73 protein-coding genes are annotated in these 115,343 nt (G+C 61.8%); 28 read left to right on the plus strand and 45 right to left on the minus strand.

Annotated elements, in window-relative coordinates:
• Positions 1–106 precede the first annotated feature (106 nt).
• The 4 genes from ACEN2R_RS00005 to ACEN2R_RS00020 are packed head-to-tail and all read left to right on the plus strand — an operon-like array spanning position 107 to position 2,647.
• Positions 107–319 carry a DUF6494 family protein gene (locus ACEN2R_RS00005; protein ID WP_442037925.1) on the plus strand — a complete coding sequence of 71 codons (213 nt, stop codon included), beginning with the start codon at positions 107–109 and terminating at the stop codon, positions 317–319.
• Entirely contained in the window at positions 316–1,464 is a 1,149-nt protein-coding gene (locus ACEN2R_RS00010; protein ID WP_442037927.1) for an Mrp/NBP35 family ATP-binding protein, read from the plus strand. The genes ACEN2R_RS00005 and ACEN2R_RS00010 overlap by 4 nt, the downstream gene beginning before the upstream one ends.
• The gene (locus ACEN2R_RS00015) at positions 1,461–2,171 is read left to right on the plus strand and encodes a biotin/lipoate--protein ligase family protein (RefSeq protein WP_442037929.1); all 711 of its coding nucleotides are present in this window, start codon (positions 1,461–1,463) and stop codon (positions 2,169–2,171) included. The genes ACEN2R_RS00010 and ACEN2R_RS00015 overlap by 4 nt, the downstream gene beginning before the upstream one ends.
• Positions 2,171–2,647, plus strand: a complete 477-nt coding sequence (locus ACEN2R_RS00020) for a DUF6505 family protein (RefSeq protein WP_442037931.1) — start codon at positions 2,171–2,173, stop codon at positions 2,645–2,647. Before ACEN2R_RS00015 ends, ACEN2R_RS00020 begins: the two co-directional genes overlap by 1 nt.
• 41 nt (positions 2,648–2,688) lie before the next feature.
• On the opposite strand, the gene ACEN2R_RS00025 is transcribed toward ACEN2R_RS00020, so the two are convergent.
• Positions 2,689–3,327, minus strand: a complete 639-nt coding sequence (locus ACEN2R_RS00025) for a 2OG-Fe(II) oxygenase family protein (protein WP_442037933.1) — start codon at positions 3,325–3,327, stop codon at positions 2,689–2,691.
• Positions 3,328–3,488: 161 nt separating this feature from the next.
• A complete protein-coding gene (locus ACEN2R_RS00030; protein ID WP_442037935.1) occupies positions 3,489–5,060 on the minus strand; it encodes a bifunctional metallophosphatase/5'-nucleotidase in 1,572 nt (523 codons plus the stop codon).
• A gap of 149 nt (positions 5,061–5,209) precedes the next feature.
• Between ACEN2R_RS00030 and ACEN2R_RS00035 the strand changes: the two genes are divergently transcribed.
• Together ACEN2R_RS00035 and ACEN2R_RS00040 are read left to right on the plus strand one after the other, a co-directional pair.
• A complete protein-coding gene (locus ACEN2R_RS00035) occupies positions 5,210–5,548 on the plus strand; it encodes a DUF952 domain-containing protein (RefSeq protein WP_442037937.1) in 339 nt (112 codons plus the stop codon).
• Positions 5,545–6,603, plus strand: a complete 1,059-nt coding sequence (locus tag ACEN2R_RS00040) for a quinone-dependent dihydroorotate dehydrogenase (RefSeq protein ID WP_442037938.1) — start codon at positions 5,545–5,547, stop codon at positions 6,601–6,603. The genes ACEN2R_RS00035 and ACEN2R_RS00040 overlap by 4 nt, the downstream gene beginning before the upstream one ends.
• Before the next feature lie 13 nt (positions 6,604–6,616).
• Here the strand turns inward: ACEN2R_RS00040 and ACEN2R_RS00045 are convergent, their stop codons facing one another.
• From ACEN2R_RS00045 to ACEN2R_RS00055, 3 genes are read right to left on the minus strand one after another with little or no spacing between them, the layout of a single operon-like run.
• Complete coding sequence (locus ACEN2R_RS00045; RefSeq protein WP_442037940.1) at positions 6,617–7,939, minus strand: MATE family efflux transporter; 1,323 nt, start codon at positions 7,937–7,939, stop codon at positions 6,617–6,619.
• Complete coding sequence (locus ACEN2R_RS00050) at positions 7,932–8,453, minus strand: PaaI family thioesterase (RefSeq protein ID WP_442037942.1); 522 nt, start codon at positions 8,451–8,453, stop codon at positions 7,932–7,934. Before ACEN2R_RS00050 ends, ACEN2R_RS00045 begins: the two co-directional genes overlap by 8 nt.
• On the minus strand, positions 8,450–8,887 hold the full coding sequence (locus ACEN2R_RS00055) for a PaaI family thioesterase (RefSeq protein ID WP_442037944.1): 438 nt from the start codon (positions 8,885–8,887) through the stop codon (positions 8,450–8,452). The genes ACEN2R_RS00050 and ACEN2R_RS00055 overlap by 4 nt, the downstream gene beginning before the upstream one ends.
• A 199-nt stretch (positions 8,888–9,086) precedes the next feature.
• Between ACEN2R_RS00055 and ACEN2R_RS00060 the strand changes: the two genes are divergently transcribed.
• The 7 genes from ACEN2R_RS00060 to ACEN2R_RS00090 all read left to right on the plus strand — a co-directional run bounded on the left by ACEN2R_RS00060 (position 9,087) and on the right by ACEN2R_RS00090 (position 16,585).
• A complete protein-coding gene (locus tag ACEN2R_RS00060; RefSeq protein ID WP_442037946.1) occupies positions 9,087–9,455 on the plus strand; it encodes a MerR family transcriptional regulator in 369 nt (122 codons plus the stop codon).
• 215 nt (positions 9,456–9,670) lie between these two features.
• Positions 9,671–10,072 (plus strand): MerR family transcriptional regulator, encoded by a 402-nt coding sequence (locus ACEN2R_RS00065; RefSeq protein WP_442037948.1) that lies wholly within the window; start codon positions 9,671–9,673, stop codon positions 10,070–10,072.
• Positions 10,073–10,093: 21 nt separating this feature from the next.
• Complete coding sequence (locus ACEN2R_RS00070; RefSeq protein WP_442037950.1) at positions 10,094–11,872, plus strand: acyl-CoA dehydrogenase C-terminal domain-containing protein; 1,779 nt, start codon at positions 10,094–10,096, stop codon at positions 11,870–11,872.
• Between the two features lie 52 nt (positions 11,873–11,924).
• Complete coding sequence (locus ACEN2R_RS00075) at positions 11,925–12,137, plus strand: hypothetical protein (protein WP_442037951.1); 213 nt, start codon at positions 11,925–11,927, stop codon at positions 12,135–12,137.
• A gap of 272 nt (positions 12,138–12,409) precedes the next feature.
• Positions 12,410–13,045, plus strand: coding sequence for a glutathione S-transferase family protein (locus tag ACEN2R_RS00080; protein WP_442037953.1), 636 nt, complete (start codon positions 12,410–12,412; stop codon positions 13,043–13,045).
• Positions 13,046–13,056: 11 nt separating this feature from the next.
• The gene (locus ACEN2R_RS00085) at positions 13,057–14,268 is read left to right on the plus strand and encodes an acetyl-CoA C-acetyltransferase (protein WP_442037955.1); all 1,212 of its coding nucleotides are present in this window, start codon (positions 13,057–13,059) and stop codon (positions 14,266–14,268) included.
• A gap of 109 nt (positions 14,269–14,377) precedes the next feature.
• Positions 14,378–16,585: a 3-hydroxyacyl-CoA dehydrogenase NAD-binding domain-containing protein gene (locus ACEN2R_RS00090; RefSeq protein WP_442037957.1), complete on the plus strand. Its 2,208-nt coding sequence runs from the start codon at positions 14,378–14,380 to the stop codon at positions 16,583–16,585.
• On the opposite strand, the gene ACEN2R_RS00095 is transcribed toward ACEN2R_RS00090, so the two are convergent.
• The 3 genes from ACEN2R_RS00095 to ACEN2R_RS00105 form a co-directional block, all read right to left on the minus strand.
• Positions 16,567–17,235, minus strand: coding sequence for a Hint domain-containing protein (locus ACEN2R_RS00095; protein ID WP_442037959.1), 669 nt, complete (start codon positions 17,233–17,235; stop codon positions 16,567–16,569). The genes ACEN2R_RS00090 and ACEN2R_RS00095 overlap by 19 nt on opposite strands.
• Positions 17,236–17,417: 182 nt before the next feature.
• Positions 17,418–18,071 carry a sulfotransferase family 2 domain-containing protein gene (locus tag ACEN2R_RS00100; RefSeq protein ID WP_442037961.1) on the minus strand — a complete coding sequence of 218 codons (654 nt, stop codon included), beginning with the start codon at positions 18,069–18,071 and terminating at the stop codon, positions 17,418–17,420.
• The gene (locus ACEN2R_RS00105) at positions 18,068–19,012 is read right to left on the minus strand and encodes a DMT family transporter (protein WP_442037963.1); all 945 of its coding nucleotides are present in this window, start codon (positions 19,010–19,012) and stop codon (positions 18,068–18,070) included. The genes ACEN2R_RS00100 and ACEN2R_RS00105 overlap by 4 nt, the downstream gene beginning before the upstream one ends.
• An 86-nt stretch (positions 19,013–19,098) precedes the next feature.
• On the opposite strand from ACEN2R_RS00105, the gene ACEN2R_RS00110 reads away from it, so the two are divergent.
• Together ACEN2R_RS00110 and ACEN2R_RS00115 are read left to right on the plus strand one after the other, a co-directional pair.
• The gene (locus tag ACEN2R_RS00110; RefSeq protein ID WP_442037965.1) at positions 19,099–20,724 is read left to right on the plus strand and encodes an AMP-binding protein; all 1,626 of its coding nucleotides are present in this window, start codon (positions 19,099–19,101) and stop codon (positions 20,722–20,724) included.
• Between the two features lie 85 nt (positions 20,725–20,809).
• Positions 20,810–21,826 carry a hypothetical protein gene (locus ACEN2R_RS00115; protein ID WP_442037967.1) on the plus strand — a complete coding sequence of 339 codons (1,017 nt, stop codon included), beginning with the start codon at positions 20,810–20,812 and terminating at the stop codon, positions 21,824–21,826.
• Between the two features lie 50 nt (positions 21,827–21,876).
• Here ACEN2R_RS00115 and ACEN2R_RS00120 read toward each other — a convergent pair whose 3' ends face one another.
• The 6 genes from ACEN2R_RS00120 to ACEN2R_RS00145 form a co-directional block, all read right to left on the minus strand.
• Positions 21,877–23,055, minus strand: a complete 1,179-nt coding sequence (locus ACEN2R_RS00120; protein WP_442037969.1) for an SPOR domain-containing protein — start codon at positions 23,053–23,055, stop codon at positions 21,877–21,879.
• Positions 23,056–23,123: 68 nt separating this feature from the next.
• Entirely contained in the window at positions 23,124–23,756 is a 633-nt protein-coding gene (upp, locus tag ACEN2R_RS00125) for a uracil phosphoribosyltransferase (protein WP_442037971.1), read from the minus strand.
• Entirely contained in the window at positions 23,756–24,742 is a 987-nt protein-coding gene (locus ACEN2R_RS00130) for an adenosine deaminase (protein ID WP_442037973.1), read from the minus strand. Before ACEN2R_RS00130 ends, upp begins: the two co-directional genes overlap by 1 nt.
• The gene (locus ACEN2R_RS00135) at positions 24,742–25,938 is read right to left on the minus strand and encodes a phosphopentomutase (RefSeq protein ID WP_442037975.1); all 1,197 of its coding nucleotides are present in this window, start codon (positions 25,936–25,938) and stop codon (positions 24,742–24,744) included. The genes ACEN2R_RS00130 and ACEN2R_RS00135 overlap by 1 nt, the downstream gene beginning before the upstream one ends.
• Positions 25,938–27,245, minus strand: a complete 1,308-nt coding sequence (locus ACEN2R_RS00140; protein WP_442037977.1) for a thymidine phosphorylase — start codon at positions 27,243–27,245, stop codon at positions 25,938–25,940. The genes ACEN2R_RS00135 and ACEN2R_RS00140 overlap by 1 nt, the downstream gene beginning before the upstream one ends.
• Before the next feature lie 3 nt (positions 27,246–27,248).
• Positions 27,249–27,641 (minus strand): cytidine deaminase, encoded by a 393-nt coding sequence (locus ACEN2R_RS00145; RefSeq protein ID WP_442037979.1) that lies wholly within the window; start codon positions 27,639–27,641, stop codon positions 27,249–27,251.
• 284 nt (positions 27,642–27,925) lie between these two features.
• On the opposite strand from ACEN2R_RS00145, the gene ACEN2R_RS00150 reads away from it, so the two are divergent.
• Positions 27,926–30,208 carry an NADP-dependent malic enzyme gene (locus ACEN2R_RS00150; RefSeq protein ID WP_442037981.1) on the plus strand — a complete coding sequence of 761 codons (2,283 nt, stop codon included), beginning with the start codon at positions 27,926–27,928 and terminating at the stop codon, positions 30,206–30,208.
• 271 nt (positions 30,209–30,479) lie between these two features.
• Entirely contained in the window at positions 30,480–32,369 is a 1,890-nt protein-coding gene (gene prpE, locus ACEN2R_RS00155; RefSeq protein ID WP_442037983.1) for a propionate-CoA ligase PrpE, read from the plus strand.
• 44 nt (positions 32,370–32,413) lie between these two features.
• Here the strand turns inward: prpE and ACEN2R_RS00160 are convergent, their stop codons facing one another.
• Positions 32,414–33,373, minus strand: a complete 960-nt coding sequence (locus ACEN2R_RS00160; protein ID WP_442037985.1) for an NAD kinase — start codon at positions 33,371–33,373, stop codon at positions 32,414–32,416.
• Here ACEN2R_RS00160 and glyA point away from each other — a divergent pair.
• Together glyA and ACEN2R_RS00170 are read left to right on the plus strand one after the other, a co-directional pair.
• A complete protein-coding gene (glyA, locus tag ACEN2R_RS00165) occupies positions 33,372–34,679 on the plus strand; it encodes a serine hydroxymethyltransferase (protein ID WP_442037987.1) in 1,308 nt (435 codons plus the stop codon). The two genes, ACEN2R_RS00160 and glyA, sit on opposite strands and share 2 nt — an antisense overlap.
• A gap of 73 nt (positions 34,680–34,752) precedes the next feature.
• On the plus strand, positions 34,753–35,622 hold the full coding sequence (locus tag ACEN2R_RS00170; RefSeq protein WP_442037989.1) for a DUF817 domain-containing protein: 870 nt from the start codon (positions 34,753–34,755) through the stop codon (positions 35,620–35,622).
• On the opposite strand, the gene ACEN2R_RS00175 is transcribed toward ACEN2R_RS00170, so the two are convergent.
• Positions 35,591–35,962, minus strand: a complete 372-nt coding sequence (locus tag ACEN2R_RS00175; protein WP_442037991.1) for a hypothetical protein — start codon at positions 35,960–35,962, stop codon at positions 35,591–35,593. The genes ACEN2R_RS00170 and ACEN2R_RS00175 overlap by 32 nt on opposite strands.
• Positions 35,963–36,055: 93 nt before the next feature.
• Between ACEN2R_RS00175 and ACEN2R_RS00180 the strand changes: the two genes are divergently transcribed.
• A complete protein-coding gene (locus ACEN2R_RS00180; protein WP_442037993.1) occupies positions 36,056–36,817 on the plus strand; it encodes an alpha/beta fold hydrolase in 762 nt (253 codons plus the stop codon).
• A gap of 14 nt (positions 36,818–36,831) precedes the next feature.
• Here ACEN2R_RS00180 and ACEN2R_RS00185 read toward each other — a convergent pair whose 3' ends face one another.
• Together ACEN2R_RS00185 and ACEN2R_RS00190 are read right to left on the minus strand one after the other, a co-directional pair.
• Entirely contained in the window at positions 36,832–37,014 is a 183-nt protein-coding gene (locus tag ACEN2R_RS00185) for a CTP synthetase (RefSeq protein ID WP_442037995.1), read from the minus strand.
• Between the two features lie 76 nt (positions 37,015–37,090).
• Positions 37,091–38,032 (minus strand): phosphatase PAP2 family protein, encoded by a 942-nt coding sequence (locus tag ACEN2R_RS00190; protein ID WP_442037997.1) that lies wholly within the window; start codon positions 38,030–38,032, stop codon positions 37,091–37,093.
• Positions 38,033–38,249: 217 nt separating this feature from the next.
• Here ACEN2R_RS00190 and ACEN2R_RS00195 point away from each other — a divergent pair, with 217 nt between their 5' ends.
• On the plus strand, positions 38,250–38,393 hold the full coding sequence (locus ACEN2R_RS00195; RefSeq protein ID WP_442037999.1) for an entericidin A/B family lipoprotein: 144 nt from the start codon (positions 38,250–38,252) through the stop codon (positions 38,391–38,393).
• 228 nt (positions 38,394–38,621) lie between these two features.
• On the opposite strand, the gene ACEN2R_RS00200 is transcribed toward ACEN2R_RS00195, so the two are convergent.
• The 6 genes from ACEN2R_RS00200 to hutI form a co-directional block, all read right to left on the minus strand.
• Entirely contained in the window at positions 38,622–39,032 is a 411-nt protein-coding gene (locus ACEN2R_RS00200) for an ABC transporter permease subunit (protein ID WP_442038001.1), read from the minus strand.
• Between the two features lie 347 nt (positions 39,033–39,379).
• Positions 39,380–39,697 carry a hypothetical protein gene (locus ACEN2R_RS00205; RefSeq protein WP_442038003.1) on the minus strand — a complete coding sequence of 106 codons (318 nt, stop codon included), beginning with the start codon at positions 39,695–39,697 and terminating at the stop codon, positions 39,380–39,382.
• A gap of 33 nt (positions 39,698–39,730) precedes the next feature.
• Positions 39,731–41,410, minus strand: a complete 1,680-nt coding sequence (gene hutU / locus ACEN2R_RS00210; RefSeq protein WP_442038005.1) for a urocanate hydratase — start codon at positions 41,408–41,410, stop codon at positions 39,731–39,733.
• A 158-nt stretch (positions 41,411–41,568) separates the two neighbouring features.
• Positions 41,569–42,378, minus strand: a complete 810-nt coding sequence (gene hutG / locus ACEN2R_RS00215; protein WP_442038007.1) for an N-formylglutamate deformylase — start codon at positions 42,376–42,378, stop codon at positions 41,569–41,571.
• Complete coding sequence (hutH, locus tag ACEN2R_RS00220) at positions 42,375–43,913, minus strand: histidine ammonia-lyase (RefSeq protein WP_442038009.1); 1,539 nt, start codon at positions 43,911–43,913, stop codon at positions 42,375–42,377. Before hutH ends, hutG begins: the two co-directional genes overlap by 4 nt.
• Positions 43,910–45,076 (minus strand): imidazolonepropionase, encoded by a 1,167-nt coding sequence (gene hutI / locus ACEN2R_RS00225; RefSeq protein ID WP_442038011.1) that lies wholly within the window; start codon positions 45,074–45,076, stop codon positions 43,910–43,912. Before hutI ends, hutH begins: the two co-directional genes overlap by 4 nt.
• 122 nt (positions 45,077–45,198) lie before the next feature.
• Between hutI and ACEN2R_RS00230 the strand changes: the two genes are divergently transcribed.
• Positions 45,199–46,563: a formimidoylglutamate deiminase gene (locus ACEN2R_RS00230; protein WP_442039447.1), complete on the plus strand. Its 1,365-nt coding sequence runs from the start codon at positions 45,199–45,201 to the stop codon at positions 46,561–46,563.
• On the opposite strand, the gene ACEN2R_RS00235 is transcribed toward ACEN2R_RS00230, so the two are convergent.
• The gene (locus ACEN2R_RS00235) at positions 46,517–47,134 is read right to left on the minus strand and encodes a HutD/Ves family protein (protein WP_442038013.1); all 618 of its coding nucleotides are present in this window, start codon (positions 47,132–47,134) and stop codon (positions 46,517–46,519) included. The genes ACEN2R_RS00230 and ACEN2R_RS00235 overlap by 47 nt on opposite strands.
• Before the next feature lie 42 nt (positions 47,135–47,176).
• Here ACEN2R_RS00235 and ACEN2R_RS00240 point away from each other — a divergent pair, with 42 nt between their 5' ends.
• Positions 47,177–47,887, plus strand: coding sequence for a UTRA domain-containing protein (locus tag ACEN2R_RS00240; protein ID WP_442038015.1), 711 nt, complete (start codon positions 47,177–47,179; stop codon positions 47,885–47,887).
• A 51-nt stretch (positions 47,888–47,938) separates the two neighbouring features.
• Here the strand turns inward: ACEN2R_RS00240 and lepA are convergent, their stop codons facing one another.
• Positions 47,939–49,738, minus strand: a complete 1,800-nt coding sequence (gene lepA / locus ACEN2R_RS00245) for a translation elongation factor 4 (protein WP_442038017.1) — start codon at positions 49,736–49,738, stop codon at positions 47,939–47,941.
• A 312-nt stretch (positions 49,739–50,050) separates the two neighbouring features.
• On the opposite strand from lepA, the gene ACEN2R_RS00250 reads away from it, so the two are divergent.
• Complete coding sequence (locus ACEN2R_RS00250) at positions 50,051–50,350, plus strand: hypothetical protein (RefSeq protein WP_442038019.1); 300 nt, start codon at positions 50,051–50,053, stop codon at positions 50,348–50,350.
• 9 nt (positions 50,351–50,359) lie between these two features.
• Here the strand turns inward: ACEN2R_RS00250 and ACEN2R_RS00255 are convergent, their stop codons facing one another.
• From ACEN2R_RS00255 to meaB, 6 genes are all read right to left on the minus strand, one after another.
• Positions 50,360–50,839, minus strand: a complete 480-nt coding sequence (locus ACEN2R_RS00255) for an OsmC family protein (RefSeq protein WP_442038021.1) — start codon at positions 50,837–50,839, stop codon at positions 50,360–50,362.
• A gap of 68 nt (positions 50,840–50,907) precedes the next feature.
• Complete coding sequence (locus ACEN2R_RS00260; RefSeq protein WP_442038023.1) at positions 50,908–51,459, minus strand: 2OG-Fe(II) oxygenase; 552 nt, start codon at positions 51,457–51,459, stop codon at positions 50,908–50,910.
• Positions 51,460–51,562: 103 nt separating this feature from the next.
• On the minus strand, positions 51,563–52,084 hold the full coding sequence (locus ACEN2R_RS00265) for a copper chaperone PCu(A)C (RefSeq protein ID WP_442038025.1): 522 nt from the start codon (positions 52,082–52,084) through the stop codon (positions 51,563–51,565).
• Positions 52,085–52,131: 47 nt separating this feature from the next.
• Positions 52,132–52,431 carry a hypothetical protein gene (locus ACEN2R_RS00270; RefSeq protein ID WP_442038027.1) on the minus strand — a complete coding sequence of 100 codons (300 nt, stop codon included), beginning with the start codon at positions 52,429–52,431 and terminating at the stop codon, positions 52,132–52,134.
• A gap of 155 nt (positions 52,432–52,586) precedes the next feature.
• Positions 52,587–52,874: a 50S ribosomal protein L28 gene (gene rpmB / locus ACEN2R_RS00275; RefSeq protein ID WP_442038029.1), complete on the minus strand. Its 288-nt coding sequence runs from the start codon at positions 52,872–52,874 to the stop codon at positions 52,587–52,589.
• A gap of 99 nt (positions 52,875–52,973) precedes the next feature.
• On the minus strand, positions 52,974–53,957 hold the full coding sequence (meaB, locus tag ACEN2R_RS00280) for a methylmalonyl Co-A mutase-associated GTPase MeaB (protein ID WP_442038031.1): 984 nt from the start codon (positions 53,955–53,957) through the stop codon (positions 52,974–52,976).
• A 116-nt stretch (positions 53,958–54,073) separates the two neighbouring features.
• Between meaB and hrpB the strand changes: the two genes are divergently transcribed.
• The 3 genes from hrpB to ACEN2R_RS00295 all read left to right on the plus strand — a co-directional run bounded on the left by hrpB (position 54,074) and on the right by ACEN2R_RS00295 (position 58,600).
• Positions 54,074–56,518 (plus strand): ATP-dependent helicase HrpB, encoded by a 2,445-nt coding sequence (gene hrpB / locus ACEN2R_RS00285; protein ID WP_442038033.1) that lies wholly within the window; start codon positions 54,074–54,076, stop codon positions 56,516–56,518.
• A 76-nt stretch (positions 56,519–56,594) separates the two neighbouring features.
• Positions 56,595–57,053, plus strand: a complete 459-nt coding sequence (locus ACEN2R_RS00290) for an NUDIX hydrolase (protein ID WP_442038035.1) — start codon at positions 56,595–56,597, stop codon at positions 57,051–57,053.
• A 65-nt stretch (positions 57,054–57,118) separates the two neighbouring features.
• Positions 57,119–58,600, plus strand: coding sequence for an inorganic phosphate transporter (locus ACEN2R_RS00295; protein ID WP_442038037.1), 1,482 nt, complete (start codon positions 57,119–57,121; stop codon positions 58,598–58,600).
• Between the two features lie 17 nt (positions 58,601–58,617).
• On the opposite strand, the gene ACEN2R_RS00300 is transcribed toward ACEN2R_RS00295, so the two are convergent.
• From ACEN2R_RS00300 to ACEN2R_RS00315, 4 genes are all read right to left on the minus strand, one after another.
• Complete coding sequence (locus ACEN2R_RS00300; RefSeq protein ID WP_442038039.1) at positions 58,618–59,109, minus strand: DUF1993 domain-containing protein; 492 nt, start codon at positions 59,107–59,109, stop codon at positions 58,618–58,620.
• A gap of 5 nt (positions 59,110–59,114) precedes the next feature.
• Entirely contained in the window at positions 59,115–60,041 is a 927-nt protein-coding gene (argF, locus tag ACEN2R_RS00305; RefSeq protein ID WP_442038041.1) for an ornithine carbamoyltransferase, read from the minus strand.
• Between the two features lie 37 nt (positions 60,042–60,078).
• Positions 60,079–61,260 (minus strand): aspartate aminotransferase family protein, encoded by a 1,182-nt coding sequence (locus ACEN2R_RS00310; RefSeq protein ID WP_442038043.1) that lies wholly within the window; start codon positions 61,258–61,260, stop codon positions 60,079–60,081.
• Positions 61,261–61,536: 276 nt separating this feature from the next.
• Positions 61,537–62,340: an ABC transporter permease gene (locus ACEN2R_RS00315; RefSeq protein WP_442038045.1), complete on the minus strand. Its 804-nt coding sequence runs from the start codon at positions 62,338–62,340 to the stop codon at positions 61,537–61,539.
• Between the two features lie 147 nt (positions 62,341–62,487).
• On the opposite strand from ACEN2R_RS00315, the gene ACEN2R_RS00320 reads away from it, so the two are divergent.
• The gene (locus ACEN2R_RS00320; protein ID WP_442038047.1) at positions 62,488–63,066 is read left to right on the plus strand and encodes a GcrA family cell cycle regulator; all 579 of its coding nucleotides are present in this window, start codon (positions 62,488–62,490) and stop codon (positions 63,064–63,066) included.
• Positions 63,067–63,173: 107 nt separating this feature from the next.
• Here ACEN2R_RS00320 and ACEN2R_RS00325 read toward each other — a convergent pair whose 3' ends face one another.
• The 9 genes from ACEN2R_RS00325 to ACEN2R_RS00365 all read right to left on the minus strand — a co-directional run bounded on the left by ACEN2R_RS00325 (position 63,174) and on the right by ACEN2R_RS00365 (position 115,185).
• Entirely contained in the window at positions 63,174–65,189 is a 2,016-nt protein-coding gene (locus ACEN2R_RS00325; protein ID WP_442038049.1) for an AsmA family protein, read from the minus strand.
• Positions 65,190–65,307: 118 nt separating this feature from the next.
• The gene (locus ACEN2R_RS00330; protein WP_442038051.1) at positions 65,308–66,075 is read right to left on the minus strand and encodes an efflux RND transporter periplasmic adaptor subunit; all 768 of its coding nucleotides are present in this window, start codon (positions 66,073–66,075) and stop codon (positions 65,308–65,310) included.
• The gene (locus ACEN2R_RS00335; RefSeq protein ID WP_442038053.1) at positions 66,044–68,032 is read right to left on the minus strand and encodes a preprotein translocase subunit SecA; all 1,989 of its coding nucleotides are present in this window, start codon (positions 68,030–68,032) and stop codon (positions 66,044–66,046) included. The genes ACEN2R_RS00330 and ACEN2R_RS00335 overlap by 32 nt, the downstream gene beginning before the upstream one ends.
• Entirely contained in the window at positions 68,016–70,178 is a 2,163-nt protein-coding gene (locus tag ACEN2R_RS00340; protein WP_442038055.1) for a hypothetical protein, read from the minus strand. The genes ACEN2R_RS00335 and ACEN2R_RS00340 overlap by 17 nt, the downstream gene beginning before the upstream one ends.
• Positions 70,178–71,998 carry an efflux RND transporter periplasmic adaptor subunit gene (locus ACEN2R_RS00345; RefSeq protein WP_442038057.1) on the minus strand — a complete coding sequence of 607 codons (1,821 nt, stop codon included), beginning with the start codon at positions 71,996–71,998 and terminating at the stop codon, positions 70,178–70,180. The genes ACEN2R_RS00340 and ACEN2R_RS00345 overlap by 1 nt, the downstream gene beginning before the upstream one ends.
• A 24-nt stretch (positions 71,999–72,022) precedes the next feature.
• A complete protein-coding gene (locus ACEN2R_RS00350) occupies positions 72,023–72,355 on the minus strand; it encodes a DUF3467 domain-containing protein (protein WP_442038058.1) in 333 nt (110 codons plus the stop codon).
• A gap of 72 nt (positions 72,356–72,427) precedes the next feature.
• Positions 72,428–112,114, minus strand: coding sequence for a DUF4347 domain-containing protein (locus ACEN2R_RS00355; RefSeq protein ID WP_442038060.1), 39,687 nt, complete (start codon positions 112,112–112,114; stop codon positions 72,428–72,430).
• A gap of 77 nt (positions 112,115–112,191) precedes the next feature.
• Positions 112,192–113,652 carry a TolC family protein gene (locus tag ACEN2R_RS00360; protein WP_442038062.1) on the minus strand — a complete coding sequence of 487 codons (1,461 nt, stop codon included), beginning with the start codon at positions 113,650–113,652 and terminating at the stop codon, positions 112,192–112,194.
• Between the two features lie 366 nt (positions 113,653–114,018).
• Positions 114,019–115,185, minus strand: coding sequence for a BamA/TamA family outer membrane protein (locus ACEN2R_RS00365; protein WP_442038064.1), 1,167 nt, complete (start codon positions 115,183–115,185; stop codon positions 114,019–114,021).
• Positions 115,186–115,343 lie beyond the last annotated feature (158 nt).

The raw sequence follows: 115,343 nt of genomic DNA on the forward strand, positions 1-115,343 counted from the left end.
CCCCCCCCCCCCCCCCCCCCCCCCCCCCCCCCCCCCCCCCCCCCCCCCCCCCCCCCCCCCCCCCCCCCCCTACCCCCAGATTGCCGACCATCGAGGAGAACGACCCATGAATGACGAAACCTTCAACCTGTCGATGCGCAAGTTCCTGAAAACAGTCGGGGTCACCTCGCAGCAGAAAATCGAGGAGGCCGTGCGCGCCGCCGTCGCCGATGGCAGCCTGACCGCAGACAGCGTCGACGTGAAGGTCACGCTGACATGCGCGGCCCTTGACCTGACCCATGACGTGACCGGCAAAATCCAGATCAAGGGCGATGCATGAGCACTGTGACGCAAGAGGCCGTTCTGGCAGCACTGGCGGGCGTTATTGACCCCTCAAGGGGCAAGGATATCGTCAGCACCGGACAGGTCAAAAGCCTGACAGTCGAGAACGGCAAAGTGAACTTTATCCTAGAGGTGGACGCCGCCCGCGGGAACGCCATGGAACCGCTGCGCGCCGCCGCCCAAAAGGCCGCCGAAGCGGTCGAAGGCGTGGCAAGCGTGACGGTCATCATGACCGCCCACGCCGCCGAGGGCACAGCCAAACGCACCCCGCCGCCAATGCCAAGCCTGAAGATCCCCACGGCCCACAATCACGACCACGGCCACAGCCATGCCCCCACCCCGCCCAAACCGATCCCCGCGAAACCCGCAGGGCCGAACCTGCCAGCCGGCGTGAAAAAGATCATCGCCGTGGCCTCTGGCAAGGGCGGCGTCGGCAAATCCACCGTCGCTTCGAACCTTGCGGTCGCGATGGCGGCAAAGGGCAAGCGCGTCGGCCTGTTGGACGCCGATGTCTACGGCCCCAGCCAGCCGCGCATGCTGGGGGTCTCCGGCCGCCCGTCCAGCCCCGACGGCACCACCATCCTGCCTTTGCGCAACCACGGCGTCACGCTGATGTCGCTGGGCCTGATGGTCGCCGAGGACGAGGCGATCGTCTGGCGCGGCCCGATGCTGATGGGCGCCTTGCAGCAGATGCTGGGGCAGGTGCAATGGGGCAAGCTGGACGTGCTGATCGTCGATCTGCCCCCCGGCACCGGCGACGTCCAGATGACCCTCAGCCAGAAGGTCGATGTGGCCGGCGCGATCATCGTGTCGACCCCGCAGGACATCGCGCTTCTGGATGCGCGCAAGGGCATCGATATGTTCAAACGCCTGAACGTGCCGATCTACGGCCTGATCGAGAACATGGCCTCGTTCGTCTGTGACGGCTGCGGCAAGGTGCACCATCCCTTCGGACACGGGGGCGCCCGCGCCGAGGCGGAAAAGCTGGGCCTGCCGTTCCTCGGGGAAATCCCGCTGGACCTGGAGATCCGCATAGCCAGCGACGGCGGTGCGCCTTTGGTGGTGTCGAAACCCGACAGCCCGCAGGCCAAGGCCTTCTTTGATCTGGTTGACACGCTAGAGGCCGCAGGGCTGTTCGAATGAGCACGCCCGACACCCCCACCTTTCCGCCCCTGTTGCGCGGCGAAAGCGTTCCCGCCCATGCCGACCCGTTTCTCAAGGCGGTCAACAGCGCCACGCAGGGCACCGACCCCGGCCTGATCCTATGGTCTGAAGACACCACAAACTTCAGGGTTGCGGTGATTCTGGCCCCCGAGATGCCGCTGCAAAAAGCGATGGGGGCCGCCTATGCCGCACAACTTGGCTTTGCCGACAGTCTGGGCGCGCTTGGCCCGCCAGAGGTCGCCGTGCATTTCGTCTGGCCTGACCGGATCAAGGTGAACGGGGCCATGTGCGGCCACATGCGCTATGCCGCCTCGACGCGCGATGGCGCACAGGAACCCGACTGGCTGGTGATCGGCATCGACGTGCCGCTGCTGCCCGTTCGCAATCTGGAACCGGGCGTCACCCCGGACGAAACCACGCTTTATGACGAGGGCTGCACCGACCTGACCGCCGCGATGCTGATTGAAAGCTGGTCGCGGCACATGCTGGTCTGGCTGCACCAGTTCATGAACGAAGGGCTGGAACCCTTGCATCGCGCGTGGAGCGGCAAGTGCGACACCCTTGGACAAGAGGTCACCATGCCCGAAACCGGCACCTTCATGGGGCTTGATGAATACGGCAACATGCTGTTGCGCGACGCGTCGGGCACGCGGGTGATCCCGCTTTACGCCTGTCAGGAGGTTTGATGAAACTTGCCCGCACCATCCGGCTGGATCAGTCCGACGGCAACGTCTTTGCCTCCCCGGCGGATATGGGAGAATGGGCCATCTCCGGCGCGTTCGAGTTCTCGAACTGGACAGAGGATGACCTGACCGGCAAGGCCCGTCAGGCCTTTGCCAATGGCTGGCTGTCGGTCGAAAGCTTTGGCCGTGCGACCTTTGTCGCGGTCACGCCGATCACCGAATTGGAACTGGAGGCGCTGACCCTTGCGCTGGCCGAAAAATTCGTGGCTGATTTCGGCGCACCGAGCATCGCGGCGGCCCGCCCCGTCGCCGAGGCAGAACTGCTGCATATGCGCGAGATGTGCGAAGATCAGGCCGACAACACCTTGCTGGTTGTCACACGCGAGCTGACCGCAACGGGCGTGCGCGAAGAATACCGCACCATCGCAGCCCAAAGCGCCGAGCTGGACAGTTTCGCCGTCCACGGATCGGTCGACTAAAGCGTGTTGCGCTCGATGAGGACGACGGTGCGCAACACGCTCTAAAGCCCGACATAGGCGTCTTTCCAACGCAGAACCACGTTGAACGAAATCGAAATGCGCGGATCGTCCACCATATTGGGATGCACCAGATGGTGCAGAAACGACGGCCACAAGAACAGATCGCCCGCGCGCGGCAGTTTGCGGTGCTCGGGGTCGAATTGACCATCACCCAGAATGGCGTTCATGTTCGCCTGTGGTCGAGGATCGTAAAAGCTGATCGCGCCGGGGTTCAGATCGGTCCGGTGGGTCGCGCCGGTCTGATCCGGCATAGCAACGTAATAGGTGCCCGACAGCCAGGAATGCGGATGGTTGTGCAGGTTGTGGTAATCGCCCTTCAGGTTGACGTTGGGCCATGCCTGCAAAGCCCATGTCAGATCATAGGTGATGCCAGCGGTCCGGGCATAGTCCACAACGGCCCGCTCGATGCACTGCTTCAACCAGGCGAACGCCGGATGTTTGGCCTCCAGAAGGTCGCCCTTCAGATAATCACCGGTCAAATCGGCGCTTGCCTTGTCTGCCGCCAGCAGATGTTGGGCGATGACCGGATTGGCCGCCTCAGCCCCCGGCAATCGCATCGACATGAAAAGCGTCGGCCAAAGCCGTTCGTAGTGCGGGGTCTGGCCGGGGGCGTCGGGCATGGATCGGGTCCGTTGATAAAAGGAAACGCCTGGCGGCGTTGTTTCTTTGTCTCGGACCCTGCGGGTCCTCGGGTTTTGCCTCCGGCAGGGATATTTAAGCCAAAAAGAACCTGTGTATATCTTCTCGGTCCAAATACTCCCGCCGGAGGCGTCTTTGGCGTCTACTTCTTCACGATCCGGCCATCGGTATAGGGCGTATAGGCCCCATTGGCGGCCATATACTCGGCCGTTACATCGGCAAGATCAGGACCGAAGTCGTAGACGTTCGACGCATTGACGAACATCTTGAAGCCGTCGCCGCCGTTACGGACATAGTTGTTCGACACAAGGCCATAGGTTCGGGTCAGATCAAGCGGCACAAAGGCGTCGCCCTCTTTCACCATCACATCCGCGATCCGGCTGCCGGCGGGGGCGGCCGCATCCCATGCAAAGGTCAGGCCCGCCACCTGAGGGAAGCGCCCTGCGACCTCTTCCACCTGACTGACGCCGTTTTCCAGCGCGGCCAGAACATCCGCACCGGTGACCTGAAACGTCGAAAGCGTGTTCTGGAACGGCAGCACGGTCAGCACCTCGCCCATGGTCACGTCACCCGCATCAATCGACGACCGCAGACCGCCCGAGTTGGCAATCGCGATCTGGATGCCCTGATCCCTGACCCGCGCCAGCATCGCGTCCGCCACGAGGTTGCCCATGGCGCATTCCTGCACGCGGCAGATGTCGCGGCTGCCCTCGATCATCGCCGAGGTCGTGGCAACGACCTTTTGGCGGATCTCCTCCAGAGGGACGGCCAGCTCTGCGATGCGATCCTTTGTGCTCGCGTCTTCGACCACGACACCGTCAAGGATCAGCGGCTCGCCCTTCGCCTCGGTGATGACGCCCGCATCGTTGAACGTGACGTTCAGCTCTCCAAGGAACTTGCCGTAGGCATAGGCGCTGACGATGGCCGTGTCGCCGACCATGACCGGATAGATATCGACCGCCCCTTCGATGGTGTTGGACAACAGCGTGTTGGTGTGGCCGCCGACGATCACATCGACGCCTGTGGTCTTGGCCGCAACCTCTTTATCCACGCCGAACCCCGAGTGGGACAGCACGATGATCTTGGTCACGCCCTCGGCTGTCAGTTTGTCCACCTCGCCCTGCACTGCCTCGGACGGATCGGTAAAGATCACGTTCTTGCCGGGAGAGGCCAGTTCGTCGGTGTCTTGCGGTGTCAGGCCGATCAGACCGATCTTTTCGCCGCCCCGTTCGATGATCGCCGACTTGGCCAGCTTGCCCGCCAGCATCGGCTCGCCCGAGACATCGGCGTTCGACATCAGAACCGGGAAGGCCACCGCATCCATGAAGCCGCGCAGCACCTCGGGGCCGTCGTCGAATTCATGGTTGCCCACGGTCATCGCGTCATAGGCCAATTTGTTCATCATCTCGGCCGCGACCTTGCCCTTGTAATAGGTGTAGAACAGCGTGCCTTGGAACTGGTCGCCGCCATCCACAAGGATAGAGTTGTTGCTGCGCTTGCGCGCTTCTTCGACGGCCGTCACCAGACGCGCGGATCCGCCAAAGCATTTGCCGTCGGTATTCTCCTCGGCAGAGCAGGGCGCATCGTACTTGCTGATCGGCTCGAACCGCGCATGGAAATCGTTGGTGTGCAGGATGGTCAGCGAATAATCGGCCGATGCCGCGCCCGCCGTTAGGGCAAGCACTGCTGCCGAGGTCATGAATTTTACGAACATCTGGGGTCCCCCTGTTGTTGATGTCTCAGACTGGCGCGACATTCCGTGCGAGTCAAAGAAGATACGCAAGGTGACGTAACGTGCGCCGATAACAGCGCCATGACACCTGCCCCCTTGACCGGAATTCGGGCACAGGGCATGTGGAGGCCATGCTTATTTACAAGATATTCCGCGCGCCCGAATGGGCAGCGTTGCAGGCGCAGGGCGAAACCGCCGGTGCACCTGTCGATCTGGCCGATGGCTATGTGCATTTTTCGACCGCCACACAGGCCGCCGAAACTGCGGCGAAACATTTTGCGGCCGAGGCGGATCTGGTGCTTCTGGCGCTGGAGACGGACAGGCTTGGCGATGACCTGAAATGGGAAGTGTCGCGCGGCGGGGCCGAATTCCCGCATCTCTACCGTAACCTTCGGATGGATGACGTGCTGTGGCACGCGCTGCTGCCGTTGGTGAACGGTGCCCATGAATTTCCGGAACCGATGCTGTGAAGTTGATCGAGACCCTCGGCCTTGCCGCCCTGCACCGTTTTGACCCCGAGGTCGCGCATGGCCTGTCGATTCGCGCATTGAAACTGGGCCTTGTGCCCTTGGCGGGTCCGGTAACCTCGCCGCGTCTGGCTACCACGCTGGCGGGGCTTGCCCTGCCCAACCCCGTTGGCCTTGCCGCTGGCTTCGACAAGAACGCCGAGGCTCTGGGGCCGCTGTCGCGCGCCGGTTTCGGCTTTATCGAGGTGGGCGCAGCCACGCCGCGCCCGCAATCGGGCAACCCCAAACCGCGCCTGTTCCGCCTGACGCCGGACCGCGCCGCCATCAACCGCTTTGGCTTCAACAATCAGGGGATGGAGGCGATCGCCGCCCACCTTGCCCTTCGCCCCAGGGACGCCGTGATCGGCCTGAACCTTGGCGCGAACAAGGACAGCACCGACCGCGCTGCCGATTTTGCCCGGGTGCTGGCGTGCTGTGGCCGCCATGTGGATTTCGCAACGGTCAACGTGTCATCGCCCAACACCGAAAAGCTGCGCGATCTGCAGGGCCGCGCCGCGCTCTCCGCGCTTTTGGCTGGCGTGATGGAAACGCGGGCCGGTCTTGCACGGCACATCCCGATCTTCCTGAAAATCGCCCCCGATCTGACACACGACGAACTGGCCGAGATTGCCGAGGTCGCAAAGGAAAGCGGCCTTGACGCGATCATCGCAACGAACACCACCCTGTCGCGCGACGGGTTGACCAGCCCGCATAAAACCCAGACCGGCGGCCTGTCCGGCGCGCCTTTGTTCGAGAAATCGACCCGCATTCTGGCCCAACTGTCCGAATTGACCGACGGGGCGATCCCGCTGATCGGTGTCGGCGGAATTTCGACCGCGCAGCAAGCCTATGCGAAGATCCGCGCGGGCGCCTCTGCCGTGCAGCTATACACCGCATTGATATATGGCGGCTTGTCGTTGGCGGCGGAAATAGCGCATGAACTAGACGCCCTATTGATGCGCGACGGGTTCGCCACAGTTGCGGATGCCGTCGGAACAGGGCGCGCCGACTGGCTGTGATCCTTTCGCATCGCTACTGCGCCACGCCAGCCTCCAGCGACGGGTATTTCAGCGCCAGCGTCACCCCCCGCGCGACAAAGCTGATCAGGAACGCCACCCAAAGCCCGTGGTTGCCGAAGGCGGGCATCAAAATCGCCACCGCCACGCAATAGACCACAAAGGACAACGCCATCATGTTGCGCATGTCCCTGGTGCGGGTGGCGCCGATGAAAATGCCGTCGAACATCCATGCCGCAACGCCCAGAACGGGGGCGAAAACCATGTAGACCAGATAGATACGCGCCTCGGCCCGCACAGGCTCTGCCGTGGTCATCGTGTCGATGATTGCCCCGCCGAACAGCGCGAAACAGACCGCCATGACGCAAACCGCCAGCACACCCCAAAGGCTGGTCAACAACGCTCCGCGCCGCAGGTCCGCCCGTGCCCCCGCGCCCAGCGCCTGCCCCACAAAGGCCTCTGCGGCAAAGGCGAACCCGTCCAGCGCATAGGCGGTGATCTGTAGAAACTGCAGCAGAATCTGGTTCGCCGCCAAGGGCACATTGCCGAAATCCGCGCCGAAAAACAAAAACGACACGAACATCGCCTGCAATATCACCGACCGGATCAGGATGTCGGAATTCACCTGCGCCATGCGCCGCAGCTTGATCCGGTCGAACACCCGCGCCCAATCGCGCCATGCAGGCACCTGAAACGCCGCGCGGCACAGATAAAGGCCCAGCGCCAGACCGGTCCATTCCGCAAGGAACGTCGCAAAGGCCACGCCGCCCACGCCCCAGCCAAGGCCCAGCACGAACCATAGATCCAGCGCGATGTTCAGCCCGTTCATCCACAGCTGCATCACCAGAACCGCCCGCGTGCGCTCTGCCGCGATCAGCCAGCCGGTGATACCATAAAGCCCGATCGCCGCCGGGGCCGAGAAGATGCGGATCTGCATATACTCGCGGGCCATCGCCTCGACCTCGGGTGTGGCGGGCGACAGGCGAAAGGCCCCCGCAAACACCAAGGATTGCACCGCGATCAGGATTGCCCCGGCCGCAAAACCGATCATCAGCGCGCGGGTCAAAAGCGCGGCCACTTCACCCGTATCGCCCGCCCCGTGCGCCTGCGCGGCAAGGCCGGTCGTGCCCATCCGCAGAAACCCGAAAATCCAGTAGATCGCGCTTAGAATAACCGCGCCTATCCCCACAGCACCAATCGGCGCGGCCAATCCCATCTGCCCGACAACGCCGGTATCCACCGCCCCCAGAATTGGCACCGTCGCGTTCGACAACACAATGGGAATGGCCAGCCGCAGCACCCGCGCATGGGTCAGCGGCAGGCGCGGGTGCTTACTCATCCCTGTCAGGCATCAGGAAATGCCCCGTGGCCTGCGCGAACATCCGTGTCTTGTTGTCCTGCCACGCCTCGACATGCACACTGGCATAGCGCCGCCCGACGCGGTTCACCCGCGCCCGCGCATAGGCATCGCGCGGCAGCCCCGATCGCAGGTAGTCCACCGTGAAATCAATCGTTTTCGGCAGCCGCGGCAGGTCGCCCGCGCTGAGGCTGGCCACATCGAACCTGCCGCTCTCGACATCCTCCCACATCATCGACCACGACAGCTCGATGATCGCCGCAACCTCCAGAAAGGCCGCTGTGACGCCACCGTGAATGGCCGGGATCATCGGGTTGCCGATCAGCTTTTGATCAAAGGGCAGAGTGGCGGTCAGCTCGTCTCCGCGGCGGTCGAACCCGATACCCAGAAACTGAATGTAGGGCACGCCATCCACCAAAGCCGTCAGCGCCGCATCGCGCCGTTGCTTGACCACCTGAACCGGCTCCGGTGCGCCGCGCTCCGTCTTGCGGGTCATGTCGCGGCCCCGTTCGGGCGTTCCACCGTAAAGGCCCCCGTTGCCGTCGCCACGGGCCGCGCGGTATCCTCGTCCGTGGCCGTGGTCCGCACAAAGGCCACGCTGCGGGTGACGTGGTAGCATTCCGCCCGCGCCGTGATCCGCTGGCCCGGTGTCGCGGGCCGCATATAGTCGATGCGCAGGTCGATGGTGGCGGTTCCGGCGGGCGCCGACGGATGGCTCATCACCGCCGCCCCGCCGCAGGTGTCCATTAGCGCGGACACTGCCCCGCCATGAATGACGCCGGTCTCGGGGTCGCCCACGAACCGCGCGTCATAGGCCATCGAGATCACTGCGATCCCCGCGCCCAGCTCTGTCAACTCCATGCCCAGCGCGCGGGAATGCGGGATCGCCTCTATGAACTGGCGCGCCAGCTTTATCTTGGGATCGGTCATCGGGTCACTCATCGGGTTAGGGTATGAGGTGTTATTGAATTTGGGCACCGCTGCCGCAAGGCCAAACTTCGCCTGCCCCCCGCCTTTGGACGCGACGTGTTTCGCAGTTTCGCGCGAATGGCGGGGTTTCCTTGATCGACCCGATTGCACCCTTGCGGCGTTGTGGTTAGCCTGCCCTTATTCTAGGAGCATTCGACGCATGACCGACGCCCGCCTGACATTCAAAGAAATGTGCGCGAAGTTCGACGTAACGCCGCGCACCCTGCGCTACTATGAATACATCGAACTTCTGACCCCCGAAAAAGAAGGCCGCAGCCGGTTTTACACCCCGCGCGAATCCGCAAGGATGACCCTTATCCTGCGCGGCCGCAGGTTCGGATTCGGTCTGGAAGAAATCCGTCAGTGGCTGGAGATCTACGAAAAGAACGGTGACCGCGCCCAGATGCAGGCCTGGGTCACGCTGGCCGACAGGCAGCTGGCAGAGCTGGCAAACCAGAAGATACAGCTGGAAAAAACCATCGCCGACCTGCAAAAGTTACGCGACGACACCGCGATTTCCCTGACCTGACGCCCCCCGGATCAGGGGTTTTACACCCCAGCGACAGGCACGGGATCAGACCGTTTCCTCAATAAAATTGCGCATACCCTAGCGTCAACTTTCCGAAGATTTCGCGAAGGCCGAAATGACGTCACGTTACATTTACGTTAACGTCAACTGTTCTTGTAGGGTAGCCACAGAATCCGCATCTGAAGGTCAGAACAGTGAACATCAAGGACTTGATAATGTCTGATCACCAAATGACCATCCGCGAGATGTGCGAGGCGTTCGACGTCACGCCGCGCACCTTGCGATTCTACGAGGCGAAGGAACTGTTGTTCCCGGTCCGCGATGGACAGAAGCGGCTCTTCACCAAACGCGATCGCGCGCGGTTGAAACTGATCCTGCGCGGCAAGCGCTTCGGCTTCAGCCTCGAAGACATCCGCCAGTTGCTGGACCTGTATGACATGGGCGACCAGCAACTGACCCAGCTGGTCCAGACCTATGCCGTCGGGCAAACCCGTCTGGCGGACATGGAACGCCAGCACACAGAGCTGGGCGAGGCGATCGGCGATCTTAAGGAACAACTGGCCTGGGCCGGGCAAACGCTCGCCTCGCTGCAACAGCAGAACAAGGCCGCCAGCTAAGACCGGAACAGGGAGTTACCGATGCCATCCTACACCGCCCCCGTCAAAGACATGCAGTTCCTGCTGCACGAGGTCCTCAATGTCACAACCTCGGGCACACCGGGCTATGACGAACTGGAACGCGACTTTACCGCCGCCGTTCTGGAAGAGGCGGGAAAAGTGTCGCGCGACGTGCTGGCCCCGCTGAACGCGGTGGGCGACGTTCAGGGGTGCCGTCTGGAAAACGGTGTCGTCACCACGCCCGACGGGTTCAAAGAGGCCTTCGCCCTGATGAAGGACGGCGGCTGGACCGCGCTGGACTGCGACCCCGAGTATGGCGGTCAGGGCATGCCTTATGTGCTGGCAACGGCGGTGGGCGAGATGTTCGTCAGCGCCAATATGGCCTTCAACATGTATCAGGGCCTGACCCACGGCGCCTATTCGGCAATCCATGCCCACGGGACGGACGCGCAAAAGCAAACCTACCTGCCCAAAATGGTCACCTGTGAATGGACCGGCACGATGAACCTGACCGAGCCGCATTGCGGCACCGATCTGGGGCTGATGCGCACAAAGGCCGAACCGCAGGACGACGGAACCTACAAGATCACCGGGCAAAAGATCTTTATCTCTGCCGGTGACCACGACATGGCCGACAATGTAATCCACCTTGTGCTGGCCAAAATTCCGGGCGGCCCCGAGGGGATCAAGGGTGTGTCGCTGTTCATCGTGCCAAAGGTCATGGTCAAGGACGACGGCAGCCTCGGCGCCCGCAACGCGGTCTCTGTTGGCAAGATCGAAGAGAAAATGGGCATTCACGGCAACGCCACCTGCGTGATGAACTACGATGGCGCGACCGGCACCCTGATCGGCGAGGCCCATAAGGGCATGCGCGCCATGTTCACCATGATGAACGAGGCCCGCATCGGCGTCGGCCTTCAGGGCTATGCACAGGCCGAAGCCGCCTATCAGAACGCGGTGATCTACGCCAAGGACCGGCTTCAGGGCCGTGCCGTCACCGGCCCCGAAAACCCGACCGGTCCCGCTGATCCGCTGATCGTGCACCCCGACATCCGCCGCAACCTGATGGACCAGAAATCCTTTGTCGAAGGCGCGCGCGCCTTTGTCTTCTGGGGCGCCAGCCTGATCGACCGCGTGCACCGTGCCGACGACAAGGCCGCCGATGGCCTGATCTCGCTGATGACCCCTGTCATCAAGGGCTTTCTGACCGACAAGGGCTTTGAAACCGCGATCAGCGCCCAGCAGGTCTATGGCGGCCACGGCTATATCGAGGAATGGGGCATGTCCCAATTCGCCCGCGACGCCCGTATCGCCATGATCTACGAAGGCGCCAACGGCGTGCAGGCGCTGGACCTTGTGGGTCGCAAACTGGCGCAGGACGGCGGCAAGCATGTGATGGCCTTCTTTGACATGGTGAAAACCTACATCAAGGAAAACGAGGACCACGAAGAGCTGAACCGGCACTTCCTGACCCCGCTGAAATCCGCGTCCAAAGATCTACAGGCGGCGGGCATGTATTTCATGCAGAACGGCGTGAAAAACCCGAACAACGCACTGTCCGGTTCCTATGACTTCATGCACATGATGGGCCATGTCTGCCTTGGGCTGATGTGGGCGCGGATGGCAAAGGCCAGCTTTGATGCGCTGGCAAACGGCACGGCCGACGCCGAATTCTACACAACCAAGATCGCGACCGGCAAATATTACACGGCGCGGCAGCTTCCTGCGACGGCGATGCACCTGACCCGGATCCAGACAGGTGCCGATACGGTCATGGCGCTGGACGCCGCATCGTTCTAGGCTCACCCGGCGCGCGGCACACCCGCGCGTCGCATCACCTGTAGGAGGATAAATGCCCAAACGCCTGCGTATGACCCGCCGCTTTCCCGTGTCGATGACAAACGACGCCTACCGGAAACTTCAGGCCTTCGCGGGTCAGGCCGGGATCACACAAGACGAAGCGCTGGTGTTCCTGTTCGAGAACTTCAACAGCATCACCAACGAGGACACGCTGCCGCACCGCCTGACCCTGTTCAAGGCAGAGCTTGCGGACCGAAAGAAATGACGGATGGGGCGCGACGCCTTCGGCGAGAGTATTTTTGCCGAGAAGATGAACAAGTCGCGCCCCGTCATCCGGCCCCTGCAAGGTCACATCGAACCGGGCGGAACAACGGGGCGTCTCCTCGGGCGGTCATCGGCTCTCCAGCCTGTACCGCACCCGCGACACTGGCGCGTTAAGGTTAACGCCCGGTTACAAAAATAGGTTTTGCCATTCTTCTCGGCAAAAATACTCAAATGCCCGACCAATCACGGGCGCATCTTCGGGATGAGGCGCATATGACCATCAAACTGTATTGCTTCGGCGAAAGCGGCAACGCCTATAAGGCAGCCCTGACCCTGACCCTGACCGGCATGGAATGGGAGCCAGTCTTTGTAGACTTTTTCAACGGCGAGACCCGCACCCCCGAGTTCCGCGCGCTGAACGTCATGGGCGAGGTGCCGGTCATGGTCGACGGCGATGTCACGCTGTCACAATCGGGCATGATTCAGGATTACGCCGCGTCCAAAACCGGCAAGCTGGGCGGGCGTAGTGCGAACGAGCGTCGCGACATTCTGCGCTGGGTGCTGTGGGACAACCACAAGCTTAGCGGCGTGGCGGGGATGACCCGTTTCCTGATGAATTTCATGCCAGAGGACAAGCGCCCGGCAGAGGTCATCGCCTTCAATCAGGGGCGGCTTCAGGCCAGCTACGGCGTTCTGAATGCAGCCCTCGAAGGGCGCGACTGGTTGGTGGGCGATGCGATCACCATCGCCGACGTGGCCTGTTGCGGCTATCTGTTCTACCCCGAGCCCTTTGGTTTCGACCGCAAGGACTGGCCCAATGTCGACCGCTGGCTGGACAACATCGCCGCCACCCCCGGTTGGAAACACCCCTATGATCTGATGCCCGGATCGCCCGCCGACCGCGCCTGAAGGAGACCATGATGACCGAAGCCTATATTTACGACGCTGTGCGCTCTCCGCGTGGCAAGGGCCGCCCCGACGGAAGCTTGCACGAGGTGACCAGCGCGCGCCTGTCCGCCCAGATGCTGAACGCGGTCAAGGACCGCAACAACCTGACCGGCCACGCGGTCGAGGATGTCATTTGGGGCAACGTCACGCAGGTCGGCGAACAGGGCGGCTGCCTTGCGCGGACCGCCGTTCTGGCCTCTGACCTTGACCAATCCATTCCCGGCCTTGCGATCAACCGCTTTTGTGCCAGCGGGATGGAGGCGGTGAACATCGCCGCCAACCAGATCCGGGGTGGCGCGGGCATGGCCTATATCGCGGGCGGCGTCGAAATGATGGGCCGCGTCGCCATGGGGTCTGACGGGGCGGCGATTGCGGTCGATCCCTCGATCGCGATGAACACCTATTTCGTGCCGCAGGGCATCTCCGCCGATCTTATCGCCACCGAATACGGGTTCACCCGCGATGATGCCGACGCGCTTGCCGTCGAAAGCCAGCGCCGCGCCAAGGCCGCGTGGGACGACAACCGCTTTGCCCGGTCCATCGTCACCGTGCGCGACATCAACGGGCTGGTCATTCTGGACCATGACGAATTCATGCGCCCCCAGACCGACATGCAGTCGCTGGGCGCGTTGAAGGCCTCGTTCAAGGATATGGGCGAGGTCATGCCCGGCTTCGACAAGATCGCGCTGATGAAATACCCGCATCTGGAGCGGATCAACCACATCCATCACGCCGGCAACTCGTCGGGCATCGTCGACGGGTCCGCCGCCGTGCTGATCGGCAACAAGGAATTCGGCGAGAAATACGGGCTGACGCCCCGCGCCCGCATCCGCGCCACCGCAAAGATCGGCACCGATCCGACGATCATGCTGACCGGCCCCGTGCCGGTGACCGAAAAGATCCTGAAGGATCACGGCATGGCGATTTCGGACATCGACCTGTTCGAGGTGAACGAGGCCTTCGCCTCGGTCGTGCTGCGCTTTATGCAGGCGTTCGATGTCGACGCCTCGAAGGTCAACGTCAACGGCGGATCCATCGCAATGGGCCACCCCTTGGGCGCGACCGGCGCGATGATCATCGGCACATTGCTGGACGAGCTGGAACGCACCGGCAAGGGCGTCGGTCTTGCCACGCTTTGCATCGCCTCCGGCATGGGTGCCGCCACCATCATCGAGAGGGTCTGATGCCACGGGTTGCCACGCGCGACACCCGCGCCCCTGACCCGCATGGTTTGTGCATGGTTTCTGCATCCGCTGTGCCCCCCGTTTTGACCCTGTTTCTGGGAGAGCCCGAATGACCGATTTCACTTACGCAGTAGACGCCGACGGCGTCGCCACGATCACCTGGGATACCGTCGGAAAATCCATGAACGTGATGAACCAGCAGGGGTTCATCGATCTTGACGCGATGATCGACGCCGCCCTTGCCGATGACGCCGTGAAGGGCGTTGTCATCACCTCGGGCAAGCCGGGCAGCTTTGCCGGAGGCATGGACCTGAACATCATCGCAAAGATGAAGGATGCCGCAGGCGACACCCCCGCCAAGGGCGTGTTCGAGGGCGTCATGGGCATGCATGCGATCCTGCGCAAGATCGAACGCGCGGGCATGGACCCCAAGACCAACAAGGGCGGAAAACCGATCGCCGCCGCCCTGCCCGGCACCGCCCTTGGCATCGGTCTGGAAATCCCGCTGGCCTGCCACCGGATCTTTGCCGCCGACAACCCCAAGGCCAAGATCGGCCTGCCCGAGATCATGGTCGGCATCTTTCCGGGCGCGGGCGGCACAACCCGTCTGGTGCGCAAGTTGGGCGCGATGATGGCTTCGCCGCTGCTGCTGGAGGGTAAGCTGAACGACCCGCAAGGCGCCAAGCGTGCGGGTGTCGTGGACGAGGTTGTGCCCGCCGATGAATTGCTTGCAAAAGCAAAGGCTTGGGTGCTGACAGCCACCGACGCCGACATCCTGAAGCCCTGGGATGCCAAGGGCTATAAAATGCCCGGCGGCGCGCCGTATCACCCCGCCGGTTTCATGACCTTTGTCGGCGCCTCTGCCATGGTCAACGCCAAGACGATGGGCGTCTATCCTGCGGCCAAGGCGCTTTTGTCGGCGGTCTACGAAGGGGCCTTGGTGCCCTTCGATACCGCGCTGAAAATCGAGGCGCGCTGGTTCACCAATGTCCTGATGAACCCCTCCTCGGCTGCGATGATCCGCAGCCTGTTCATCAACAAGGAAGCGCTGGAAAAAGGGGCGGTGCGCCCCGCCGGTGTGCCCGATCAAAAGGTCACAAAGGTGGGCGTTCTGGGCGCGGGCATGATGGGCGCGGGGATCGCGCTGGTGTCTGCCCTTGCCGGGATCGAAGTCGTGCTGCTGGACCAGCAGCAACAGGCGGCAGACAAGGGCAAAGCCTATAGCGCCGACTATATGGACAAGGGCATTGCGCGCAAGAAAGCCACGCCAGAGAAAAAGGAACAGCTGCTGTCGCTGATCACCGCCACCACCGATTACAAAGCGCTCATGGGCTGCGACCTGATCGTCGAAGCGGTGTTCGAGGATCTGGCCATCAAGGCGGACGTCACTAAAAAGGTTGAGGAAGTCGTCGGGCCGGACTGCATCTTTGCCTCCAACACCTCGACCCTGCCGATCAGCGAACTGGCCCGCGCCAGCGCGCGCCCCGAACAGTTCATCGGCATCCATTTCTTCAGCCCCGTGGACAAGATGATGCTGGTCGAGATCATCAAGGGCAAGCAGACAGGCGACCGCGCCACCGCCAAGGCGCTGGATTTCGTGCGCCAGATCCGCAAAACCCCGATCGTGGTCAATGACGCGCGGTTCTTCTATGCCAACCGGTGTATCATCCCCTACATCAACGAAGGCATCCGTATGGTGAAAGAGGGCGTTGCCCCCGCCCTGATCGAGAACGCGGCAAAGCTGGTCGGTATGCCCCTTGGCCCGCTGCAACTGGTGGACGAAACCAGTGTCGATCTGGGCGTCAAGATCGCAAAGGCGACCAAGGCCGCGATGGGCGACGCCTATCCCGATGCAGAGGTGGACGAGGTGCTGTTCTGGATGTTCGAACAGGGCCGTCTGGGCCGCAAGTCCAAGTCCGGCTTTTACGCCTATGACGATGCGGGTAAACGGACCGGCCTGTGGGACGGTCTTGCGGCGCAATACCCTGTGGCCAAGGACCAACCCGATCTGACGACCGTCCAGCACCGCCTGTTGTTCGCGCAGGTGCTAGAGGCTGTGCGGGCGCTGGAAGACGGTGTTCTGATGGACATCCGCGAGGGCGACGTGGGCGCCATTCTGGGCTGGGGCTTTGCGCCCTGGTCCGGCGGGCCGTTCTCGTGGCTGGATATCATCGGCGCCGCGCAGGCGGCAGACCTTTGCGACGGGCTGACAAAGACCTGCGGCGCACGGTTCACAACCCCGGCCCTGCTGCGCGAGATGGCGCAAAAGGGCCAGTCGTTCTTCGGGCGGTTTTCGGATCAAACCGTCGCTGCGTAAAGATCGCGGCCAAGCGTGGTGGTTTTGCCCATCACGCTTGCCTCTATCTCGGCCAGACAGCCAATAAACTGCGTCGCCAGCTTTTTCGACATGGGGCGGTAGGGGCTGGCGGGCAGATCGTTCAGCAGGCAAACATCGACCGCGCCGGCGGCAGGCGTGAAGAACATCGCGCCAAAGCTGGAAAACACGACCTGATCCGTGGCAAAATGCAGCGTGGTCACCGAAACGGGCGCATGCGGTTGAACGCGGTGGATGCCACGATACCCGTCCAAAGACAGGGCCGGCACAAGCACAAAGGCATCCCCCGATATGTCTTCGGCCACATCGGATTCGATCATCACGATCTGTTCAGGCAGCAAAAGCATGACATCGGAATTGCCCAATGCGCCGACGGGAACCTCCAGCGGCCAAAGGATCTGCGGACAAGGGCCCTTGCCATTCCACAGGTTGCTGCGCGTCACCTGACGCACCTCTTGCATCCCGCCATCAAGGGTCGAAACCCGATCCCCGACAGAAATCGTATCAATGTCCCGCCACCCGATCGCACCAGCGACCTTGGTGCCCGACACCATGCCCGTCTCAAGGCCACCATCAAATTTTACGCCCGTCGCAATTTTTTCGACCCGCGCGGACATGTTGAATCTGAACATCCTGAAATTCCCTATCGACGCTGTTTCGCGTTGCTTCCCCTAGTCAGGTTCAACAAGTGGGATAACCGTGCCAAGACTTTGCTTGGTCTGCGGCGAAAATAAGGCAGAATTTCGACCTTGGGTGGAATGTTCAACGAATTCGTAAATTCGGCAGGCTCTGGAAACAGTCGCGCGGGTTTTCGTCAGGACGCAAACCGGTATCCAAAGCGCGCGATGTCCTTTGCGCATAGTTCCGCAACCAGCTGCGAATCATCCCCGGAGTAATAGACCGCATAATCCCGGTTGCGCTGCGTGGCGTTCGCGCGTGGGATTTCGCCAAGGGAAAACCCCAGATGGGCCTCCAGGGGGGCGATATCCTCTGCCAGATGCTCCAGCCGGATGAAAAGGTCGCATCGCGCGTTTCCTTTGGTATCCGTCACATGATCCAGATAGGACGCCGCAGCCAGCGAGGCCTTGGTGTGGTCGTGGTGCAGAAAGTCGCTGAAGCCATGCGCCTTGGCGATCTCGATGGCCGGATGGTCGAATTTCTGCGCTTTCAGCCAGTGGTAATAGCTGACCATGCGATCCCAGGGATTGCGAACCAGCGTAAAGATAAAGAAATCCTGAACATCCCCCTCGTCCACGATGCCGTCAATGTCGGTCAGGCGCGAATGTTTCCACAGGCGGCCAGCGGGCTGCAATGCCTTCAACCGATTGCGGCGTTTGCGGGCCTTCGGTGTATCGCCGATCAAAATATCGTCCTTCATCGCCCGCGCCTCTAGCGCCAGCGACAAGGCCGTGCCGCCCGTCTTGGGAATATGGACAAAGATGTAGCGGCGGCCGCGCGAAATGATCATGCGGGCAGCCTAGCAGCCCTGTCATCCGCTGGCGAGTTCGAGCGTATGGCAATCGCAACGCCCGACACAAGAATTGCGGCGATGCCCAATGTCGTGGACAGGTCCGGCACCTCTGCCCACAATAAAATGGCCCAAAGCGTGGCCGAGACCAGCAGCGAATACTCGAACACGGCGACGAAACTCGCCTCGGCCAGTTGATAGGCGCGGATCGTGAACCCGACACCGACAATCGACGCAACGCCCTGCACCACCGTCCAGATCAGGAAGGTCGCCGTCGGCGTCACCCAGCCCCGCGTCAGGAAACCGTCGCCACCGGGCAGAACCGGCAACGGATGAAGGGCAAGAACCACCACCCCGCAGGCGCCCATCGCCCCCATAAGCACAAAGAAACCGGCCAGCAGCGTCAGCGTCCCCTCGCCCGCGCACCAGCGACGCGTCGCCAGATTGCCAAGGGCATAGACCGCGCCCGCGATCGTCGGGAAGATCGACGCGATGGTCAAAGAACCCGCATCCGGTTGCAGCACCAGCACCGTGCCCGCAAACCCCAAAAGCGCCGCGCCCACGCGCCAGACCCCGACCCGTTCGCCAAAAAACACAACGGAAAAGATCAAGACCCAGATCGGGGCGGTGAACAGCCCCGCAACCACCTGCGCGATGGGCATGAACCCCAGACAGCCGAAATAGATCAACATCGCCGTGGCCGACAGACCGCTGCGCAACAGCACCGCGCCGGCCCGTTTCGGCCAAAGGCGAATGTTCCGCAGGCGGGCAATACCGGCAAGGATGCACAGCGCCAGACCGGCGCGGATCAGATGGAACTGCCATAGCCCGCCATCCTGCGCCAACACCTTGATAAAGTTGTCGACAAGCCCAAACAGCGCCATGGCCAGCAGTACCAGACTTGCGGCCATCAACGGGCTGTTCTGCGTCGTGCTGTTCATTCTGCGATCCATGCTGTTTCCCATTTGCATGGGGCATAGGTTGCAAATACTCTAGCGCAAAAGCGACATCGTCTTGGGAGGGACACATGGGTTGGATGGCAGACGAACGCGGCCTTGAGAAATGCGCAGCGAACCATATTCCGCTAACGCCATTGTCGCACCTCAACCGGGCCCTGAAAGTCTTTCCCGAGGTCGAGGCGCTGGTCTATGGCGACACCCGCCGGACTTATGCGCAATACCACGCCCGCGTGTCGCGGCTGGCTTCGGCGCTCAGGAAGGTGGGCGTAAAGCCGGGCGATGTGGTCGCAACCCTGCTGCCCAACATCCCCGCCCAGGCCGAGGCGCATTTCGGCGTGCCCGCTGCGGGGGCCATTCTGAACACGATCAACATCCGTCTGGATGTGGATACCGTCGCCTATATCTTTGAACACGGCGGCGCGATGGTGGTTTTGGTCGACACCCAGTTCCTGCCTCTGGCAGAGGCCGCCGCCCGGCGCATGGGGAAATCCGCCCCCGCCTTGATAGAGGTTTGCGACGAGCAGGCGGACTTCCCGGCGACCGGCAATTACACCGAATACGAGGATTTTCTGGCCACCGGCGACCCGCAATTCCCTTGGCTGATGCCCGAAGACGAATGGGAAAGCCTTGCGCTGAACTATACCTCGGGCACAACGGGGCGCCCCAAGGGCGTCGTCTATCATCATCGCGGCACCTATCTGATGACGATGGGCACCGTAATCTCGTGGAAAATGGTGCTGCATCCGCGCTATCTGACCATCGTGCCGCTGTTTCATTGCAACGGCTGGAACCACACCTGGATGATGCCGGTTCTGGGCGGAACGGTCGTCTGCTGCCGCGACGTGACGGCGGCGGCCATCTACAATGCCATCGCCGATGAAAAGGTCACGCATTTCGGTGGCGCGCCGATCGTGCTGAACATGATCATCCACGCCGCCCCCGCCGCCCGCCGCGACTTTGACCACACCGTCGAGGTGTTTACCGCAGGCGCCCCGCCCGCCGCTGCGACCCTTGCCGCAATTGAAACGCTGGGCTTCAACATCACGCAGGTCTACGGGCTGACGGAAACCTACGGCCATGTCACCGAATGCATCTGGCGCGATGAATGGAATGATCTGGATCAGGCCGAAAAAGCCGCGATCAAGGCGCGTCAGGGCGCCGCCATGCCGATGATGGAGGACATCACCGTATTGGACCCGAACATGGCGCAGGTACCAATGGACGGTGCCACACAGGGCGAGATCATGATCCGCGGCAATTCGGTGATGAAGGGCTATCTGAAGAACCCCGAAGCCACCAAAGAGGCCTTTGCGGGCGGCTATTTCCACACCGGGGACCTGGCCTTCCAGCACCCTGACAGCTATATCCAGATCGCCGACCGCGCCAAGGACATCATCATTTCGGGCGGGGAAAACATATCGTCGGTCGAGGTCGAGGGCGCATTGATGCACCACCCCGCCGTGTTGTTGTGCGCCGTGGTGGCCAAGCCTGACGAGAAATGGGGCGAAGTGCCCTGCGCCTTTGTCGAACTGAAAGAGGGGGCCAATGCAACCGCCGAGGAACTGATCGCCTTTGCCCGCACACGGCTTGCAGGGTTCAAGACCCCCAAGGCGGTCATCTTTCAGGAACTGCCCAAAACCTCGACCGGGAAAATCCAGAAATTCGAACTGCGGGCGATTGCCAGATCCCTATGACGCGATGCCGGTTGAGCATTGTGACGGGCTCTGCCCTGCGCTATCGTGTTTTCAACGATAACAAGAGCAGGGCACGTGCCATTTCATGACGGCGCTTTCCCAATATCAGCGACTGGAAAGTCAGGGCCTGTGGCGCGATAGCCCCGATGCCCAGCGACGCGAAGTGATCGTGTCCTTTGGCGATGCCACGCTGGTGATTTCCGACAAGAACGACCGCGCCATCGCCCATTGGTCCCTGCCCGCGATTTCCCGCGTGAACCCCGCAGAACGGCCCGCAGTTTTCAGCCCCGACCTTGACGGCGCCGAAACACTGGAACTGGAAGACGACGTGATGATCGGCGCGATCGAGAAGGTCCGCACGGCCATCGCAAAAAGCCGCCCGCAACCCGGCCGTCTTCGCCTTGCGATGCTGGGGCTCAGCTTTTCCACCGTTGCCGCGCTGGCCATCTTCTGGCTGCCCGACGCGCTGATCCAGCACACGGTCTCTGTCGTTCCGACCGCCAAGCGGGCAGAGATCGGCCAGACCCTGTTGTCCGAGATCCGACGCCTGACCGGCGCGCCCTGTGCGGCGACGCTTGGCCAGAAATCCCTGCAAAAACTGAACACGCGCCTTCTGGGTGCACGACGCGGCGATCTTGTGGTGCTGGCATCCGGCGCACGGCAATCGGCGCATTTGCCCGGCGGACTTATCCTGCTGAACCGCGAGCTGATCGAGAACTACGAAGAACCCGATGTCGTTGCGGGTTTCGTTCTGGCCGAGGCCGCCCGCGCGAAGGCCGTTGATCCACTGGAAAGGTTGCTCCGCGCCAGCGGCCTGCGCACCAGCTTTACCCTTTTGACCACCGGCGAGGTGTCCGAGAACACGCTGGTGGCCTATGCGCAGACGCTGATGACAGGGCGCCCGGACCCGATCGCAAACGACGTTCTTCTGGCGGCGTTTGCTAAGGCAGAGGTTCGCTCCTCTCCCTATGGGTATGCGCTGGACCGCACCGGCGAGACCACATTGCCCCTGATAGAGGCCGATCCGTTTCAGGATGGCGGCCAACGCCAGATCATGACCGACGGCGAATGGGTCAGCCTGCAAGGTATCTGCGGCGGATAAGAAAAAGCCCCGCGCGCAGGCAGGGCTTTCAGGCTTGGACTTTGCCGAAATCAGTTGCGCGGAAACGCATCGCGGAACCCGGCGCGGCGCGCGACGTTCAAACCTGCGGCCAGTTGCGCGGGCGATCCGAACGGCCCCGCGACGACGATCTGCAAAGGTTTGCCGCGTTTCGTGATACTGACCAACTGCACGGGCAACCCGAAGGACTGTAGCCGGGATGCGGTCTTTTGCGCGTTCGTCGCAACACCAAAGGTGCCAACCTGAACATAGCGGTGGGCAAGTGTTCCGGCCTGCTGCGGCAGCGCGGCACGGGCTTTGACCGCTGTCGCCACCTTTTGCACACGCGGCGTCACCGTCTTGGTCGAGGCGGTCAGGCGGGTCTGGCGCACCTGTTCAACGCGCGCCGCCTTGGCTACGACCAGCTTGCGCGGGACGGTATTTGTCCAAATCTGCTCCATCTGGGCCTGTCCCTGCGCGGTTCCAAGACCGCGGCTTGGGTTGAGGCGGCCATCATCCCAAGCGGCGCGATAGCCCTTTGGAATGGCGGGCACAGGTGCGGACGATGTGCTGATTACGCTTGGCATGACCTGCGGCGCCATCGTGGTCACATAGCGGACGCCGTTTACCGGGTCTTGTGTTTGCGGGCCGCAGCGCACCGGCATGCCGCTGGAAATATTGATATACTGCCGCCCGATGACGGACAGTTGCGTGCACAGCTCTGACAGGGTCATCGAAACCGGCGCGCGCTTTGCCTGTGCGGGTTTTTGTGGTTTCGCCGCAGCAACAGCCGTGCGGCGGGGCTGCGAGATATTGGAGGCGACGGTGGCCATCGGGCGACCGACGCGTTCGGGCCGTGCCGTGTAGGCCCGCACGGGTGTGCTCGCGACAGGGGGCGGCGCCATCACAATGCGCGGCGCGGCCTGAAACGTGGCGGCGGGTGCGCTCTCGACAAGGGGGGCCTGGGCAAACGCGACAGGGCCGGCGGGGGTCGGCTTCATCCCGCATATCTGCTTGCGGCTGCGCGTCACGCGCGGAATCCAGCGGGTCGCACCGGCGACGCCGGCGCGCACGAAGACGCATCCAGTGCTATCGACATATTGTGCGGATTTGTAGCTTTCGGGCGGAAACTCTGCCGGAGCGTCCGCATCCCGAAGGCTTTGGGCATGACCCGCAGTGGTCCCGATCAAGGCTGCGGATACAATCAGAGTCACGGCTTGTAAGAATTTCATTAGTGCCCCCGCACAGTATTTAGTGGAATACTGCCCGAAGACACCAATTTAGTAAAGGATAAAGCGCCCTATTTAGTCCCGAACATGCGGTCACCCGCATCACCTAGTCCCGGCACAATATATCCATGCTCGTTCAGCCGTTCATCTACCGCTGCTGTGACAATCGGCACATCCGGATGTGCCTCTTTCATCCGCGCGATGCCTTCGGGGGCGGCCAGAAGGCACATGAAACGGATGTTGCTGGCGCCCGCTTTTTTCAACAGGTCAATCGCCGCGACCGACGAATTCCCGGTAGCCAGCATCGGATCGACCGCAATCACCAGACGGTCTTCCAGCTCTGTCGGCACCTTGAAATAGTATTGCACCGGCTTTAGCGTCGCCTCGTCGCGGTAGAGCCCGACAAACCCGACCCGCGCCGAGGGGATCAGTTCCAGCACGCCATCCAGCAGCCCGTTGCCCGCCCGAAGAATAGAGATCAGCGCCAGTTTCTTGCCCGCCAGAACCGGCGCATCCATGGTCTGGATCGGGGTCTCGATGCGCTGCGTCGTCATCTCCAGTTCCCGCGTGATCTCGTAGGCCAGAAGCTGGCTGATCTCGCGCAGCAACTGGCGGAAATGCGCGGTCGGCGTGGTCTTGTCGCGCATGATGGTCAGCTTGTGCTGAACCAGCGGGTGGGTGACGATGGTCAGGTGCTCTTGCATCAGGCGGTCTCCAGTTTCTTGAGGATTTTGTCGCGCGTCACGTCATCGCAAAAAGCGGCGCGGGCGGCGGTTATGTTGATCTCGCGCACGACATCGGCATCCCAGCCGAACGTGCGGTGCAGCATGTCGAATTCGTGGTCCATCGTGGTGTGAAAGAACGGCGGATCATCGGTGCTGACGGTCACCTTCAGCCCGGCCTTGCGCAGCTTTTCGATCGGGTGCGACGCCCAGTCGGAATAGACCCCCAGCGCCACGTTCGATCCGGGGCAAACCTCCAGCACGATGTTCTGCTCGCCCAGTTCGTCAACCAGTCGGGGGTCTTCGATGGCGCGCACGCCGTGGCCGATCCGCTCTACCTTCAGGTGGGTCAGCGCGTCGCGCACCGATTGCGGCCCGCCCCATTCCCCCGCATGCGCGGTCAGGCGCAATCCGGCCTCTCGGGCCATGTCGAAGGCATAGGCGAAATCGGACAGCCTGCCCGCGCTCTCGTCGCCCGCCACACCGAACCCGACGATCCAGTCGCCCGCCGTTTCCGCAGCACAGCGCGCGGTTTTGCGGGCCTGATCGCGGCCGAAATGCCGGACGGCGGTAATCACGCCGCGCAAAACGATGCCGTCGCGCTTTTCCGCCAGATCGGCGGCTTCGCGGATCGCGTGCAGATATTCCTTCCACGCGGACACATCGCCCTTGCCGCAGAAATCCGGCGACAGAAAGGTTTCGGAATAGATCACGCCGTTCGCCGCTGATTGTTCCAGCACGGCCAGCGTCAGACAGTAGAAGTCCTCTGGCGATTTCAGCGTGGTGCAGGCGGCTTCGTAAACCCGCAGGAAATGGACAAAATCATCATAGGCGTAATGGCCCTCGGTGTCGAAGATACCCGACAGGTCCATCTTCTTTTCCTTGGCCAGCCCGCGAATGAAACCGGGGGGGGCCGCACCTTCAAGATGGAGGTGCAGTTCAACCTTGGGGGTGCCGATGAATGCCATCAGAAAAAGCTCCGTCCTTTGCCTTGCGCAGGCACGCCCAGATGGGCGGCAATGCTGGCTGCCACATCGGCGAACCCACAAAGCCCGATGTCCCCCATGCCGCGACCGGATGCAAGCACCGGCACACGTTCGCGCGTGTGATCGGTGCCGCGCCATGTCGGGTCATTGCCGTGGTCGGCGGTGAACAGGATCAGGTCGTCGCCGCGCAGGCCGGCCAGCAATGTGGGCACCTGTGCGTCGAACCATTCCAGCGCGGCGGCATAGCCCGATACATCGCGGCGGTGTCCGTAAAGGCTGTCGAATTCGACAAAGTTGGCAAAGGTCAGGCTGCCATCCTCGGCGGTTTCGATCAGGTCTTTCAGGTGGTCCATCAGCACGGCGTCCGTGCCTTTGCGCACCTCGTCGATCCCGCTCATGGAAAATATATCGCCTATCTTTCCAATGGCATAAACCTTGCGCCCTGCATCCTGCACCCAGTTGCACAGCGTCGGCGCGGGCGGTGCTATAGCATAGTCGTGGCGGTTTCCGGTGCGGGTGAACCCGGTGTCCGGCGAGCCGATGAAGGGCCGTGCGATGACCCGCCCCACCTTCATCCTGTGCAGCATCGGCGCAAGGGTCCGGCACAGGTCCAGCAGCCGGTCCAACCCGAAGGTTTCCTCGTGCGCGGCAATCTGAAGGACGCTGTCGGCAGAGGTATAGACAATGGGCCAGCCGGTTTTCATATGCCGCGCGCCCTCTTCGGCGATGATCACCGTGCCGGATGCGTGACGGTTGCCCAGCAGCCCGCCGGTTCCGGCGGCAAGGCAGATCTCTGTCACCAGATCGTCGGGGAAACAGGGGTCGGTGTCGGGGAAATAATGCCAGTTCCATGGCACCGGAACGCCTGCCAATTCCCAGTGGCCCGATGGCGTATCCTTGCCGCGCGACACCTCTGTCGCGGCGCCCCATACCCCCGTCGGCACGGCATCCAACCCCGGCGTCACCGCGCCAGAGGCATGCCGGATCGCAGCCCCAAGCCCCAGCGCGTCAAGATGTGGAACCGACAAGGCGCCGCTGCGCCCGGTTTGCGCCCGCCCCAGCGCACAAGCCTGCGCGATATGCGCCAGCGTGTTGGCGCCCTCGTCGCCGAACTCTGCCGCATCGGGCGCACCGCCGCAGCCGACGGAATCCAGCACAACCAGAAATGCACGGGCCATCAGGTGATCCTTTGGTAAACGGTGGGGGGAATGTCGGGGTGATCGGGGCCAACTGTGATGGCGGCACGCACGGCCTGTTCCGCCTGATCCGCCGCCTCTTTGGTGGCGGCATGGATCCGCAGCAAGGGGGTCTTTGCATCCACCGCCTCGCCCAGCGGCCTGACATCCGAGAACCCGACAGACGGGTCGATCCGCGCGCCACCGACCAACCGGCCACCGCCCAGATGCACTACCGCCATCCCCAGCGCACGCCCATCCATCGCTGTGACAATCCCCGGCCTCCCCGCGAACACATCGCGGGTCACGGGGGCCGCAGGCAACCGGTCGCGCCAGCAATTCACAAAATCGGCAGGCCCGCCAAGGGCGGCCACCATCCGGCCAAATCGTTCCGCCGCCTGACCGCTGTCAATCGCGCGGTGGATCATCGCAGCCCCCTTTGCCAGATCTTCGGCCAAGCCACCGGACACCAGCAGTTCTGCCCCCAGATCCGCCGTCAGGTCGCAGAGCACAGGATCGACCGCACCGCCCGTCAGCGCCTCCATCACCTCGATGACTTCCAGCGCATTGCCCATGGCCATCACCAAGGGCTGGTTCATATCGGTGATCAGCGCGGTGGTCGGGCACCCCGCGCCATTCGCCGTATCGACAAGGGATTCCGCAAGCGCCACGGCCTCGGTCATCGTTGTCATGAACGCGCCCGATCCGACCTTCACATCCAGCACCAGCCCCTGCAACCCCGCCGCCAGCTTCTTGGACAGGATAGAGGCCGTGATCAGGTCGATGCTTTCGACCGTCGCGGTCACATCGCGCACCGCATAAAGCCGCTTGTCGGCGGGGGCGATCTGCCCGCTGGCGCTGACAATCGCGCAACCGATATCGCCCACTATGGCGCGCAGACGGTCCTCGGTCACTTCGGTTTTCAGACCGGGGATCGCCTCCAGCTTGTCCAGCGTGCCGCCCGTGTGGCCCAGTCCGCGCCCCGAAATCATCGGCACATAGGCACCGCACACCGCCAGCGCCGGGGCAAGCAACAACGACACGCAATCACCGATCCCCCCGGTGGAATGCTTATCCAGAACGGGGCCCGACACATCCCATGTCAGCACATCGCCGCTGTCGCGCATCGCCATCGTCAGCGCGACGCGCCCGACCTCTCCCAGTCCGTTCAGGCAGACCGCCATCGCAAAGGCACCCGCCTGCGCGTCGCTGACCGCCCCATTCGCAAGACCATTCGCGAACCAGACCAACGCCCCCCGGTCAGGCACACGGCCCGCACGCAATTCCGCGATGACGCTACGCGCATCCATGGATCAGCTCCGGTCCATATGCGCCTGAGTGAACACGCCCGGCAACAGTTCTGCCAGCGTCAGGGTCTGCGCATTTCCGTCCAGCGTCGTCATGGTGACCTTGACGCCGCCCTCGCCGAATTCAGACAGTTTTTGCCTGCATCCGCCGCACGGGCTGACTGGCAAGGGGCTATCGGCAATCACCAGCACTTCCGCGATCTGCGTTTCGCCTGCCGCGATCATCGCCGCAATCGCGCCTGCCTCTGCGCAGGTGCCTTCGGGATAGGCCACGTTCTCGACGTTGCAACCGCTATAGATGGCGCCAGATGCCGCCCTGATCGCCGCACCGACCTTGAAGTTGGAATAGGGCGCATAGGCCCGCAGGCGCACCTCTGTTGCGGCTTTCAGCAGGGACATCGCGGCACTCCTTTTACTAGTCGGTCAAACTTTGCGCTGTCCCCCGCAAGGATGCAAGCGCGTCAGACAGGCGTTGCCGACAAAACGCGGGTAAAGTCACGTGGGCCGCCAAAGATCGCCCGAAACACCGCCAAATGCAGGGCATCGGCAGGCGCAATCCGGCACAGTCTTGGGGCACGCCCCGTGATTTGCACGATCAGCCCGATGGACCTTACGAAAACTAGCGGATATAAGCGCAGAAAGATTTAGTTTAAGGCTAAACTAGTTAAGTCGGGGAGAACACAATGGCCGAAGAAACACGCAACGACAGCGCACGGCAGGCGGCACTGGATTATCACGAATTTCCCCGTCCGGGAAAACTCGAAATCCGCGCAACAAAGCCTTTGGCAAACGGACGCGACCTGTCCCGCGCCTATTCTCCCGGCGTCGCAGAGGCCTGCCTTGAAATCAAGGCAGACCCGAGCACGGCCAGCCGCTATACCAGCCGGGGCAATCTTGTGGCTGTCGTCACCAATGGCACCGCCGTTCTGGGCCTTGGCAATATCGGCGCGCTGGCGTCCAAGCCGGTGATGGAAGGCAAAGCCGTCCTGTTCAAGAAATTCGCCAATATCGACTGTTTCGACATAGAGCTGAACGAACCCGACCCTGTGAAACTGGCCGCGATCGTCTGCGCGCTGGAACCCACCTTTGGCGCGATCAACCTTGAAGACATCAAGGCCCCCGACTGTTTCATCGTGGAAAAACTGTGCCGCGAAAAGATGAACATCCCCGTGTTCCACGACGACCAGCACGGCACCGCCATTGTTGTCGGCGCGGCAGCAACGAACGCGATGCATGTGTCGGGCCGTAGGTTCGAGGACATCAAGATCGTGTCCACCGGCGGCGGCGCGGCGGGTATCGCCTGCCTGAACATGCTGCTTAAACTGGGCGTCAAACGCGAAAACGTCTGGCTTTGCGACATTGCCGGTCTTGTCTACAAGGGTCGCACCGAAGAAATGACCGACCAAAAGGCCGAATACGCGCAAGACAGCGACCTGCGCACATTGGACGATGTGATCGCAGGTGCGGATCTGTTCCTGGGCCTGTCCGGCCCCGGCGTGCTGAAGCCGTCGATGGTGGCCAAAATGTCGAAAGATCCGATCATCTTCGCCCTCGCCAACCCCACCCCCGAAATCTCGCCCGATGACGCGCGCGCTGTGGCGCCGAACGCGATCATCGCGACAGGTCGGTCCGACTATCCCAATCAGGTGAACAACGTGCTGTGTTTCCCCTTCATCTTCCGCGGTGCGCTGGATGTGGGCGCGACAGAAATCAACGACCAGATGAAAATCGCCTGCATCGAAGGCATCGCAGCACTCGCCCGCGCCACCACCAGCGCCGAGGCCGCCGCCGCCTATCAGGGCGAACAGATGACCTTTGGCGCGGACTATCTGATCCCGAAACCCTTTGACCCGCGCCTGATGGGCGTGGTGGCCAGTGCCGTGGCGCGGGCCGCCATGGAAAGCGGCGTGGCAACGCGCCCGATCGAGGACATGGTCGCCTATAAGGCAAAGCTGGACGGCTCGGTCTTCAAATCCGCCATGATCATGCGCCCTGTGTTCGAGGCCGCACGCTCTGTCACCCGCCGCATCGTCTTCGCAGAGGGCGAGGACGAGCGCGTGCTGCGGGCCGCCAATGCGATGATCGAGGACACAACCGATACGCCGATCCTGATCGGTCGCCCCGAGGTGATCGAGATGCGTTGCGAACGCGCCGGGCTCTCCATTCGGCCCGGTCGGGATTTCCAACTGGTGAACCCCGAGAACGACCCCCGCTACCGCGATTACTGGAGCACCTATCACGAGATCATGGAACGTCAGGGCGTCACGCCAGATCTTGCCAAGGCCATCATGCGCACCAATACAACCGCCATTGGCGCGGTCATGGTGCAACGCGACGAGGCCGACAGCCTGATTTGCGGCACGTTTGGCCAGTTCAACTGGCACCTGAATTACATCCAGCAGGTGCTGGGCACGCCAGAGCTGCATCCCGTCGGGGCGCTTAGCCTGATGATCCTCGAAGATGGCCCACTGTTTGTCGCCGACACCCATGTGCATGCGGAACCGACCGGGCAGCAGATTGCGGAAACGGCAATCGGCGCCGCCCGCCATGTGCGCCGCTTCGGTGTGACGCCCAAGATCGCGCTTTGCTCGAACTCGCAGTTCGGCAACCTTGACACGCCATCGGGCCGCAAGGTGCGCGAAGCGCTGGCGATCCTTGATGCCAAAGGCTGCGATTTCGCCTACGAAGGTGAAATGCACGCCGACGCCGCCCTCGACGCGGACCTGCGTGCGCGGATTTTCCCGAACGCGCGCTTTGACGGCTCTGCCAATGTCCTGGTCTTCGCCTCGACCGACGCCGCAAGTGCCGTACGCAACGTGCTGAAGGCCAAGGCAAACGGGCTGGAAGTGGGTCCGATCCTGATGGGCATGGGAAACCGCGCACATATTGTAACGCCTTCGATCACAGCGCGTGGGTTGCTGAACATGTCGGCAATCGCCGGAACACCGGTCGCCCATTACGGCTGATCCAGCGGACGCGCCCTGCGGGCGCGACGCCTTTTGTCTCGTGCGCTGACGCGCCCTCGGGTTTTCGCGCTTTGCGCTTGGATATTTGAACCAAGAAGAATCTGATCTTTCTTTGTTCTCAAAATATCCTCGCGCGTAGCGCAAACGGGCCAAAGGCACGTTGTTTAGCGCTATCGGTGACATCATGGCGCAGGTTACCATCTTGCTCGAAGGCCGCCCACCGCGTACCGAAGTTGTGCGGGATACCGCGGCATACCGGAGGAGGACCACCATGCGTTACGTTGATGTCTACAAATCCTGGCAGGATGATCCTGAAAGTTTCTGGATGAAGGCGGCAGACCAGATTGACTGGCACCGCGCCCCAAGCAAAGCCCTGTTCGACGACAACGCCCCCTTGTACGAGTGGTTCTCGGACGGTTTGGTCAACGCGTGCTACAATGCCGTTGACCGCCATGTCGAAGCCGGTCGCGCAGAGCAAACCGCGATCATCTACGACAGCCCCGCCACCCATACCAAACGCCACATCACGTTCGGCGAGTTGCAGGCCCGCGTGGCCTCGCTTGCCGGTGCGTTGCGCGCCAAGGGTGTTGAAAAGGGTGACCGCGTGATCATCTACATGCCGATGGTTCCAGAGGCGCTTGAGGCGATGCTGGCCTGCGCCCGTCTGGGGGCCGTGCATTCGGTTGTGTTCGGTGGGTTTGCCGCGAACGAGCTGGCCGTTCGGATCGACGATTGCACGCCGAAGGCGATCATCGCGGGGTCTTGCGGCATCGAGCCGGGCCGCGTGGTGCATTACAAGCCACTGCTGGACGGCGCGATAGATCTCGCGACCCACAAGCCCGATTTTTGCGTGATTTTCCAGCGCGAGCAGGAAGTGGCAAGCCTGATCGAGGGCCGCGATTTTGACTGGCACGGGTTCCAGCACGGGGTCGCACCTGCGGACTGTGTTCCCGTCGAAGGCAACCATCCTGCCTATATCCTTTACACATCGGGCACCACGGGCGCGCCCAAAGGCGTTGTACGACATACAGGCGGGCATCTGGTTGCGCTGAACTGGACGATGAAGAACATCTATGGCGTCGACCCCGGAGAAGTCTTCTGGGCGGCCTCCGATGTGGGTTGGGTCGTTGGACACAGCTATATTTGCTATGGCCCGCTTGTGCACGGCAACACGACCGTTGTGTTCGAGGGCAAGCCCGTGGGCACGCCGGATGCCGGCACATTCTGGCGGGTGATCGAGGAGCACAAGGTCGCGTCGTTCTTTACCGCACCGACGGCATTCCGCGCGATCAAGCGCGAGGATCCGACCGGATCACTGGTCGGCGACTATGATCTGTCGTCGCTTCGCACGCTGTATCTGGCCGGAGAGCGGGCCGACCCCGCGACCATCGAATGGGCGCAGGCGCAGCTTGGCATTCCCGTGATCGACCACTGGTGGCAGACCGAAAGCGGCTATCCGATGGTCGCCAACCCGATGGGGATCGAGGCGCTTCCGGTCAAGATCGGGTCGCCTTCGGTCGCGATGCCCGGCTATGACGTGCAGATCGTCGACGAGGCTGGCCACCCGATGCCCGCCGGAGAGTTGGGCGCGGTGGTGATCAAGCTGCCATTGCCGCCCGGAACGCTTCCGACGCTTTGGAACGCCGAGGCGCGGTTTAAGAAAGCCTATCTCGAGCATTTTCCCGGCTTCTACGAGACGGGCGATGCAGGCTATATCGACAAGGACGGCTATCTTTACATCATGGCGCGCACCGATGACGTGATCAACGTGGCCGGGCACCGCCTGTCTACGGGCGCGATGGAAGAGGTACTGGCGGGACACCCCGATGTTGCCGAATGCGCCGTGATCGGCGTGGCGGACGACCTGAAGGGGCAATTGCCGCTTGGGTTTGTCTGCTTGAACAAAGGGGCTGGCAGGGATTCGGCCGAAGTGGCGAAAGAGTTGGCAAAGCTGGTGCGCGACAAGATCGGGCCAGTTGCCGCGTTCAAACTGGCGCTTGTCGTGGAGCGTTTGCCAAAAACAAGGTCGGGCAAGATCTTGCGGGCGACAATGGTGAAAATCGCCAATAGCGAGCCGTTCAAAATGCCCGCGACGATCGACGATCCGACGATACTGGACGAGATCAAGGGCGCGCTGCAAACGCTGGGCTACGCCAGGTAATCGCCTGTCGATAGGGCGGTGCCGGGCCCTGATCCCGGCGCCGCCTATTCGAACTGTTCGCGGGTCAATCGCTCCTCTAGCCCGTGACCGGGGTCGAACAGTATCCGGTGCCGGATTGACGGTTCGCTGCGGATCTCCACCCATAGAACATCGCGGACGGATTTTCCGTCTGAATCGGCCATCACAGGCCGTTTTTCAGGCTCTTGCACATCGAACCGGACAACAGCCGTCTTTGGCAAAAGCGCACCGCGCCAGCGGCGCGGGCGAAAGGCCGCCATTGCCGTCAGGGCCAGCACATCGGCACCGATCGGCAGGATCGGACCATGGGCCGAGTAGTTGTAAGCGGTCGATCCGGCAGGAGTACTGACCAAAGCACCGTCGCAGACCAGTTCCTCCATCCGCAGTTTGCCATTGACCGTGATCCGCAGTTTTGCGGCTTGTGGTCCCGCCCGTAGCAAAGACACCTCGTTGATCGCAAGCGCATGGTGTATCTTGCCGTCGGATGTTTCGGCCATCATCGCCAACGGGTTGATCACCTCTTCTTCGGCCTCGGCCAGACGTTCCAGCAGGTTATCTTCGGCGAATTCGTTCATCAGAAATCCGATGGTGCCGCAGTTCATCCCGTACACCGGCGCGGCCAGATCCTGTGTGCTGTGCAACGTTTCTAGCATGAAACCATCGCCGCCAAGCGCCACAATCGCATCCGCTTCGGGGGCGGGCACGTTGCCGTATTTTTCCGACAGACTCGCAAGCGCCTTTTGCGCGGCCTCGGCCCTGCTGGCCGCGAAGGCGATCTTATTGGGGTGGCTCATGCCCTTCCTTTCGGTCGTTGTGAAAGTCTTTGCGCGTGCCGAAAGGAAACACAAGCCTTGTAACCGCAACACCAATGTCCGCCGTTGCATCAGTTTGGTCGCTTTGAGGGCTTTCGATGCGAAATGACATGGGGTAAACACGCCCAATCTGCCACTACGGCCATTGCTGCCCGTCTCAAGGAGATGCCCCATGAACGCACCCCACCGCGACACATCGAAAGACGCAGGTTTCTTTACCGAAAGCCTTGCCTCGCGCGATCCAGAGCTTTTCGCCTCGATCACCCAGGAGCTTGGTCGCCAGCGCGACGAGATCGAGCTGATCGCCTCCGAGAACATCGTCTCCAAGGCGGTGATGGAGGCGCAAGGCTCTGTCATGACCAACAAATACGCCGAAGGGTATCCCGGCAAGCGTTACTATGGCGGCTGCCAGTATGTTGACATCGCAGAGCAGTTGGCGATTGACCGCGCCTGCGCGTTGTTCGGATGTTCGTTTGCCAATGTGCAGCCCAACTCCGGCTCGCAGGCGAACCAGGGCGTATTCACGGCGCTGTTGCAGCCCGGCGATACGATCCTTGGCATGAATCTGGCCTCGGGCGGTCACCTGACCCACGGCGCCGCCCCGAACCAGTCGGGCAAGTGGTTCAACGCGGTCCAGTATGGCGTGCGCGAAGACGACAACCGGATCGACTATGATCAGGTCGAGGCGCTGGCAAAAGAGCACCAGCCAAAGCTGATCATCGCCGGCGGGTCCGCCATTCCTCGCCAGATCGACTTTGCCCGTTTCCGCGCGATTGCCGATATGGTCGGTGCGATCCTGCTGGTCGATATGGCGCATTTTGCGGGTCTGGTGGCCGGGGGCAATCACCCCTCGCCGTTCCCCCACGCCCATGTTGCCACCACGACCACGCATAAAACCCTGCGCGGCCCGCGCGGCGGCATGATCCTGACCAACGACGAGGCGCTGGCGAAGAAATTCAACTCTGCCATTTTCCCCGGCATTCAGGGCGGCCCCTTGATGCATGTGATCGCCGCCAAGGCCGTCGCATTCGGCGAGGCGCTGCGCCCCGAGTTCAAGACCTACACCGCACAGGTCATCAAGAACGCGCAGGCAATGGCGGACCAGTTGCACAAAGGCGGGCTGGAAACGGTCACCCACGGCACCGACACCCATGTTCTGCTGGTCGACCTGCGGCCCAAGGGCGTCAAGGGCAATGCCACCGAAAAGGCATTGGGCCGTGCGCATATCACCTGCAACAAGAACGGCATCCCGTTTGACCCCGAAAAGCCGATGGTCACCTCTGGCATCCGTCTCGGCTCTCCGGCTGGCACCACACGCGGTTTCTGCGAAGCCGAGTTCCGCCAGATCGCCGATTGGATCATCGAAGTGGTCGACGGCCTTGCCGCCAATGGCGAAGAGGGCAACGCAGAGGTCGAGAACCGCGTAAAAGCGCAGGTCGAGGCACTGTGCAAGCAATTCCCGATCTACCCGGAATTGTAATTTCGCATCAGGGTGACACGACCGGAAGGGGGCCGCGCGGCCCCCTTTTTATTACCCAAAGGACCAATGCGACGTGACACAGCATTCTACCCGCCAGATCGAGCGTATTCTGGGCGACCGCGTTCGGGCGCATCTGCCCCCTGCGCTGGCCGAATTTGTCATGTTCGGACTGAAACAGGGCTGGGCCTGCCTGTTTGGCGGTCTGATTTTGGCAGCGATCCTGCTGACCCGCGCGGTCTGGCAAGATGACTGGCCCATATACCGGTACGACGCGCTGGTGATTTTTGCACTGGCCACGCAAGCCCTGTTTTTATGGGCGCGTCTGGAAAGCATGGACGAGGCGAAGGTCATCTTGCTGTTTCACCTGACCGGCACCGCGATGGAGATTTTCAAGGTGCAGGCAGGATCATGGACCTATCCAGAACCCGGCCTGCTGAAACTAATGGGCGTGCCATTGTTTTCGGGCTTCATGTACGCCTCTATCGGGTCCTATATGGCGCGGGTGATCCGTATTTTTGATATGAGTTTCACCCCCTACCCGCCATTCTGGCTCACGCTGGTTCTGGCCACAGCGATCTACGTCAATTTCTTCGCGCATCACTTTGTGCCGGACATACGGATCGGGTTGTTTGCCGCCACAGTGCTTGTCTTTGGCCGCACGCGCATCTGGTTCACCATCGGCAATGCGCGGTTCTGGATGCCGCTGCCGCTGGCGGCGTTTTTATCCAGCATCTTTGTCTGGCTGGCAGAGAACATCGGCACGGTGACCGGAACATGGGCCTATGCCGGTCAGCACAGCCTGCAAATGGTCAGCTTTGACAAAATGGGCTCCTGGTATCTGCTGTTGTACGTCAGCTTTGTCACTGTCTCTCTGGTGTTCCGCGACGCGATGGGCGCACCGTTGGAGCAGGCTAAAGAAAGCCGCGCCAAACCAGCACGGTGATGATCGCGGCGAACAGCACCAGGACCATGAACGCGATCCCGCCCAGCCAGTTCAGGAACTGGTTGCGACGGCGGGCCGCCACATCTATCGCTTCGAAATGCCGGACACAGGCGTCATAGGCCGCATTTGCCCTTGCGGGGTCGATCATCTTGACCAGCTTCGGGTTCGCGGCCAACTTTGACGCTTGCGCCAGAAACAGCGCGTCAGACCGCACACGGCGCGGCACAAGGCGTCCGGCCTTGCGTAACCGCGCCTCTAGATCCTTGCCACGCATCCCAAGCTTGTCCCGCAAAAGCGCAGAGATATGCTCTGCCTGCTCTTGCACCATCTGTGTTGCCATATTGTCCCCCGGTCGGGAGTCAACTTACCCCCGGTGCAGGCGACCCTCAACAGCCACTGGATGCGGCGGGTGAAAGGCGTTAAACTCCGATGCATGCTGAACACACTTGTCACAGGCCCCGCCACGTCCCGCCCCCCCCTTTTGATCGTGCACGGCCTGTTCGGGTCGGCGCGGAACTGGGGCGTTATTGCCAAACGGCTGTCGGATGTGCGGCAGGTTCTGACCGTCGACATGCGCAATCATGGCGAAAGCAAATGGACCGCGACCCACAGCTATGCGGACCTTGCCGAAGATCTGGCCAAGGTGATCGCGGCCCATGGCGGCAAGGCCGATGTCCTTGGGCATTCGATGGGTGGCAAGGCGGCGATGACGCTTGCCTTGACCCACCCCGAGGTCGTCAACACGCTGATCGTGGCCGATATTGCCCCCGTGGCCTACAGCCACAGTCAGGTGCAATTCATCGACGCCATGCGCGGGCTTGACCTGAATGGCCTTACCGCGCGGTCACAGGCAGACGCACGCCTTGCGCAGGTGGTTGACGACGCCGGCATCCGCGCTTTTCTTCTGCAATCGCTTGATCTGAAGCCGGATCCGGCCCGCTGGCGCCTGAACCTTGATACGCTCGAGGCCGAGATGGGCAAGATCGTCGGCTGGGAACCGGTCGGGGGTCAATTCACCGGCCCCGCCCTTTTCCTGTCGGGGGCGAATTCGGATTATGTGAAACCAGAATACCGTGCCGGGGTCAAATCCCTGTTTCCCGCCGCGCGTTTCGCGAAAATTCCCGGTGCGGGCCATTGGCTACACGCCGAAAAGCCCCGCGAATTCGAAGCCGCGATCGCGGCCTTTCTGGGGTAACGCCGGGGCGCGGCTTATTCCTCGGTCAGGGTCCGCGCGACATACCAACTGACAGGGATCGCCAGAACGAACCCGATGCAGGCCGCAATCAGGATCGGGTTCAGGGTGTCAAATCCGGCGGTCAGCGCCGCGATCACCCCGATCCCCATTAACGTGGTCGAGATCATGGAAAACAGGATCAACATAAGACGGGTCATTTCGACCTCCATTTCAACAAGGGTGCGTTTCATGGGCAAATTGCCACAGGTGAACGACACCCGTCCTTGATCTGGATCAGATCACACGGCGCCGCGATATCGCCCATGCGGCGGCCACCGCAAGGATCGAGAAATAGCCGTCGATTGCATAGTGGTATCCGGTGAAAACCGACAGAAACAGGATAGAACACACAAAGCCTGCCCCCACAGGCGCCAGCCAGATCGACCGTTCGAACAGGTAGAGGCCCACCACCGTCGCCACCGCCAGATGCATGCTGGGAAACGCCGATATGCCCGAACCAAGCGCGAGGCCTCCGCTGGAATACCCCCCCCACAGATAGCTTTGCGTGCGCCCGATCACGCTGTCGGCCAGCCCTGACGACTGCAAGGCAACGGTCAGGCCCGCAAACCTGTCGCCGCCGAGCAGCGCATCGTAAAACACCGGCCCCGCCGACGAGACCGCGATCGCCAAAGCATTCCCGATAACGATCCAGGCCCCCAGAAACAGCAGGGAAAACCGCCGCACCCGCTGCGGGTCGGGGTCGGTCAGGGCCAGAAAAATCGGAAATGTCAGCGCAGCCAGCGACCAGGCAAACAGATAGACAATGCCGGACAGGTCGATCACCCCGACAGGTGCCACCGCATGCGCCCAGATCCATGGATCGGCCCCGCCGTGCAGCCAGTTGTCTGCCCAGGCCAGCGGCACGTCGGCGTAGAAAGGAACAATGTCGGGGATCAGGCTTTTGGTGAACGAGAACGCCGTTTGCAGCAGGACACAGCCCAGTGCGGCGTAACCGATCTCGGGCAACCTGTCGCGCAGGGCGCGCGGGCCAACGACGACGGCCACCAGCACCAGCGCACCCAACAGCCACAGCGAGAACCGCCAAAGCACCACCGCAAAGCCAAGCGACGAGACGACCGCGCGGTCCACAACCTCTGCGCTGGTGCCCTTGGTCAGCACCACAAGCGCAAGACTGAGACCAAAGTAGATCAGAACCAACCGGAAAAACAGCTTCACGCTCTTGCCTCGGACCAATGACGCACGGGCGCGTGCGCGCGCCGCTATTCGCGCCACTTTAACCCGCCCGCCCCGCTTGTCTATCCACCGGAACACCGGATTGGTGGGGTGTGATACCAAGGGCACTGTGGGCGCCGCGCAATATAATTGGAACCGGGCCGGAACCAATCCGGACATCCGGCGTTATCTTGTTGAATTCAACAACCGGAGAGCCCCGATGAAACCGACCTTCTTATCCGCCCTTCTGTTTTCGATCCTTGCCATTGCCGGCTGCGAAACGGTTCAGGGCGCGGGGCAGGATCTGTCCAACGCCGGCAGCGCCATCGCGCAGGAAAGCCGCGAGGTCCAGGCGGCAAACTGATCGCTCGTTCTTAACGAGTTCGAAACCGGGCCAGAAATGGTCCGGTTTTTTTCGTCGCTCGGTCGGTATTCTGCTTAATCGGAATAGTCGCCAGCCCTTCGGCTTTCAGCACGTCCAAAACAGCATAGCATTCGTCAACCACCCTGGGCATCAGAGCGAGGCGTCATCGACGGCCACCAGCCCGCCAAACCGAACGGTAGCCCCTTTTCCTTTGCAAAGCAGGATGCATCACGAAGCCAAAGCTGACGGAGGCGGCATAGCGAAAGTGCTGGGGGCAAAGCCCGCCAGCAACGCCTGCGGCAAATGTGCCGGTGACAAACAGGAACACAACGACCAGCTCGTTGCAGTCCGGAAAATGCCCCAGATAATGCCGATGGCCATCGCGGCAAGCAGGGCGCCACGGACGGACCCAAGGCCACCAAGAACGATGATCACGAGCGCCTTGTAAGACGGGACACTTCCCATCGACGGCTCCTCCAGATTGTTCAACAGCGCAACCAGAACTCCGGCCGATCCGGCAAGCGCCAAGGCGATGAACAGCGCGATCGAGGCGATCAAAGCAATAAACGGTGATTTGCCCAACAGCGTCTCGCAGGCCAGTTTATAAACGCCCATGCCGACGCACCCGATGATGAGCATTAAAGCTGCCATCGCAAAGGAAAATTGCCGGTAACATTGGTCAAAAGCACCCCCAGGTAAACAAAGCGGCATGCGCGACGTGCAATATGCGCAACAGGCCATAGACCAGCGTCAGGCCCAATGCGGTCAGCGCACATATACTGCCCTGCACAATACCCCGAAAAACGAGTTCAACTTACAGCATGGGCTGTCCCTTATTGCGGTCGCCGGACAGGCCCGGCAGGGGGGTGTGCCGCCCCAAAGATACGGGCGGCACAAAGGCTTTCTTATTGGGCCGGTGGTGCCAGCGGCACGCAGTTGGCTGACCAGCAGCGGCCCGGCGGTAAGGACATAGCCCGTCGCACAGATCACGTCCGGGTTATCCGCACGGATCTTCGAAATGACCGGGCCGAACTGGCGGTCGGAAATCGCGCATTCATATTCGCCCATGATCTCGATGCCGAAATCTGCGGATTTTCCTTGAAACCAGCCGCCAGCGACTGACCCAACTCATTCTGAATCGTCAGGATCACAGCGCGATGAAGGCCCAACATCTCGCCGACCAACTTGGCACCGTTCACCACAGATTCACCGTGCGACGCAACAAAGCCGGTCAACGGCACGTTGAAACCGATCTTGATGTTTTCCGCCGTGGCGGTGCCTGCCGTCAGGGCAATGCCCGCCACAGCACCAAAGAGTCCGGTCTTGGTAAATTCCGTTTAGCCAAGGATTGCAGGCAGCCGTAGCCCGTTTTCACGCGCACACTCGATCGCGATGTCATAGCCCGCGTCGGCATGCCGCCAGACGCCGGACGCCGGGTCGTTCCACAGCACCCGTTCCAGCCTTTTGGCGGCCGCTTCGGTGCCGTCGGCAACAACCACCATTCCCGAATGCTGCGAAAAGCCCATACCGACGCCGCCACCATGGTGAAGCGAGACCCATGTCGCCCCTGAGGCGGTGTTGACCAATGCGTTCAGCAGCGGCCAATCGGACACGGCATCAGAGCCATCCTTCATGCTTTCGGTCTCACGATTGGGGCTGGCCACAGAGCCGGAGTCCAAATGGTCGCGGCCGATCACGATGGGGGCTTTCAACTCGCCTGATGCCACCATCTCGTTGAACATCAGCCCTGCCCGATGACGATCCCCCAGACCGATCCAGCAAATCCGCGCCGGCAATCCCTGAAAGGCGATGCGATCGGCGGCCATATCCAGCCAGCGGTGCAAATGCTCGTTCTGCGGGAACAGCTTTTTCATCGCCGCATCGGTTTTGTAGATATCCTCGGGGTCACCCGAAAGCGCCACCCAACGGAAGGGGCCGATGCCTTTGCAGAACAAGGGGCGAATATAGGCAGGCACAAAACCGGGGAAGGCAAATGCATTTTCAAGCCCCTCGTCTTGGGCCACCTGCCTGATATTGTTACCATAATCCAAGGTGGGCACGCCTGCGTTCCAAAAGTCAACCATTGCGGCCACCTGAACTTTCATCGAGGCGCGGGCGGCTTTCTCGACCGACTTCGGATCACTCTCCTGTTTGGCGCGCCATTGCGCCACGGTCCAGCCCTGCGGCAGATACCCGTGCAGCGGGTCGTGGGCAGACGTCTGGTCTGTAACGATATCGGGACGCATGCCACCCGCCTTCATCCGCGCGACAAGCTCGGGGAAGACATCGGCGGCATTGCCGACCAGACCAACCGATTTCGCCTCGCCCCTGGCGGTCCATTCCGCGATCAGTTCCAGCGCTTCGTCCAGCGTCTGCGCCTTGGCGTCGACATAACGGGTGCGCAGGCGAAAATCGATGCGGGTCTCGTCACACTCGACAGTCAGGCAACAGGCACCGGCCATCACCGCGGCCAGCGGCTGTGCGCCGCCCATCCCGCCAAGCCCGCCTGTCAGGATCCATTTGCCGGTAAGATCACCGCCATAATGCTGGCGGCCCGCCTCGGCGAAGGTTTCATAGGTGCCCTGCACGATGCCTTGACTGCCGATGTAGATCCAGGAACCCGCAGTCATCTGGCCATACATCATCAAACCCTTTTTATCGAGCTCGTTGAAATGGTCCCAAGTCGCCCAATGCGGCACGAGGTTCGAATTGGCGATCAAGACACGTGGCGCGTCTTCGTGGGTTTTCACGACAGCGACCGGTCGTCCTGATTGCACAATCAGGGTTTCATCCGCTTCAAGGTCTTTCAGCGTTGCGACTATCTTGTCGAAATCCTCCCACGTCCGGGCCGCCCGCCCGATGCCACCGTAAACAACCAGCTCGTGTGGGTTCTCGGCCACATCGGGGTGCAGGTTGTTCATCAACATGCGCATCGGTGCTTCGGTCAGCCAGCTTCTGGCCGTGATCTCTGTGCCTGTAGCGGGGAATACGTCGCGTGTGTTGTGCCGTGTGTTCATGATGTCCTCAGTGCAGGATAGGGGCTGCGATGATTTCGGGTTGAATGGCGCGTTATCCTTTGTGGATCTTCATTTCGGCGCACCCCGCGCCCTTTGGGCGTGGCGGTGTTGCGCCTGGTTGGGGACAGGACTCAGGCGCGTGGTCCTGCAGCCATTTTTCATCCATCCGAAAGCCTCCCCGAGCGCGCCAAGAGTTCCAGCCTGCGCAGGCACTCCGCCAGCGTCGGACGCAAGGCTGTGGACTTGGCCGGATCAAGTGCCCAAGGGGCGGTTTCGTCAGTAAGGTAAGCCCGCTGCGCCAGTTCCATCTGGATTGCGTGAACCCCTTGTGCGGGTTGACCGTAATGCCGGGTCGTCCAGCCCCCCTTGAACCGGCCATTCAGAACGCCGTCGTTTTTCGGGTCGGCGAAACAAGGGATGGAAACCGCATCGGACACGGACGCGGCACATGTTTTCCCGTCATTGGTGCCGATCGAGTAGACCGGCAGCACTCCGGGAAACAGGAACGGAATGGTCGAGCGGATAGAGTGGCAATCATAGACAATCGCCACGCCATACCGGGCTTTCACCCGATCAATTTCGGCGCTTAGTGCTGCATGATAAGGGGCATGATACGTCGCGGCGCGCTGTGCTGTTTCTTCGGCACCCGGCTGTTGGCCATCCTTCCAGATCAAGCGCCCGTCAAAGTCGGTGGTCGGGCAAAGACCGGTCGTATTCGCCCCCGGATACAGCGAAACACCCGCAGGATCACGGTTCGCATCGATGACGTAGCGGTGGAATGTCGCGCGCACGACTGTGGCCCCTTGCAGCAGGCCATCGTAAAGCGGCGCGATGTGCCAATCGGTATCCGACAAGCCCCGGCCCAGACTGTTCAGCCGCGCAAACAGCGCGTCCGGCACATAGGTGCCGCCATGTGGCTGACCCAGAATGACAGGTCCATCGCCGGCAATAACCTCGACCGGGCTCATGCCGAAAGTTCCGGCAGGGCCAATCCGCTGGCCCGCGTCAGATCCCCCCCGGCGATCAGCCGGGCCGCCGACGCAAGATCGGGCGCGAGATAGCGGTCATCGCCCAGTGTCGCCACATCCTGCCGCAGCCGCGACACAACCGCAGCCAGAGGGCCGCTGGTCCGCAAGGGCGCGCGAAAGTCGATGCCCTGCGCGGCGCAGATCGCCTCGACCCCAAGGATCGCGTTCAGATTCCCGACCATAGTGCCCAAACGATAGGCACCATGCGCCGCCATACTGACATGGTCTTCCTGATTGGCCGACGTCGGGGTGCTGTCCGTCACACAGGGCATGGCGATATGTTTGTTCTCGGACATCAATGCCGCTGTCGTGACCTCGGCGATCATCAGCCCAGAGTTCAGACCGGGCCGCGGCGTCAGGAAGGCGGGAAGGTCGAATGACAGAACAGGATCGACCATCAGCGCCACCCGACGTTGGGCAATGGCACCGATTTCCGAAAGCGCCAGCGCGATCATGTCGGCGGCAAAGCCCACAGGTTCCGCATGAAAATTGCCGCCCGAAACGATCAGGCCCGCCCCGGTCAGCACCAGCGGGTTATCGGTTGCGGCATTCGCCTCGATCTCCAGCGTGCGGGCTGCCATGCGCATCACGTCCATTGCGGCACCGGTCACTTGTGGCTGGCACCGGATGCAATAGGGATCCTGCACGCGCGCATCCCCGTCGCGGTGGCTTTCACGGATTTCCGATCCGTCCAGCAACGCACGCAAAAAGGCCGCCGCCTCGATCTGCCCCGCATGCCCGCGAAGCGCATGGATCTCGGGTTGCAAAGGCGCGGTGGACCCCATGATCGCGTCTGTCGAAAGCGCCGACGTGACAAGCGCCGCCTGCACCGCGTTCCAGCCATCGAACAGGCCAGCAAGCGCGAACGCCGTCGAGAACTGAGTGCCGTTTATAAACGCCAGACCTTCTTTTGGCCCCAGCGGAACGGGTGACAATCCGGCTGCTGCCAAGGCCTCGGCCCCCGGCAACGTCTTCCCCTCGAATTCGGCCTCGCCGTGTCCAATAACCACAGCCGTCATATGGGCCAGCGGCGCCAAGTCCCCCGATGCCCCGACCGACCCTTTGGCCGGAACCACAGGTGTCACGCCCCGTGCCAGCATCTGCTCCAAAAGCTCGATCAGCTCCCATCGCACGCCGGACGCACCACGCCCGAGGCTCAGCACTTTCAACACCATCATCAGTCGCACATGACGGCGCGAAATCGGCTCTCCGACACCGCAGCAATGCGACAAAATCAGGTTGCGTTGCAGCGTGGTAGTGTCACCCGGCGCGATGCGCATGCTTGCCAGTTTTCCGAACCCGGTGTTCACACCGTATACCGGAACGTCCCCGGCTGCGGCTGCATTTATCGCGACAGCGGCGGCCTCGACGGCAGGCCTGGCTACCCGGTTCAGCGTGACGGCGCGCTCGTCGCGGTAAACAAGCGCAAGTTGTGCCAGTGTCGTCTGGCCCGAGGTCAGGATAAGGGCGGTCAAAGCGTGCCTCCGATGATACGTCGGTGAAGTGGGTTGAAACCGATCCGGTAGGCCAGTTCGGCAGGGTGATCGCAATTCCAGACCGCAAGGTCGGCGACCTGCCCCACAGCAAGAGTGCCACGATCCGCCAGCCCCAACGCGCGGGCAGCAATGACCGTGGCCCCTGCAAGCGCCTCTGCGGGGGAAAGACGGAACAGGGTGCAGGCCATGTTCATCGCCAGCAAAATAGAGCTCAGCGGCGATGATCCGGGGTTCATATCGGTGGCAACCGCCATGGGGACGCCGTGACGGCGCAAAAGTTCAATTGGCGGCATCTGCGTCTCGCGCAGAGTGTAGAACGCGCCCGGCAGAATGACAGCCACAACGCCGGCGGTCGCCATTGCCAAAACTCCCGCCTCGTCCAGATATTCCAGATGATCCGCAGACAGTGCACCGTGCCGCGCAGCCAAAGCCGCCCCACCAAGGTTGGACAACTGTTCCGCATGCAACTTGACCGGAAGACCCAGTTCCGCCGCGACGTTGAACACACGCTCGATCTGTGCGGGGGAAAACGCTATCCCTTCGCAAAACCCGTCTACCGCATCGACCAGCCCTTCGGCATGGGCCGTCCGCAAGGTCGGAATACAGACCTCCTCTATATAGGCGTCTGCGCGGCCACTATATTCAGCAGGCACCGCATGCGCCCCCAGGAACGTCGTGCGCACGGCAATCGGTCGCAGGCCTTCAATCTGTCGGGCCGCCCGCAACATCCGCAATTCTGTCTGTTGGTCCAGCCCATAGCCGGACTTGACCTCTATCATCGCAACGCCTTCGGCGATGGCTGCGTCAACATAGGGCAGTGCGCCCGCCACAAGGGCATCCTGTGAGGCGGCCCGCGTCGCGGAGACCGTCGACGCAATGCCACCGCCGGCCCGCGCGACCTCTTCATAAGACGCCCCCAGCAGGCGCATTTCGAATTCCGCCGCGCGGTTGCCGCCATGAACGACATGAGTGTGGCAATCGACCAGCGCAGGCGTCACCAGCCGCCCGCCCAGATCAGTCACCGATAAGGTGGAATACCCGTAAGGCACATCCTGCACGGCCCCGACCCACGCGATCCTGCCATCGATAATTGCCAAGGCCGCATCCTCGATCAAACCGTAAAGATCGCCCCCCGGCGCCATTGTTGCTGCCCGGCACGAGGTCAAAAGAACTGACGTTTGCTGCACCGAAGGTCACCCCGAAAAATTGTGTTGCCGAGTCTTTATGTATTAAAGTATATCTCTTATGTCTATACATAAGGAGTCTGGTTTTGATTTTTGCCGAACGCGCGCTGCTCACCGATGGCTGGGCCGATCATGTTCGGGTTACCGTTGTCGGTGGCATCATTACAAAACTGACCCGCGACACCGCACCAGTGGACGGCGATACCCGCGTTTCGGCCCTGCTGCCTGCCCTGTCAAATTTGCACAGCCATTCGTTTCAACGCGCCATGGCGGGCATGACCGAACACCGCGTCGCCGGAAGGGACAGCTTCTGGACGTGGCGCGACCTGATGTACCGCTTTCTGGACCGATTGACGCCGGACCAGATGGAAGCCATCGCCGCCCTTGTGTTCATGGAGATGCAAGAAGCGGGATATGCTGCCGTGGGCGAGTTTCACTACGTCCATCATCACCCCGGCGGGGCCCCTTACACCGATATCGCCGAGCTTTCCAACCGCATCTTCAGCGCCGCCACCACCACCGGAATCGGCCTGACCCACCTACCGGTGCTTTACACCTTTGGTGGCGCCAAAGAGCAGCCCCTTGCTGCGGGCCAGTTGCGCTTTGGCAATTCGGTCGACCGCTTTTCCGAGCTGTTGCAGGCCGTCCGCGCGAATGCCAGGGCTATGCCTGCGGACACCCGCGTAGGGATCGCCCCGCATTCGCTGCGTGCGACCAATCCCGCAGATCTTGCGCGGGTGCTGACCATTGCGGACGGCAAACCGATCCACATCCATGTCGCGGAACAGCCCAGGGAAGTCTCTGATATATCATCGTGGCTGGGGGCGCGCCCGGTGGAATGGTTGCTGGACAACGCCCCGGTCAACGCGGATTGGTGTCTGATCCACGCGACCCACATGACTGCGGAAGAAACCGAAAGGCTTGCAAAAACCGGCGCCGTTGCGGGCCTTTGTCCGATCACCGAGGCCAATCTGGGCGACGGCCCCTTCAACGGGCCGGGCTGGCTGGCGGCGGGCGGGCGTTTTGGAATCGGATCGGATTCAAACGTCCGTATTTCGCTGACGGAAGAGCTGCGCACACTCGAATACAGCCAGCGCCTTCGCGACATCGCCCGCAATGTGATGGTGCCAAAAGAAGGGTCGGTTGGCGAATTCCTTTACACAAATGCCGCTTTGGGCGGTGCACAGGCATTGGGCCGCAATGCCGGACGGATTGCCGAGGGCCATCTTGCCGATCTGACCGCCATCGACCTGACACATCCGACGCTTTGCGCGCTTGGTGCACATCAAATTCTGGACGGCCTGGCCTTTGCCGCCCCCGACACCATCGTCACCGACCTGTGGTCCGCCGGACGGCATCAGGTGCGTGCGGGGCGGCATATCCTGCGCGACCAGATCACTAAGGTGTGGCGTCGGGCGGTGAAAGATCTTGTGGAGGCAATGTGATCAGGGCCTTGTCACGCAAGGTAACCAATAGGCAGATGGCACCATCAGACAGATCTATCGCACCGTCAGAGCCAAGGGCAAAGACCCCGACAGGCAGCACACGGCCTGCAACCGCGACCTGCCCGAAAAGAGCCAGAACTCCGACCGGCCCGACCTTGACCTCGTGCTGGCAGGGGCCCGTCAACACCTCTACCGCCGCCACGATCCGCGCCGGATCGTAGATCACATTCAAGTCACGGATTGGGCCATCGACCATGCGGCTGTCCACCGCGCGCGATCCGGAAAAGTGGACCGGCACCAAGGGCCGCGCCTGAATCGCACCCTCGGGGGAGTGCAGATTTACGCCAGCGCCTTCGATCACAGTCAAAATGCGCGCAAGCCCTTCAAACCGCGAAAACGGCCCGTCGGACGCGACTTCGGCAATGCTCAATCGCCAGACCCAGGCACCATTTTCCTCGTGCCGGGCTATTTCATGGGTTACACCCCTACCATTCTTCCATCGGCTGGTCAAAAAACGCTCTGGTGGAATGAAAGTGAACACCAATGGCTTCCCTATGTTATGCTTAGACATAAGCTTATCAAGTAAGACATAATCGACCAAGAGGCCATTCCAATGTCATCGCATTCTACCGCAGACCTGACCAAATTCCGCGATGTGAAGGTCGAGATCCTGCGCCGTATTACAGAAGGCCCCTGGGGGCCGGGCACGCTGTTGCCAAGCGAGATGGAACTGGCCGAGGAATTCGGCTGCTCGCGCACGACAATCAACCGCGCCATGCGCGAGGTGACAGAGATGGGATTGCTCGACCGCCGCCGTAAGGCCGGAACACGGGTCCGCATGGCGCCTGTCCGGCAGGCTCGTTTCGAGATCCCCCTCATGCGCACCGAAATCGAACAAACGGGCGCCACATATCGCTATTCGCTGGTCAGCCGCGAAACCATCATGGCGCCGGACTGGCTTCGGGCGCGGCTTAATCTCGCGCCCGGGGGGAAAGTGATGCATCTGATCTGCATACACTCTGCGAACGGTGTTCCGTATCAGCTTGAGGACCGCTGGATCAATTCAACCGCACTTCCACAGGTTGAAAGCCAGGATTTCACACGTATTGGACCGAATGAATGGCTGGTGGCAACGGTGCCATTCTCGGAGGTCGAGATCAGCTTTTCCGCAGTCGCCGCCAATCCGCTTGTCGTCGCGCATCTGGATTACAAACCGGGTGATCCGGTGTTCGCCGTGGAAAGAACGACCTGGTGGCAAGGTGCCGCCATAACCCATGTTACTTTGAGCTTCCGCCCCGGTCACCGGATGACGACCCGCTACTGAAGCACAGTGCGCTGAAACCTGTCGCGCGATGGACAATCAGATGAGGTCCGCTCACTCGTCCATCTTCAGCGCCGAAATAAACGCCTGCTGCGGGATCTCCACTTTGCCGAACTGGCGCATCTTTTTCTTGCCGGCCTTCTGCTTGTCCAGCAGCTTGCGCTTGCGGGTCGCGTCGCCGCCATAGCATTTGGCAGTCACGTCTTTGCGCATGGCAGACAGGGTTTCGCGGGCAATCACGCGGCCCCCGATGGCGGCCTGAATCGGGATTTTGAACATGTGGCGCGGGATCAGCTCTTTCAGCTTTTCGCACATCACACGGCCCCGCTGTTCGGCGCGGTCGCGGTGGACCATCATCGACAGCGCGTCGACGGGTTCGTCGTTGACCAGAACCTGCATTTTCACAAGGAAATCCTCGCGGTATTCTGAAATCACATAGTCAAAGGACGCATAGCCCTTGGTCACCGATTTCAGCCGGTCGTAAAAGTCGAACACAACCTCGTTCAACGGCAGATCATAGACCACCATCGCACGGCTGCCCGCATAGGTCAGGTCAAGCTGGATGCCACGGCGATCCTGACACAGTTTCAGCACGTCACCGAGGTATTCGTCGGGCACAAGGATTGTCGCCTTGATCCGCGGCTCTTCGATGTGGTCGATAAAGGTCAGATCAGGCATGTCGGCGGGGTTGTGCAGGTCTTCGACGGTGCCGTCGCGCATGTGCAGATGATAGACCACCGACGGCGCGGTTGTGATCAGGTCGATATCGTATTCCCGCTCCAGACGGTCGCGGATCACCTCGAGGTGCAGCAGACCAAGGAAGCCGCAGCGAAAGCCGAAGCCAAGCGCGGCAGAGGTTTCCATCTCGAAGCTAAAAGAGGCATCGTTCAGCGCGAGTTTCTCGATCGCATCGCGCAGGTCCTCGAACTCGGCCGCATCGACGGGGAACAATCCGCAGAACACAACCGGTTGCGCAGGCTTAAAGCCCGGCAGCGCGGTTTCGCAGCCTTTTTTCTCTGTCGTGACAGTGTCACCGACGCGCGTGTCACGAACCTGTTTGATCGAGCCGGTGAAAAAGCCGATCTCGCCCGGCCCCAGTTCGTCGACGGGCTGCATTTGCGGGCGGAACACGCCGATGCGTTCGATCGGGTATAGCCCGCCGGTGCGCATCATCTTGATCCGGTCGCCCTTTTTCATCACCCCGTCGATGACGCGGACAAGCACGACAACGCCAAGATAGCTGTCATACCAGCTGTCGACCAGCATCGCCTTCAGCGGCGCGTCGCGCTCGCCCTTGGGCGCGGGCAGACGGTGCACGATGGCCTCCAGCGTTTCCTTGATCCCGATGCCGGATTTCGCCGAAACGCGCAGCGCGTTCGAGGCGTCGATGCCGATCACATCCTCGATCTGTTCCGCCACGCGGTCACAATCGGCGGCGGGCAGGTCGATCTTGTTCAGCACGGGCACAATTTCATGGTCGGCGTCCAGCGCCTGATAAACGTTGGCCAGCGTCTGCGCCTCGACGCCCTGCGTGCTGTCCACAACCAGCAGCGATCCTTCGACCGCGCGCATCGACCGCGACACCTCATAGCCGAAATCGACATGGCCGGGGGTGTCGATCAGGTTCAACACATAGGTCTCGCCATCGTCCGCCTTATAGTCGATGCGGACGGTGTTGGCCTTGATGGTGATGCCGCGCTCTCGCTCGATATCCATGCTGTCCAGCATTTGCGCCTGCATGTCACGGTCAGCGACAGTGCCGGTTGATTGGATCAACCGGTCGGCGAGCGTGGATTTACCGTGGTCAATATGAGCCACGATCGCGAAATTGCGGATTTTTGAGATATCGGTCATAGGCGGGATATGATGTGGATTTCAGGCTTGGTCAAGCGGGGCTGACGCGATGCGGGCCAGCAAAACAAGAAGAATGCGCCAAGGTCACAGGTTCGGAACGCAAAGCACCCGAAAACTGCGGTTCAGGCCGATGCGAAAACAACCGGAACGGCATGAAAATCCGCTGTCTTGCAGATTATGTGGTCCGGCCCTGCCCGTCTCCCACATCTTGTGAATTGAAAAATCCCACAGGATTCGGCATATTGTAACCAAGAGGCAACCTTTCGGACGCACTGTGAAGACACAGGCATCCGATATGATCGAGGCAGGCAAATGAAAAAATTGATATTCGCGGCGGTGGTTTTCACATGTGCCGCGCAGGTTGCGCAGGCTGGCACAATTGAACGGGCCTGCCTCAGTTCCGATCGCCGGGCGGCAAGCCGGTCGTTGTGCAACTGCATTCAACGCGCTGCGGATATGACGCTGACCTACCGCGACCAGCGCACGGCATCTAAGTTCTTCAAAGACCCGCACAAGGCGCAGGAAGTGCGCCAGTCGAGCGGCACCTCGAACGAGGCGTTCTGGAGGCGCTACAAGGCCTTTGGGCAGACGGCACAGGCGTCCTGCGGTTAAGCAAGCAACCTAAACATCGGCGCGGATGATGTCCGGTGCGTGATGCACCGGAAAATTGACCGACAGCGCGATATAGCATTTAGAGCTGACCTCGTGATGCAGGTGCAACGCCGTTTCCACGTCCGACGCCCGAGAGATGGTGACGCGCGGCGATAGGGTGATCTGCGCAAACTGGCCGCTGCCATCGGGGTTTTCCGTCATCGTCCCCGTCGCCTGATCGGTATACTCCAGCACAACAACTCCTGCCGCCGCACATAAGTGCAGATACCACAGCTTGTGACAGGCCGCGACCGAGGCGACCAGAAGATCTTCGGGATTCCACCGCGCCGGATCGCCGCGAAATGCCGGATCGGCAGAGCCTGCGATGGTGGGCTTGCCCGCAGCGCGGATCACATGGTCGCGCGAATAGCCGGTGTAGCGTTTGGTGCCCTCGCCCAGATTTCCGGTCCAGTCGACCTGCACGCGGTAGGTATGTGTCTTGCCGGTCATTCGGGGCCTCGCTTTTCTCGCCGCTTTCCTGCTGCGTTCTAACGCGCGATGGTCACCGGACGAAAGCCCTAGCGAAACGCCGGTCCATGCGCCCAGATTGTCAGAGAGTGCCGTTTGCCGCGCGTCACAGGCGTTACGCGGTGCAGGACAAAGCTGGGAAACAGCGTCGCCGTGCCCTTTTCGCCGCGTGCTATGTGAATGTTGGCGTCGGGCATCATCTCTAGCACGCCGCCGTCGTAATTGGCGGGGTCGGACAATTGCACCACCATCGTCAACTTGCGCTTCTGCGCGATCACGCCATCGCCGATATCAGAATGCCAGTCGAAATGCCCTTGTCGTTCGGCGGTATAGCGCGCCACCTGCGGGCTTTCCGCGAATTCGCGAACGTCAAAATCAAATCCCTCGCGGTTGGCCTTGGCGACGACCTGAATAATCCGGTCCATGACCCATCCCGCCCCCTCGACCTCGTCCAGCCAGGCAATATCGGCGCGGCGCAGATTGTGGTTGCTGACCTGCCCCACCAGCCCCGCATCGCGCAGGGCATCGGCGTCGATCAAGGCGACAATCCGGTCGCACTCGGCAGGGGAAAAGGCATCGGAGGCAGTCTGAAGCGTCTGCATGGGCGGGCGTCCTGTAATCGTTGCCCTGCCCTACGCCGATTGCATAGTATTGCGGCGACGGAACCGACAGCAATGTCGCTTCCGTCTGTTTTATAACCGAATTCTAGTTGCTTGGCATGGCCTGCATCGCACCATGGCCAGTTCCATGACCGGTACCGTGGTTCATTGGCATGGCGGGCATGTCTTCGCGCTGCAAATCAACGGGAACTTCGACGATCATCTCGCCCGCTTTTTCGAATGTCAGGGTGACCGTGATGATATCGCCCTGCGCCATCGGCGCGGTCAGGCCCATCAGCATGACGTGGTCGCCGCCACGGGCCAGCGCGTGTTCGCCCTTGGCCGGAATTGCAAACCCTTCATCGACGCGCAGCATTTGCATCACGCCGTCACCCGTTTCCTTATGTGTATGCAATTCTACAAGCTTCGCGGCCGTCGTCGAAGCGCCGATCAGGCGGTCATCTGCCTCTGTGTGATTCTCGATCACCATAAAGGCCGCGCCGGACTTGGCGCTGGGGCCAGACGACCGCGCATAGGCGTCGGTGATTTTCAGCCCGTCGTGGGCGAAAGCGGGCAAAGCAAAGGTCAATAGAACCGCAGCTGCGGCAAGAGTTTTCATAAAGGACATTTCTGTCTCCTGTCAGTCAAAGGTTTGATCGTGTTACATAAACGGAATCAAACGATGACAGGGGGCCCCCGCGCCGAAGGGGTAAGCGTCGCAGCGGCCAACAATGTCCCGAGGGGCGCAGGCGCAAGGCGCATTCCCCGCCCCGCGTCCAGCGACGGCATAACCAAAGCCGCGCCAGAGGCCGCCGCAAAAAGCGAAAGCGCACAGTCCGGGCAATAATGCTGCGGCCCGACCGGGGTGCCGTTGGCATCCAGCGTGATGGTTTGTGTGCCGTATGTCGTACAGATCACGATCTCGCCGCCGACAACCGCCTGACCGCGCGCAACAGCCATGCTCAGACTGGTCATCGCGATAACCAATGCCAATGTCAGGCCGATAATGGATCGTGCTGATCTATACATGCCGCCGATATAACCGCGCCCATCGGCAAGGCCAAGCGACAAAACGAAGCGGCCCCGCCAAAAGGCAGGGCCGTATTCCGTTCAAAAACACCGTAGGCCTATCAGGCGGCTACAGCAGCTTTCGCGATCTCTTTTTTGATCTTCAGTGCGCCGTCCGACAGCTCTTCGTCCTTGGACTTGGCAAAGAACGCGTCCAGACCACCGCGGTGATCGACAGTCCGCAAAGCAGCGGCAGAAATCCGCAGCTTGAACGACCGACCCAGAGATTCAGACTCCAGCGTCACTTCGTTCAGGTTTGGCAGAAACCGGCGACGGGTTCTGTTTTTCGCATGGCTGACATTGTTGCCAGACATTGGGCCTTTTCCGGTCAATTCGCAGCGGCGCGACATGGGCTTGTCCTCGTCTAGATCATAAATGGGCGCCCGCAGTGCGGCACCCTGAATTTGGTTCGTGGGGTGTATGGCCATTCCCCGGCCTCGTCAAGCGATTCATCGGCAGGATTTAAGGTGTGACAGCAGCTTTTGTGCAGCCGCAGCAGGCGTCAGCGCCCCCTGCCCGACCTTTTCCCCCAGATCAGCCATCATTTTACGGGTTTCGGGCTGCGCGGTCAACTGCGCCAGAAGGCCAAGGCGGACCTCCTCCTCGAACCAGAATCGCGCCTGCGCGGCGCGGCGGCTTGCCCAATGCCCCTGCGCGCGGCGCCAATCCACCAGCGTCCGCATTTCGGCCCAGGCGCCGGCGATTCCCGTCTCGTCTATGGCTGACACGGTCGCGGCCTTTGGAAAGCCTTCGGGGTCTTGCGGCCGCCGTCGCAACAGGCGCAGCGCACCGGCATAGTCAGCACAGGTGCGCATCGCCGCAGATTTCAGGTCGCCATCGGCCTTGTTCACCAGAATGATGTCGGCAATTTCCATGATCCCACGTTTGACACCCTGCAATTCGTCGCCGCCCGCAGGGGCCAGCAACAGGATGAACAGATCCGCCATTTCGGCCACCATGGTTTCGGATTGCCCGACGCCGACGGTTTCGATCAGCACGATGTCGAACCCCGCCGCCTCGCACAGGGCCACCGCCTCGCGGCTGCGGCGGGCGACGCCGCCCAGATGCGTCTGGCTGGGCGACGGGCGGATATAGGCGTTCGGGTCGCGCGACAGGCGTTCCATCCGCGTCTTGTCACCAAGGATAGACCCGCCAGACCGCGTCGAACTGGGATCGACGGCCAGCACGGCCACGCGGTTGCCCTGCCCCGTCAGCATCAGCCCGAAGGCCTCGATAAAGGTGGATTTTCCAACGCCGGGCGTTCCCGACAACCCGATCCGCAGCGCCTGCCTGCCCGCCTTTCCCACGCGCTGAAGCAGGTCTGCGGCCTGTTCGCGATGATCGGCGCGCCCGCTTTCCACAAGCGTGATCGCACGCGCCAGCGCACGGCGGTCGCCCTTGATCACTTGGGCGGCAAGGGTTCCGATATCCATGGCGGGCTCCGTCTTCGGTGTCCTGTGTTCTTGCCCTTTCGGCAGGGGGTCTGTCTAGGGCGGTGGATAAAAATGCGCGTCTGGTATGGTCGGCTTAAATCAAGGATAACCCCCTTATGACAGATGCATTGCCCATTGATGACGCCCTGCCCGCCCTGCTGGATGCCCTTCGGGAAACGGGCCGCGCTGTGCTTCAGGCGCCTCCGGGCGCGGGCAAGACCACGCGCGTGCCTTTGGCGATGTTACAGGCGGGCGTCGTGGCGGGCCGCATCCTGATGCTGGAGCCGCGGCGACTGGCGGCGCGGGCGGCGGCGGAACGGATGGCGGAAACGCTGGGCGAACCCGTCGGGCAAACCGTCGGTTACCGCATAAGGGGCGAGGCCAAAGTATCCCGCGCGACGCGGATCGAGGTGGTGACAGAGGGCATTCTGACCCGCATGTTGCAGACCGACCCCGAGCTGACAGGCATAGGCGCCATCATCTTTGACGAATTCCACGAACGCAGCCTGAATGCCGATTTGGGCCTTGCCCTGACGTGGGAGGTGCGCGGCGCACTGCGCGAGGATCTGGTGATTGTGGTCATGTCCGCCACGCTGGACGCGGGGCCCGTGGCCGCGATGCTGGGCGATGCGCCGACCGTCACATCCATGGGGCGCAGTTATCCGGTAGACACCCGCTGGCTGGACCGGCCCCTGGCGAAAGACACGCGATACGAACAGGCGGTGGCGGCACTGGTGCGGCGTGCGGTGGACGAGACGACAGGCGGCATTCTGGTGTTCCTGCCCGGCGAGGGCGAAATTCGACGGGTGGAGGCGATGCTGAACGGTCTTCCCGACGGCTGTGCGCTGCGCCCGCTATACGGCGCGATGGATTTCAAAGCGCAGCGCGCCGCGATTGCCCCCGATGCCACCGCCCGCAAGATCGTGCTGGCGACATCCATCGCCGAAACATCCCTGACCATTCAGGACATCCGCGTCGTGGTCGACGGGGGCCGGGCGCGGCGGGCGCGGTTCGATGCCGCGTCGGGGATGTCGCGGCTGGTGACGGACCGCGTCACCAAGGCCGAGGCCGAACAGCGGCGGGGCCGGGCGGGGCGCGTCGCCGAAGGGGTGTGTTACCGGCTGTGGACCAAGGGCGAGGAAGGCGGGATGCATCCCTTCCCCCCCGCAGAGATAGAGGCGGCAGACCTGTCGGGGCTGGCGCTGGAACTGGCGGTCTGGGGCGCGGCAGCAGACGAGCTGGCGTTTCTGACCCCGCCGAATGCGGGCGTTCTGGCCGAGGCCCAGGCGCTGCTTGCCGATCTGGGCGCCCTGCGCGCAAGGCGGATCACCGACCACGGGCGGGCGCTTGCCGCGCTGCCGCTGCACCCGCGTCTGGGGCACATGCTGGTGCTGGCCGGGGACGGCGGGGCGACGCTTGCCGCACTTCTGGCAGAACGTGACCCGATCAGGGGCGCGCCCGTCGATCTGGCCTTGCGGGTCGAGGCCGTGCGCGACCCTGCGCGGTTCGCCGCGCGCCATCCCTACCCCGTCAATCGCGGCGTGATCGACCGTATCCGCAGCGATGCGGCGCGACTGGCCAGGGGTCAGGCCAAAGACAAGGGGCTGTCGCTTGCGGAAATGGCGGCGCTGGCCTATCCCGACCGGATCGGGTTGCGCCGCAAGGGCGACGCGCCGCGCTGGGTTCTGTCGGGCGGCAAAGGGGCCGCAATGGCCGAGACAGACACCCTGGCCCGCGCGCCGCTGATCGTGGCGACAGATCTGGACGGCAACGCCCGCGAGGCCAAAGTGCGCCAGGCCGTCGAGATTTCGGAAAGCGCCCTGCGCGGGCTGTTCGCCGACCGGATCGTCTGGCGCGATCTGTGCGAGTGGTCAAAACGCGAGCGGCGCGTGCTGGCGCGGCAACAGGAATGTCTGGGCGCACTGGTGTTGGCCGACCGGATCTGGCCCGACGCCCCGACAGAGGCGGTCGCACGGGCAATGCTGGACGGGGTGCGCGACAGCGGGCTGGTGCTGTCGCCCGCCGCAGCCCGGTTTCAGGCGCGGGTTGAACTGATCCGCGCGGGCGGTGCCGATCTGCCGGACCTGTCGATGGGCGGGCTGATGGAGGGGCTGCAAGACTGGCTTTTGCCGCATCTGGGCGGGATCAGGACCGAAGGCCAGTTCAAGGGCTTTGACCTGCTCCAGCCGATGCGCGCCGCTTTGACCTGGGACCAGATGCAGGTGGTCGACCGCGCGGCACCGGCACATTTCACCACGCCGATGGGTCGGCAGGTGCCGATTGATTATGGCACCGAAACCCCTGGAATAGAGGTCCGCCTACAGGAAATGTTCGGGGTGACGGTGCACCCCACCGTCGGCCCGCAACGAGTGCCGCTGCGCGTCACTCTTTTGTCGCCGGGGCACAAACCCGTGCAGACCACCGCCGACCTGCCCAATTTCTGGGCGACATCCTATGCCGATGTGCGGCGCGACATGCGCGGGCGCTATCCGCGCCACCCCTGGCCCGAAGACCCGACCATGGCAGAGCCCACATTGCGGGCGAAACCCAGAGGAACCTGAGCAAAAGCTTGTTTTTTGCAATTAAATCGTTATATTTTAATGAAATAATAAGAATAGAAGCAGTAGGTCACGAGCCATGATGCCCGTATTGGAAAAAACATGGACCGAACTGGTCCGCCCGTTGCTGAGCCGCCCGAAGCGGTTTCAGGTGGCGGCGCTGTGCTTTCGCAAGAAGGCGGGCAAGAAAGAGGTGTTGCTGATTACCAGCCGCGGCACCGGGCGCTGGATCCTGCCCAAGGGCTGGCCGATCGACGGGCTGGATGCGGCCGATGCTGCCATGCAAGAAGCATGGGAAGAAGCCGGCGTTCTGAAAGGCCGTGTCGGAAAGTTCTCAGTGGGGGCATTCGAATACGCCAAGACCTATGACAGCGGCCTAAGCACCCCCTGCCGCGCAGAGGTTTTCCCGATCGAAGTCCAGAAAATGAGCAATGATTTTCCCGAACGCAGCGAACGCAGCCGCAAATGGGTGACCCCCGCGCAAGCGTCCAGAATGGTTCAGGAACCGGGCCTTCGCGAAATACTTTCCGAATTTTAGTGCATTGCGCACAGTGGATTTCACCGCTACCCGATTTGTAACAAAATTATGACAAAGAGGGACGGATGCCCAGCACTCAAAACGGACATCAGTGGAAGACACTCGATAAAGACCTGAACCGGATATCGCAGATCGAATACGCCACGCATATGGCGTCAAAGCCATTGGTCGGCATAGGAATTTCACTGGCCTTCATCGTGATCGCAGGCCTAAGCGCTGCGGTGCTTTTCGGGCAGGAGTCCGCCTCTTTGGTCGTGATCGCCGCGGCGGTTTTCGGGGCCTATATGGCACTGAACATCGGTGCGAATGATGTTGCCAACAACATGGGCCCCGCCGTGGGCGCAAACGCCCTGACCATGGGCGGCGCCATTGCGATTGCCGCGATCTGCGAAAGCGCCGGCGCGCTTCTGGCGGGGGGCGATGTCGTCAGCACCATTTCCAAAGGCATCATCGACCCCGCCAGCGTGGCTGATACGCGCATCTTCATCTGGGCGATGATGGCCGCGCTGATCTCTTCCGCGCTTTGGGTCAATCTGGCCACGGTGCTTGGCGCGCCGGTTTCGACCACGCATTCGGTGGTCGGCGGCGTGATGGGGGCCGGGATCGCTGCCGCCGGTCTGTCCGCCGTGAACTGGGCCTCTATGGGGCAAATCGCGGCAAGCTGGGTCATTTCGCCCGTTCTGGGCGGTGCGATTGCCGCCATATTTCTGGCCATCATCAAGGCCAAAATCATCTATCAGGACGACAAGATTGCCGCAGCGCGGGTCTGGGTGCCGGTGCTGATCGCGGTCATGGTCGGGGTTTTTGCCGCCTATCTGTCCCTGAAGGGCCTGAACAAAATCGTCAAGATTTCGATCGGCGTCGCCCTGCTCATCGGGGCTGGGACGGGCATATTGTCCTACGTTATTGCCAGGCCGATGGTCCACCGCCAGTCCGAGGGGCTGGAGAACCGGAACCGCTCTCTCAAGGTGCTGTTTTCGATCCCGCTGGTGTTTTCCGCAGCACTTTTGTCCTTCGCGCATGGGGCCAATGACGTGGCCAACGCGGTTGGCCCCCTTGCCGCCATCGTTCATGCCGAACAATTCGGAGAGTTTGCCGGAAAGGTCCAGATCCCGCATTGGGTGATGATCATCGGCGCGTTCGGGATTTCATTCGGCCTGTTCCTGTTCGGCCCCAAACTGATCCGCATGGTGGGCAGCCAGATCACCAAATTGAACCCGATGCGCGCCTATTGTGTGGCCCTGTCCGCCGCCATCACTGTCATCATCGCAAGCTGGCTGGGCCTGCCCGTCAGTTCGACCCATATCGCGGTGGGCGGTGTGTTCGGCGTCGGCTTTTTCCGCGAATGGCACGCAGAAAAGCGTGCACGGGACAGCAGCAAGGCCCGCCCGGATGCCAAACGCATCGCCTCCGAGGAGCGTCGCCGCCGCAAGCTGGTGCGCCGGTCGCATTTCATGACCATCGTCGCGGCCTGGATCATCACCGTGCCTGCCGCTGCCGCGATGTCGGCGCTGATCTTCCTCGGGTTGCGGGCCGCCTTTTTGTAAGGCGCCCGCAGGACCGGTCAGGCGCCCATATAGTCGCGCTTGCCCAGCGGAACACCATTGTGCCGAAGGATGTTATAGGCGGTCGTGACGTGAAAATAGAATTGCGGAGTGGAGTAGGTCGTCAGATACTCGAGCCCCGACAACGTCATATCGCCGCTTCGCAGCTTCAGCTCTATCGACCGCGCCGGGGCATCCGCGAACTGCTCTGCCGTAAAGCAGCCAAGATAAGTCAGAGCCGTTGCGATTCGCGTCTGCAACTCCTGGAAAGATGTCTCGACATCGGGAAAGTTCGGCACATCCGCGCCCGACAGACGCGCCGCAGCGCGCGCGGCAAAGTCACAGGACAACTGCACCTGACGCGAGAACGGCAACATGTCTGGAAACAGCCGGCCCGCGAACAAGACCGCTGGGTCGATCTTGTGCGCCTCGCAATGCTGCTCTGCCTTGGTCAGGATTTTGGACAGGGCAGACAGGCTGCGGCTGAAGGGCGGAACAATCGAATTATACATCTGCGTCATACTCCAAGACACCAGCGCATCACGGCTTTTTGCGCGTGAAGGCGGTTTTCAGCTTCATCAAAAACCACGGAATGTGGGCCGTCCATCACGTCACTGGTGACTTCGTCCTCGCGGTGCGCCGGCAGGCAATGCATGAACAAGGCATCCGGGTTTGCCCGCGCCATCAGGCGGTCATTGATCTGATAGCCGCGCAACTGGTTGTGCCGCCGCTCTTTCGCGGATTGCGGATCATGCATCGACACCCAGGTGTCGGTGACGATCAGGTCGGCGCCCTCGGCTGCCTTCATCGGGTCCCGCTCGATCGTGGCGCTGACACCCTTGGAATTGGCAAGGGCCAGAAACTCCGCCTCGGGGTCCAGCGTCTGCGGGCCGGTAAAGGTGATGTCAAAGCCGAACTGGCCCGCCGCATGGATCAGCGAGGCACAGACATTGTTGCCATCGCCCGACCAGACCACCTTCTTGCCCGCGATCGGGCCGCGATGCTCTTCATAGGTCATGATATCGGCCATGATCTGGCAGGGGTGCGTCCGGTCGGTCAGACCGTTGATGACCGGAACCGTCGCGTATTCCGCCATCTCCAGCAGGGTGGTTTCCTCGAATGTGCGCATCATGATCAGGTCGACATAGCGCGACAGAACGCGGGCCGTATCGGCAATTGTCTCGCCATGGCCCAGCTGCATTTCAGAGCCGGACAAAACCATCGTCTGGCCACCCATCTGGCGCACACCAACGTCGAACGACACGCGCGTCCGGGTCGAGGGTTTCTCGAAAATCAACGCGACCATGTGGTTCGCCAGCGGTTGCTCCGCGTCCGGCGTGCCCTTGGGCTTGCCCGCACGGGCGTCTTTCATGACCCGCGCCTGATCGATCATGCCCCGCAAATCGGAAGGGTCGGTTTTATGGATGTCCAGAAAATGCTTCATTGTCTTGTCCTTCGGGCGCGGGCCTTTGCCGCTTGCCTCATGTGTTCGCTTGGTCCAGGGCACTCGCAGCTTTATCAAGCCGTGCAATCGCCTCCGCGATCTCGTCTTCGGTGATGTTCAAAGGCGGCAGCAGCCGCACCACGTTGTCGGCGGCAGGCACGGTCAGAACATGCGCCGCGTATCCGGCCTTGACCACATCGCTGTTCAACGCCCTGCATTTCAATCCCAGCATCAGGCCAGCGCCACGCACGCTTTCGAACACCTGAGGATGGCTGGCAACAAGCCCTTCAAGCTTTTGCCGCAACAGACCGGCGCGGCGGTTCACCCCGTCCAGAAACGCATCCGTCGCGACGATATCCATGACAGCGCAGCCCACGGCGCAGGCCAGCGGGTTGCCGCCATAGGTCGATCCGTGCGTGCCCGCAACCATTCCGCTGGCCGCGGCTTCGGTGGCCAGAACCGCCCCCAAAGGAAAGCCACCGCCAATGCCCTTGGCCACCATCATGATGTCCGGCGTCACACCGGCCCATTCATGCGCGAACAGCTTGCCCGTCCGCCCCATGCCGCATTGAACCTCGTCGAAAATCAACAGGATGCCATGCGTATCGCACAGATCGCGCAGGCCTTTCAGGCATTGGTCAGGCACAACACGGATGCCGCCCTCGCCCTGCACCGGCTCGATCAGGATCGCGGCGGTGGTCTGGGTGGTCGCCGCCCGCAACGCGTCATGGTCGCCGAACGGCAGATGAACGAACCCCGGCAACAACGGGCCAAAACCCTTGACCATCTTTTCCGATCCGGCGGCAGCAATCCCCGCAGACGACCGGCCGTGGAACGATCCGTCAAAAGTAATGATCTCGGTCCGCTCTGGCTGGCCTTTTTCGTACCAGTATTTGCGCGCCATCTTGACGGCCAGCTCGCAGGCCTCGGTGCCGGAGTTGGTGAAAAACACCGTATCGGCAAAGGTCGCCTCGACCAACCGATCCGCCAGCGCCTGCTGCTGCGGAATGTTGTACAGATTGGACACATGCCAAAGCGTCTGCGCCTGATGCGTCAACGCATCGACCAATGCCGGATTGGCGTGGCCCAGAACATTCACCGCAATCCCCGCCCCAAGGTCAAGATAGCGCGATCCATCCGCCTCGATCAGCCAGCTTCCCTCGCCTTTGACAAAGCTCAGGGGGGCACGGGAATAGGTCGGCAGAATACTGGGGATCATCGCAAAAATCCTTATGGGGTCGCCCTTTGAGTGCCGTAATGGCAGGGCCAAGTCAATGATGGGGCGTGGGGGTGCGCAAGAAACGCGCAAGATCAACAGGCAGGCGCAGACGGGTTAGCGTCGGCGTCGCAGGGTCACTGTATATGTGGCGCGTGTGATCATGATTGCGGGTTATACAGTTTCAAACGTCCTGTCCATCGGTTCTTGCCCGGCGGACAGAACGCACCTTGTGCCTCTTCTTGGAAAAATATCCGCGCGGCACGCGCCTCCGCTGGATCAGGCCTTCATCCGGTAACCGCGCTTGAACCAGAACCAGCACAGCCAGAGAACGGCAAAGGTCGTCCCCGAACAGACCGCCAGCCCCACCCAGGGAGAGCTGTCCGATGTGCCAAGCACGCCGAACCGGACCCCGTCTATCAGATAGAACATCGGGTTCAGGTGGGTCAGTTTTTGAACCAGCGGCGGAAGCGTCTCGATCGAATAGAACGTGCCCGACAGGAACGACAGCGGCGTGATCAAAAAGTTGGTAATCGCCGCCATCTGGTCGAATTTGTTCGCATAAATCGCGGCGATAATCCCCAGTCCGCCCAGCAAGGCGCTGCCAAGAACCGTGAACACCAGCACCCACAACGGATGCGCCATGCCCATCCCCAGAAACAGGGCCATGACCACCAGAATGGCCACCGCCACAAACATCCCGCGTCCGATGGCACCGGCGATATACCCAATCACCAATTCCAGCGCCGACAGCGGCGGCATCAGTGTGTCGACAATATTGCCCTGCACCTTGGCCACCACAATAGACGACGAGGTATTGGCAAAAGCGTTCTGGATCACCGTCATCATCAGAATGCCGGGGGCAAGGAACTGCAGGAACGGCACCCCCATCACATCGCCCCGCGACGGGCCGATAGACAGGCTGAACACCGCCAGAAACAGCCCCGCCGTGATCAGCGGTGCCATCAGCGTCTGACTCCATACTGCCAGAAAGCGCCGGTTCTCGCGGCTGGCCAATGTGTATGTTCCCAACCAGTTGAACCGCCCGAAGCGCCGCGTGCCGAGATCGCCAAGCTGTGCCATGATCAAACCTTTCGTTCGTTTTCCAAGGGCGCTTGTATCCCGCCGAATGGTGATTAGAATAGGGGGCAAGAGATTTAATCCAAGCAGGCCCGTTGGTTTCGGGGCGGGAACGCCCGCCAAAGGGCCGTTTGTCATGAAGGAAGACCTATGTCCTGGACCGATGAGCGTGTCGAGACCCTGAAGAAAATGTGGGGCGAGGGCCAAAGCGCCAGCCAGATCGCCAAGGAACTGGGCGGCGTGACCCGCAATGCCGTGATCGGCAAAGTCCACCGCCTGGGCCTGTCGAACCGCGCAGGCACGCCCCCCGCCAAGGCCGACGCAAAACCAGCCCCCAAGGTCGAGGCAAAGCCAAAGGCCGAACCAAAGACCGAGGCCCCCAAGGCCGAACCGCGCGTTGAGGCAAAACCGGCACCAGAGCGGCCAGAGCCCGCACCCATGCCCGCCCGAAAGTTGATCATTCCAGCCGGTCAGCCTTTGCCACCGCAGCCCTCTGCGAACGAGATCAGCCCCGAGGCCCTGGCCTCTGTCCGCGAGATCGAAAAGAAATCCGCGAAAATCAGCCTGATGGAATTGACAGAGCGCACCTGCAAATGGCCCATCGGCGACCCTGCCACAGATGACTTCTGGTTCTGTGGTCTGGCAAGCCAACCGGGAAAACCCTATTGCGAGGCCCATGTCGGCGTCGCCTTCCAGCCGATGTCAGCCCGCCGCGACCGCCGCCGCTAAGCACCGGTCAAACGTGAGAATTCAAAAGGTCACAGGTTTCTGTGGCCTTTTTTATTGGTGGCTTTTTCATCGCGGATCATGGCGTTGCCCGAAGGTCCCCCGCCGCCTCAGTTCTTCTTGCCGAACAGATTCAGCAGCCCCTTGACCGCCTCCTCCTCCAGTTTCTGTTTCACAGCGTCCTTGACCGATTGCCCCTCTTCCACGGTCACCCCCAGTTCCTGTTGCAGCTTTTGCTCCAGCTTCACGCGGGCCTGCGCCTCGATTTTCTTGCGCTCGACCTCCAGTTTCTGGTCAGCGATAGATTTCAGGTCGGCCTTGAACCGCGGCTTGGCCCATGTGCCGGTGATCAGAACCGGAACGGTGATTCTGGCCGATCCGTCGGATTTCACCAGGGCCACCGGCGTGACACGGTAGTTCAGCGTCCGGTCCCCCAACCCGACCTGCCCCGCCCCGCTTGCGGTCAGAACCGGCGCGGCAAAATCCAGATCGTCATTGCTCAGAACACCTTTGTCCATTGTGAACGTCGCGGTGATCCTGTCAAAAACCGTCTTTGCCCCTTCGCCCTCGTAAGATGCATCAAGGTTTCGCAGCATGCCCGCCAGATCCAGCCCGCGCAGCTCTCCCTTGCCGATCTGGAACGCACCGCTACCCGACAGGCTGTTCATAATCGCATTCATCGAATTCCCGACACCTAGGAATTTGACCTGCAGATTGGCAAGCCCTCTAAGCCGGTCATAGTCGGCAAAGGCGGACAACAAGGGGTTCATCGCAACATTCGCCGCCTTCAGATCACCGCCAACCGACAGCCCGCCGCGCCCGTTAACGATGAATTGGCCGCTGAACACGCCCTGATAGGCCTGCACCTCGCGCAGGTCGAACACGACCCGCGACCGGTCAAGGGTCGCCAGAACGCGGGTTTTTCCCAGTTTGACCGAACCGAAATCCACGCCATCCGCCACCAGCGAAATCTCGGCGTTCACAGCCGACAAGCCGCTGACGTCGATGGTCGCCTTTGACCACCCCGCCGTTTGAGCCGCCGTGCTTCCCGCCCTGTCCACCGCGCCGCCGGAAGCAGCCTTTGCGCCGCTTGTCCCGCCGTCGCCAAGCCCAGATAAATCCAGCGCCCCTGCGGTGAACTGGCCATTCAACCGTGGCACTTCGGCCAAAAACAGATCCGCATTTCCCATCAACCGGTTCTGGTCCAGCCGGATGATGCCATCGCGCAAGGTCAGCGGGCCGTCGGCCGCATAGGTCACTTTGCCCGACACGCCGATAGACTGGCCCAGCCCCTTTGGCAGATCGGGCGCGGGCTGTCCGGCAAGGCGGGTGACGGCAGCAAGATCGGGCAATTCCGCCTTCATTGCACCGGACGCGGCAACGGGGCTTAGACCGGCACGGCCATCAAAGACGATATCGGACCCACCCGCAGTCAACGACAGCGCCACCGGCGAAACGCCACCGGCCAGAAAGGCCCCGAACCCGCTGACGCCCAGCTTTGCCTTGAACGGCTGGCCATGCGCGCGCGCCGACAGATCAAACGAGGCAGGGCCAGTGAAATCGGGCACCCGCAGGTCGGCGGTCACATCTGTCATCTCTGTCCGAATGCCGGATTTCCGATCAATGTAGATCAGGGAACCCTGTGTGATCACGGCCCTTTCAATGGAAAACGGTTTGACCGCAGCCGAAGCCGGCGTCGGGCCGGCAGGGGCGGTTGCACTGATCTTGTTCGCAGCGACCGCGCTTGCGAACTCCCAGTTTCCCTGACCGGATGCGTTCTTTTCCAACAGGATACGCGGGGCAATCGCCTCGACCTGACCGATCTTGATCTGGCCGGAAACCAACGCCCTCAGGTCAAGCCCGATCGACAACCTGTCCGCCACCAGCATCGGTCCCGCATCGGACCAGTCGGCATTCGCGATCTCGACGTGCCCGGTGCTGACGCCGAACCGCGGAAAAAACGACGGGCGCACATCGCCGGACAGGCTGACGCTGCGACCCGTAGCTTTTGTGATCTGCTCGGATGCAAGCCGCGCGATCCGGTCCCCCGGCAAGACGAACAACCCCGCCACCCCAAGCACCGCAACACCCACAAAGGCCACAACTAGCCGAATAATCCAGCGCATCCGAAACGCCTCCGTAAACCACCGCATTCCGGCAAAGCCTAAGGCCTCTTTCCCGCCGCAACAATCACCTTAATCATACGTTTCCGGCACTGCCGCTTGCTGCGTCGTCGCAAACCCCCTATTGCCCCGCAACCACGCGGCACCCCGAACCCGCGACCCAAAGCAGGTCGGAATTGTCGACCTCGGCGTGCAAGCGGAACGACTGGCTGGCCAGATCTATCACCGGATCAACGAAGGCGACCTTGGCGGATCGCGGCTCTGCCTCGCCGCTTGCAATCTGGATGGTCTGGCCTTTTTCAAAGTCCCGCAGATAGGCAAGGGGCAGGTCGATTTCGGCCCGCAACTGGTCGATCTGCACCAAACGCAGCGCCGGCTTATCCTCGACCACCTCGCCCACATCAACAGAGGTTTCGATGATGAAACCGCTGTGTGGCGCGCGGATCGCGAACCGAAGCGCCTCCAGCTCCAGCTCGCGCAAGGCGGCGCGTTTGACGGCAAGATCGGTGCTCAGCTCGTCCTTTTCGACGTCGGTCAAGACCTTGCTCAACCGCGCACCCCGACTGTTTTTGCGGTCGGCATATTCCAGCTCGGCCTTTGCGCGCTCTATCCGGGCCGCCAATCCACCCGAGGCGAACCGCAACAAAACCTGCCCCTGATCGACAAAATCCCCGAGATCGACATGCCGTTCGGCGACCACCTCGCGGCTGGACACCGACAGGGCCGTGTCCCGCAGTGGCGCAAGGATGCAGTGCACCTCGGACGAAGCAATGCCCTGCCCCGGATCCTGTGCCGTGGCGACCGTGGCCCAAAGGCATGCGGCAATGGCCATAGGGACGCCGAAACATCCAACGGGATTAAACCCGCCGCGTGAAGACCAGGACATCATTTCGCTTTTCCTCGCTGTTCAGAAGTTTCAACCTGCGGTCGCGCCGCACGCCCTCGAGATAGCGGCGCCGACGGGCCAGCACCGCAAAGTAGACACGCGTTCCCGCAGCACGATAGACCGAAAACAACCGCCCGATCCACCGCAGTGACCGCGCCTTCATCAGGCGGGCCAGTTCCGGCTCGTCGAGCGAATGGCATATGTCAAAGCTGCCAGGGTCGCCTTGCCGCCCCGCACGGCCATATAGCTGCCGGTCCAGACGGTCTGTTTCCAGCGCGTCCAGAATGATAACGTGCAGGCCGCCCGCCCCGCGAACGCTGTGCGACAGTTTGATATCCGTGCCGCGACCCGCCATGTTCGTCACCACGTTGATGATCGCGGCCTGTCCGGCACCGGCCACCACCTCTGCCTCTTCGGCAAGACGCCGCGCATTCAGCACGCCATGCGCCATGCCATGCGACCGAAGCGCGGCGCTGACCTGCTCGGACAGGGCGACAGATGACACCCCGATCAGGATTGCGCGGCCATCAGCGGCCAGCTGTCTGGCACGGGACACCGCCCATTCGATTTTCTCATCCGTGGTTTCGAACAGGTGACGTTCCGCCTGAAAACGGATGACAGGGCGGTTCGTGGGCACGGCCACGACGGGGACATTATAGGTTTTCGTCAGTTCCCTGCGGACCTCGCGCAGCGTGCCGCTCATCCCGCACATCTTGTGGTATTTCCGGAAATAGCTTTGGAAACTCAGCTTTCCGATGGTCCGGCGCGTGGCGCTTGGCTTTAGCCCTTCGCGGATCTCGATCACCTGTTGCAACCCCCATGGCAGGGACCGGTCCGGCGTCGGGCGCCCGGTTTGAGGATCGACCAGAACCAGCTTTTCCTCTTCGATGATGTAATTGACGTCCCGGACATATCGGTCCTGCGCTGTCTTGGCCTGAATCAGCAATTCTTCGGCCAGGGCAAAGGATTTCCATTCGGGTGCGGCCTGCGGCAACCGCTGGATCAGCGCATGAAGCCGGTCGGTTTTCAGGGTCCGGTAGCCAAGCTGGTCGGCGCTTTGCCAAACCTCGTCGCCGGCGATCTCGGCCAGATAGATGGCCTGCCGCAAAAAATCCTCGGACAGGCTGTCGGGTTGGGGTTCGGTCAGGATCAGAGGAATGTTCGCCTCGTCGATCAACACGGAATCCGCCTCGTCAATCACCACAAAATCCAGATCCTGCACCACCGGCCCGCTGGCCCCCGCAAATTCACTGCCAATGCCGGACAGTTGCAACCGATACGCCAGAGGCGACGCCTGCGCCAGCTTCGCACGGTCCCGCAGATAGTCGAACACCAGTTCCTTGTTCGCGCAGTAGGTCACATCCGCCAGATAGGCCGCGCGCTTTTCCTCGGGTTTCATGTCGTGCAGGACACAGGCGGTCGACAACCCCAACCGTTCCAGCAGCGGCGCCGCCTCCTCTGCGTCGCGCTCGGCAAGGTAGTCGTTGACTGTGACCACGTGGCAGGCGCATCCGGCCAGTGCATGCATCGCAACGGGCAAGGTGCCGGTCAGCGTCTTGCCCTCGCCCGTTGCCATTTCGACGAAATATCCGGCGGACAGGGCAATGCCCGCGCGAAGCTGGGTATCATGGAACCGGAAGCCCCGCGTGCGAAACAGGGCCTCGTCGATCAGGCCCATTGCATCGGCCATCAGGCGTGGCGTCAGACGTCCCTGCCGCAACCGGCCGCGCAGGTCATTCGCCGCCAGAACAATGCCCGCGTCGGTGGTCTGGTCATACCGGCCACGCGCCGTGTGAACCGCCGCCAGAATCCTGCGCCGCATGATGCGGTTGGTCATGGTCCAGCGCCGCACCCGCAGGCCAAGGCCCCAGCCGATCTGCTCTCGCAATTGCGGCAGACGCTCTGTCGGACGCAAGGACAGCGTGCCCCGCGGCGGCGGAACATCAGCGGCCCGGACCAAAACGCTCGCTCACAATGGAAACCACGCGGGGCCAGACGCGAAAGAACAGCGGCTCTGCGGGGTAGCGCAGCTTTAGCTGAACGATCCGGCCGACGGGCAAATCTGACAGGTCCATATTGACCTCGACAGGAAAGCCGGTTTCCAGCGCCCGCAGCCCCTTTCCGTCATCTGTGACCTCGGTCATCACCGGCCCGCCCAGACGGTCCGCCATCCGGTCATCGCTAAGCTGGCGGGTGGCATTCGGGCGCAGGTGGATGTCTTTGGCGGGCACATCGACGGTCTGCCCCAGCCCCAGCAGAACCGTGCCGCCGGTTACACCCCGTTGCAGATCGCGCAAGGCGGTTTCGGGCAGTCGCGCCACCATGCGGCGGGCCTCTGGCCGGTCGATCCAGCCGATGCGCGCCCCGCGGGCAATGAACTGGCCAAGACGGGGTAAGGGCGTTTCGGGGTTCCAGACGCCGGCGTTGTTCGCATGAACATCGGCCACACCAAGCTGTGCGTCGATCCGCTCGAGGCTTTCGCTCAGGGCGCGCAATTCGCGCCCGACGGCCTCGGCCAGCGGGGTATTTGCGGCAGAGGCCGCCTGACGCAGCTTGGCACTTGCCGCCGCAATCCGCGCCGCCATCGCGATCTTTTCGGTGCGCAGCCTTTCGGGTTCCAGCCGCATCAACACGTCGCCGACCTCGATTTTGGCGCCCGGTGTCGCGTCCAGCGCGACCACCATGCCTTCGGTTTCGGCGAAAACGGCGGCGCCCTGCGCGTTGGTCACAAGTGCGGGAACCGTTGTGTGACTTGGCAAGGGCAACAGCAAAAGGGCACCTGCCACCCCCGCCAACAAGGCAATCACACGCATCCCGACCTTGCCCCTTTTCTGTGTGAATTCAGCACTTCGGGACATGTCCCAGACCGTTTTGACATTAGGCCAGATCAGCCCGCCGATGACCACCCATACTGCCAGAACCTGCCCCACATAGGGCAGCTTTCCCGCTACAACCAGCGCAATAGAGAAGGTGATGACCAAACGGTAGATACCCGCCAGAACGGCATAGCTGCTCATCCATGCTCGTGCACTTGCTCCCGCCAGTTCCGTATCGGGGCCGGGGTCCATCGCCAGAAACCGCTTGAACCGCCGCCCCAGCAGCTTTTGCCCGCGCGTGCCCAGACCCGGCGTCTGGGTCAGATCGGCCACCGCATAATAGGCATCGAAGCGCAGCAAAGGATTGCCATTGAACAGCAGCGTCGAGACCGTGCAGATGAAAATCGCGTTGAACAGCACGGCCCGCCACAGGCCGGGGTCGGCCTGATCCCACAGCAGGATCGCGGCGGCACCAATCGCGAATTCCGCAAGGATACCGGCCCCCGCCACAAGCGCGCGGCTGGAATGGCTGGCAAAGCGGTTCGCGTCGCTGGCATCGACATAGGGCATCGGCACAAAGACCAGAAACATCACCCCGACCTGGGTCACATCGCCGCCAAAACGCCGAACGGCCAGCGCGTGGGCGAATTCATGGATCAGCTTGACCGCCGGATAAACGCAGGCCAACACGATCAGGTTGGATGGTGCCAGCGCGCGGTCGGCAAGGTTTTCGGTCAGCGGCTGCCAGCGCTCAATCGCCGTGACCCCCGCAGCAAGGATCAGCATCGCCCACAGAACAAAACCAACGGGGCCGAAAACCAGATGCGCGATCCACGTCAACGCAGGGCGGCGCAGCAAAGCCGACGGGTTGAACAACGGGATTTTCTGCGTCACCGGCGATTTCAGAAACCGCGAGACCCATTCCGTGCGCTTCGCATTTTGCGTGCGGGCCAGCGTCTGGGTCCGGGGCACCGCATCCACATTCAACAACCCACCCTCGTAAAGCTTTGACACCAACTCGATGAACTCGTCCTGCGGCGGCAGGTCGCGGCGCTGGCTCCATGCCAGATCGTTCCAGATCCTGTCGACGGTGGTCTTGCCGTCGAACCGGCGCAGGATGTCGAAATCCTCGGCGGGGACGCGAAAGGATTTGCCCGATGACTTATCCGACAACACGAACCATGCGCGCCCAAGATAGTCGTGCAGGGCGACATCGACCTGCTGCCGCAGCCTCGGCTTCAGATCGGCCAGCCGGTACCAATCCTGACTAAGAAGCTGCGTGCGGGCCACTAGGGCAACCAGCGCCAGAAAAACAGATAGACGATTTCCAACGCCGGTTCGATCCAGACTTTCCAGATCGGTTTGCGCGTTTGATCCAGACGGGCGATGCCCTGCATGCCGTTTTCAAGCCGCAGGTCGTTGGGCGCAAGATCGGCATAGCCGACAAAGCGCAGTTCGCCGTCGACAGTTTCGGCGTTCGGCTTGATCCGCGTCACCGTCAGTTGCAGCGGGCTTTGCGGGGCAGATTTCAGGCGAAGGGTGCCGGTCATGCCCGGCAACAGTTTGGCACCATTGCGGTTATCGACCGAGACGCGCAGTTCGATGCCACGGCGTGGCGCGATCTGCATCAAGGTCTCGCCATAGGTGATCTTGGACCCGATCCGCTGCCGCAGGTCGCCGTCCAGAACCAATCCGCCCGACTGCGCCCGGATCACGGCGTTTTCCAGATCGCGGCGGGCAAGGTCAAGGCGCGCCTGCGCCTCCGCCATTTCCGCCTCGGCCACGGCGGCAGACCCCAGATCCCGCGCGCGCCGCGATACCGACGCCTGCGCCAGATGGCGGGCAACCTGCGCTTCCAGCTCGACCTCGCGCAAGCGCAAGTCGGATGCGTCGATCCGCGCCACTTCCTGCCCTGCGACAACCGTGTCACCCGGCAGAACCGAAACCGATTCAAGAAACCCGTCGGCCGGGGCGCTGACGACCCGTAGGTCGGGGTCGTCTATCACCGTTTCGGCCCGCAGGGTGTCCGGCACCTTGATCACGACGATGGCGATGACCGCGGCTATAACAAGCGTGGTGATGACCTTGGCCTTCAGCCCGCGTGGTCCGAACAAAACACCCAACCCATGCCAGGCCGCCGCGCCGTTGCGTTTGATAAACCCCCGATGCGCCTGATCCTGCAACTGCAACACGGGGCGCGCCAGAATCCACAAGGCATTCCACAAAGACAGGTCCGGCATGGCCTTTCGGCTGGGCCATTGAATAATAAGAACCTCGACCATCCGGCCCTTGGCATCGCCAAGCGGGATCGCGGCAATCGCGCCGTCGCCATGGGCGGACGCAAGGTTGGACAGGACCGTTCCCGCAGGATCACCCACCCGCCAGATCACATCCTCGCGGCGGACAAGCGCCTCGTATCCGGCCTGTTCCGTCAGGTCGTTCAGCCGCGTCTGGCGGTCGAATTTCGCCTCTCCCGAGACAGCCTTGAGGCGCATCCTGCCAAAGACCCCGCGCCGCACAAGCGCCACCCGCGACGCCCCCAGATACCGCGCCACAAGCGAGGTGAACGCCTGTCGCGCCTCTGTCGGGCTGGTCGCGTCAAGCAATTCCGCCGACAGCGCGAAACCGTTCTGCTGCACCTCGACCTCGCGCATGGCTTTGCACAGACGTTCCAGCGACAGATAATGGACAACCCAGCCGGTCGCAGCATTCAGATGCGCCATGATCAGTTCGACCTGATCCGCAGGCAAGGCACCCAGCCCCACCAAAAGCGCCGCGTTGCCCTCTATCGTAGCAAGCGGCAGCGCGATCACTTCGGTAATATCGTCCTCGGCGCGGTCCAGCGGATAAAGCACCGCCGAGCCCGCCGCGCGCATCTGCGACAGGGCCATCGCATAACCGGACCGGTTCAAAGGCATCGCATCTGGAGAGCAGGCGATTTTTCGCGCGCTGCTCTCGTCCAGAATGACAATCCCCGCCTCGCGGATACCCCGGACCTGTTCGACCAGCTTGCGGCACCAGACGGCAAGCTGACCGTGAAGGTCCGGGGCGGCAGTGTCTTCCATACCGCCCTGCACCGCTTTCGCGTCGTTCAAAGGCTGTTCAAGCATACGAACCGCGCAGGGTGGTCATTTTCAGGCATTTCCCATCGGAGGCATCGACGCGTTCTCAGGCGATGGCGGCTGGGCCGATGCGTCGATCTTGCCATAGCGGGCCTCGTGCTGGGCAATTGCGTTCACCAGCATCGCGGCAAGCCGCTTGGCGGTTTGCGGGGTCATGATGACGCGGTCGTTCAGGTCGACCTCGAATTCATCGCCCCGCCCGTGCCACGAACGGCCAGTGCCGATCAACAGTGCAAATTCCTCGGATGTGGCGGCAACATTGACCACGTTGGAATAGCTGGTCCGCATGTTCTGGTCACGAAATACGACCGTCTTGCCGCCTTCTTTGGATTTGGTATCGCTCATCGCACAGTTCCTTACCGTCTTCCGACGTTTGTTGATCAAAGTATGGGGTCAAGCCCCGCACCCTATCGTTGGTTACAAGTATTCCGAAGCCTTTTCCTTTGCGTCGCCCCGAAGCGAGAACCGGCCGTCCTGCCAGACCCGAAGGCGCTGTTCCAGGCTGCCGACATTCTTGGAGCCATAACGACGCCAAGTGCTGCGATTTGCAACCGCCATTGCGGCACCGGCCTCGAAGACAGTCAAGATACCGCCATGCGACGCGCCTTCGGCCATCACATCGGACGCCCCGATCATATCGCCGCCTTCAGAGCCAAGAACAACCCGCATTCCAGCCGCACCGCCATCAGAACCGGCAAGGGCTGCCTGTTCCTGCTGCGCCTCTTCCTCAGCCGGAACTTCGGCTTCGGTCGGGGCGGGCTGCGGTTCGCTTGCCAACATGGGCTGCGCGATGGATGGCAGAGACTCCTGATTGATGCTCGGGTCGATATGCTCTTCTGTCATAATGCGCACGAACTGCTGAAGGAAGGCGGCAAAACCGGTATCTTCTTCGGCGGCGTCACCTTTGCCGATGTTCGCGAACAGATCGAAGATGGCGATCGTATTGCGTGCCAGTTGGCTTGTGGCGCCCAGAACAGTCGTGGACGGCACCTGCCCCGCAAGCACGCGATCATCCAAAAGGCTGCGGCTGACGCCCATGTTGAACAGGAAGTCGAGCTTATCAATCCCCTGATCCGCCGCGAACAGCACGCGACCGAAGGTTTCAAAGATAACGTCAACGCCTGCGGCCGTGTCGAACTGGTTGAACTGGGTTCCGCCGAACACAAAATCACCGCTGTAACCAGAGCGCAGGATATCCCCCGCGCCGGACTGGTTGTAGATCTGCGGAGTTTCGATATCCGTAACGAACCCGTTCACAAAGTCCAGACGCAGGAAGTCGCCCGCGATGATATCGCGCCCGCCCTCGCCGCTGACGTCGTCAGATCCAGCGCCACCAAGAATGATGTCGCGGCCCGCACCACCGGCCAGAACGTCGTTGCCCCGCATTTCGGGCAGCAGGTTCTCGATCTTGACCAGCCCCATGACACCCGGCAACGCCGGATCAAAGTCGACATAGCCCGTATCACCGAAAATGATATGCTGACCGTCATTCGCGGCCACAGACCCATCCGGCGCACGCCCCGTCAGGATGACATCGTTGCCGCCGCCGCCAAAGACAACCCCGCTGCCCGATCCGGCAACCAGTCTGTCATTGCCGTAACGGCTGGTGTTCATGTCCTCGACATAGTCCAGATCGCCCGACGCAGGGTCGCGCAGGATGATGCCATAATCGAGCAGGGCAATAACTTCGCCATCGCCCAGCAGAACACTGTCATCGCCCGCACCCATGATGCCGATGTGCTGGCCGATGCCGCTGGTCCACTGATCCTTTGCCGCCGCGTCGATCGCTGCGTCGTCGGTCCGCGCCTCCATGCGGGACAGGATGAAGCCGGGATTGTTCTGATCCATCTCGCCGCCATCGCCCAGCACATAGGCCAGACCATCGCCGCTTGTCAGCTTGTCCTCGCCCGTTCCAAGGATCGCACGCAGATCACCGTTGCCGGTGGTGAACACATCGTTGCCAGCCGGTGTGCCCGCATCATCGAGCGAGACGAAGGTCAGCATCTGTTCTTCCGACGGGTTGAACAGCAGATCGGCATAGTCACCGGCAAAGTAGCTGTCATTCCGTGTGCCAGCGACCTGCGCCGCAAGCGGATCGCCGTTGCCATCGACCTGCGCGTGCACCGTATCGGTGCCCGCCCCGCCAAAGACCACCTGACGCGCGCCCTGCCCCAACCGGATCACATCATCGCCGGACAGCGCGGTATAAGAGGCGTTCGTTCCGCCAAGCGGCGCGTTGTTGACGCTTTTCAGGGTGTCGTTCTGCGTCGGATCGAACAGGATCCGGCCAAAGTCGCCCAACAGCGTGGTTTCCCCGTCGCCAAGATGCACCTCGTCGCCAGCAGCCCCCAGGATACCCACATGCAGACCTGCACCGCCGGTCCATGTGTCTTTGGCACCCGATGCCGCCAGCGCGTCGGTCTCGGCAATCAGGCTTGTCAGCGCGAATGTCGCAGGGTTCTGCAACATTTCGCCACCATCGCCCAGCACATAGGCCAGACCGTCGCCGTGGGACAGACTGTCCGCACCACGGCCAAGAATGGCCCGCACCGCACCGCTTCCGGTGGTGAAACCATCGTTCCAGGTCGCCGTGGTCAGCACATCCCGCGCGGTAAAGCTTAGCATTTCGCCCGCCGCCGGATCAAAGAACAGGGCGGCATAGTCACCGGCGAAATAGCTGTCGTTCCGGGCAAGGGACACCAGCGGATTGCCATCTACATCGACCTGCGCCGTTACCGTATCGCTGCCGGCGCCGCCAAAGACGACCTGAAGCGCGCCGCGACCCAGCTGGATCACATCATCGCCGGACAGCGAGGCAAAGTCGGCCTCTTCGCCGGCAGTCGGCGCATTCACGACCGACCGAAGCGCCCAGTTCGCGGTCTTGTCGAACAGGATGTCACCGTGATCGCCCAGAATGACCGCGTTTCCGTCACCGACCGTTACCGTATCAACGCCGTCGCCACCGATCACCGCGACATCGCCTGCCGCAACGGTGATCTTGTCGTCACCGCCCGACTTGCGAAGCAGCCCGTTGTCGTCTCTGGCGCTGACAAAGCTTACGACTTTGTAGCTGGCGTCATCCGGTGTCAGAACAACCTCGGCAACGTCGCCCGCGATGATCGCGCGGCCCGGATTGCCCGTGCCGTCGTCATTGCTGACATTGCCTGCTGTGATCTCGTCGGCACCGCCGCCGCCGATCACAACCATCCGGCCATGACCAAGGGTGATTTTATCGTCGCCGCCGGACAGATCCTTCAGCGCGGCAAAGTTCGCCGCATTCGGATCTGCGGGCACCTGTTCGGTGTCCTTGCCGATGACAGTCGCCAGACGCTCGACGTCAAAGACATCGGGAATGGCGCGCGCATCGTCCGGCACAATACCCGTTTTGCCGATCAGTTCCGCGACGTTCATATCAAGGGTGATCTGCCCGCGGCCCCCCAGAACAATGGCGCGGCCTTCTTCGGTTTCGGCCATGCCAACCTGAAGTGCGACGGTATCATCGCCCGCACCGGCCAAAAGCGTGACCTTGGCCGCATGAGAGGTGATGATGTCGTCGCCGCCAACCACAGTGGTGATCAGATCCTTCAGGATCAGCTCGTTCCGCAGATCGTCGGCATTCCAGCTGAGCGTTTGCAGGTCCATGCGATCGCCCGCAAGGATATGACGGCCCGTGCCAAGGGTCATGACATCGCTGCCGATGCCACCTGTGGCCAGAATATCGCCATTGCCGATCGTGATGTCATCCCAGCTGTCGCCAGCACCCGCAATCGCGGTTGCGCTGTCACGCTCGGCGTTCTCATAGCTGAGAATGCTGCGCGGTGCCGACATCCCGACACGCGGATCGAAGGTGATGACCGCGCCGTCGCCGGACACGATCTGGCGCAGATAGTCGCTGCTGTCGGCCGCCACGCGGATCACATCATGGCCAAGACCACCCGAAACCACATGATAACCTGCACCCAGATCAATGATGTCGTCGCCGCCACGGTCGATCTGCGACTGCTGCGCCGCATCGGATTCCACGCCGATCGGTGTCTCGTCCACACTGTTGCGCACCTGGATCAGGCGGTCGCCGTCAAGGGCGGAACCGGCAAAGCCCAGCATCCGCGCCAGCGAACCGGTATCGCCAAGAACAGCCAGACCGTATTCGCCCGTCGTGTTCAGGTTGGTTGTATCGGTCGCGTCGAATGGCAGTGCGCCATTGGTATCCAGCGCGACCAGCTCGTCGTCGCCCTCGCCCAGAATGACATTGCCACGGGCAGAATTCAGATGAACGCTGTCGTTACCGCCATCGCCCCTGTTGCCTGCCTGCGCCAGCGGATCGCCGGCCAGAAGCACGTCGATATCCGCGTTGAAGTCGTTCGACGGAATATTGGACCGAACCACAAAATCGACCAGCGGCGTTGTCGCATTGTCGGTGAACAGGTCAAGGCCACGGCTGACCTGATTATACGGGTTCACCAACCCGGTATCGTTCACGCCCGCCTCGTAGTTGTAGACCGTGCGCGTCATCGAGCCGTAATCGCTGACAAGGTTCACAACCTGCGCTTTGCGCGTCGCGGCAGAGGTGTCGATGACCGTAACCGTCGGCACCCAGCTCCAGCTGCCGAAGGTTGCGCCACGGTCGGTGCCCAGCATCAGAAGCGGCGCGGTGCCATAGGTGACAGCCGTTTGCGGCAGCCCCTGCGGGATCACAAGGCCCAGCACATCGGCAAGATGGATCGGCTGACCGTCCGCATCAACGATCACCGCCTGATCGGCGTTCCCGCCGGCCACAGCCCTGGGATTGATCGCGGCAGTATAGCCGACCCAGATCCGGTCATTGCCGCCGCCACCGATCCAGTCGGCGTCGTCATTGCCCAGAACGACCGTATCATCGCCACCGGGCCTATCGGCATCCGTTGCCATAAAGGCGATTTCTGTCGTTTCGTCGACCAGACGGATTTTGCCCATGTCAGACAGAATACGGCTGCGGAACTGGCCCGCCGCGTCGCTGCCATCCGGGTTCAACCCGCCAAAGATCGCGTCATTGCCGTGCCCGGCCAGCACATAGGCATCGCCCGCGCCATACTGGATCCAGTCATCGCCGCGCGGCTCGTCATAGGGGGGACGGGCCAGCGTGATGTCCTGGGCGTCGAGTTTGCGCACCAGAGCCGTTGCTGTCTCGTTCATCTCGTTCAGGCGCAACTGGCCCTCGTCTCCAAAGATGATGTGCCCGTGGCCATGGGCCAGATCTGTATCACCCAGATAGATCCGGTCGCGACCCGCACCGCCAAAGACCACATTGGTGCCCTGTAGCGTCGTTGCCAAAGTATCCGACAGACCCAGCTTGCTAGGAAGCGCCACACCCGAGAAGATCAGGTCATTGCCGCCCTCCTGACCCAGCGTTTCCGTGGGTGAGGCCATCGTGTTCCAGATCGCGAAGGGATCGCCGCCGCGATAGTTCTTCTCGGCATTGCGGATCAGAACGCCCGCGCCGTCAACCGCCTCGGCCAGATCGAACAATTGACCTGCGCTGTCGGACCGGTCGAACAGATAGACGCCGCCCGCCTCCATCCAGCGTGCATCGAAGTACTGGCTGTTGGTGTCGATGAAACCCGGCAGACGGTAGGTGACGGTGTTGATACCCTCGACCCGCGTGAACATCCGGCCCAGATCGTCGCCCGCCAGAACCTCCAGCTGGCTGCCCCAAAGGCTGCCATCCGCCGGATCGCCCAACAGTGCCGCGCCATAGCCCTGAAGCTCGTCGTTGCCCATGCCGCCGACCAGAATATCGACGCCGGTCGAGCCTTTCAGCACGTCATCGCCATCGCCGCCGAAGGCGCGCACATTCACCAGCGCCAGAGACAGGTCGATGGTGTCATTGCCGTCGCCGCCAAAGACCTGAAGCATGTCATGCGGATCGCCGGTTATGGCGTTTTTCAGGCCGATATTTTCGCCCGTCGCAGTGCGCAGAACGGTCGCGGTGTCATTGCCTGCCCCAAGGAAGACCGTTGTCGGCGCCTCGGAACGGATGGTGTTGATCTGCACTGTGCGATCGTCGCCGTCGCCGGTGTAGACCACGACGCCACGGTCAAAGCCGCTTTGCGCCTCGCCGACATAGGTTCCTGCAAGCACCCGCTCAGAAGTGGTCGCCGCAGAGTAGATCACGGTTGTCACCAGTGGCGGAATGGCCAGATCATCGCTGGAGAAGTGACGCATCACCACGCCGTTGTCGTTGATCTCGACGTTGCCGGTCGGGTCGCTGTCGCCACCGCGGCTGATAACCAGACGGGTCGACCCCGTGCCGCCATCAAGGTTGACCGTGGTGTTGACCCCGTCCAGCGACGAGGTCAGCGCGTCATCCGGCGTGGAGCCGACGAAGAATTCGTCATCGCCGCCACCCGCAAAGATGAAGATCGGTTGCAGGGCAGACCGGACTTCGACGCTGTCGTTGCCTGTGCCCAGATAGACCTCTGTCGTCTCGAAGCTGTTCATCGCAAAGGCGCCGTCCGGCCCCGCCCCGCCATCACGCGCAGAAAAGCGGATGTTGGTGAAGTCGATGCGCTGTTGCAGCGGATCTTTGTTGATCTCGTCCTGCGTTGCCACAGACGGGTCTTCGGGGTTGAAGGGCTTCAGGTTGATCGCGGTGACCTGCGCCAGAACCGCGTCAGAGCGGGCACTGTCGTAGATCTGGATCAGGTCGTCACCGGTGCCGCCGATCAGGGCCGCGCGCGAGTAGATATCTGCCAGAGAGCCGACACGGCCACCGTGGCGCGGGTTCGCCGCCTCCCACTTTGCGGTCAGCGCGACACCGTCTAGCGCGGACAGGGTCAGGGTGCTGAACCATGTGGTCAAACCCGTTGTGTCCAGCGTGACCCCAAGATCCACCGCTGCGATCAGCAGTTGCAGTTGCGTCAGACCGGACAGCGCCAGCGGGCTTTCACGTTCCGCGAACCATGCCCGCGTGTCCAGCGCCAGACGGTCGAGTGTCAGACCGAACAACGGCCCGTTCTGTGCGTCGTAATCGGCGTTCAGCTGGGTGATATCCGCCTGCGTGACGCTGGCCAGATCAAAGGCCGCAGTCACAGGGGCCACATCGGACCCGTGCAACCAGCGCTCTAGCACCCCGGCCGTCAGTTGCGCCCCCGCAGGCAAATCGCGCACGGCGATTGCCAGCAGGTTCAGCTGCGTGATTGTGATTGACAGGCCGTCAAGCACGGCCTGCTGCGCCGCCAGCCAATCCTGAACCGGTGCCAGCTGACCGGCAATCGTCAGGCCGATCAGCCTGCCGTCGCCGATGGTGGGTTCGGGCAGTGTGTCGGTGATCCGGCCAGCGGTCACAACATCGTTGCCGCCACCCAAGGAGATAACCGCGAACTTGATGTCCTTATCGACCGCTTCCAACGCAAAGTTGTTATCGGCGGAACCAAGCTGGATGCGCACCAGTTCCAGATTGTCCAGCACGATGCCCTGGCGGTTGCCGCCAAAACCCGTGACCCAACCATAGGTCTGGTTATCGGGGCTATCGACGGGGATAAGCTCTGCCTCGCTGGGCACATAGCTTTGACCGTAGACGGCTTTCAGGGCACGGATCAGGATATCCCGATCGGTTGTCGTGCTCATACCGCCATCGGCACTGGTGCCATTCGCGCTGCCATAAAGCTGGAAGTCGACAGTGTCGGCACCGGCGGACCCGTCCAGGATCACAAGGTTGTCGAAGGCGCTTAGATCGGTTTGTTGCCCCACCATCGCCGCCTCTGGCGAGATGCGCTTGCGCTCTGTCTGGGTCGTGGCACCAACGGCCACAAGTTCGACCGTCGCGACGCGTTTCTTGACGGTGTAACCCGGCACGATGACCTGGCGCACGGTTTCGGTGCCGTCGGCATTGGTGGTGCGTTCCACGCGGATAAAGCCGGGAACGAACTCTTCAACCTCGGTATAGGTGATGACCGGCACCAGCGCGGTGGCGGCGGTGCTGTCCAGATCAATGGTCTGCGACACGGGGTCGAACACACGGGCCGGACCGCCGATAAATATCTGGTCGTTGCCGCGGCCCGAATTGATCGTAAGGCGGGTTTCGGCGTTCACGCCGTAGATGTAGATCGTGTCGTCGCCGTCGATGGCGTTGATCTGGATACTTTCGATGTTCTTGATAGAGCCAAGATCAATGCCCGCGCCCTTGATCTGCTGCACGCCGTCATCGTCCACATAGACGATGAACTGATCGCCGATCTCGGTGCCTTCCAGAATGAACGTATCGAACCCGCTGCCGCCATCAATGTGAAGTGGCGCGTTGCGGTTGAAGCCGACCTTGTTCTTGCCCTTGCCGGAGCCAATGTTGGTGATGCCCAGCGTTGCCTTGACAAAGAACGTGTCGTCGCCCGCATCGCCGAACAGCCAGGTCTCGCCCTTGTTGCGGTAAACCTGGAAATAGTCGTTGCCGCCGCCGCCGAACATGCGGGTGTCATGCGCGGTGCCGGATGTGGTTTCGACCACGGTAACCGTGCCCTCGCCCTCGGGGTTGGGGGCCTGACGGGCCTCGATGATCGACCCGACGTTGAACGTGTCCTTGCCGCCGTGGCCATAGGCGTAGCTCAGCGATCCGGTGTTGTCGAAAGTGAAAATGTCACTGCCGTTGGTGCCGTGGATGAACAATTCATCCCCGCCGGAGTTGTTGATGAACCGTTGATCGGCCTCTTGCGCGACCGTGGTCAGAACGCCGTTTTCAATGCGGAAGGTGGTGCCGCCATCCAGCGACACGGACACCTGCGTCCGGTCGATGCCGAACAGATGCGCCTGCGTCGCGGGCGTTGTCGGTGCCCAGTCGCGATGGTCTTGCCAACTGACAGCCGCGTCCGGCAATTCGTTGATGGCCACGACAATGCGGTCGCGGTTGAGGAAGGAAACCCCGTCAAACCCAAGCAGCTGCGAACCGGGCAGACTACCCCACCCGCTGCTGTCCAGATTGCTGATGACCAGCGCGTTGCCCAACCCGTCTTTCGACGCGAATTCAAGCGCGAGACCCTCCAGCGACAGGCTGGTGCCGCCAGCCGATTGCGCCGCCGCCACACCGGTGCCGATGTAGTTGACCGACCCCATCTTGATCCCGGCAATGCGGAATTCGCTTGCGCCGCCGGCATCGACCACAAGAGTCGTGCCGTCGGATTTCGTCACGGTCAGAAGCGCATCAAGCGCGATCGTCGATAGTTGCCCTTGCAGGGCCGCAAAGCTGAGCAAGCCCTTTTCGGGATCAAAGCTGATGACCTCGCCTATTGCGACACCGCCGATAAACACAAGATCGCCCTGTTGCGGGTCGATCTCGGCCCGGTTCAGGTCTTCGATCGGATTGGTGGCGCCAACTCGGTGCAGAACCGTGGAAACCACAGCATCCGTGCGCAGGGCAGCGACCGTGCCGTCCACGCGGCTTTGCGCGGCATCCGATCCTGTCCATGCGACGGCAAGGCCCGTCACCACAGGATAGGCTTTCAGCGCCTCGCGGTTGATCAACAGCTCGACCGTCACCCCATCGGCAAACACCTGAAGAACGCGGCCGATTTCAACATCGACGCCGCCAGTGGTTGCCCGCAAAACGGTGCCCGTTTTAGGCGGATTCGTGGCGGAGGACAGCGTGACAAGCACCCGTTCGCCCACGATCACGGCACCCGAGGCGTCGATTTCGCTGGTGACTTTTTGCTTGTCTTTCACGATGTCGGTCAGTTGCTGCGACAGCGCCGCCGCACCGGTCAAACCACTGGTCAGGCCCGACAGGGTGATGACGGTGGTTTCAGGGTTCCAATCACTGATGCGACCCGTGGCAACCGTGCCTGCCCCGTCTGCAAGGGTGAATGTCTGATCGGCGTAGAAATCCTTGGGCTTGGCGCGTTCCAGACCGTCAAGACGACGATCGACAAAGCTGTCGCTTGTGGTGTTGGTCCAATCGACGTTGACATCGGCCAGAACAACATCCAGCGCACCAACCACACTGTAGGTCGCGCCGCCTTTGACAAACTGCATATCTGTCGCGATTTCAGGGTCTTGCAGTTCCTGCCATGTCACTTCGACAAAGACGCGGAAGACATTTTCCGACACTTCGACGATGTCCAGAACGGTGCCCTGATCGGCGGCACGGGTGCGGTCGCCGAACGTGCCATCGCGGAAGTTCAAGCGATCGTTCACAAGCGGGCGATACGGCTGAACCATGCCTTCGTAAATCAGCACCTCGGTCGGGGTCAATGCGTCGCCATTGGCGACCTTGGCCAGCACTCCGGCCTCGGCAGGCGTTGGCGCATAGCTTAGCTCGAAGCTCCAGACATCGCGGGTGGCATTGCTGCCCTGCTCGACGCTCCAGTCGGCTGTTGTCCGGTTGTCCGCGCCCATATCTGGCACTGTGCCATCCACGATCTTGACCAGATCGCCGGTCACCTGCCAGGCGTTACCACCCACAAGATCGCCCTGACGTTCAATCGTCAGGTCGCTGACACCGGCAAATATATCCGCGCCACGGCGCAGTTCTGCGGTGACGGCATTGCCGTTGATCGCGGTGATGGTCGCGACGATCGTGCCGGCCTCTGTCGTGTCCAGCACGCCGTTCACCAGCGCACCGTTCAGCGTCAGTTCGTCGCCCACGACCAACCCCGCGACACTATCCAGTGTCAGGGTCTGTGTGACGGTCTCGACGACCCACTTCAGGTTCCCGAGCGAGACCTGCGCCGCATAGTCGACGCGGGCCGATGTGATCAGCGTCTCGGTCTCTGCGGGCAGAGTGAAGACGGCGATCCGGTCCGCCGTTGCAAAGCGCAGCGTGACACCCGCAGCGGGGGCCGCAGTGGTCTGGCCCAGTTGCACGGACAGCTCATAGGTGGTCGCCGTTTCGACGACCGATTTCACACGGCCGATTGCGTTATTGTCAAAGCGCGCCGCGCCTGTGCCGACAATGCTGACAACCTGCGCAAAGCGCGGCTCGCCCGTGGTCGGGCTGAACTCGATCCCCAGCGCGGCAGATTTGTCGACCGTCACGGTCACAGTGCGAATGCCGGTTTCGGGGTCCGCAGTCACGGCAGAGGCCGTGTTGACCAATGCCAGCTGGTCCATGCCTTCGGCCAGAATGAACCTGGCGTTGGTCAGGTTCAGTTCGGTCCAGCCGTTTGCGGCAGCATCCAGCGCGTTGGCGATGATTTGCGGCGGGGTGCCCGAGGCTTGGCCACCGATCGACGCGATTGTCGCGTCATGGTCAACCTTGGCCACAGCCAGGAATGCGCCGGTAACCTTATCAACTGCGTAGATATGCGTGTAATCCGCGCTGAAGTTGAAGTTGGCCGGATGCACAGTGTTCAACAACGAGATCGCGACGGTGGAAATACCATCCACCACAGGCCCGACCTCTGGCACAGGCGTGCTGACCGTCAAACCGATGTCGTCGATGCGGTAAACCGGCTGCTCGCGCAGGTAGAAATCCTGCCCGTATTGACGCGACAGGCTTGCCTCTGCACGGTCCTGTTGCAGGATTTCAAGGGACAGAACCCCCTGCACCCCATCCCAACCCACGATACGGCCCGTATCCAGACCGCGTTCGCCGGTTGCCAGTGGCAGCGACGACAGGAACAATCCGCCCCGTGCCGGATCGTCTGCCATGCGCTTCAGCGCGGCAGGATCGACGAAGGACGAGGACCCGCCGTAATTCGCGGCAAGATGGGCGATCAACTGTGCTTCAAAACCTGCAATCGCATCCTGATTAAGCTTCAGCAGCCAACCGTCCGGCCCGAAGGACACGTCAAGCGACCCGCCGCGCAGATTGAACCCGCCTTGCGCTGCAAAAAGATCGGTATAGGTGCCACCCGTCGGAGCCAGAACCGTAACCCGCTGCGCCGGCGCGAAAGGCTGGAACGGCACGGCAACGCGGTTGAAAATCAGGTCAAGGTCGGCGGTGTTCAGCGGATTGCCGAACGCATCGCGGGCAGTGCCCACAAAGCCGATGTCGAACAACGTGCGGCCATCGGCCGAAATTAGACTGTCGCCGGTCACAAAGCCCATAGATCCGGCCTGCGTCAGGTCCGCGCCGTTCAGGCCCTGCCAGACGACCTGCTTGTTGGTGCGTTTCAGGTCGGTGCTGTCCTCGATCACCAGATCGCCGGTATGCGCATCCACCCCTGTCGCCAGATATTCGGAATACAGGCGGCTGCCAAAGCCGATGATCTCTCCTGCGTTCAGGTCGATGTGCAATTCGCCCGCGCCCGATTTGAACACGGCAACGGTGCCGATTTCGACCGCCGTCCATACGCCGACGATCTCGCGCATTTCAAAGATCGGCTGGTCCTTGATGAATGTCCCGTCAAAGCCCGCAGGCATTTTCACGATGGCCGTATCAAGGTTCAGAACAAGGCTTCGGGTGGCGATTTCTGCCAGTGTCGCGCCACCGCTGAGTTGAAGCAGCGTTGTCGCCGCGACGCCGCTGTCGGCGACAGAGATGTGCAGCTGTGATGTATCAAGAGAAATATCGGTCACGGCGCCGGTGGTGCCGGTTGCCGAGCCGTCGATCAGGATGACATCCTGACCCTTGTAGAAGGGCTGCGTCAGGCCGGAAATGACAACCCCGCCTGCGGTGTTTTCGGTCACGCGCGCGGCGATCAGGGACATTGCCTGAACCTCGGACGCCAGAGGGCTGACAAGCCGCAGAACCGGACGATCGGTGATATCGGTGTCCCATGGCGTGGCGTAAAGGGCCATATCTGCAAAGGCGACCCGCGCCCGTGCCGTGCCGGTCTGATCGGGGCTGACCGTTTCAAAGTGGAAACTGATTTGGCTTTTGGCCTGATCGGCAAAGGTGACCAGAACCGCATCGCCCTGCGCGGTGTAAAGCCGGACAGGGCCGTCGCCCGCCTGAAGCGCCGCAAAGACACGGGTTTCGACAGAGCGTTCAAGCGGCGCGGTTTCGATCATGGTGAAACGAACGGCACCGGCTGCGGCGTCAAGGCCCGCGATCTTGCGTTCCAGTCGCAAAACGGGGCGGTCGGTTTCGCGCAGGTCGGGGGTAAAGCCCACCGCATTGGCCGCCACGCCAAAGTCGTAAAGGGCGGTGCCCGCCGCCAGAAGTCCGGCGTCGCCCCTCAGGTCGATTGTGCCCAGATTTCCGTTCACCGCCGTCACAACGACTGCGCTGATGTTTCCGGACGCGTTGACCGCGTACAGCGTGACAGGTCCGGCGGCCAACCGCGTCTGAAGAGAGGCCGAGGCGCCGGAGACCGTGCCGAAGTCACCCTCGACCGCGACCGTGTAGCTGTAGTTCTGCGTCAGTTCGGACGACAAAGCGCCGCTGAGGGTCGCCGCGCGGCCTGCCGATTGCACCGTCCAGCTTGCGCCGGTAGTGGCCCCCGTCAGCACTGTGCCTTGCGTCAGAACACCGGCCAACAGGCGGGCAACGCCGCTGTGGACCGAGACCACAGCACCGTCGACACCCGCGCCGACCCAAAGGGTTTCGCCCTGATCGGCGGTCGAAAGATCGGCACCGATCTGAATGCCGGTCAGCGCCTCTGTCGAGGTGCCGCCAAGTGCCAGAAGCATCTGTGGCGTCGTGCTGCTGCCCACCAGATGGAAGCCAAGGAATCCATCCTGCTGCGCAAGATCCAAACCTGGAATTCCGGTGATGCCCGCAAGCGCCGCGTCAAGACCGTCAAGCGCCAGAGTGCCCGACAACAGATCCGCCGTAATCGCCGTGTCGTTGATGGCCACGATGCGGATCACCACATCGGGTAGGGTGGTGGACTGCCAAAGGCTGCCCGCCACAGGCGGAACGGTCGTGTTTCCGGACACCTCGAGCGAGGCGAACGGCAATGTGACCCGGACGGCAGGCTGCGTCTGGTCCTTGAACGCCAACCGCTGGCTGTTCAGGGTAAACGTGGTGCCGGCGGCAATGCCATCCGCAACAACATCATAGACGCCACCCACTTCGGGTGCGCCGGTCAGAAGCGTGGCGGCACCACCGGCATCAACGCGGATGACTGTCGCGTCCTTGATCAGCAAAAGCGGACCATTTGCCAGACCGTCAAGGTCGACACGCAGCGCGACAGGCGGCGCGGCACGCTGGATCGCAAGGGACCCGATACGGATCGTGCCGGTCGGTGTGGTCTGACCCAAACGGGCGATGCCATAGGTGCCGACTGCGGGCAGCGAACCATTGACGCTTAGGCTCGTGTCCAGAACGCCCGTGCCGATGCGCCCCTCAAGCAGGTCGAACGACAGTTGATCGCCCACGAGACCCGTTATGCGGATCAGCGCGTCGATTCCGGCGTTGGTCAGGCTAAAGACTTCGCCCACAGACGGGGCCGGTGCGGTTGCGCCGTTGTGCACCGCATAGGTCAGTGTGGCATGGGTCACTTTCAGCGCGGGCGCGGCGTATTTGCTCTGGATCGCGTCCAGTGCGGGCGTGACGCCGACGCTTTCGAACCAGCGCCCTTCAAGCAGGGCAACGGTGACGGTGTCCGCATCGAAGCCGGTGATCCGGTAAAGAGCAGCGCCATTGTCCTCGGACAGAAGATCGCCAATGGAAATCGTGCCAATGGGACGGGCAAGGGTCAGCGGCGTCTGCGGATTGGCAGTCTCGCCGTTGCGGATGGACACCTCGACCGTGCCGGTCGGGGTGGTCAGGCTGACAACCGTGCCGTCGGTGACAGTGCCGGACAACAGCTCTGCCCCGAAGGTGCCAAGCGCCACGTCAACAAGAGTGACGCGCAGCACGCTGTGCGGAGTGATCTCGACCTGAATCGTATCGCCCGCAGTGATCCGCGCGCCGGGGTCCACCGCCACAGTGACGGTGCCCTCGACCGCATCTGCGGAGACAAAGCGCCCGACCGCGCGCAGGTCCGTGCCCGACGAGGCATAGACCACGGCGGTTTCGGACAGACCGCTGGCGTCCAGCACCAGACGCATGACAAGCGTGCCTTCGGATGCGGACAGGATCTGCTGCCCCGCGCCGACAGATGTCAGCCCCGCCGAAGTCGTCAGAACCCGCTGTTCGGGATCGCCGCCGACAAAAAGCGTATCGGTGGCAGACAGTTTGACCCCGTCCAAAAGCTCTACCGCCATGCGTTTGGCCGTATCGTTCCAGGCCGCGATGGTGCCGATCGTCTCGAATGCGCCGCCAGAGATTGCCCGGCGCAACACTGTTTCGGGTGCCGCGATGCCGCCTTCGACGACCTGAACCAAGGTGAAGCCATTCAGGCCTGGCAGGCTCAGCTCTGCCTTGCCGGTGACCGCCAACAGGCCGTCAGGCGCGATCGCCGCAGAGGTGGGTGTGCGCACTTCGTCGCGGGTCAGCAGGTCGCCAACCGCAACCAGCGTGGCCAGATCGGTTCCGACCGGCAGATCCGCCGCAAGCCGCAATTCCTTTGCAGCCACGGCAGATTTACCGACAATCTCGAATTGTTCGCCATGCTCCGGCACGCCGGTCAGATTGCCCAAAAGCAGCCGTCCGGTTTGCGGGGAATAGCTGAGCAAGGTGGCCAGAACGCCCGACCGTGTGCCGCGCACAACAGTCACGCCTTCCTCAAGTCCGGTAAAGGTGCCGGTGTCGCTGGCCAGCAGAAGGCTCGCGACCTCCAGCCCGACCAGAAGATCGCCATCGTGGCCGACAAACGTGCCTGACAGCTCGACCATGTTGGTCGATGCGGTTTCCACGCCGAAGCGGGCAACGCCCTCGTTCGCACGATCAAGATAGGCGTCAGAGCCGTCGCGCCCGTCAAGCTGGGCCCGCGCCGTGAAATCGCGCACGTCGAATGTGTCATCCGCCGAAGTGCCCAACAGGCGCACTTCCTCGATATCCCACAGGTATTCTGTCTGCGTGTCGCCTGCTTGCGCAATAACCAACTCGCTGCCCGAAAGCATGTATTTCACCGCGGAACTGTCACCGCCCAATTGAGCGGCGTCATAGGTGAATATGTCATATCCGCCGCCGTCAATCAGGATGTCGTTGCCCTTGCCCGGATCAACCTTGTCGTCGCCAGCGCCCAGATCGATGATCTCGTCCAGTGCACTGCCGATGATCGTGTCATTGTCGTCGCCCGCAATGATGTGACGCACCACCCCACCGGCAGACCCTTGCGCGATGCGCTGGCCGCTCAGATCAATGATGTCATCGCCGCCGCCTGTTTCAAGGCGCACGGTGTCTTCCTCTGCGACCCCACGCGAATGATCACGCAGCACAATCGCCTGGATTTCGGCAACACCGATGCTGTCGAACATATGGTAGGTCGAATTGTCGCCGGTAACGGCGGTCGATGTGATTTTGTCGTTGCCGGTCTGATCGCCCAGAATACGCACCACATCGGTGGCGCGGTCGCCGGGTCGTCCCGCCTGCGCAGCGCCCAACTGGAACACGATTTGTTTCGCATCCACAGTGTCGGCGGCCTTCAGGACAACGCCTGTGTCCTCGCCCATGCCAAAGTTGATGTCGATGGTCTCTGTCGCACGGATCTCGAGCATCTCGAGCACCGCATCCTGCCAGACCACACGCGATCCGCCATTCTCGATCGAGCTGACCTCGACCCGGTCGCCGCCAGCAGCGCCGCCGGCGAATTCAGCCGCCAGCATCTCTACGCGGTCCGCCCCGCCTGCGCCGCCATCAATGATGTCGTTGGCATCGCCGACGACCCAGCGAATGGTGTCTGCGCCGGTGCCGCCGGTGATCGTGTCGATCCCTTTGCCCCCTACCAGCAGGTTAACCCCGGAATCGCCCTTGATCCGGTCCGCGCCGTCGTCGCCGTAAACCTCGTCACGGCCCGCCCCTGCATTCAGCGTGTCATCGCCCATCTGGCCGTAAATGCGGTCATCGCCCGCGTCGCCGTAGATGACATCGTCGTCATACTGGCCAAAGATCTGGTCGTTGCCCGCGCCACCGTAGATAGAGTCGGCCCCGCCGATACCTGCCGCAGCAGCAGAGCGGAACAGGTCGTCCGGCTCGTCGCCATAGATGATGTCGTTGCCGTCATCGCCGAACAATTGGTCTGCACCGACGTTGCCGGTCAGGGTATCGTCGCCCGCGCCGCCACGGAAGGTGACCATGCTGCCACCCTTCTGGGTCAGCACGTCATTGTCCGCGCCACCATCGAAATAGATCTCGGCGTCGGCTTCGGAAATCAGCGTATCACGGCCGGCACCACCGCGAATGGTCGCCTTGCGGGTAAAGGTGTCGGCGATAAGCACATAGTCATCGCCGCCTTTGCCGTCGATCACCACTTCGGTCACGTTTTCAAAGCGTTGCAGGTCGCCTGCGACATCCACAAGGATCTTGCCGTCCTGCGTCTCGTTGATGGTGATCCGGTCCGCGCCTTCGGTGGTATAGACCGTCAGGATGCCATCATTGACCTCGCCCAGCGGTGCGAGCTGGAAATGCTTGTGGTAGTCAAAGCGCCAGATCAGCACATCCACCAGCGTCTGGGTTTTCGAGAAGATGGTGATCGTGGTGATGAACAGTTCCAGCTTGATCTCGACAAAGGCCCAGACCTTGGCGCGGACTTCGGCGCTGACGTCGAACAGCCCCAGTGGGTCGCGCTCCATGATATAGACCAGCTCGTCGATATACAGCTTGCCGTCATAGGTGCCTTCGCGGCTGGCAACGTCGTTCAGGTCAAACTCGACCGTCGCGAAAATGCCGCCCGCAATGCCCGCCTTGACCGACATTATCACATAGTTGCCGCCGATCTGGGCGCTGGCCGTGATGTCCATCTTGATGGTCAACTCGACTCGCTCTGTGCCGTCGTCGTTCCAGTCGCGCACATGCAGACCAAGGAACAGATATTCAGGGTTGTTCCAGCCGCTGTCGCGGAACAGGTTCAGACCCCGGCTGTCAAACCCGAAGCTAAGGTTGACCGTGGCGCTGATGCCCGCGCCAAAGGTGGCCGACAGGAACGGTGCCCAGATCCAGATGTCCTTGCTGACACGCTTTTCCACATACAGCTCTGGCAGATCGAAAATCATCAGATCGACGTTGCTGGCCCCGGTCAACAGACCGATGGCCGATGCGGGGTTCGTCAGGATCGGAAAGCGCAGGCCCTGCATGTTGCTTGCCTTGCTCAGGAAGCCCTGCGTCTTGCCGTTGGCCTTTTTGTTCGACTTGTCGGAACTTGGCGCGGCGTTGTTCGCCGGTGGTGCAACCGGCGTTTTCGCCTGTGCCGACGGATCGACCTTCTTGCCGCCGCTTTGCGCCTCGATCTGCTTGGCGTCGTAGCTTTGGCTGTTGCGCGCGTCCTTGCCGGGACCGGAAATCTGGTAGTCGCCAAAGCGGATCACAACACCATCGGCATCGCCGGGGGCCGGGATCGAATTGATCAGGTCGATGATGCCCTTGATCGTATTGAAATAGGCGATGTATTTCGCGGCGCCCGCTCCGCCGAACATCTCGATCATCTTCAGGGCCGACGTCGGTGACCCCATCAGGTCGGACACAACAGGCAGCGGATCGACAATGGGCGAAAGCGCATCAGAGATCGGGCCGGTGATCTTCTGGATTTCCGCGAGGATCGGCCCCGCGAAATTCGAGATAAAGCTGCCCAGATCCAGACGGATGTCGGTCAACGTGATCTCTGGCGTGCCGCCCAGTTTCGACTGCTGCTTGCCTGTCGTCAGGTCGATGCTGACAAAGGTCTGCGAGTAGTGGAAATCGGTCATGAACCGCGGGAAGTTGGCAGAGCCGCCGATCGAGGATTCAAAGGACAGGATGACTTCGGCACGGGCGTTGAATTCGGCGGCAACAATATCGCGGAATTTCGCGCCGCGCAGTTCGTGCAACAACGACAGACGGTTGTCGGCGGCGGCCGTGCCCGGATCTTTCAGGTCAACGGTCAATGCTGCGGACAGCTCTTTATGCCCGTCTTTCAACAGGTTGGTCACGTCGAAATCAAGGAAACCCAATGTCGCGTGCAAGTTCGCGTCGTCATCAAGGTCGGCGTAAGCCTCTAGCAGGATTTCCGCGTCGCGGTCGGGGTTCGCCTTGGTGTCGATGTAGAAATCAAGCCCGCCGTCGATATAGCTGACGCCGAAGGCCAGCGCGATATCATAGCGGATTCCAAGCGTGATCACCGCATCCGAGTCGAACGACAGCGGCAGACCGGGCACCGTGCCGCCCACATCGATATCCACGACGATCGGGTCGAAGATCTCGCCCATGGCCCGCAGGCCGATGCGCAGATCGTCATAGCCTTCTGTCAACGTCACATCGACGTCGTTATAATCCTCAATCAGGTTGCCCGCCGCATCGACAAAGTGAATGCGCCCGTCGGTGGCATCGCCGATTTCTTCGATCAACTGGTAGATCGCGAATTGCATCAGGTCGACTGCGGTGAATGTGCCGCCGTTTTTGGCCTTTTCAACACGGATCAGGTTGCCAAGGTCGCCCAGAATATCTTCGATCGGGTCAATCAGCGTGGTGCTGACAAAGGTTGCACCCTTGCGCAACTCGTCACCGATGAACGGCAGGTCCATCTGGAACACAGGCGCGCGGCGGATCGTGGTATCCAGCGCGTTCAGCACCTTCAGCAGACCATCGACCAGCAACAGCGGGTCTTCGATGAACATGCCAAGCCCCATCTGGGGCATCGGGTTCGGAACATAATAATACAGACGGTTTGTCAGGCTCGCCTGGGTTTCGTTCACCGTCATGCCGTCCAGATCATAGCCGATAAAGATCGCATTGCGCTGAACGCCAGTGCCGCCCCATCCCTCCATATTGGTCGAGGCGTATTTGGCATAGCGGTTCGCTTCTGCGCCGGCGTCGGCAAAATAACCCGAGTCGACGATGGCGTCGGATCCGGTCAGCGCCGATGTGCGCACGGGGAAATAGACGGGCAGGATCAGCGCGGCTTTGCCGTGCGTGACCAGATGCATCGCCAGCGATCCGGTCGTAACGACAGGCTGACCCGCCGCAAGCGTCTTGGAATAATCCCCGACGGTGACATAGGAAATCGTCGCCAGACCATCGTTGATGATCTTGCCCGCCGCGTCGGTTTCGACGTCGCCATCCGCGTCCAGCGCAAAGGTCGCATCCAGAATGGACGCGGTAATCTTGGCGCCCGGCACAAAGGTCAGACCGGCGGACAGGCTGGCATCCTGCATCATCGCGCGGGCGGCGAACCCGACATAGGCGCCGCTGCCTTCATTGAGTGTCGTAACAAAGCTCGGCGTTCCAAAGGTTCCGCCCAGTTCGATGCTGATCTGGCCTTTGATCCCGATATCGAAGCTGAACAAAAGGTCGACAGGGCTGATCTCGACATCAATATCGACACCCAGCGCCCGCAGCAGGTTCAATTCTTCCTGCGGCAGGTATTCCGAAGGACGCAGTGTCTGGCGGACATTGCGGTCGATGTTCAGAACGCCGTAGGCCTTGAGCAGGTCAAAGAAGCTGAGGTTGAAATCAACCAGCAGTTCCTTGGCAACCAGAGCGTCTTCGCTATCGCGACCAAAGACAAAGCCCGCATTGAACACAAGGCCCGGCTCTGTGCTGCCTTTGAACAGGGTGTTGCGCACTTCTGTGTTCAGGAAGTCCAGGTTGCCACTTTTGTTGCCCGTCGTCGGCGTAGAGGCGGCGATCAATTGCGCAATGATCGCGTTCACATCGGTAAAGAAACCATCCGCCTGACTTTGCACGCCGATCAGCTCTGCTATGGTCTTGTTGACAAAGGGAATATCGATTTCTGTCGTGGCGGTATCCACAGCGTTGATCGCGGATCCCAGCTGTTCGAACAAGGCGGTAAAGTTCAGCTCCTGCTTGGCGATATTCAGCAGTTCGGTCAGCTTGGTCGCATCAAAGACCATTTCCGGCGCGAATTCGTATTCAACCGCAAGGAGTTTGTTCGCACGGAAGGCATCGAAATCCGTGGCGGTGGCATCGGTCACCCTGCGCGCCTCGAAGGGGGTGACAGCGCCGGCCTGAAGGTAAACGCCCGGATCGAATGACAGATCCATGTCCAGCAGCTTTGCCTCGAACGAGCCCAGGCCAGCCGCCGATATCTCGCCGTAAACCGGCATATGTATCGCAAACCGCTCGTCCGCGCTCAGGTCCAGTTCGATATCGGCCTTGGCCAGCTTCAGCTTGGCCGCATTCGCGATATTCCCGTTCACCCCGAGGCTGAAGAAATGCGACGGATTTGCGTCTGTGACCACGTTCAACGGGTCGCGCGGGACCAGACCAAAGAACAGCGGGTCTTCGGACCCGGTCGAGGTGCTGACATCCACAGTCACCGCACCTAGCGTCACGCTTGTCGACATCTCCGCGCTTTGCGTGTCCAGCGTCACATCCAGCGTCAGGCCGGAATTGGCCCCGACAAAGACCGTCGGTGCCAGAACATCGGACAGATCGACGCCCAGATCGAATTTCAGACCGGCCTCCAGCCCCAGCAGGCCTTTATAGCTGCCGGTCAGGTCGAATATCTTGTCCAACTCGGCACCGACAGTGCCCATGTCACCCAGCAGACTGATCAGATCAATCGTGGTATCGACAAAGGTGGTAAAGCCTTTGCGCACGTTGATGCCGATCACCAGATCGTTGCGATCGGTCTCTGTGTCGGTCGCATCATAATCCATCCGCGCCACGGTCACGCGGCTATCCGCCCCCTCGCCCGGCTCGAAGCCAAGCTTGGCCAGTTCTGCGTCCAGCAGCGTTTGCAGCAGCAAGAGGTTGTCATCAAGATCCACAACCACACGGTTGATCGTGCGGAACAGGTTGACGATGCCCAACTGGCTGTCCAGCGAGAACCCAAGCAGGGGGATTTCGGTGGTCAGAATGGTGTTCGCGCCGCGCCCAGAGGTGATGATCTCTTCCGACACGGTCTCGATCAGCTCCAGAATATCGGTAAGCGAGGCACTTGGCAGTGCAAAGGGGTTGATCGTGTTGAAATCGGGCAGCGTGAACCCGAAATTCGGCAGGCTTGGGAAGGCCGGGATATTGGGCAGATCGGGCAGCGTGGGCAGGCCGATGTCGAACGGGATCGCCAGTGTTGGCAGCGATGGAAGGGTCGGCAGGGCCAGATCGGGCAGGTTGAAATCGACCTTTGGCAGGTCAAGACCAAGGTTGGCAAGCGAGAAGCCCCCCAGACCAAAGTTCAGCGACGGCAGATCGAAATCAAACCCGAAATCAGGCAGGTCGATTTCGGGGAAATCTATGCCCGCCGCAGACCCGCTGAACGTCAGGGGCAGGTTGGCATAGAACCCGATGCCAGAGAAGCTGGTCGAGATTCCAAGGCTCGCAGCCCCCGGAAGTGGCGAGGTGTTGATCGGGGCGAAGGTGACAGTGCCCTTGGTGATAAAGTCCGCCGGATCATCCGACAGGCCACGCACGCGCAGGGCGGCATAGATCGGGTCGGATTTCAGGTTTTCCGATACGGCAGTGGTCAGGATGTCGTCAGCAGCGTCAAGGGACGCAGCAGTGACCAGCACATGCGTCGCACCCGCAGCCAGATCAACACTTGGCGTCTTGATCAACAGCGTGCGCTTGGACGTCGACAGCTTCATCTCTGCGGATTTGACAATCACGCCATTGATGGTCACGTCACCGGAATCGAGCGCGTCCAACGCACTAAGGGCGTCTTTTTCTGTCGTCACCCCGTCGGGGTCCTTGGCAAACTGGTAAAGCACGCCATCGGCCGTCACAGTCACCTGCGTGACCGTCGGGGTGACAACAGTGGTTGGAACCGCGTTATTTGTATCGACAAAGCCAAACGTCGGCGCGGTGCCGGTATAAGCCACGGCATGTGCCACAGCCGCATCGGTCAGCCAGGCGACAGAGACAACACCGCCCGCCGCATCCACAGACAGAACGCGGAAGCTGGAACCGCCGGTGGTCAGAAGTTGGCCGGGTTGAAGGGCGCGCAGGCTGTCCAGATGCGCCTTTGCCTGTAAGGCCGTCGTCGGGGCGGTGGCGGCACCCAACATCAGTTGCAGTGTCGTGCCGTCGGTTGAAAGACCCGCATCGGTCAATTTGAACGTCGTTGCAGGGCCGACCACATTTGCATTGGCGGTCAGCGGCAGGCTGACGCGAACGCCGGTGCCTTGTGCAACCGGCTTAAGGTCGCCAATGAACAGGACCGTCAGAACTGTGTTGGTCGCGGTGCTGGTCGTGCCCAGAACAACCGCCTTGAGGCCGGCAATGGTGATTTCTGTGCCGCGCATCGGCATGTCATCCGCATGCAGCACTTGCGAGAGCTGAACATTCGCCTGCCCGCTTGCGGGATTCAGCGCGATGGCGTCTACCACGACAGGAACCTGAACAACCTCGACAGCGGCGATGTCGATCACCTTTGTCGTGCCGGATGCCGAAACGGTAATCGCTGTGCCGGTGATCGATGTAACCGTCGCGCCGTCGATCAGGGTCAGGTCAATGGTTGTCCCCGACGCGGCAGATACACGCCCCACCACACCGCTGCCCAGAACGATCAATCCGCCCACGGCAGGCTTTGTGTCGGCAGTCATTGCCACGTCAAGGGTCAGCGTCAGGGTGCCGGAACCGGCGGAAGTCACGGAAACCGGACGCAGCCCCCCCTCCAGCACGGCAGAACCGGCCACGGCAAGGCTGGAACCGTCGGACAGCAGCAACATGCCGGTATCGGGCGCGGCGGCCTGCCCTGTCGAGGGCCAGCCGACCAAGGCGGTCGTCGTCAGGTTGGATGGCGGCTGATCGAACCACATATCCAGCACGAATGTGCCGGCGACGTTCGATATGACATTGCCAAAGGCCGCGCCGGTTTCGGTGGTCTCGACCAGCGTCAGCGCGCCGCCGACATCGGGCACGCCCGAAATCCGCTTCAGCTTCAGCACGCCATCCCCACCGGTGGCCGTCTCGGGCAAGAAGGCTGTGACGGTAAAGACCGCCCCGCCCTGCTGCACCAATGTCTTACCGACAAGCGAGGTGTAATCGCCCGCCACATTGTACAGCGTCATCGTTCCCGCATCTATGGCGATCCGCGCCGTGTCCTGCAACGCGACCGAACCGCTGGCAAAGCCAAGGTCGATTTCGCTGGTGCCGGTGGGCGTGAACGACAGTTCCTGAACCGTCAGCGCAAGGCCGGTGTCCTGGCTGACAAAGACCTGTGCCTTGGGCACGGAACCGATAACCGCAGAGGTGTCGACCTTGAACAACAGATCGAAAACCAGATCGGCAGAGGCATTGACCGTGGCCGTGCCGCCTGCCTCGAAGGTAAGCGGGCCAAGGCCGAAGCCAAGCGCGTCGGCCAGATCGGTATCGTCCACATCCACGCGGAAATCGCGGGTATAGCCGTAATCCATCAGACGGATGGTGGTGCGGACCTCGCCACTGACCGGGTCGGTGACAAAGGCGACGGTGATATTGTCATCGGCTTCGGCCCCGAAAACCGAAATCATCGCATCGCGAACGGCCTGCTCTACGCTGCTGATTGCCTCGGCGCTGTTCTCGCGCAGCGCGACAAAGGCATCGCGCAATTTGCCGATACCAGTCATGTCATCCAGCGACTTGCCGATCAGCGGAATTTCCGCGTCGATCAGGCCGTCGCCGCCGTCTTTGCCAAGGATCACATCAAGGGCCGCAATCAGTCCTTCGATCACATCGGCATAGCTGAGCGTGTTAAGGCGCTTCATCCCGTCGGAGGACAAAAGGGTCTGATAGCCATCGGTCAGGAAGTCGACCAGATGCGTCGGGATGCTGATGTCCGGCGCGGTAAAGGTCGTGCCGTTGAAATCCGCACGCGCCGATACGACCGCCACTGCCGAATCGGACCCGAGCGAGGCAACGACCGGCAGGAAGAACCCAAGCGAGCCTGTCGCGTCGGCGGTCACCGAGAATTCGGTGCGTTTTTCAACCAGTGTCTTGGTCGTGGCCGTCGGCGACACCGCGAATTTCTGTGCGCTGTCCAGTTCGACGGTCACACGGGACGAGGTTGCGCCCTCGACAATATGCGTCACGGTGCCGGTCGCGCCGGTCACGGTGTCGACCAGCTTGGACCCGACGTTCAGGTTCAGCGCGGATGCAACCGTCAGCGACTGCATACCCGCGACATCCATCGGCGCGGCAAGCGGCGTGATGCCGGTGCTTAGCAAGGACAGCGCGGTCAGCGTGACACCGGACCCAAGCAGGGTCGCGGGCGTTCCGGCCATCAGGTCATCAAACGCAAGCGTCAGCGGTCCGGTTCCGACGATGTAATCCCCATGCCCCGCGACCTCGATCAACAGCGCGTCGGATGCGGACAAGCCGCTGGTGATGTTGAAGCTGAGGGTTGCGGCACCCAAGGCGATATTTGTTGTCGCGCCAACGCCAGCGCCACCGCCCGCTGGCGGACGGCGGTGCACCACCTTGGTGGCCGTCGACAGCGCCGCCAGCAGGGTCTGGACCTCTGCATTGGTCAGGACATAGGCACCGTCCACATTCGCGGTCGCGAAGGCTGTGCCCGTCGTGTCGTTCAGGTAAAGCTTGTCACCCGCAACCGATGTCACACCTGAAACTTCGATCAGTGTCTCTGCCAAAACATCGCCCAGCGTGCCGCCCGCAACATCGGTCGCGCCACTGCCCGCAAGGTAATAGGACACGCCCGCCGCCGGCTTGAAGGTCACAGCCCCCACGCCCACGATCAGCTTGTCCGCCGTGGCCCCCAAAATCGCCGCACGCAGGACGGACTCCGCCTTAAGCGCTGCACCGGGCACAACCTGGATCACCGTCGTTTTGCCCTCGATTCCGCCCGCAGGCAGCGAACCGAAGGTATAAGGCGTGACAGATTGCGCCGCAGTGATGGCCGTGCCGTCACCGCTTAGCGCGATACTGATGTAGTTTTCGGTATCCGATCCGGTGTCCAGACCGACAGAGATCGAAGCCTTGCCGGGCAACCCGGTGACCGCCACGATGCCGGTGCCAGCCGTAAGCACCGACGACAGACTTTGCACCCGAAGCGCGAACCCACCGCCGCCAGTTGCGGTCAATCCGGTGACGCCAGCAGCCAGCGCACGCAGATCAACGGTGCGTCCGACGGGATCGAACCCGGCCACTTCGAACCAGTTTGTGCCGTCGTTCAGAATGCCCAGCCCGGGCAACCATTCGCCCACGGGGATGGCGTTCGACACGGCGACGCGCAAAACGGTCCGCCCCGGCGCGGTCTCGATCAGAGCACCTGCATCGGCAATATCCAGAACCGGTGCATATAGCGTGTCGCCGTTCACCGGCTGACCCGTGTGGCCCACGGCCTCCAGCCAGAAACCGCCGGTATCCGCACGCACGACTTCGAACCAACGACCCGAACTGTCGATCAGATGCGCACCGACCAGCGGCGTGCCGGTCAAGGTGACGCGGGTGCGGGTCTGCACATCGGTCACGCCAGAGGTATCGGTCACGGCAGAGATGCCATAGCCGATCGCACCGGCCCCGGCCGCCGCCGCCAGATCGCCCAGCAACACGCGGGTGCCATCGGCGAACTCGACAACGCGGTCGATCAATTCATCCGCCGCAGGCACGCCGGTTGTTACAACCGTCGCCAAAAGCGCCGTATCATCAGCAGATACGACCTGCCCGACCCAGCCAGAAGTCACGCCACCGATCAGATCGCCCTTGCCAAGGTACAGCCCTGCGCCAGCGCTTAGATCCGCACGGATTTCGCCCACGGCGGGGCCACTGGCGGTTTTGATGTCATAGCCAAGCGCACCGATCGCGCCAGTCGTATCCACGTTGTGGATGTATTTGGTGTCGGAAAACACATTCGCGGTCGCGCCCGAAGGTGCCAACAGCGTCAATGTTGCCGTCTTATAGTCCCATCCGGTGACAATGCCGAACGAACCTGTTGCCGCGTCAAAGGGCAATGCCTCGGGTCCGGCCACAACCACCTGACCGACGGAGAATGTGTTCTGGTCGAACATCGTCGTGGCAGACCGGGTCAGCGTGACGGTCTGCAACTGCGCCTCGGGGTTCGAGGACAGCCAGATCGCACCGCCATTGATGACGAGTTCAGGAAGATACGAACCCGCGCCGAATTGGGTCAAAAGCGCCGTTGCGTCAGCGGAAAGCCCCAGCGTCGCCGCGCTGGTCTGCGACAGACGCAACCCGAACGCCAGATCCAGACCGGAGGTATCCATCAGACGCAGTTCTTGCGGGCGCAAGCCGCTGCCGACAAGTTCCAGATCCAGCGAAAGATCGGCAGTGCCGTCGATCCGCAGACCAAGGCTGATCCCGTCACTCAACGCCGAGCCGGAAATCGGTCCCAAATCGCCGATGTCCCCCAACGAGACGTTAATCGTCTGCGTTTCCTTGAAGATTTTGCTGTAATTGACAGAGACTTTCAGAATCCAGTCCGCACTGGTGGCCGCCTCGACATAGCTGATCGTAAGGAAATCGGCGGGCAGGCCCGGAATATCACCAAGGCTGTTCAGCCAGACGTCGATCGGGTCACCATTGTCGGCGGGCAGAAGATCCAGAACCGCAGACAGTGCCGTCTTGACTTGCGTCAGGTCGTCAAGCGATTGATTAACAAACGGAATATCCGCCGTCAGCAGGCTGGCCGCGGGGCCGTCACCCGATGTCAGCGCCTCTATCCCTGTGCGCAGATACCCCAACAACTGTGTCGGCGTCAGGTTGGCAAGGTTCCCCAGCGCGTTCTGAAGCAGGTTGATTTTGTCCCCGATGAAGATCGCGAAATCCAGATCGGGCGTGAAGATCCCCAGATCGACCGGCGCGGCGGCAATCGCGGCATACTGTAGATCGCGGATCAAACCCGTCAAATTCAGCTGGTCGAAAGACGTGATATCGACCGATCCATTCAGATGGCCGATCTCTTGTCCGATGAAATCCGCGTTGGCCGACAGATCGACCGAAAGCGAGGCGTCAAGCCGTGGCTGCATCGCGGCCAGTTCAAAGATCGGGGCGACACCCTGACTGATCCGGCCCTCGTTGATAGAGGTCTTGATCGTCGCAATGTCTCTTGCCTTCAGCGCCGCCTGCAAATCGACATCGGTCGAGTCGAGGACAAGCTGAACGGTCCCCGCAGCCCGGTCAACAGACAGAATCCGCCCATGGATCTGCCCCGCGCCGAAGGTCAGCGTGGACTGATCGCGGGTCTGCGCCTGGCTTACGCCGCTCAGCGCGTCGAGCAACGCGGTTGCCTCCGGCGTGGCACCAAGGGTCAGCGTATAGACGAACGGCAAGTCGGCCGCGCCATACAGCTTCGGCTCTTCGACCACAGTCGCGCCGGCGGCAAGGCCGGTCACCGTGATGCCGGACCATGTGCCGGTCAGCACGTTATCCGCCAGAACCAGACCGATGGACCTGCTGTCCAGATCGGCGGGCAGGATCACGGCGGCGGCAAGGGACATCTGCGTCGTGATGCCGTTTTCCTCGTAGGTAAAGCTGAGCTGCACATGGCTTGTGCCGTCGAATTGTCTGGCGTTGACGGTGTCCAGATCCAGCGTGACAACGCTGTTGGCGCGGGCGCCAATCGTCGCGTCATAACGCGCCTCGCCCACAACCCGCAGCAGGGTATCGCCCACGGCCACTTTGGTCGTGCTATTGCCCGTCTCGCTGAGCAGCATCTGCTCGCCGCCCGCCAGAACAACACCGATCCGGTCTTGTCCCAGATCAAGCCACTGCGCAGTCGTGGTCGCAGGATCGTTCATCAGGCGATCAGAGGCGCTGATGTTCACCAATTGCGCGGAAGAGCCGGTCGAAAGATCGCTGTCCAGCGTGACATAGGTGATCTGACCGCTGCCGCCTGCGGCAACATCCGTCACGTTGGCCCCGTCGGCAGATTTCAACGTACCGCTGATAACATAATAGGTGCCACCGGCAACCCCGCCGCCATCCAGACCATATGTCAATGTCGCCTGCTCGGCGCCGTTGGTGCCGGTCAGGGCAATGCGCCCGTTCTGGACAGAGGCGGAAAGCGTTCCAACCGCAGGCACATCCACGCCCAGCTTCATGGCGATTTCTTCGGCCACGGCGCTAAAACTTAGCGTCAGGCCGCTGTCCGCACCAACATAGACCACAGGGCGCAACAGCGCCGTGTCGTTTGCCAGACTGCCCAGCGAGCGCTGCGAGGCATCCGCCGACAATGCGCCGCCAAAAACAAAGCGCCCCGACAGGCCGACGCCCGCCTCAAGGCTGGCGGACAGTTCGGAATTCAGGATTCCGGTCAGCCCAAGTGCCTCGTCCAGATCAAGCGCAAGCGCCTGACGCGCGACAACGGCATTGTCGAAATCCAGACGGATTTCAAACCCGCGCAACGGAACGGACCCATTCCAGGGATCCCCCGGCAGCGTCGAGAACCCCAGCGTAAAGACCGGCGGCGTGTCCCAACCGGCAACAGAGGCAATGGCGTCATTGACCAGCTTTTCAACCGTCAGGACGCTTTGTTCGAATGGTCCGGTGATCGTGCCCAGAACAGCGTCAATCGCCGTGAAAATTGGCGTGATCGGCAGGATATCATCCAGCGAACGACCGACAAAGGGGATTTCCTGCGCAAGCAGCGACGCCGCCGTATCGCCCTTCATCCAGTCGCGGGCGCTGTGCACCATCGCCAGAAGGTCATCCATCGTGAACGAGGTAAAATCATCCAGCTGCGGCATCAAAAGGCTGCGCAGGTTTAGGTCAGCCGGCACGTCCAGCATCGCGATGTCGACCAGCGGCGCACTTGACGCCGAAACGCCTGCTGCAAAGCTGCCGGTCATGCGTGCGGCCTCGAAGCCCTCGATCGCCTGCAAACTGTTGCCAAAGGCGCGGGCAAGCGACAGCCCCATGCCAAAGCCCGCCTCGATCTGCGTGGCGAATGTTGCCGTGTGATCAACGGTGATCGCAAAGCGCGCGCCGATATCGTCCAGTTGCGCGGCAAGGCTGCCGGTGCCAAGCACGACATCCTCGCTATTGCCGAAGGCAACAGAGGCATTCTGCGCCACCACGCCAAAGCTGCCAAGGCTGCCCGCGTCGATGGCGAAAGAGATATTTGTGGGCGCCATGCCCGCCAGTGCACGGATCTCGAAGGGGGTCGCCACCTCGCCATTGTCCAGCGCACGGTACCCACCGTTTGCGATGTCTTCGACGACAAAACTGATCACCGGCTGGCCACTGGCAGCATCCCAGCTGAGTTCCAGCGTCAGGTCCAGATCAAGCGCCAGCGCATAGCCGATCTTTGTTCCATCCAGCGCCTTGATGCTGAGCAAACCAAGGTCGGTCAGACCGATCAGATCGGCAAGGCTTTGGCCGTCGATGTTCAGATCGGACAGATCCAGATCTAGCGCCAGCATGTCCGACAACAGCCGCGTGCCCTTGATATCAAGGATCAGCGCGTCCGAAACAGCCCCCCCCGTGACGGCCTTGGGCTTGATCGACACAACCAGATCATCGGGTGCAAAGCGCAAGGGATCGCTGGCGTCGGTCATCGCGTCATGGATCAGCGCCGCGCCGAAATCAAGCGATTGATCCCGCGCGTCGGTCAGGGCGGCGATGGCCGCCTTCAGCGCGGATTTGATGCCTGTCATGTCCTCGACGGACTGCCCGATGCCGGGGATAACCATATCGACAAGGCCGTCCTGCGTGTCCAGATCGCCCAGAACCAGTTCAACCGCCTTGGTGAAACCGTCGCCCAGACGGGTGATGTCGGTCCAGCCCGCGGCCATCTCGACCAGCGCCGCACCGGCCCCATTGAACGCATCGCGCATCGCCGTGATCAGCGTGCCGCCGTCGAAACGAAGCGTCGGCGCAACGGTCGTGCCGTTCTTGATCGAGGCGGAAAGCGTCGCGGTATCCAGCGTCACAGATCCGTTCGGCAGGATCGCGGAAACCGCGCGAATGTCCAAAGACGCATCCGCCTTGAACGCAAAACCTGTGGTCGGAACAAGCCGCGACGCCTCGAACTGGGGCACGATGCCTTCGTTGTCGGGCAGGCCATCGTCCAGTTTCAGCCGCAGCGCGACAAGCGCCAGTTGCTTTGGAACAGTCCCGTGGTTGCCGACCTGAACCTGCACGTCGCCCGCGCCGATCAGCCCGGTTTTAAAGTTGAACAACTCTTTCCCGGCGGCCAGATCCAGCGAAAGATCCGCCGCGATGCGGGTCGAGAATTCGTCGACCAGTTCCAGCGGAATCGTTTCCACTGCGCTGATCGTATGCTGTGCGCCGCCCTCGAAGGTGATACTGTCGCCGACGGCCAACGCGCCGGTCTCCACCATCAATCCCAAGGCCCCGCCGCTGACACCCCCGGTCGTGCCACGGGCGATGACAACGCCATTCCGGGTGGCCGAAAAGGCCTTCCCCGCCAGCGCGCCCGGGTTGCTTGTCGCAAAGCCGGACCACTGCACCTGCGCACTGCGCATATCCAGATCAAAGCGGAACAGCCCCAACAGCGGATCGCTTGCCGTGCCAAGGGTCAGCGCGGCGTCGATGAGAACAGCGGTGTCCAGCACCAGGGCCGTAACCGGCTGACGCGCGGCATCCAGCGTGTCATGGACCATCTGTACAGCATCGGCTTTGTCGAATGCCTGATCCCAGACCACTTGCGCCAGCATGTCGATACCGGCACCGGCACTTGCCGCAGGTGCGCCAGTGCTGTCCACATAGTTCACACTGCGGATCACACCTGTCGCAACCGTTGCAGCGCTACTGTCAAGCAAGCGCAGGCGGCTGCCCTCTTCCAGCGTGCCGATCGCCTGATTGGTCAGGCGTAAGGTCGACGGTTGTTCGACCACGCCCCCCGTGATGTTCAGCATCAGGCCGTCAATCGGTGGCACTTCGGGGGTCGGCAGGCCAAGGAAGGCCGCGAATTCCGACAGGTTGATCGTGTCGACGGGCAGCCCTGTCGAGGGGGCCCTGATGCCGATGACAACGCTCAGGCGGTTCGGGGTGCCCGCTGTCATTTCCGCCGGGGCCTCCAGCCGGATCGTCAGCGGCGAATTCGCAGGCAAGGCGGCCTTCAGGATCGCGTCCATCTGCGCCACGCCGGTTGCGGGGGCTGCAGCAAGGATCGCGGCGATCTGTGCCAGCGCGGTATCAATGCCCAGCAATTCACCAAGGCTTTTGCCGATCAGCGGCAGTTTCTGGTTCAGGATGGATGTGCCCGTCGCGGCAGAGGCATCGTTGAAGATCGCGGCAAAACTTTCCGAAATCGTCGCCGCCAGTTCGTGCAGGTTCAGGTTTTCAAGCCCGGTCAGCGCGCCATAGCGCAGCTCGGCCAGCGAGGGAGGCGTAAAGTCGAGCGCGGCCTCGATCACCTTCTGCGCACCCGATGCAACGGATGCCGGAAGGGCTGCTTGGACCGCCAGCGTCAGCGTTTGCGTGACGCCGTTCAGGGTTGCGGCGCTGTTCAGCGTTTGCAGGTTGAAATCAAGCGTTGCAAGATCCAGTTCCGGCAGGAAATTCGCAACGAAATCCCCGATCAGCGGATCGAATTCAGCCGCTTTCGCGATCAGATCCGCGCGCAGGGTCACGCCAAGGCCCGCCAGCGCGGTCAGGTCCAACGTTCCCGCCGCCAACAGCGTCGAGGCGCTATTGGCATATCCCGTCAATGCGGCAATCGCCGTCTGAAGCGCCGCAATTCCGGTGCTGACGCCGTCAAGTCGGGCGGTGACCGAAGCCAGATCAGGCGCGGCAATCGCCGTGCCCGCAACAGCCGTATCCAATGCCGTTTGCGCCACGGCAACCTGCGCCCTGGCTGCCGTCACCTGCGCTGTTGTCGCGCTCAGCTCTACACTCAACGCGCTCAGCGTCAGGTGCAGCGCATTCACCGTATCTACTGCGGAACCCACGCGTGTTGTCGTGTTCCCCGCCGCAATCGCAAGCGCCGCACGCAGCTGGTCACCGGCGGTAATATAGGCGTTCTGCACAACCGACAGCGCCGCCTCGGACAGGGTGACTGCCTCCATCAGGCTGCGCATCGTGTCAATGCTGATGTCCACAGCCGTGCGGGTGGATTGGGCGTAGGACAGCAGCCCTGTCAGGGTCGCCGTCGCCGCCGTTGTCACCAAAGACACCGCGTCTGCCGATGCGCGCAACGCGGTCAAACCCGCTGTCAGACCGGTCGGTGCGGTCAAACCTGCAGCGACCGAAACAATGGCGGATGCCTCGGTCTGAAGCCGTGCAACCTGCCCGTTCAACATGGTCAGCTGCGCAATAGCAGCGTCAAAAGACGCCAGAATGGCCTGTTTTGACGCCAAGGGTTCAGAGGCGGGCAATGCGACCTGCGCGGCGGCGCTGGCGACCGCCTGTGCAGCGATCGCAATCCGCTCCTCCAGCGACGCGCTGGTTGTCAGCGCGACGTCAAGCCGTGTCCGCAGCGCGTTGAACGCCTGTGCCGCCAGAACCGTTGCGCTATCCGCGCCGGTCGCGGTCACCTGTGTCAGGATCATCGTCGCCGCGCCGATCCGCGCGGCAAGCGCGGCGGCCTGCCGTGTCAGCGTCGCAAGCGCACCCGATGTGCCGGAAATATCCTTGGCCGCACCATAGGCGGCACTCGCCGCAAGCGCATGCACCGCAACTTTGGCGTTCAGGGCCACCAGAATGTCCAGCGCGGTTGCGGCATCTGCCTTTGCCGCGTTGAACACATCTTGCGCCGCGTTTTTCGCCGCAGCCGCAGCAGCCTGTTTTGCCTGTAGCACCAGATCGCCGGTATCGCGCGTCAAACGGGTATCGGCATTGGCCAATTCCGTTTCGGCGGCTGTCAGAACCCGCGCCGCACGCTCCAGCGCGTCAAGGCTGGCCATCGCGCCGGTCATCGTTTCAGGGCTAGCGTCGATCACCGCCTGAAGACTGTTCAGCGTCACCTGCCCCAGCGCGACATCCAGCGACGTCCAACCCGCATCCGCGCCACTGCTGAGAACAAAACTGCCCTTGTCACCAAGCAACGAGATTTCGGCGGCATTCAGATCAAAGCTGGCGACTTGACCCGTCGTTTCGCCATCAAGGGCGATATCGACCGTCGAGGTGCCGGTCCGCGACAGGCTGATCGTGCGGTCGGTATCGTCCAGTTCGGTCAGCGCTTTGGTGGTCTGGCCCGCAATCGTAAAGGCGATCTGACCGTTCTGGCCACCAGCCAGCAAAATATCACCCGTTGCCGAAATCGCGATCTTGAACCGTGGCTGCACGAACAAAGAGGCGCCGCCGGTCAATACTTCGGCAATCTGCGCATCGAAATCGGGCGCATCGGTCGTCAGGCCAAGAAGGGCCGCAAGCTGATCGCGGCCCATTGCGGCGCGCGCAGTGTAATCCACCTTGATCGTCGGCGCGTAGATCAGGATCAGGTTGCCCGACTTCACGTCATAGGTGAACGTGATGTAATCGGGATGTTCGGGATCGGTGCCCGCGCCTGTGTTGAACACCGCCGCCAGCGCGGCAGAGGCCCCGTCAAGCGTGCCGTCCTTCAGCGTGTCGTTGACCGCCAGAAGGTCGCTCAACTGCGCAAGTTTCAGCACATCGGCCAGCGCGTTGGCTCCGCCATTGGTCAGAACATCGGCAATGCTGAACCCGCCAGAGAACGGCACCTCGACCTGCAACAGGTCATTGAACAGTCCGGTTTCGGTGGTCAGCGCGGCAGACAGCGAGTCCACCGCCGCCTTCACGTCGCCCGCAAAGCTAAGGGTGCTGGCGCTGCCCGGCAATTCGTCGATCAGCCGCCCGCCAAAGTCGACTGTGATCGTGGCGCCATTGACTGTGCCGTCGGTAAAGCTGGCGATGCGCTGCAACGATGTGGCATCGGCTGGCAGGAAATCCACCGTCAAGGCGCTGGCACGGCCACCCGCAGGCGGGGTCAGCAGCACGTCAAATTTTGCGGTGCCCGACATTTCGGCCTGCACACCACCCGAGAAGTCCACCGCACCCGAGGTTGGCGAATACACAAAGCGCGGCGCGAACGTCAGCCGCAGCGGGTCGGCGACATTGTCGAAACGTTTGTCCCCGACAATGATGTAATCCACATTGCGGAAGTCGATGAAATCGCGTGGCGCGGCCAAGGTGGTCGATGTCAGCTTGAAGCCGCCGTTCACCTCTGACAGTTCGACGAAGGGCTCGAACTGCCCCCCGATCCGCTTCATGCCGAAGTCGATTGTGATGTCCAGATCGGCTTCCAAACCGAAGGCATAGCCGTCGACGTCCATATTGACGCCGAACAGGTCGATGCCGATGGCCGACAGGTTGAACAGGTCGTTCCGGTGGAATTCGTCCACCGATTTGGTCAACGTGATCAGATCGGCAATCGACACGCGGTAGCGCACCTCGTCCAAAAGCTTGCCATCGGCAGAGCGATCCGTGGACAGGTCCAGCAGCGTCGAGGAAGACCCGTCTGCCGTCTGCGTCAGCAGCGGCTTCGTGGTGCCGTCTTCTGCGCCGCCAACGCGGGTGACGCCGACCATGGCGTCAAGTTTCAGGGCTAGCGCATCAACAAACGCGGCAAGGTCGCCGGTGTAATCGGCGGTATCCAGCGGGTCGATGTTGCCGCTGTAGGTCGCAAGGCTGTCAAGATGCGCGGAAATTACGCTTGCCAGATCGCCATAGGCAACGCTGGTCTCGGGATCGTTCAGCAGGTCAAAGAACGACTTGCCATTCAACAGCGGAATGGGTGCCGCCATAAAGCTGCTGACGCCATCGGACGACGGCACAGTGCCCTGCAACAAGCGGTCGAATTGCGTGCTGCCAGAGGCGTCCGACAGCCAATCCGAGATGAACATGTCATCTGCCGAAAACAGCAGGTTCGACATTTCCCATTCGGCATCGTTGACCAGCAACAATCGCGGATCGTCAAGCCCGGTCTGGCCAAAGCCGTTGGCGGTGAACACAGGGGTGAATTTCGGCCCTGTGGTGACACCGGCCACGGTTTTCGGCTGATACTGGATGGGCAGCGTCAGGGTATATGTGGCGGCGTCCGCTCCGGTTTCGGCCGGCGCGATCAGGGGCGACGCGCCCCCGATCAGGGTGATGCCGTCTGTTCTGGTCTTGGTGGTGAATCCGATGTTCAGGTCAAACACCGGGGTCAGGATTTCCTGCTGCCCCAGCGTGCCAAGGTCGATCTTCAGCTTTGCGGCCGGATCGGTTTTGTTGGCGTCGTTCGCCGTCAGGGTCAGGCCAAAGATATCCTTGCCCGCAACCGTCTCGAACACCGTGTCGAACACAAGTTCGCCGTCGGTCACGCCGTCGGCAACCGTATTGTGCTTGATCCGCGCCCGCACGGCAGAGGTCACCTTTGGCGTCACGCGGTACGCTGCACCCGACAGCGCCAGCGTGCTTAACCGTGCGAAATCAATCACGAATTCCGGCAGGTCAGCGTTGATCGTCAGATCAACGGTCAGGCCCGCATCGGTGTTGCCAGCATTGACCGTGGCCAGGGCATAATCCGTGCCAGCCCCCAGTTCTGCCAGCAAAGCGGCCAGTGACGTGACGCCCGCCCCCTGCGCGTCCAGCTTGGCGGACAATGCGTCCACCAGCCAGTCGGTCATATCAATGCCAGAGGTATCGCGCATGATATCGACAATACTGACCCCCATCGGCGGGATCAGCGCCGACAGTTCCGGCGACGCGCTTAGCGCATCCAGAAACGACTGACCGACCAATGTATCAAGGCGGCGTAATTCCAGCGTGTAAAGTGCATCGCGCTTTGTGGCATCGAACAGCCCGTCGGTGCCGGTGTTCACCTTGCGCATATCCTGCATCGCGGTCATGCCGGAATAGGTCAGGGTATAGGTGCCATCCAGCACGCCCTCGGCCGTGGTTCCCAGAACCCCGCGCGGGTCGCGGAAATCAAGATCGAAGTCCAGCGTGGCGGTCAGATTCGTCGCTGTCCAAACCCCGGATGCAAGCGTGGTCGTCTGCGTCACGCCCAGCCGCAACGAGGCGGCATCGACAATCGGGTCGCCCGGCAAGCCATTGGCAAGCGCGATGCGGCTGCTGTCAGCCGATACAACATCAATGGCCAGCGTAACGGCAGCGGCACCCTGCGTCACCGCTGTGTCGCTGAGCGTGGTGGTGAATTTCAGGCGGGCACCCAGATGCGCGTCCACCTTGCGTTCGCCGACTTCCGACAGGATCGGCACCTCGCCCCAGACGCCACGTGCGCCAAGGGTATCGTCCAGAACGATCCCGTTCAGGTCGATGTCCAAGACACCGTTCTCGAACGACAGCGTGATCGCCTGATGCGCGGGATCAGCGTCGATCAGGTCATATCTGCCGAAGGCCGACAGGCCGGTTTCTTCGTCAAGGGCGCGCTGTAGCGCGTCGTCAAGGTCGTTCTTGATAACGGCATCTATGCCACGATTGCCCCAGGCACGGGCGATCGCATCGGACAGGCTTTCAAATCGCTTGAACAGGCTTCCGTCTGTATCCCCCAGCCCCGCCAGATCGGACAGGGTAACCAGATCTTGTGACTGCCGTTCAGCCAGTGTCAGACCGTTGGCGGGTGCCGCGTTGGCATCGCCCAGCAGATCGCCAAATCCGGTTTCTGCGGTTTGGGCGACAACCTCGCCCTTGCGCAGCACCAAAAGCTGGGTTTGTGCCACGTCGGCCCGATCCGTCGCAGGGGCCACAGGGGCCTTCGTAACGGTCTCTTGCGGCTTGACCAGATCCTGCGCCATGCGCAACAGACCCATCAGCGCCATGCCGTCACGGCCCACGGGATGCTCTGTCGACAGGCGCGTTTCCAGCCCGTCCAGCCAAAGGTTCATCGCGGCGTTGCCCGCACCGGCAATCCGAAGGGCCGTGAACGGGTTAGAGTTACCCAACAGCTGAGCTGCGTTAATCGCGTAGACCGGGGTGCCGGTTCCAAAGCCGCCCATCAAGTAGTCATGGGCAAAGGCATCGGCCAAAAGGCTGTCGCCAAAGGTCAGTGGCGTGGACTGGACCCATTCGTTCTCAGACATCCCCGAGGCATCGCCAGCGGTCCGCAGATAGACACGCAACTGGTCGATGTTCGCCGTCGCGGCAACGGGGAATGCGGTTGTGTCAAAGGTTTGCAGGTCAGCCCGCTGCACCAGAATTGCGACATCCGTTGCACTGGCAGTCACCGTCAATATGCTGCCCGACACAGACAGGGTCGCACCCAGCGTTGCCGCAAGGTTCTGCACCGCCGCCGAGGCAACAATCGCGTCGGCCAGTGTTCCGGTGCCGATGTTCACCGCAACGCTGGTTCCGCCCAGCGTCACATTCCAGACCGTAGCCGAAAGGCCGGGCAAGATCAGTTCAGCGGTGGCGGGCAAGGTAAAGGTATTTGTGACGCCCGCCGCGACAGTCGCGCTGGCGCCACCGCCGGCAGCACTGCGCTGAAGCGTCAGTTGTGTTTGATGGCTTTGCGTCGCAACACCGGCCGCGTTTACAGTCAGGCCCAGTGTGATATCGCCGGTCGCCACATCCAGCCCCGAGGCCAACCCCGCAGGCAGACCCGTCCAAGTGCCGCGCAGGGTCGTCGACAGGCCATAGGTTTTGGCAACCAGATCAATTTTGGCAGTGATGTTCTGCACCAGACCAGCCACACGGTCGATCAGCAAAGACAGCCCCCCAAGCGGGGCGCCCGCAACCAGATCAGCCGTCAGCGCAGAGCCAAGCGCGGCCCGGAATGCCGTGCTCGTGATGCCCTCTGCCGCCGCGACAAAGGCGCGATTGGCGCGCAGGCGCGCGGTCTCGTTTCCGACATTATCCAGATCGCTGGCCGCAATGCTCGTTTCGTTCTCGATCGCGTCGGTTGTCTGCTCCAACGCCACCAGGCCAACGCTCAACGCGGCCTTTTCGAGTGCGGCAACAGCGGTTTCCAAACCACCCGCCAGCCACGAAATCGGGTCTGCATCGGCAAGGGGGCCGGTCAGGCCGGACGAGGACGCAAGCGCCTGCCATGCCGTGCTGGTTGCAGCACTCAGACCTGCCAGAACCTGGCCGGAAGACAGGCCAAGTGATGCGCTTTGCGAGGCGTCCACCAGAACGGCGGCGTTGCGCAACGGCATCTGCGAGGTCGTCTTTGTCAGGGCGCCCAGTGTCGTCGCAGCAACCGAGGCCGCGAATTTCAATGACCCGAAGGCCGTCGCAGGGGTCGCAAACGCGCTGCGCGCGGTCGGCGCGGCAAAGCCCATGTCGGACCAGTTCGTCAGCGCAAGCGCAAGACTTGCGTCAAAGGCAGGCTCTGCCGGAACGGTAAACTCTCCCGTCAGCACAAAGCCGATATTCAATTTGCCAGCCACAAGCGTCGCCTCGACCGAGGACAATTGCCCCCCGAATGTGACCGCCTTGATGCTGTCCAGAATGTTGTTCGCGCGGGCGACGTTGTCGGCAGCCGCAAGGCTGTTTCCGGCATGTGCCGCAGACTGCAGTGCTGCAACCAGCGTGTCCGCCGTGCCACCCGTTGCAAGCGCCCAATTGCCCAAAGGTTCTTTCAGCGCAACCGCATAGGACGCAAAGAATTTGTCGATATTCGAGGCGGTTGGATTGTTGTTGGTATCAACCGGACCGGGGTCAAAACTGACCACGAACGCCGCCGCGTCCGCCGTCACAATATCCAGCGTTCCCAAGGCGTTGCCCAGCATCAGCGCCGTGGTTGACACATCACCGCTGATGAATTCCAGATCCCAGTCACCCGCCGCGCCCGTCGCGTTGACAGAGGCCGCGACATCGGCACCCGTCAGCGCCGCAAGCCGCTGCGGCAACATGCCCTGCGCCAGATCGCACGCATACAGCATCAGGTCGCCGCCGGGCTGCAAGCCCTTGATCAACGCCATCACGATGGCATCGTCGGCCGCGACATTCTCGCCCATCAAACGGTCGCCGACCACCTGACCGGCATCGGACCCGTGGGTCAACCAATGCACCGCGTCATAGCGCACGCCGCTGCTTAACGCCGCGATGATATCCGCCTCGGAGCTGACCTCGATGACGGTTTTGTAGGGGTCAGAACCAAAGCCGATATCGGCCAGAGCCGGCTTGATCATGTCAAGCGACCCCGCAGATACGTCCAGCAACACCAGTTCGATCGCCGTGTCCGCGACAACCGCATCCTGTTCGATGGATTCACCGGGCAGCCGGTCATCCTCGATCGAGCGATAGATCGCAACGTCTGGTTCGTCCGCGATGTCAGGCGCGTAGGGAATAAGATCAACGGAAAGAAGTATCCGGTCTTCAAGTGGTTCGATCGCTATTTGACGGCGTGTCGTGGCAGACCCGTTGTTCGCACCGAAGATCTTGTTCATTCCATACCTACTTCTTTTAAAATCGTGGCCGCAGCGGCCTGCATTCAATCAAGGACCAACCACAGCGGCCGGGGTATTCAGCGGTAGGCTTTTGTCGAAAGCTGACCGTCGGACAGAATATTCGCGACATATTTGACAACATCAGCATCAAGCGCGCCTGTGGCCCGGGCCCGCGCGACGGTTGCGGCAACATAGTTACGGCGCGTCGCCTGACGCAAAACCTGCGCGCGAACGACTTCCATTTGCGCCATACCGATTTCGACTTCGGTTGCACTTCCGGCGTCCATTTCCAGACGCAGCGCGGACAAACCTTGCGCCCGGTTGGTCACGACAGCCTGTAGCGCCTGATCGTTCTGCCACAGCGCGGCCAAAGCGGCGTGGGCGGTTTCCAGATCGTTGACCTGATCGCGCAAACGCTGCTCACGCTCGTGTTCGATCGCCAGCGCCTCGTTCAATTCGCGGGTCTTGGTCGCCTTGACGCGACCGCTGGTATACATGTCCCATTCCATCAGAACCCCGATATCCGTGGTCTCTGTCAGGCTGGAGCCGTCGAACAACGAACCACCACGATCACGGCGCGACCGCTCGGCCACCACCGACACACGGGGGCGCAGTTCCAGACGCGCACGCTCGACCTCTCTCAGGGCCGCCGAGAGCGTGCCTTTGAGGGATTGCTGCTCGGGGCTGTTCGCCACCGCGTTACGCTCTGCCTCGGTCAAGGGTTCGGGCCGTGGCAAAGGCCGCGACAGGTTCACCGCACGCGGCAGCGGGCAGGCAACGTCGGACGCCATGCGGCAAAAGCTGTCAACGCGAATGCGGTAATCGGCCTGGGCCACCGCAAGGTCGCTGCGCGCCCGCGCCAGTTCGGCCATGGTTTCGGCACGCTTGGACTGGCGCATCGCGCCCTCGCCGACCTGCTGTGCCTCGGACTGGTTCCGCGAGGTGTAATAGGCGACTTCGGCATTGGCCAAAGAGAACCGCTCCAGCGCTTCCGCACTGCCGATATAGCGGCGCAACATGCCATCCAGCGCATCCTGCTGCGCCACCATAAGATCCGCGCCGCGCGCGACCAATTCGGCCCGCGCCGACGCGATGTCAGCGGAGGCCGCGTAATCCAGAACCTTCTGGCGGGCGGTCAGGGTTGTGTCCAGCGTGGTGTATTTCGACGAGTTGCCAGCAAAAGACGGATTGGACGAATACAGGATATCCTGCTGTGTCTGCGTCTGCTCGATTGCCATGCTGACTTGCGGGCGGAAGGCGCGGCGCAATTCCTCGATACGGGCCTCGGATGCGGCGCGGCGCATTTCGGCGGCAGTGACAGACGGGCTTTTTTCGGTGGCAGAGGCGGCAAAGGCAAACAGGTCGCCCCCTGCTTGCGGCGGGCGCGGCGTGCCGATCGGGCCATAGTTGGGGCCCCTCGCCTCTTTGTCGACAAGCTGCACAACCTCGTCAAGGCTTCGCTCGAACTTCACAGGTTCGGCGCAACCACTGATGGCAACCAGGCCCAAGGCCAGAACATACGGGCTGGAAAACTTCAATTTGACACCTCTTGAACCGCTCTTTTGAAGACAGGAGTGTGCAAATCTCGCATTTATTAATATTCTTGGCCGTTCAACACAGGGGAACTACAAAACTCAATGAAAACTAGTCGGCAAAAAATTGCCTACGGCTGCACAATCTATCTATGCGGACAAGATGGCTTCGAATCAACATAATTCATCCATTCGGCGTATCGAAATCATCCTTTTGGATGCTTTTTTGACGCAAATGCGGCCCAATCAACAGGGTAGCGGGCTTTTATCCCCAGGCCGGAAAAAGTGCCTTGTAAAAGCCGCAATCAGTTGGCGAAGTCTCATATCATGCCGGTGTCCGGCTTCTGTCGTCCTGACATCACCGGCATTGTCTTAAAACACCGTTGAAAACGAAACCTGAAACTGCTGCGTTTTGTCGTAGGATTGCTTTTTGACCGGCTCGGCAACGCTAAGCTGGATCATCCCGATCCCCAGATCGTATTGTATCGTCAGGCCGGCCGAAGACCGCAAATGAAAGCCGTCATCTACCGCGTTCAGGCCAGCGGCTCCGCCCCCCGTCCGGTCAAGCCCCCACAACGATCCGGCATCGACGAACACGCCCGGAACCAGCTTTGCCTCGGCACCGAACACCTGCGGCAAACGCGCATCCAGACGCGCAGAAACGAAGGTTTTACCGCCCAAAGAGGCCGTGCCCGGAACATTCAGGTCACGCGGCCCGATCCCGGCAAAGGCAAAGCCGCGCACATCGCCAGCCCCGACAAAGAACCGGTCACCAATGCCGATGTCACCCTTCTGCGAGAACAGCATGCCGCCCTTCAGCGCCGCGCCCAGCGCGACCCGCCCGCCTGCGATCTCGTTTGATGTCTCCAGCCGGAAGGTGGTCTTCAGGTAATTCAAACTGTCGTTTGTCGCGACACCCTCTGCCGAGAACGTTGCGCTTGCGACGCCGAAATCATACGACAGCACGCCGCCGATACCGGTCGCATTCCGCGACCCTTCGTCATCGCGGATCAGCTTGGACGTCGCGGCATCCACGTTCTCGATCACATCATGCGAGAATCGCGCAAAGACCTGAATGCTGACTTCGTCGCTTTGATGCCATGTGAGGCTAGGCCTGATGCGGAAGCTTTTTGTGTCGAACCTGAACGTATCCGTCGCCCGCGTATCCACGTAGGACACCCCGACCCCGAAGGCCGGCGACCCGCCGAACATATTGTTGTTGCGGAAATCCAGACTGAATCGGCGGTCATCCTTGGCGATATTCACACCGAAGCGCAGCGACTGGTCACGCCCCAGAAACCGGTTCCGCGTAAACCCCAGGCTGACATTGCCGCCGATATCGGAACTATACCCAAGCCCGGCCGAGATGCTGCCGACCGGCGCGTCCCCGGCCTTGTCCATTGGATCAGGCACATCCGCATCATAGGCACCATCAAGACCGACGTTCTGCGCCCAGGCTCTGTCCGCGACGTTCAATCCAAGAACCGAAGCCAGAACAGCCGCAGACAGTGTCGCAATTTTGCACAGGGGCAGGGCCATCCGGTGTCTCCTGAAAGGTTCCACATCCGGGGTGTGGTCGCACCGGATAGTGTTCGCGCCGGACTGTGCGGCGAAACATAATAATTTTCAAAACCGCAGACTGCTTCCCGCGATGTTTAGCTAGATACTGTGACGTTATGGCAACTAGCCACTACGGG

It is taken from the genome of Pseudogemmobacter sp. W21_MBD1_M6 (genome assembly GCF_052119585.1).
Lineage (GTDB): Bacteria > Pseudomonadota > Alphaproteobacteria > Rhodobacterales > Rhodobacteraceae > JBGQOJ01.

What these genes read in the sequence shown, in the direction of transcription:
- ACEN2R_RS00050 (WP_442037942.1), bottom strand. Translation starts at nt 8,453, where the DNA reads ATGACCCGCAAGACGGAGCGCGGCGCACCGGAGCCGGTTCAGGTGGTC.
- ACEN2R_RS00160 (WP_442037985.1), bottom strand. Translation starts at nt 33,373, where the DNA reads ATGGGGCATCTCCTTGAGACGGGCAGCAATGGCCGTAGTGGCAGATTG.
- ACEN2R_RS00235 (WP_442038013.1), bottom strand. Translation starts at nt 47,134, where the DNA reads ATGTCTAAGCATAACATAGGGAAGCCATTGGTGTTCACTTTCATTCCA.
- ACEN2R_RS00135 (WP_442037975.1), bottom strand. Translation starts at nt 25,938, where the DNA reads ATGGCCCGTGCATTTCTGGTTGTGCTGGATTCCGTCGGCTGCGGCGGT.
- ACEN2R_RS00310 (WP_442038043.1), bottom strand. Translation starts at nt 61,260, where the DNA reads ATGATCCCCAGTATTCTGCCGACCTATTCCCGTGCCCCCCTGAGCTTT.
- ACEN2R_RS00085 (WP_442037955.1), top strand. Translation starts at nt 13,057, where the DNA reads ATGACCGAAGCCTATATTTACGACGCTGTGCGCTCTCCGCGTGGCAAG.
- ACEN2R_RS00035 (WP_442037937.1), top strand. Translation starts at nt 5,210, where the DNA reads ATGCTTATTTACAAGATATTCCGCGCGCCCGAATGGGCAGCGTTGCAG.
- hrpB (WP_442038033.1), top strand. Translation starts at nt 54,074, where the DNA reads ATGACAGATGCATTGCCCATTGATGACGCCCTGCCCGCCCTGCTGGAT.
- ACEN2R_RS00350 (WP_442038058.1), bottom strand. Translation starts at nt 72,355, where the DNA reads ATGAGCGATACCAAATCCAAAGAAGGCGGCAAGACGGTCGTATTTCGT.
- ACEN2R_RS00250 (WP_442038019.1), top strand. Translation starts at nt 50,051, where the DNA reads ATGAAAAAATTGATATTCGCGGCGGTGGTTTTCACATGTGCCGCGCAG.
- hutG (WP_442038007.1), bottom strand. Translation starts at nt 42,378, where the DNA reads ATGAGCCCGGTCGAGGTTATTGCCGGCGATGGACCTGTCATTCTGGGT.
- ACEN2R_RS00300 (WP_442038039.1), bottom strand. Translation starts at nt 59,109, where the DNA reads ATGTATAATTCGATTGTTCCGCCCTTCAGCCGCAGCCTGTCTGCCCTG.
- ACEN2R_RS00270 (WP_442038027.1), bottom strand. Translation starts at nt 52,431, where the DNA reads ATGACCAGTCTGAGCATGGCTGTTGCGCGCGGTCAGGCGGTTGTCGGC.
- meaB (WP_442038031.1), bottom strand. Translation starts at nt 53,957, where the DNA reads ATGGATATCGGAACCCTTGCCGCCCAAGTGATCAAGGGCGACCGCCGT.
- ACEN2R_RS00365 (WP_442038064.1), bottom strand. Translation starts at nt 115,185, where the DNA reads ATGGCCCTGCCCCTGTGCAAAATTGCGACACTGTCTGCGGCTGTTCTG.
- ACEN2R_RS00095 (WP_442037959.1), bottom strand. Translation starts at nt 17,235, where the DNA reads ATGTTCAGATTCAACATGTCCGCGCGGGTCGAAAAAATTGCGACGGGC.
- prpE (WP_442037983.1), top strand. Translation starts at nt 30,480, where the DNA reads ATGCGTTACGTTGATGTCTACAAATCCTGGCAGGATGATCCTGAAAGT.
- ACEN2R_RS00175 (WP_442037991.1), bottom strand. Translation starts at nt 35,962, where the DNA reads ATGGCAACACAGATGGTGCAAGAGCAGGCAGAGCATATCTCTGCGCTT.
- argF (WP_442038041.1), bottom strand. Translation starts at nt 60,041, where the DNA reads ATGAAGCATTTTCTGGACATCCATAAAACCGACCCTTCCGATTTGCGG.
- ACEN2R_RS00265 (WP_442038025.1), bottom strand. Translation starts at nt 52,084, where the DNA reads ATGTCCTTTATGAAAACTCTTGCCGCAGCTGCGGTTCTATTGACCTTT.
- hutU (WP_442038005.1), bottom strand. Translation starts at nt 41,410, where the DNA reads ATGAACACACGGCACAACACACGCGACGTATTCCCCGCTACAGGCACA.
- lepA (WP_442038017.1), bottom strand. Translation starts at nt 49,738, where the DNA reads ATGACCGATATCTCAAAAATCCGCAATTTCGCGATCGTGGCTCATATT.
- ACEN2R_RS00180 (WP_442037993.1), top strand. Translation starts at nt 36,056, where the DNA reads ATGCTGAACACACTTGTCACAGGCCCCGCCACGTCCCGCCCCCCCCTT.
- ACEN2R_RS00030 (WP_442037935.1), bottom strand. Translation starts at nt 5,060, where the DNA reads ATGTTCGTAAAATTCATGACCTCGGCAGCAGTGCTTGCCCTAACGGCG.
- ACEN2R_RS00255 (WP_442038021.1), bottom strand. Translation starts at nt 50,839, where the DNA reads ATGACCGGCAAGACACATACCTACCGCGTGCAGGTCGACTGGACCGGA.
- ACEN2R_RS00195 (WP_442037999.1), top strand. Translation starts at nt 38,250, where the DNA reads ATGAAACCGACCTTCTTATCCGCCCTTCTGTTTTCGATCCTTGCCATT.
- ACEN2R_RS00290 (WP_442038035.1), top strand. Translation starts at nt 56,595, where the DNA reads ATGATGCCCGTATTGGAAAAAACATGGACCGAACTGGTCCGCCCGTTG.
- ACEN2R_RS00070 (WP_442037950.1), top strand. Translation starts at nt 10,094, where the DNA reads ATGCCATCCTACACCGCCCCCGTCAAAGACATGCAGTTCCTGCTGCAC.
- ACEN2R_RS00355 (WP_442038060.1), bottom strand. Translation starts at nt 112,114, where the DNA reads ATGAACAAGATCTTCGGTGCGAACAACGGGTCTGCCACGACACGCCGT.
- ACEN2R_RS00320 (WP_442038047.1), top strand. Translation starts at nt 62,488, where the DNA reads ATGTCCTGGACCGATGAGCGTGTCGAGACCCTGAAGAAAATGTGGGGC.
- upp (WP_442037971.1), bottom strand. Translation starts at nt 23,756, where the DNA reads ATGCAAGAGCACCTGACCATCGTCACCCACCCGCTGGTTCAGCACAAG.
- ACEN2R_RS00345 (WP_442038057.1), bottom strand. Translation starts at nt 71,998, where the DNA reads ATGCTTGAACAGCCTTTGAACGACGCGAAAGCGGTGCAGGGCGGTATG.
- ACEN2R_RS00015 (WP_442037929.1), top strand. Translation starts at nt 1,461, where the DNA reads ATGAGCACGCCCGACACCCCCACCTTTCCGCCCCTGTTGCGCGGCGAA.
- ACEN2R_RS00145 (WP_442037979.1), bottom strand. Translation starts at nt 27,641, where the DNA reads ATGTCCCTGCTGAAAGCCGCAACAGAGGTGCGCCTGCGGGCCTATGCG.
- ACEN2R_RS00260 (WP_442038023.1), bottom strand. Translation starts at nt 51,459, where the DNA reads ATGCAGACGCTTCAGACTGCCTCCGATGCCTTTTCCCCTGCCGAGTGC.
- ACEN2R_RS00025 (WP_442037933.1), bottom strand. Translation starts at nt 3,327, where the DNA reads ATGCCCGACGCCCCCGGCCAGACCCCGCACTACGAACGGCTTTGGCCG.
- ACEN2R_RS00295 (WP_442038037.1), top strand. Translation starts at nt 57,119, where the DNA reads ATGCCCAGCACTCAAAACGGACATCAGTGGAAGACACTCGATAAAGAC.
- ACEN2R_RS00315 (WP_442038045.1), bottom strand. Translation starts at nt 62,340, where the DNA reads ATGGCACAGCTTGGCGATCTCGGCACGCGGCGCTTCGGGCGGTTCAAC.
- ACEN2R_RS00020 (WP_442037931.1), top strand. Translation starts at nt 2,171, where the DNA reads ATGAAACTTGCCCGCACCATCCGGCTGGATCAGTCCGACGGCAACGTC.
- glyA (WP_442037987.1), top strand. Translation starts at nt 33,372, where the DNA reads ATGAACGCACCCCACCGCGACACATCGAAAGACGCAGGTTTCTTTACC.
- ACEN2R_RS00325 (WP_442038049.1), bottom strand. Translation starts at nt 65,189, where the DNA reads ATGCGCTGGATTATTCGGCTAGTTGTGGCCTTTGTGGGTGTTGCGGTG.
- ACEN2R_RS00060 (WP_442037946.1), top strand. Translation starts at nt 9,087, where the DNA reads ATGACCGACGCCCGCCTGACATTCAAAGAAATGTGCGCGAAGTTCGAC.
- ACEN2R_RS00330 (WP_442038051.1), bottom strand. Translation starts at nt 66,075, where the DNA reads ATGATGTCCTGGTCTTCACGCGGCGGGTTTAATCCCGTTGGATGTTTC.
- ACEN2R_RS00080 (WP_442037953.1), top strand. Translation starts at nt 12,410, where the DNA reads ATGACCATCAAACTGTATTGCTTCGGCGAAAGCGGCAACGCCTATAAG.
- ACEN2R_RS00140 (WP_442037977.1), bottom strand. Translation starts at nt 27,245, where the DNA reads ATGGATGCGCGTAGCGTCATCGCGGAATTGCGTGCGGGCCGTGTGCCT.
- hutI (WP_442038011.1), bottom strand. Translation starts at nt 45,076, where the DNA reads ATGGCGCCGGGGGGCGATCTTTACGGTTTGATCGAGGATGCGGCCTTG.
- ACEN2R_RS00120 (WP_442037969.1), bottom strand. Translation starts at nt 23,055, where the DNA reads ATGAAATTCTTACAAGCCGTGACTCTGATTGTATCCGCAGCCTTGATC.
- ACEN2R_RS00115 (WP_442037967.1), top strand. Translation starts at nt 20,810, where the DNA reads ATGACGGCGCTTTCCCAATATCAGCGACTGGAAAGTCAGGGCCTGTGG.
- ACEN2R_RS00005 (WP_442037925.1), top strand. Translation starts at nt 107, where the DNA reads ATGAATGACGAAACCTTCAACCTGTCGATGCGCAAGTTCCTGAAAACA.
- ACEN2R_RS00055 (WP_442037944.1), bottom strand. Translation starts at nt 8,887, where the DNA reads ATGACCGATCCCAAGATAAAGCTGGCGCGCCAGTTCATAGAGGCGATC.
- ACEN2R_RS00240 (WP_442038015.1), top strand. Translation starts at nt 47,177, where the DNA reads ATGTCATCGCATTCTACCGCAGACCTGACCAAATTCCGCGATGTGAAG.
- ACEN2R_RS00045 (WP_442037940.1), bottom strand. Translation starts at nt 7,939, where the DNA reads ATGAGTAAGCACCCGCGCCTGCCGCTGACCCATGCGCGGGTGCTGCGG.
- ACEN2R_RS00185 (WP_442037995.1), bottom strand. Translation starts at nt 37,014, where the DNA reads ATGACCCGTCTTATGTTGATCCTGTTTTCCATGATCTCGACCACGTTA.
- rpmB (WP_442038029.1), bottom strand. Translation starts at nt 52,874, where the DNA reads ATGTCGCGCCGCTGCGAATTGACCGGAAAAGGCCCAATGTCTGGCAAC.
- ACEN2R_RS00090 (WP_442037957.1), top strand. Translation starts at nt 14,378, where the DNA reads ATGACCGATTTCACTTACGCAGTAGACGCCGACGGCGTCGCCACGATC.
- ACEN2R_RS00075 (WP_442037951.1), top strand. Translation starts at nt 11,925, where the DNA reads ATGCCCAAACGCCTGCGTATGACCCGCCGCTTTCCCGTGTCGATGACA.
- ACEN2R_RS00065 (WP_442037948.1), top strand. Translation starts at nt 9,671, where the DNA reads ATGTCTGATCACCAAATGACCATCCGCGAGATGTGCGAGGCGTTCGAC.
- ACEN2R_RS00105 (WP_442037963.1), bottom strand. Translation starts at nt 19,012, where the DNA reads ATGAACAGCACGACGCAGAACAGCCCGTTGATGGCCGCAAGTCTGGTA.
- ACEN2R_RS00010 (WP_442037927.1), top strand. Translation starts at nt 316, where the DNA reads ATGAGCACTGTGACGCAAGAGGCCGTTCTGGCAGCACTGGCGGGCGTT.
- ACEN2R_RS00130 (WP_442037973.1), bottom strand. Translation starts at nt 24,742, where the DNA reads ATGGCATTCATCGGCACCCCCAAGGTTGAACTGCACCTCCATCTTGAA.
- ACEN2R_RS00100 (WP_442037961.1), bottom strand. Translation starts at nt 18,071, where the DNA reads ATGATCATTTCGCGCGGCCGCCGCTACATCTTTGTCCATATTCCCAAG.
- ACEN2R_RS00200 (WP_442038001.1), bottom strand. Translation starts at nt 39,032, where the DNA reads ATGCTCATCATCGGGTGCGTCGGCATGGGCGTTTATAAACTGGCCTGC.
- ACEN2R_RS00150 (WP_442037981.1), top strand. Translation starts at nt 27,926, where the DNA reads ATGGCCGAAGAAACACGCAACGACAGCGCACGGCAGGCGGCACTGGAT.
- ACEN2R_RS00110 (WP_442037965.1), top strand. Translation starts at nt 19,099, where the DNA reads ATGGGTTGGATGGCAGACGAACGCGGCCTTGAGAAATGCGCAGCGAAC.